Below are 111431 nucleotides of genomic sequence, written 5' to 3' on the forward strand. Positions count from 1 at the left end.
GGTAGGTCGCCAGGGCCGGTCCGAGGTCGTGCAGGCGGGTCGTGGCGAGGACCGCCGCGGGCGCGGGGCCGCCGGCCGCCGCCACGGCGGCGGGGGATGCCGTGAGCCGCTCCAGGAGGTCCCGACGCAGCCGGTCCTCCGCCCGCCGGGCGTCGCGAGCGGCCGTCGTCCCGCCGACGGTGCCTGCCCCCGCCCGCAGCGCCACGCCGAGGGTGGCGAGCGCGAGCGGGGTGCCGAGGTCCCCGTCGGCGTGGCCGGTCGCGCGGGCGACCGCGGAGGCGAGACCGGCGGCCAGCAGCACGAGCCCCGTCGTCTGGGCGAGTGCCGCGAGGGCGGCCCGGACGAGCGCTCCGGTCAGCCCCGGGACGCCGGCCAGCGCACCGAGCGGACCCCTGCTGCTCATGCGTGCGCCTCGACCGGCTCCTCGTGCACCGGGTCGGCGGTGAGCCGCCTGCGGAACACCCAGTACGTCCAGGCCTGGTACGCGAGCACCACCGGCAGCCCGACGCCGGCGGCCCAGGTCATGACGGTGAGGGTGTAGTCGCTGACCGAGGCGTCGGCCACGGTCACGTCGAACGCGGCGTCGATCGTCGAGGGGACGACCACCGGGTAGGCGGCGCCGAAGATCGTGGCGGCCGACGCGAGGAGCAGCACCGCCCACGCGGTGAAGGCCTGCCCCTCGGCGTCCACCTTCGCGCGCGCCCAGGTGACGACGACGGCCAGTGCGGCCAGCAGCCACAGCCCCCCGGTCAGCGGCGTGCCGGAGCGCAGGTGCACCCACCCGGCCCAGGCCAGCAGCGGCAGGGCCGCGAACGGAGACCAGCGCAGCGCGAACGCCCGCGCCCGCAGCCGCACGTCGCCGTCGACCTTGAGCGCCAGGAACAGCGCGCCGTGCACGAGCGAGAAGGCGAGCACGGCGACCGCGCCGAGCAGCGCCGGCCACCCGAGGCCGGAGAAGGCGCCGCCGACCCGCGTGCCGTCGGCGTCGATCGGCAGACCGAGCGTGGTCGCCCCGAGGGCCGCACCGATGCCGAGGGCGGCGATCAGCGAGCCGGTGGTGATCACCCACGTCCAGCTGGAGTCCCACGCCGCCGTGTGGTGCGAGTGCCGCCACTCGAACGCCACGGCCCGGATGATCAGGCCGAAGAGCACCAGCACGAACGGCAGGTAGAGCGCGGGCAGCCAGGTGGCGTACCACCCGGGGAAGGCGGCGAAGACCGCGCCGACGGCGGTGATCAGCCAGACCTCGTTGCCGTCCCAGAGCGGGCCGATGCTGCGCAGCATGAGGTGCCGGTCCTGCGTGCGCCGACCGAGCACCGGGAGCAGGGCGGCGACGCCGAAGTCGAAGCCCTCGAGCAGCAGGAATCCGATCCAGAGCACCGCGACCGCGGCGAACCAGAGGGTCTGCAGGTCCATGTCAGCTGTCCCGTCTCAGTAGGCGAAGGAGAGGACGTCGTCGTCGCGGCCGCCCGGCACGTCGTCGTCCGGACCGCCCTCGGGGGTGGAGCCCGGCACCGGTGCACCGTCCCCGGTGGTGATCCCGCGCCGGACGAACCGGGTGAGCAGCCACAGCTCCACGACCGCGAGGGCGCCGTAGACCAGGCCGAGGGAGATCAGCGACGTCCACACCTCGGCGGCGGAGATGCCGGGTGAGACGGCCTGCGCGGTGAAGAAGTACACCTGCTCGTCGACCGGGACGTCGGGGTTCGGGTAGACGACGAAGGGCTGGCGGCCCATCTCGGTGAAGATCCAGCCGGTCGCGTTGGCGACGAACGGCGCGGCGACCGCCAGCAGGGAGCCGTAGACGCCGATCCGCGAGGTCGGCACGCGGCCCTTCCGCGTGGCCCAGAGCGCGTAGGCGGCCACGCCGGCCGAGACCGCCCCCATGCCGATCATCAGCCGGAAGCTCCAGTAGGTGACCGCGAGGACGGGCGTGTAGTCGATCGGCTCGCCGGCCTTGTCGCCGAAGCTCGGGTCGTCCGGGTAGGTCTCGCCGTAGACGGCCGCGTACTCCTCCTGCAGCTCGTTCACACCGGGGACGGCGGTGGAGAAGTCGCCGTGGGCGAGGTAGCTGAGGATGTACGGGACGGTGATCGAGTGGACGTCGTCGCACTCGTTGTTGCCGAGCTTGCCCCAGGCGAAGATCGAGAACGACGCCGGCGCCTCGGTCTCGCAGAGCGCCTCGGCCGAGCTCATCTTCAGCGGCTGCTGCTGGTACATCAGCTTGCCCTGCCAGTCGCCGGTGAGCGCCACGAGCAGGAAGGCCGCGAGCGACACCCAGCCGCCCAGCCGGACCGAGCGGCGCCACACCTGGTGGTCCACGTCCCGCGGCTGCTCGGCGAGCTTCCGCTTCCGCAGGTGCCAGAGGCCGACGCCCACGAGCAGGGCGCCCGCGACCATGAGCGCCGCGACGATCGCGTGGCTGAACGCGGCCAGCGCGGTGTTGTTGGTCAGCACCGCCCAGAAGTCGACCTGGAGCGGGCGACCGGTCGCGTCGTCGGTCACGACGCCGACCGGGTGCTGCATCCACGAGTTGGCCGCGATGATGAAGAACGCGCTCACGATCGAGCCGATGACGGCGGCCCACAGCGTCGCCAGGTGCACCTTCTTCGGGATCCGGCCCCAGCCGAAGATCCACAGGCCCAGGAAGGTCGACTCGAGGAAGAAGGCCAGCAGCGCCTCGAGCGCCAGCAGCGACCCGAAGACGTCGCCGACGAAGCGCGAGTACTCGCTCCAGGCGAGCCCGAACTGGAACTCCTGGACCAGGCCGGTGGCGACGCCGAGCACGAAGTTGATCAGGTAGACGCGGCCCCAGAAACGGGTCATCCGCAGCCACTCGGGCTTGTCGGTGCGCACCCACATCGTGTGCATGACCGCGACCAGGATCCCCAGGCCGATGGTCAGCGGGACCATCAGGAAGTGGTAGACGGTCGTGATCCCGAACTGCCAGCGCGCCACGTCCAGGACGTCCACGGGGCCTGCTCCTCACTCCTCGGCGGCGACCGTCGTACGATCGACACGTTCTTTCTACGCCGGGTAGAAGAGTTCTTCTACGATGTGTAGAAGAGTCGCGATGTGAGACGGACGACAGGAGGGCCGATGGCCTCGCTCGGAGACCTGGAGCGCGCGGTCATGGAGCGGTTGTGGGCCGCCGACGGTCCGGTCGCGGCGACGACGCTGCGCGACGAGCTGGCCGACCGCGGGGTGGCGCTGACGACCGTGCACACGGTCCTGACCCGGTTGGAGCAGAAGGGCTTCGTCGTGCACGACGACGCCCGCCCGCGCGGGTTCTCCGCCCGGTCCAGCCGCGCCGACCACGCCGCCGAGCTCATGCACGAGGTGCTCGGCCAGGCCGGTGACCGTCAGGCCGTGCTGGCCCGCTTCGTCGGCAGCGTCGACGAGGACGAGGCGCGGCTGCTGCGCGAGCTGCTCGCCGGCGCCTGACCGCGCAGGCCTCGTGCTGCCCGCGACCGCGGCTGCCCTCGCCGTCCTGGCCGCGCTCCTGGCCTGGCCGGTGCCGGCGCTGCTCGCCCGCGCCCGCTGGCCGCGCCGCGACCCGCTGGTCGCGCTCGTCTGCTGGCAGGCGATCGGGCTGGCCGGCGGCCTGTCGATCATCGGAGCGCTGCTGGTGCACGGCCTGGCGCCCTGGGGCCACTCGCTGCCCGAGGCGGTGTGGTCGGTGCTCACCGGGCGTCCGGCGACCGACCCGGTGCGCGGGGACCACTGGGTCACGCTGACCCTCGCCGCCGTGCTCGCCTCGGAACTGCTGGGGGTTCTGGCGCTCTCGTGGGTCCGGACCGCTCGCACGCGCCGCCGGCACCGGGAGCTGCTGGAGCTGCTCGTCCAGCCCTCCGCCGACCTGCCCGACACCCGGCTGCTGGAGCACCCCGCCCCGGTCGCGTTCTGCATCCCGGGCGCGCGGCCCCTCCTCGTGCTGTCGTCCGGGATGGTGGCCGAGCTCGACGGGGAGGAGGTCGCCGCGGTCGTCGCCCACGAGCGGGCGCACCTGCGCGAGCATCACCACCTGCTGCTGCTGCCGTTCGTCGCGTGGGAGGCGGCGCTGCCGGTGCTGCCGGCGGCGGCGCGGGCGCACGCGGCGGTGCGGGAGCTGGTGGAGATGCGCGCCGACGACGTGGCGCTGACCTCGCTGTCGGGAACCATGCCCCGGCGGACGCTGGCGACGGCGATCGTCACCGCCGCCGGGGGCGCCGGCGGCACGGGCGTGCCGAGCGGGGCGCTCGCCGTCACGGGGGGCGCGACCGGGGCCCGGGTGGTCCGGCTGCTCGAGCCGCCGCAGCCGCTGCCGGCGGCCGCCCGGTGGGTCGCGCTGACCGCGGCCGGGCTGCTGCTGCTGCTGCCGACCGCGCTGCTGCTGCTACCGGCGCTCTGAGCGGGGGGCGGACGCCAGAGCGACGGCGGCGTAGGCGGCGGCCAGCCCGCCGCTGAGCCGGGCGGCCGTGCCGTACCGGGGTGAGGCGACGAACGGGACCATGGTCGCGGCGTGCACCAGGTCGACGGCCGACCCCAGCCGGACGAGGCGGGGGCTGGCGGTCGCGAGCACCGCCCCGTGCTGCGCCAGCAGCCGCGCCCCGAGGAGGCGGACGAGCCACAGGCGATCCCGCGGGAACGCCGGGGCGACGGCGTCCACGATCTGCTGCGGCCGGGTCAGCAGCGCTATCCCGCTCCACGCGCCGGCAGCGGCCATCAGCCGGGTCATCGGTCGGCGAACGTCGCTCATCGGTCCTCCTCGCACGCTCGTGCTCTGCCTACCAGGGGTGGGCGGAGCACGAGCGTCCGGGGAGCCTGCTCGCGGGTCAGCGCCGGACGGGCTCCAGGTCGCGCGGGCGGCCGGACGGCGCGGCCGTCGTGGCGTCGCGGTTCTCGGCCAGCGGGGCGAAGCCGCGCAGCCGCAGGCTGTTGGTCACCACGAACACCGAGCTGAACGCCATGGCGGCGCCCGCGATCATCGGGTTGAGCAGCCCGGCCGCGGCCAGCGGGATCGCCGCGACGTTGTAGGCGAAGGCCCAGAACAGGTTGCCCTTGATCGTCGACAGCGTGCGGCGGGAGAGCCGGATCGCGTCGGCGGCGACCCGGAGGTCTCCGCGCACGAGGGTCAGGTCGCTCGCCTGGATGGCCACGTCGGTGCCGGTGCCCATGGCCAGGCCCAGGTCGGCCTGGGCCAGCGCGGGCGCGTCGTTCACGCCGTCGCCGACCATGGCCACGGTGCGGCCCTCGTCCTGCAGCCGCCGGACGACGTCGACCTTGTCCTCGGGCAGGACCTCGGCGATGACCGTGTCGATGCCGACCTCGGCGGCCACGCTCCGGGCGACGGTGTCGTTGTCGCCGGTGAGCAGCACCGGCGTGAGGCCGAGGTCGCGCAGCTGCCGGACCGCTGCGGCCGAGCCGGGCTTCACCGCGTCGGCGACGACCAGCACGCCGCGAGCCGCGCCGTCCCAGCCGACCGCGACGGCGGTCCGTCCGGCCGCCTCGGCGTCGGCGGCGGCGCGTTCGAGGGCGGGGGAGAGGGGAAGCGACCAGTCGGCGAGCAGGGACCGGCGGCCGACGACGACCGCCGCACCGTCGACGACGCCGTGCACCCCGAGGCCCTCGACGTTGGCGAAGCCCTCGACCGGCGGCAGCGTGCCGGTGCGCTCGGCGGCCGCGCGGGCCACCGCCTGCGCGATCGGGTGCTCCGACGCCGCCTCCAGCGCGCCGGCCAGCCGGAGCAGCCGGTCGGTGTCCTCGCCGTCCGCGGCCACGACGTCGAGCAGGGTCATCCGGCCGGTGGTGACGGTGCCGGTCTTGTCGAGGACGACGGTGTCCACCCGACGGGTGCTCTCCAGGACCTCCGGCCCCTTGATGAGGATGCCCAGCTGCGCGCCGCGGCCGGTGCCCACCATGAGCGCGGTGGGCGTGGCCAGCCCGAGGGCGCAGGGGCAGGCGATGATCAGCACCGCCACGGCGGCGGTGAACGCCGCGGGCAGGCCGGCACCGGTGCCGATCCAGAAGCCGAGCGTCGCGACCGTGAGCGTCAGGACGACGGGCACGAAGATGCCGGAGATCCGGTCGGCGAGCCGCTGCACCTCGGCCTTGCCGTTCTGGGCGTCCTCGACCAGGCGGGCCATCTGCGCCAGCTGCGTCTCCGAGCCGACGCGGGTCGCCCGGACCACGAGCCTGCCCCCGGCGTTGACGGTGGCGCCCGCGACGGCGTCGCCGGGGCCGACCTCCACCGGCACCGACTCACCGGTCAGCATCGAGGCGTCGACGGCGGAGGAGCCCTCGGTGACCTCGCCGTCGGCGGCGATCTTCTCGCCGGGCCGGACGACGAACAGGTCGCCCACCGCCAGCTGGTCGACCGGCACCCGCCGCTCGGTGCCGCCGCGGAGGACCGAGACCTCCTTGGCCCCCAGCTCCAGCAGGGCGCGCAGGGCGGCGCCCGCCTGCCGCTTGGACCGGGCCTCGAAGTACCGGCCGGCGAGGATGAACGTCGTCACCCCGGCGGCGGCCTCGAGGTAGATGTTCGCGCTGCCATCGGTGCGCGCGATGGTGAACTCGAACGGGTGCGTCATCCCCGGCACCCCGGCGGTGCCGAGGAACAGGGCGTACAGCGACCAGCCGAAGGCCGCCAGCGTGCCGAGCGACACGAGGGTGTCCATGGTGGCCGCGCCGTGCCGGAGGTTCGTCCAGGCGGCGCGGTGGAACGGCGCCCCGCCCCAGACGACGACCGGGGCCGCGAGCGTCAGCGACAACCACTGCCAGTACTCGAACTGCAGCGCCGGCGCCATCGCCATCGCGATCACCGGGACCGTCAGCGCCGTGGAGACCAGCAGCCGGGTGCGCAGCGACCGGACCGGGTCGGCCGGGGCCTCGGCCGGCTCCTCGGCGCTGGGCCGGGGGAGCTCGGCGGTGTAGCCGGTCTTCTCGACGGTGGCGATCAGGTCCTCGGGCGTGACGCCCTCGCCGAAGCTGACCTTCGCCTTCTCCGTCGCGTAGTTCACCGTGGCGGTGACCCCGTCGAGCTTGTTGAGCTTCTTCTCGATCCGGTTCGCGCAGGACGCGCAGGTCATGCCGCCGATCAGCAGCTCGACATCGGTGGGCGTGCTCATCCGTGCGCCTCCTCGTCCGCTCGTGCGGCGACCGTGAAGGCCGCCGTCCGGACGACGCCGTCGTGCTTGAAGTCCAGGAACAGCCGGTACGTGCCGGCCGAGGGGGCGGTCGTGGCGAACCGGACGTGCGGTCCGGACGCCGCCGCGGCACCGGCCACCTCGTCCACCGGGTGGGCGTGCAGGTAGGCGAGGTCGCCGTCGCGCAGGACCACCAGGTGGCCGAACGCGCCCAGGTAGGGCTGCAGATCGGTGACCGGCACGCCGTCCCGGCTGACGCTCAGCGTCAGCTCCGACTCCCGGCCCGGCTCCAGCGAGCCGGTCAGGACGACGGTGAACCCGTCGACCTCCGTGGTCGGCGTCTCGGCGGGCAGCGGCGCGGGGGAGTACTGGCCGGGGACGGCGAGGTCCGCGCCCAGGGTCAGGTTCTCGCCGAGCGCGGTGGGGGTGAAGTCGGCGAAGAGCCGCCAGGCGCCCGGGTCGAGGGCGAGCGGTACGCGCCAGACGCCGTCGTCCCCGAGCTCGGGGTGGACGTGCTGGAAGCCGGTCAGGTCGCGCCGGACGGCGATCAGGTGCAGGTCGACGTCGTGCTCGACGTCGTACCCGGTGACCGCCTCGCCGTCGGGTCCGACGATGCGGAACTCCACCGGGGCAGCCGGGCTCGGGGGGAGCTCGCGAGAGCCCGGCACGAGCGTGTAGCCGCGGTCGGAGACCGCCAGCCCGGCGGGCAGGTCGGCGGCGGCCTCGTGCCCGTCGTCGTGGCCCCCGGCCGGCTCGCCGCCCATGGCGTGGTCGCCCGCGGGCGTCTCGGCCACCGAGCCCACCGGGCCGACGGCGGTGCCGACGCCGAGGGCTGCGGCGAAGGCGGCCACGAGACCGACGCCGAAGGCGGCGAGCTTTCCCGGGGTGCCCACGTCAGCTGCCCGAGACCTCGTAGCCGGCCTCCTCGACGGCGGCGCGGACGGCGCTGTCCTCGACGGGCGGGTCGCTGGTGACGGTCAGCCCACCGCTGGCCAGATCGACGTCGACGCCGGTGACGCCGGCAACCTGCGAGACCTCCTCGGTCACCGCGCTGACGCAGTGGCCGCAGGTCATGCCGACGACGGTGTAGGTGGCGGTGCTCATGGGAGTGCCTCTCGGGTGGGGGTGGTGGATGTCAGGAGCGGACGAGGCGGGCGATGGCCTCGGCGGCCTCGCGCACCTTCTCGTCGGCCTCGCGGCCGCCGGCGCGGGCGGCGTCGACGACGCAGTGGCTCATGTGCTCCTCGAGCAGGCCGAGGGCGACCGACTGCAGCGCCTTCGTCATGGCGGACACCTGGGTGAGGATGTCGATGCAGTACTTCTCGTCCTCGACCATGCGCTGCAGGCCGCGGGCCTGGCCCTCGATGCGGCGCAGCCGCTTGAGGTAGTCGTCCTTGCGGTGGATGTAGCCGTGCTGGTGGGCGTGGGCGTGCTGCTCCTGCGGAGCCTGCTCGGCGATCTCCATGGCTGTCCCTCCTGCCGGCCGCGTCGGTTGCGGCGCCAGAGGAACTATACCCCCCTAGGGTTTATTGCGCGAGGGGTCCTCCGTCCCGGGGGTGGTCGAGCCGCAGCCGGGCGACGTCGGACCGGAGCTGCTCGGCGTCGGCGCGGGCGGAGGCGAGGTCGTCCTGCAGGCCGACGATCGTCTCGGCCGAGGCGAGGGGGTGGCCGTCGTCGAGGAGGCTGCGCATGCGGGCGGCATAGGTCAGCTGCGCGCGCGAGTAGCGACGGTGCCCGCCGGGGGAGCGGTGCGGCTGGAGCACGCCGGAGGTGTCCAGGCTCCGCAGGAAGGCCGCCTGCACGCCGAGGAGTGCGGCCGCCTGGCTCATCGTGAGGGCCGGGTAGTCCGGGTCGTCGAGCCGGCTCAGGGGATCGGCGGAGCCGGGCGGCCGTTCGTCGGCGGTCATCGCCGTCCCTCCTGTCGGTCGGTGGAGACGCCTCGGGGCCGGGTCCGCGGCACGGACCCGGCCCCGAGGCGGCGGTCGATCAGCTCTCGACCGCCTTCTGCTCCTGGTGCGCGGCGGCACCCTCGGTGGAGCTGCCCTCGATGGTGCGGCCCTCGACGGCGGTGGGTACGTCGGCCCGGGTCACCGTGATCTTGCGGGCCTTGGCCTTCTCGGCGACCGGGATGCTGACGGTGAGCACGCCGTCGTGGTAGCTCGCCTCGAGCCGGTCGGTGTCCAGGCTGCGGCCCAGGACCAGCTGCCTGGTGTAGCTGCCGAACGGCCGCTCGGCGATCGCCCACTCGGCGTTCTCCAGTTGCGGGACCGAGCGCTCGGCGCTGACGGTCAGCGTGTTGCCCTCGACCGACAGGTCGATCGAGCCGGGGTCGACGCCGGGCAGGTCGAAGTGGGCGACGAAGTTGTCGCCGACGCGGTAGGCGTCCATCGGCATGCCCGAGAGCGGACGGGCGGTGCCCGAGCCCGTGCGGCCGGTCAGCTGGTCCAGCGCGCGGAAGGCGGCGGACGTGGCGGCGAACGGGTCGTAGGCGGTCAGCATCATGGCTCTGCAACCTCCTGGTGTGTCTGTCGGGTTCGCTGCCCGAGGGTGAACCTCTAGTGGCGACTAGAGATTACCTCGCACAGCGACTGGAGTAAACATCCGGCGCACGGCACTGTCCCGCGCGCGTGACGTGCCGCCGGCCGGGGCACTGTCGGGGACGTGGAGGAGACGAGCAGCCCTGCCCCGCCCGGGCCCGAGGTCACGCACCGCGTCGAGGACGGCATCGCCCGCCTGACCGTCGCGGGCGAGCTCACCGACAGCGCGCGCCGGCCCCTCGTGCGGGTGCTGACCGACCTGCTCCTGGGCCAGCCCGCCCCCGGCCGTGTGGAGCTGGACCTGTCCGAGGTGAGCTTCATGAACTCCGCGGGCATGGCGGTGCTCGTGCAGGTGCAGAAGCTCGCCGCGCCGCGCGGCATCGAGGTGGCGCTGGTGCGCCCGACCCCGGCGGTCGTCCGGCCCCTGCAGCTCAGCGGGCTGTGGCACCGCTTCCCGATCGAGGGGGCGTCCGCTCCGTCGTGACCGCTCGCGGTGTCGCGGGGCGCCGGCGGTGCGACGGCTCCTAGCCTGACCGGGTGCCGCCCAGCCACGACCACAGCCACGGACCCGATCCCGACGCCCCGCCCCCGAGCGCCGAGGCGCTGGGCAGACGCCGGCGGGCGGTCTGGCTGATGCTCCTGCTGCTCGTCCCGGCCGGGCTCGCCACCGTGGTCGGGCTGTTCGTCCTCTGGCCGAGCGGTGGGCCGACCGCCGCCGAGCAGGCCGCCGCGGTCGCTCTCCCCCCGGGGACGACCTATCCCGACGCAAGGGTCGTCTCCGTCGAGGAGTTCGACTGCGGCCTCGACCCGTCGGCGCCGCCGCAGACCTGCGCCACCGCCGTCGTGGAGATCCTGGACGGCGAGGGGGCCGGCGACTTCGAGCAGGTCGAGCTCCCGCCGGAGGTCGTCGCGGCCGGCGTGGCCGAGGGCGACACCTTCGTCCTGACCCGTGACGCGGGCGCCGACGGGGGACCGGCCTACGGCTTCTACGACTACGAGCGCGACCTCCCGATCATCGTCCTGGCGGTCGCCTTCGCCGTCGTCGTCGTGCTCGTCGCCCGGCTGCGCGGGGTCGCTGCCCTGGTGGGGCTGGCGTTCGCGTTCTTCGTGCTGCTCCAGTTCGTGCTCCCCGGCCTGCTGGGCGAGGACTCCCCGACGCTGGTCAGCCTCGTCGGCTCGGCGGCGATCATGTTCGTCGTCCTGTACCTGGCGCACGGCTTCTCCGCGCGGACCACGACCGCCCTGGTGGGGACCCTGTTCGGCCTCACGCTCGTCGCCGTCATGGGGTCGGTGGCGGTCTCGGCCGCCCGGTTGACCGGGCTGACGACCGAGGAGGCGTTCCAGCTGCAGGGGTTCGACCCCACGCTGGACTTCTCCGGGATCGTCCTCGCCGGCATCGTCGTGGCGGGACTCGGTGTCCTGAACGACGTGACGATCACGCAGGCCTCGGCCATCTGGCAGCTGCACGAGGTGTCGCCCGAGATCACCTGGCGGGAGCTCTACCGGCGGGGGATGACCGTCGGCCGCGACCACATCGCGTCCACGGTCTACACGATCGTCTTCGCCTACGCGGGGGCCGCGCTGCCTGCTCTGCTGCTCATCGAGATCTACTCGCGCCCGTTGTGGACGACGGTCACCAGCACCCTGGCGGAGGAGGTCGTGCGGACCCTCGTGGGCGCGATCGCCCTCGTCCTGGCAGTGCCGGTGACGACGGCTGCCGGCGCCTTCTTCGCCAAGGCCGCCGACACCCAGGCGGGCGCGGCGACCGAACGCCGGGTGACCGCCCTGCGCGCGCGGTTCGCCCGATGAGTCAGGCTGTGCGCGTGTCCGACCTGCTCGCCGCCGCCCAGGCCGCCCCGGGCTTCATGCCCGACGACGAGGGCCACGCCCTCTACGAGGCCGCCCGTGCCGTCGCCGTCCCCGGCCCGCTGCTCGAGGTGGGCTCGTGGATGGGCAAGTCGGCGCTGTACCTGGCGGCCGCCGCGCGCGAGACGGGCCGGCAGGTGGTGACCGTCGACCACCACCGGGGCTCCGAGGAGCACCAGCCCGGCTGGGAGTACCACGACCCCGCGCTGGTCGACCCCGCCGTCGGCCTGGTCGACACGCTGCCGCGGTTCCGCCGGACCGTCGCCGACGCCGGGGCCGAGGACGTCGTGATCGCCGTCGTCACCCGGTCGGAGACGCTCGCGCCGCTGTGGAGCACGCCGTTGGCGCTACTCTTCCTCGACGGCAGCCACACCGAGGAGTCCGCGCGCCGCGACCAGGACGCGTGGGTGGCCAAGCTGGCGGTCGGCGGCACGCTGGCGATCCACGACGTCTTCCCGGACCCGGCCGACGGCGGCCAGGCGCCGTACGGGGTCTACCGGCGGGTCGTTGAGTCCGGCGACTTCGACGAGCTGCCCGGGACCGGCTCGCTGCGCCTGCTCCGCCGTGAGCGCTGACCCGCTCGGCGCCGAGCGGATCGCGGCGCTGGCCCAGATCGAGGCGCTGACCCGCCAGTTCGACGAGATCGTGGCCGCCTCGCAGTCGTCGAACGCCGACGACGAGCACGATCCCGAGGGGGCCACGATCGCCTTCGAGCGCCAGCAGGTCGCGGCGTTGTTGGAGCAGGCCCGCCGCCGGCTCGCCGACGTCGACGCCGCGGTCACCGCGGTCGAGGCCGGTACCTACGGGCGCTGCGAGACGTGCGGCCGGCCGATCGCACCCGAGCGGCTCGCCGCCCGTCCCACGGCCCGCACCTGCATCGACTGCGCCCGCTGAGCCGCCGCCCGGGCCGGTCCTCCGTCAGCTGCCCGCGAGTCGTCTCTGCTGGGCGCGGACGTCGTCCGGCACCGGGCGCCGGCGCACCAGCGCCGCGGGCAGGTCGGGGACCGCGCGGGCCAGCCCCTCGACGCCCGGTCGGCCGGCCCGGACGGCGCCGGCCAGGGTCGCGGCCAGGTCGGAGGGGTGCGCCCGCATGACCGCCGTGAGCACCCTGCTGCGCCAGACCGCCACCTGCCGTCGGGCAGGGGAGTGGCGGGACGACGACGGGTGGTGGTGCACGGTGACCGCGTCGACGTAGGAGAGCCCCCAGCCCGCGGCGGCGAGGTCGAGGGCCACCCGCTCCTCCTCGCCCGGGAACCGGACGACCTCGTCGAACCCGCCCACGGCCTGGAACGCCTCGGTGCGCACCAGCACGCCGCAGGCGACGAAGCCCAGCAGCGAGGGGCCGGGGAGGTCCGGGGCGGTGCCGAGCGGGCTGTGCGCCATCTCCGCGCACACCGGGTCGAGCCGCTCCTCGGGGCCCACCAGGATGCGCGCGTTGAGCACCGCGAGCCGCGGGTGGGCGCGCATGATCCCGACGGCCCGGGACAGGTCCCCGGGCGCCCACCAGGAATCGTCGTCGGCGAAGGCGACGAACGGGGTGCCGGCCCGCGCGACCCCCAGCGTCCGGCCGTGCGCGCCGTGGTTGCGCTCCAGCGCGAGGACGGTGACGTCGGGATGGGTGGACCGCACCGCCTCGACCGTCCCGTCGGTCGAGGCGTTGTCGACGAGGACGACCGGCGCCTCGTGCCGGGGGAGGGTGGCCAGCAGGTCGGCACGGCGGTTCTGGCTGGCGACGACCACGGTCACGTCGCTGGATGAGGTCACGGGTGGACGGTGCCCGCTCCTCCCGCCAGCGAATCGGCCGACCGCGGCATCCCGGGCGCCGGGAGCGTCCCCGGGTGGCGGAAGAGGCCGGCGGCCGGCGTGGCCCCCGTCAGCGCGTCGGCGGCCAGGACGACGGCGGCCGCGGTCCAAGTGGTCCGCTCCACCGGCCAGCGCTTGCCGTCGGCGAAGACCAGGCCGGTCCAGTACGAGCCGTCGTCGTCGCGCAGGTGCTGCATGGCGGTCAGCTGCTCGAGCGCGGCGTCGGGCTGGTCGGCGACGGCGAGGGCGAGGGCGAGCTCGCAGGTCTCGGCGCCGGTCACCCACGGCCGGTCCGAGACGCAGCGGGCCCCGAGCCCGGGGACGACGAAGGTGTCCCACCCCGCCGCCAGGCGGTCCCGGGCCGCCGCACCGGTCACCGCGCCCCCGAGGACGGGGTAGTACCAGTCCATCGAGTAGCGCGACCGGTCGGCGAAGTCCTGCGGCCGGGTGCGCAGCGCCGTGCCGAGGTCGGTCACGGCGACCTCCCAGTCGGGCTGGACCTCGCCGCGCAGGCCGGCGAGGGCGATCCCGCAGCGCAGCGCCTGGAAGAGGCTGGCGTTGCCCGTCAGGAGGGCGGTCCCGTCGGCGGTGCCGTCGGGCCGCAGCGCCCAGCCGATGGCGCCGCCCGGGAGCTGCATCCGGGTGACCAGGTCCAGCCCGCGGCGGACGACCGGCCACAGCTGCTCGACCAGCTCCTCGTCGCCGGTCGTCAGCCAGCTGTGCCAGGCGCCGACGGCGAGGTAGCCCGCGTGGTTGCTCTCGGCCGCGGGTGCGGTCTCCGCGCCCTCGCGGTACTCCGAGGCCCACGAGCCGTCCGGCCGCTGCTGCCCGGCCAGCCACCGGTAGGCCGCGGCCGCCCGCGCGTGCTCGCCCCCCACGTCGAGGGCCATGGCCGCCTCGACGGAGTCCCACGGGTCGAGCTGCTCGCCGCGTGACCAGGGCAGCGCGCCGTCCGCGTCCTGCTGGGCGGCGATCCACGCGACGGTGGTGCGCACCTGGTCCCCGGTCAGGACCCCCGGCAGCTCCGGGAGCGTCCCCGTCCGGTCAGCGGGCGGCAGCGGTCTGCTCCCGCTCGGCGTGGACGGCGCCACCGGCACGCGCCTCCGGGAGCCCGGTCACCGTCCCGGGCTTGTCGGCGTACACGACCAGGCTCTTCCCGAAGAGCGGGTCGAGGAACCGCTCGGCCGTGCGGGTGAGCCAGGGACGCTCGGTGAGGTCCCAGACCAGCAGCCGGTGGTAGGCGCGGACGAGCGCGGAGTCCCTGTCCACGCCGACCGCGCACTTGAGCCACCAGTAGGGGGCGTGCAGGGAGTGGGCGTGGTGGCTGGCGCCGGGCACCAGGCCCGCCGCCGCGAGCCGGGTGCGGATCACCGGCTTCGTGTAGATGCGGATGTGCCCGCCCTCGTTGGCGTGGTACTCGTCCGACAGCGCCCAGCAGATGCGCTCGGGGCCGTAGCGCGGGACCGTCACCGCGACCCGGCCGCCCGGCTTGAGCACCCGGAAGATCTCCGCCATCGCCGTGACGTCGTCGGGGATGTGCTCGAGCACCTCCGAGGCCATCACCCGGTCGACGCTGGCGTCGGGGAAGGGCAGGTGGAGCAGGTCGCCGCGGACCACCTCGTAGCGGGCGGCCACGCCGTCGCCCGCCCACCCGGCCCCGCCGGCCTCGGCGATCGCGCCCAGCCAGCGCTTCGTCGTCTCGACCTCGGGGACGCCCCAGTCGACGGCCACGACGTCCGCCCCGCGCCGGTAGGCCTCGAAGGCGTGCCGGCCCTCGCCGCAGCCGAGGTCGAGGACCTTCATCCCCGGCCGCAGGTCGAGGAGGTCGTAGTCGACGGTCAGCACGGTTCAGTTCCCCCTGCGGTCGAGCGTCTCGGCGTACCAGTCGGCCGTGCGCTGCGCCGTCGACCGCCAGGTGAAGGAGTCCAGCACGCGGCGCCGGCCGGCCCGGCCGAGCTGCTCGGCCAGCGACGGGGAGTCGAGCACCAGCTTCAGCGCCGCGGTCAGCTCCCCGACGTCGCCGGCCTTGACGCGCAGCCCCGCCTTGGTGCCGACCACCTCGGGCAGGGCGCCGGCATCGGTGGTGACCAGCGGGGTGGCGCAGGCCATCGCCTCGACCGCCGGCAGGGAGAAGCCCTCGTACAGGGACGGGATCGCCAGGACCGAGGCGCGCTGCAGCAGGTCGACCAGCTCCGCCTCCGGCACCGGTCCGGTGAAGCGGACGGCGTCGTGCAGCCCGAGCCGGTCGAGCGCCGCCTCGGCGGGGCCGCCGGGCCGGGCGGTGCCGACCACGGTCAGCCGCACCGGGCGCTCGGTGCGCAGCTTCGCCAGCGACTCCAGCAGGTGGACCAGGCCCTTGAGCGCGACGTCGGCGCTGGTGATCGCGAGGACCGAGTCCTGGTCGCGCGCCTGCCCCTCCGGCGGCGGGCGGAACTCGTCGGGGTCGATGCCGACGGGGATGACGTCGATCCCCGTGGCGGGCAACCCCATGTGAGTGGCGATGTCGCGCCGCGAGTTCTCCGAGACGGTGGTGACGGCGTCCAGCCGGCGGGCGACGCGGGCCTGCATGCCGGTGAACCCGTACCACCGGTGCAGCGTCAGCCGGCGGCGGAGCGACGGTGCGGCCGCCAGCTCGAGCCCGCGGTCGATCGCGATCGGGTGGTGGACCGTCGCCACGGTCGGGACGCCGGCGCGGACGAGCTGGAGCAGACCCCAGCCCAGCGACTGGTTGTCGTGCACGACGTCGAACTCGGCGGCGCGGGGGAGCAGGTGACGGGCGGCCCGGAGGGTGAAGGTCATCGGCTCCGGGAATCCGGCGGTGCACATGGTGGCCCACTCGGCGACGTCGATCCAGTCGCGGAACTCCGAGATGCGGGGCGTGCGGAAGGGGTCCGGCTCCCGGTAGAGGTCGAGGCTGGGCAGCCGGGTGAGCGGGACGCCGTCGTCGAGCTCGGGGTAGGGCTGGCCGCTGAACACCTCGACCCGGTGACCCAGCTCGGTCAGCTCGCGGGACAGCGCCCGGACGTAGATGCCCTGGCCGCCGCTGTGCGGTTTGCTCCGGTAGGACAGCAGTGCGATGCGCAACGACCGTCCCATGTCCGGGACTCTAACCAGCGGACGGGGGCACCCGGCTACCAGCCGGTAACCAGCACCCGGCCGGGCGACCGGCACGGTGCCTGGCAGGGTGACGGGCATGATCCGTCACGTCGTCCTCTTCACCTGGTCCCCGGCCGCCGACCCGGCACGCCGGGCGGCGATCGTGGACGCCCTCCGCGGGCTGCGGCAGGAACCCGGCGGGATGACGTCGCTCGTGGTCGCCGACGACGCCGGGCTCACCGACGGCAACGCCGACGCCGTCCTCGTGGCCGACTTCCCCGACGTCGAGGCCTTCCGCCGCTACGCCGAGGACCCCGTGCACCTCGCCGTCCTCGCCGAGCACGTCCGGCCGCACCTCGCGGCCCGCAGCGCCGTCCAGTACCAGGTCTGACCCCGTCCGGCGGGCTAGGTTCCCACCATGAGCAGCACCGCCCGGGGGATCCTCGCCGTCTCCGCGTCCGCCCTGCTGCTGGCCGGGTGCGGCAGCGACGACGGCGGCGACGAATCGGCGTCGTCCGGCTCGCCGTCCTCGTCCGCCGCCGAGGAGTCCCCGGAGGCGGACCTGGCGTCCGGCCTGCTCCCTGCCGACGCCTTCGGTGCCGACGCCTCGGTCGTGGCGATCTCCCCGGAGCAGCTGGCGCAGGGCGCCGGGCTGGCCGCGTCGAACGCCGAGGGCCTGCAGATCACGCCGGAGGAGTGCGCCGTCGCGGTCGAGGGCACGCAGCCGGACTTCGACGACTTCGACGACGTCGCGGCGCAGAGCGCGACCACCGGGTCGGGCACCACGGTGGAGGTCCTGGTGCGCGGCGGACCGACCGGGGACACCGTCGGCCAGCTGGAGGAGGCAGCTGCCCGCTGCCCGCAGGCCCAGGTGACCTCCCCGGACATCGGCCGGGCGACGATCACCTTCGAGCCCCTGGAGGTCGACGACCTCGGGGACGGTGCAGCACTGCTGAGGTACACGACCGCGGTGAGCCTGCCCGACGGCACGCAGGCGACGGTGCCGGCCCTCATCGGCGCGGTCCAGGACGGCGACCGCGTCCTCATCCTGATGAACCTGGAGACGGCCGCGCTCGCCGGCGGCGGAGCTGCCGCCCCGGCCGACCCGGCGGCCTTCGCCGACCTGCTGGCGCAGGCGTACGAAGCGCAGGCCGCGGCGCTCGACTGACCCGCCGGGACCCGTCCACAGCCCCGCCGCGCGTCCACAGATCGTCCGCCGCGGACCTCCGCGCATCTCGGCGAGCCCAGGGTTCCGGGCATGGATGCCCGAGCCGCCCGCCCTCGTCCCGGACCGATCGACGTCCGGCTCTCCGACCCTGGTGAGCTGGCCGCCGCGGTACCGCACCTGCTCGGCTTCCGGCCGGCCGAGTCGGTGGTCCTGCTCAGCCTCGGCGGCAGGGGCGGGCGGCAGCTCGGTCTGACGCTCCGGGCGGATCTCCCGCCGCCGGTGCACGGGCTGTCGGTGGCCCGGGAGCTGGCCCGCGCGGTGCTCACCGACGACCCGGGTGCGGTCGTGGGCGTGATCGTCTCCGAGGCCGGCGACACCGGGAACGGCCTGCCGCACCGCGCTCTGGTGCGGGACGTGGTCGTCTCCCTGGCCGAGCACGCCGTCCCCGTGCCGCAGCTCCTGCTCGTGCGGGACGGGCGGTGGTGGGACTACGACTGCCCGGCGGCCTGCTGCGCACCCGGTGCGGGGACGCCGCTGCCCGCGGGCGTCAGCGAGCTGGAGGTCGCCGCCGTCGCGACGGGCCTGGTCGTGGAGCGGGACAGGGCCGCGCTGGCCGGCCGGATCGCAGGACCGGGTGGGGACGCAGGCCGGGCGATGGCCGAGGCGTGCGCGCGGGTGGCCGGGGAGTGCGCGGACGCGATCGTGGCCTCCGGCTGGGACGAGGTGGCGGCGCGGTCGTGGGACGCCGTGCTCGACGCGCTGGCACGGTCGCGACCCGGTCCACCGGCGGAAGCGTCCCGGCTGTCGGACCGAGAGGTGGCCCGGCTGCTCTGGGGTCTGCGCGACCGCGCCGTCCGCGACCGAGCGCTGGAGCTGGGCCTCGGCCCGGATGCGGCGGCCGCCGAGCAGCTGTGGGCCGAGTGCACCCGGCGGGCACCGGCGCCGCTGGACGCCGCCCCGGCGACGCTGCTCGCCGTCAGCTGCTGGCTGCGCGGCGACGGCGCGATGGCCGACGTCGCGCTGACCAGGGCGCTCGCCGGCTCACCGGACTACGCGCTGGCCGGTCTCCTCGCGGACGCGCTGCGGGCCTGCGTCCCACCGGCGCAGCTGCGCGGGCTGATCGAGCGCACCGCCGCCGACCGCGCGAGCTGACGGCGTGCCGTGCTCAGAGCAGCTCCGGACGCTCCCACCGCTCGCCCAGGACGTGCTCGGCGAGGAAGGCGAGCACCGTCGAGTACCAGACCTGGCTGTTGCCGGGGGTCAGCACCCAGTGGTTCTCGTCGGGGAAGTACAGGAACTTCGACGGGATGCCGCGCTTCTGCAGGTCGTACCACAGCCGCAGCGCCTCGCCGATGGGCACGCGGTAGTCCTTGTCGCCGTGGATGACCAGCATCGGCGTCCGGATGGCGTCCGCGAAGCGGTGCGGCGAGTTCTGCTCGTAGCGCTTCGGCTCGGCGAGCGGGTCGCCCCACTCCTTCTCCCAGTAGTAGGCCGCGTCGGTCGTGCCGACGAACGAGTCGAGGTCGTAGAGGCTCGCGTGCGTGACGATGGCCCGGAACCGGTCGGTCTGCGTGGCGATCCAGTTCGCCATGTAGCCGCCGAAGGAACCGCCCATCGCGGCCGTCCGGGTCGCGTCGATGTCGGGGCGCTGCTCGGCCGCGTCGACCGCGGCCATCAGATCGGTGAAGGGCGCGCCGCCCCACTCGCCCCAGCCGCGGCGCACGAACTCGCGGCCGAACCCCTGCGACAGCGCCGGGTTGGGCAGCAGCACCGCGTACCCCCGGGCGGCGAGCACCCACGGGCACCAGCGCCACGACCACGAGTTCCAGCTCATCAGCGGCCCGCCGTGGATCCACAGCACCAGCGGTGCCGGGGCGTCCGCCGAGGCGCCCTCGGGCAGGACCAGCCACGACTGCACCCGGGAACCGTCGGCAGCGGTCGCCTCCACCTCGTGGAGGGTGCCCGGCAGCGGACCCGGCGAGCCGGGGCTGGGCAGCACGGGCGGGTCCTGGAGCGGGGCCTCCGGGTCGAGGCGGACCGGGACGGCGGGGGAGTCGTAGGCCGAGCGCAGGGCGTAGAGGGCACTGCCGTCGCGGGCGACCTGGAGGTCGCTGTAGGCGCCGTCGCCGGTCAGGCGGACGGGCTCCCCACCGTCGACGGGGACGCGGAACAGCGCGTGCCGGCCGTCGTCGTCGGCGAGGAAGTAGACCGCCGATCCGTCGGCGCTGAACTGGGGCGCGCTCGGCCACCGGTCGAAGTCCGGCGTGAGGTCGCGCGCGGTCCCGTCGGCCACGTCGACGAGCAGCAGCGTGTAGTCCGGGGGTTCGGCATAGGTCGACAGGGCCTCCCGCACGCAGACCACGGAACTGCCGTCCGGGGAGAAGCGGGCCGCGTAGACGTCGGCCGCCGGGTCGTCGACGAGCGGGCGGGTCCGCCCGTCGTCGGTGCTCGTCAGCACGAGCCGGGTCCGGCGGCCCGCCGGGCCGTCCGGCACGTCCTCGGTGCGGGCGAGCAGCCGGCCGTCGGGGGAGAGGGCGAACTGGTCGCCGGCGCCGCTGGGCGGTCCGGCGTCGGGGGTGAGGTCGCGCAGCCGGACCGGCTCGGCACCGGGCTCGTCGGCGGGCAGCCGCCCGGCCCAGAACAGGTGCGTCGCGGCCGGCCCGAGGTCGTGGTCCCAGAAGCGCACCGGGTAGGCCTCGTGCAGCACCGCGGACACCCCGGCGTCCTTGCGCCGCTTGCGGCGCTCCTCGTCGGCCTCGGCCTCCGAGCCGCCGGGCATCGTGGCCGCCGCGACCACCACGTCGCCGGTGCCGGCCGCGATCCCGACCGCCGAGATGCCGCCGGGGCGGGTGAGCACGAGCCGCGCCTCACCGCCCGCGCCGGGCAGGCTCCAGAGGGCCGGCTTCGGCTCGCCCTCCTCGGCCGCCTCCGGGTCCGGCCGGGCGGAGGTGAACAGCAGCGACCCGTCGGGCGCCCACGTCGGCGAGGACTCGCCGGGGGCGCTGCGGGTCAGCCGCCGGGCGGGGCGTTCGCCGGCCGGGTCGACCTCCCACAGCGCCGACTGCCACTTCGTCCTCTGCGGGTCCAGGGTCTGCACCGAGACCGCGAGCCGCGTGCCGTCCACCGACAACGCCAGCGCGCCGATCCGAGGCAGGGCGACGAACTGCGCCAGGTCCGCGAACGGGCCGGGCCGCCCTTCGGCGGGGGAGTCACCGGTGGCGGGTGCGGTGGGGCTCACCGAGGCCTTCTTTCGGGTGCGCTGGGGGGAGGGTGCTGCTCCGCCACAGTAGTGAGCGCCCCGGCCCGGCCCGACGGGTTCAGGAAGACGGCGGCGTGGCCGACCAGCCCCGCAGGAACGTCCCGGGGTCCAGCCGCTCCAGCTCGTCCCGGATCTGGCCGAGCAGCTCGCCGGCGCGCAGCGGCGGCCCGGCGGGCTCGCGGAGGACCTCGCTCCCGTCGTCGCGGCGGGTCACCACCACGTCGTGCACCGACGGGGAGGGGAGCAGTTCGAGGGAGAGCTCCGACAGGGCCGCGCCGAGGAGCCGGAGGCGCTGGAGCGCCGGCCCGCCGGGACGAGGCCGCAGGTCGGCGAGGAACACGTCGGCGGCGCGGACCGTCCCGTCCGCGCCGCCGTCCGTGCGTGTCCCGGCCATCCCGTCTGCCCGGCTCAGAGCAGCGGAGCGGCCTCGAGCGGGGTGAGCGAGTCGTCGACCGCGCTCACGAACAGGTGGTGGGCCACGCCCACCGGCAGGACCTGGTCGTCCAGGGCCACCGAGCCCTCCACCAGGCGGGCCGTCATCGTCGCGCCGGGGCGGACGCCCTGCTCGGCCAGCAGCCGCAGCAGGTCGGTGTTCTCCTGCAGCTGCTCGCTGATCCGGCGGATCACGACCGGCCGGCCCTCCGCGGTGGCGGTCGTGCTGAGCAGCGTCAGCGAGTCGAGGACCGCCGACGTCTCACCGCCCAGCGTCTCCTCACCGCGCAGCGCCTCGAGGCCCGGGATGGGGTTGCCGAACGGCGACACCGACGGGTTGCCCAGCAGCGTCAGCAGCTTGCGCTCCACCGCCTCGCTCATCACGTGCTCCCAGCGGCAGGCCTCCTCGTGGACGTCGGCGTAGTCCAGCCCGATGACGTCCACGAGCAGGCACTCGGCCAGCCGGTGCTTGCGCATGACGGCGGTGGCGAGCTGGCGGCCCTCGTCGGAGAGCTGCAGGTGCCGGTCGCCCTCCACGCTCAGCAGGCCGTCGCGCTCCATCCGCGCCACGGTCTGGCTGACCGTCGGTCCGCTCTGGTGGAGCCGCTCCGCGATGCGCGCCCGCAGCGGGACGATCCCCTCTTCCTCCAGCTCGAAGATCGTCCGGAGGTACATCTCGGTCGTGTCGATGAGGTCGTTCACAGGTACTCCTCCGTGTCGGCACCGAGTCTACGTGTGAGGGGTGTCCGGGCCGGTCAGCCCGACGGGAGGTCGGGTGGAGGGTCCGGTGATCGGCCACCGGGTAGCGTCCGGGCCAGGGTGTGCGGCGAGGTCCGTGCAGCGGAGTACCTGCCACGGGTGACGTGCTGAGGAGGGACCGTGAGCGACTCGATCGCCGTGGTCTGGGACGACGCGCTCCTGGGCTACACGATGGGCGGGGACCACCCGCTGCACCCCGTCCGGCTCGACCTCACCATGCGGCTGGCCGAGCAGCTCGGCGTGCTCGCCACCGACCGGCTCGAGGTGGTGAGGCCGGCACCGGCCGATGCCGACCTGCTGACGCTCGTCCACGACCCGGCCTACCTCGACGCGGTGCGGCGGGCCCCGTCCGAGCCCGACGTCGGTCACGGGCTCGGCACCGCGGACAACCCGATCTTCGAGGGCATGTACGACGCCGCCGCCCTCATCTCCGGCGGCAGCGTGCTGGCCGCCCAGCGGGTGCACGAGGGCACCGCCCAGCACGCGGTCAACATCTCCGGCGGCCTGCACCACGCCATGCGCGGCAACGCATCCGGCTTCTGCGTGTTCAACGACGCCGCGATCGCGATCGCCTGGCTGCTCGGCAAGGGCTACGAGCGGATCGCCTACGTCGACCTCGACGTCCACCACGGCGACGGCGTCCAGGCGGCCTTCTACGACGACCCGCGGGTGCTCACGGTCAGCATCCACCAGACGCCGCTCACCCTGTTCCCGGGCACCGGCTACCCCGAGGAGACCGGGGACGCCGAGAAGGCGCTGGGCAGCGCCGTGAACCTCGCCCTGCCCAACGGCACCGACGACTCCTCCTGGCTGCGGGCGTTCACCGCGGTGGTCCCCGGCGTGCTGAGGGCCTTCCAGCCGCAGATCCTCGTCACCCAGTGCGGTTGCGACGCCCACCACGAGGACCCGCTGGCCGACCTCGCGCTCACCGTCGACGGCCAGCGCGCCAGCTACAAGGCGATGCACGAGCTGGCGCACCAGCTCTGCGACGGCCGGTGGGTGGTGCTCGGCGGGGGTGGTTACGGGCTGGTGCGCTGCGTCCCGCGCGCCTGGACCCACCTGCTCGCCGAGGTGTCGGGCAGCCCGCTCGACCCGGCGACGGAGATCCCGGAGTCGTGGCGCGAGGACGTCGTCCGCCGCGGTCTGCGGGCGCGCCCGCCCACGCACATGACCGAGGGCGGCTACACCGGCTTCTCCCGCTGGGACACCTTCACCGAGTCCCGCGTCGACCGGGCGATCATGCGCACCCGGCGCGCGGCCTTCCCCTACTTCGGCCTCGACCCGGACGACCCGCGTGACTGAACCGACGACGACCGAGCAGGCGGCCGCGGCCGACGAGCGGCCGATGCCCCCGCCGCACTGGGAGGCCGACATCGTGGCCGCCGACGGCGGCACCGTGCACCTGCGCCCGATCTGCCCCGAGGACGCCGACGGCATCAACGGGCTGATGGAGCGCAGCAGCGACCAGACGCGCTACTACCGGTTCTTCGGGCCGATGAAGCGGCTGTCGGAGAAGGACCTGCACCGGTTCACCCACGTCGACCACGTCGACCGGGTGGCCTTCGTCGTCATGCTCGGCGACCAGATCATCGGCGTCGGCCGCTTCGACCGCTATCCCGGCACCGACGACGCCGAGATCGCCTTCCTCGTCGAGGACGCGCACCAGGGCCGCGGGCTGGGCTCGGTCCTGCTGGAGCACCTGGCCGCCGCAGGCCGGGAGCGCGGGATCAAGAACTTCGTGGCCGAGGTGCTGGCCCAGAACAGCAGGATGGTGCGCGTCTTCCAGGACGCCGGCTACCAGTCGGAGCGGTCCTACGAGGACGGCGTCGTGCACCTGACGTTCCCCATCGAGCAGACCGAGGACGCGCTCGCCGTCGCCTACGAGCGGGAGCAGCGCAGCGAGTCACGCTCCATCGCCCGGCTGCTGCGGCCCTCGTCGGTCGCCGTCGTCGGCGCGAGCAACGACAGCGGCAAGATCGGCAACGCGCTGCTGCGCCACCTGCTCGACTACGGCTTCTCCGGCCCGGTGTACCCGGTCAACCCCGGCGCCCGGCACGTCAACGGCGTCCCCGCCTACGCCGACATCGAGTCCATCCCCGATGACGTGGACCTGGCAGTCCTCGCCGTTCCTGCCGACGAGGTGGCCGGCGTCGTCGAGGCCTGCCGCCGCAAGCAGGTGCGCGGCCTCGTCGTCGTCTCAGGCGGCTTCGGGGAGACCGGCCCGGAGGGGCGGGACGCCGAGCGGAAGCTGGTGGCGGCCGCGCGGGCGTCCGGCATGCGGGTCGTCGGCCCCAACTGCCTCGGCATGGTCAACACCGACCCCGAGGTGCGGCTGAACGCCAGCCTCGCGCCGATGGTGCCCGGGCGCGGCCGGGTCGGGTTCTTCGCGCAGTCCGGGGCGCTGGGTGTGGCGCTGCTCGAGAGCGCGCGCAGCCGCAACCTGGGGCTGTCCACCTTCGTCTCCGCCGGCAACCGGGCCGACGTCAGCGGCAACGACCTGCTGCAGTACTGGGCGACCGACCCCGCGACCGAGGTCGTGCTGCTGCACCTGGAGAGCTTCGGCAACCCCCGCAAGTTCGCCCGGCTGGCCCGCAGCGTCGGCCGCACGAAGCCGGTCGTCGCGGTGAAGAGCGGGCGGCACGTCAACGTCACCCCGGGGCTGGCCGGCACGTCGGTGGCGGTGCCCGAGCAGTCGGTGGCCGCGCTGTTCGCCTCCGCCGGCGTCATCCGGGTCGAGACCGTCGCCCAGATGTTCGACGTCGGCACCCTGCTGGCGCACCAGCCGCTTCCGGAGGGGCCACGGGTCGCCATCGTCGGCAACTCCACCGCGATCGGCGTGCTGGTGGCCGACGCCGTCCTGGAGGAGGGGCTGGCGCTGGCCCACGAGGCTCCCGTGGACATCGGTGTCTCCGGCGGTCCCGAGGAGTTCCGCGCGGCGCTGCAGGCCGCCGTCGACGACGACGCGGTGGACGCCGTCGTCGCCGTGTTCCTGCCGCCGTTGCGGTCGGGCTCGGACCAGTACGGCCCGGCGCTGCGCGAGGTGGCGATGACGTCGGGCAAGCCGATCGTCGCCAGCTTCCTGTCGACCGAGGGCATCCCCGACGAGCTCGCCGTCCTGGACGAGGACGGCATGCCCGCCCGGGGCTCGGTGCCGTCGTACTCGACGCCCGAGCGGGCGGTCATCGCCCTGGCGAAGGTGGCGGAGTACGCGCGCTGGCGGCGTCGTCCGGTCGGCGACCTGCCCGAGCTGCCCGACGTCGACGAGACGTCGGCGCAGGAGCTCGTGCGGACGGTGCTCGCCGAGGACCCCGCCGGCCGGGAGCTCACCGACGACGAGCTGATCGGGCTGCTGGCCGACTACGGCGTCCCGCTGCTGGGCACGCGGACCGTGACCGACGCCGATCAGGCGGTCGTGGCCGCCGAGGAGGTCGGCTACCCGGTGGTGCTCAAGTCGACGGCGCCCTGGCTGAGGCACCGCTCCGACCTGGGCGGCGTCCGGCTCGACCTGACCGACGCCGACGCGGTGCGCGCCGGCTACGCGGCCATCCCGTCCGGGGACCCGGTGATCGTGCAGGAGATGGCCGCGCCAGGCGTGGCCACCGTGGTGGAGATCGTGGACGACCCGTCGTTCGGCGCCCTGGTCAGCTTCGGGCTCGGGGGAGTGGCCACCGACCTGCTGGGCGACCGCGCCTTCCGGACCCTGCCGCTGACCGATCTCGACGCCGCCGAGCTGGTCCGCGCGCCGCGGGCGTTCCCGCTGCTGAACGGCTACCGCGGCTCCGAGCCGGTCGACCTGGCGGCGCTGGAGGACCTGCTGCTGCGGGTGGCGCGCCTGGCCGACGACCTGCCCGAGGTGCTCCGGCTGACGCTCGAGCCGGTGATCGTCGGCCCGCCCCACCCGTGGCACGGCGGGCGTTCGCTCGTGGTCGCCGGTGCACGCGGGCATGTCGGCCCGCCGACCGGCCGCGTCGATCCGGGCCCGCGCCGGATGCGATCGCCGGTCTGAACGGCGAAGAGCCGGGCACCCCGCGGGGTGCCCGGCTCTTCGCGTGCGGCTGACTAGGCCAGGTAGTCGCGCAGGGCGTCGGCGCGCTGCGGATCGCGGAGCTTGGCCATCGTCTCGCGCTCGATCTGGCGCACCCGCTCGCGGGAGAGACCGAACTGCTTGCCGATCTGCTCCAGCGTCCGGGGCTGCGAGCCGTCGAGGCCGAAGCGGAGGACGACGACGTCGCGCTCCCGGTCCTCGAGCGTGTTCAGCACGGTGCGGACGTCGCCCTTCATCATCTGGAAGGCGACCGCGTCCTCGGCCACCGCGGCGTCGGCGTCCTCGATGAAGTCGCCGAGGCGGGACTCCTCGTCGGTGCCGACGGTCTGGTCGAGGCTGACCAGGTCACGGCTGTACTCGAGCAGCTCGGTGATCCGCGCCTCGGGCATGTCCAGCTCGAGGCCCAGCTCCTCGGCGGTGGGCTCCCGCTCCAGCTCCTGGTGCATGCGCCGGCGGGTGCGGACCACCTTGTTGACCTGCTCGGCCAGGTGGACGGGGAGCCGGATCGTGCGACCGGAGTCGGCCATCGCCCGGGTGATGGCCTGCCGGATCCACCAGGTGGCGTACGTCGAGAACTTGAAGCCCTTGGTGTAGTCGAACTTCTCGACCGCGCGGATCAGGCCGACGTTGCCTTCCTGGATGAGGTCCAGGAACGTCATGCCGTGGCCGGTGTAGCGCTTGGCCACCGACACGACCAGCCGGAGGTTGGCCTCCAGGAGGTGCGCCTTGGCGGCCTTGCCGTCGACGGCGAGGATCTTGTAGTCCCGCTTCTTGGCCGGCGACAGGTCCGTCTTCTCGGCGAGCAGGCGGTCGGCGTACAGGCCGGCCTCGATCCGCTTCGCCAGCTCGACCTCCTGCTCGGCGGTGAGCAGCGCGGTCTTGCCGATGGTGTTGAGGTACACGCGCACGAGGTCGGTCGACACCAGGCCGCTGGTGTCGGGCTCGCGGCGGGGCGAGCGCACCTCGAGTGCGTCGTTGGGGGAAGACTGCAGCAGCGTCACGATGGGTCTTCGTCCTTGCCTTCGATTCGGATGCATCCGCTGCGTCGTCGGTGGCGGGTGCGGGCATCCAGGCGTCGAGTGCGGGTGGTTACCGGGTTCTCCGGACCGGTCCCTGTCTCTTCTGTCCGATGTGGTACGCCCTGCACAACGGCCTGCACGGGCCTCCGTGTTCCACGAACCGCCCGTTCACAGCAAACCGACAGGGAGTGCGTTCGGTCACCCCCCGATACCCGGGCGAGCGCCGGTCACTCACCCGGAAACCGCGGCGATGTGATTCGTTCAGACCTCGAGCAGCAGCGTCATGGGGCCCTCGTTCACCGACGACACCTGCATCCTCGCCCCGAACACGCCGGTCGCGACCACGCATCCCCGGCGTCGCAGCTCGGCGCAGACCTCGTCCACCAGCGGCTCGGCCACCTCGCCCGGCGCGGCGTCCTGCCAGGAGGGGCGCCGGCCCTTGCGGGTGTCGGCGTACAGCGTGAACTGGCTGACCACCAGGACGGGAAGGCCCAGGTCGGCCGCCGACACCTCGCCGTCCGCCCCGGGGAAGATCCGCAGCTCGTGGATCTTGCGGGCCAGCGCGCGGGCGGTCGCGACGTCGTCTGCGTGACCCACTCCGACCAGTGACAGCAGTCCTGTCCCGATCTCCCCGACGACCTGGCCATCGACGGTTACAGCCGCTGTATCCACCCTGGTCACCACCGCGCGCACCTGCTCATCCTGCCTGCGCGGGCGTAGCGTCCCTCCCACGAGCCCGCCATGCGGGTGAGGGGGTGTCATGGACGCGCATCCGGGCGTCGCCACCCGCTTCACCGCCCACGGGCGGGAACGCCCAGCGGTCGACGCGATCGATGCCGGCACCGTGACGTTCATCAGCTCGTCCGGTCTCGCGCTGCTCCTGCTGGTGGCCGAGGCATCCGTCGCGGCACGTCGTCGTCCGGTGCTACGGGAGGCGTCGTCGCAGGTGGAGCACGCGCTGGAGCTGGCCGGGATCGGCTCGGTCTTCCCGCGCCCCTGAGGCGTGAGGGCCGGCCACTTTTCGAAAACGTTGACCTACGCAGTGTGATGGCCTTCACTGCGTGGAAATCGTTATCGAAGTCGCGCCCAGACGGCTTCGGACGGCTCACACCACACGGGGAAGATCATGAGACGACGTCGTCCCGCCGCCCTGGTCCCGGTGCTCGGCCTCGCCGCGGGGGTGGCCGTGCTGGCCGCCCCGCCGGCCACCGCCGCACCGGCCACGGTGCACCAGACGAGCTTCGAGGACGGGAACGGCGGCTGGTTCGGCCGCGGTGGATCCCAGGCCGCCGTGACCAGCGAGACCGCCCGCACGGGGACGCAGAGCTTCGCCGTGACCGGCCGCACGCAGACCTGGGAAGGGCCCGGGCTCGACCTGGACGCGGTCGCCGCCCCGGGCACCTACGACGTCGCGGCCTGGGTCAGGCTGCCGGCCGGATCGGGCACCGACCAGGTCACCATGACGGTCGCCCACGGCGGCCAGTACGACTCGGTCGCCTACCAGGTCGCCGTCAGCGACAGCGGCTGGACGCAGGTGGGCGGGTCGTACACCTTCGGCGCGGGGACGGACTTCGAGCTCTACCTCGAGAGCCCCGACGCCACCCAGAGCTTCTTCGTCGACGACGTGACGATCGTCGGGGAGGCCGCGCCGACCCAGCCGGGCGCCCTCCAGCCGGTCAGCAGCGACTTCGAGAGCGGCACGCAGGGCTGGGGCCCGCGCGGAGACGCGCTGGTGACCGTCACGACCTCCGACGCCCACGGCGGCGCGCAGAGCCTGCTCAGCACCAACCGCCTGCAGTCGTGGCAGGGCCCGAGCCTCGACATCACCACGAGCCTCGCGGTCGGCAGGACCGTCCAGATCTCGCTGTGGGCGAAGCTGGCACCCGGCCAGGCGGTGACCTCGGCGTCCCTGAACGCGACCATCCAGCGCGACCGCGGCACCGCCCAGAACTACGACGGCGTCCCGGGTGCGAGCGCCGTGGTCACCTCGGACGCCTGGACCCAGCTGACGGGCCGGTACACGCTGGGCGCCCCGATCGACACGGCGCAGCTCTACGTCGAGGGTGCGGCGAACGTCAGCTTCCTCATCGACGACGTCACCGTCGCCGAGTTCGCCGAGACGCCGATCCAGGACGTGCCCGGCCTGAAGGACGTCCTCGGCGCGCAGGGCTTCGAGCACGTCGGTGTCGCCATCGACTCCCGCGAGACCGTCGGCCGGGCGTCGCAGCTCCTGCAGAAGCACTTCAACGCCTTCACGCCGGAGAACGACGGCAAGCCGGCCGAGATCCAGCCCACCGAGGGCACCTTCACCTTCGGTGACCTCGACGCCCTGCTCGACTACGCCGACGCCACCGGCGTGCAGGTGTACGGGCATGTGCTCGCCTGGCACTCGCAGACCCCGGACTGGTTCTTCAAGGACGGCACCCGGGACCTGACGAGCAGCCCGGCCGACCAGGCCCTGCTGCGCAGCCGCATGGAGGCGCACATCAAGGCCATCGCCGATCACGTGCACGCGCGCTACCCGGACGGCGACAGCCCGATCTGGGCGTGGGACGTCGTCAACGAGGTGATCAACGACAGCGACAACGCCAACCCGCACGACATGCGCGACAGCCGCTGGTTCCAGGTGCTCGGCGAGCAGTTCGTGGACACGGCCTTCCGCCTCGCCGACCGGTACTTCCCGGAGGCGGAGCTGTTCATCAACGACTACAACACCGAGATGCCCACCAAGCGGGCCGACTACCTCGAGCTGATCGCTGCGCTGCAGCAGCGCGGCGTGCCGATCGACGGCGTGGGCCACCAGGCCCACATGGACTTCGCCCGCCCGGTGGAGTGGCTCGACGCCTCGCTCGACGCCGTCGAGGCGCTCGACCCCGACCTGCTCCAGGTGATCACCGAGCTGGACATCAGCACCTCGGCCGAGAACTACGGCGCCGACGTGAGCGGTGGCACCACGCCGCAGCACCGGCCCGGGATGACCGACCAGGACGCGGCGGAGACGGAGAACGGCTACTACTACCGCGACCTGTTCGCCATGCTGCGCACCCACTCCGGTTCGATCGAGTCGGTGACCTTCTGGGGCATCAGCAACGCCCGCAGCTGGCTGCGGACGTGGCCGGCCGCCCGGCCGTGGGAGGCACCGCTGCCCTTCGACGACGACCTGCAGGTCACGCCGGCCTACTGGGGCATCGTCGACCCGACGGAGCTCGACCCGCGCCCGGCCGACCAGCTGGCCCCGCGCGTCGCCGGCCACGACGACGTCGCCGCTGCCTCGACGAGCGTCAACGGTGCGAAGGTCTCGTACGACGTCGTCGCCGGTGACACTCGGGACGGCGCGGTGCCCGCGACCTGCACGCCGCCGTCGGGTGCGCAGTTCCCGATCGGCACGACCGAGGTCACCTGCACCGCGACCGACGCGGCGGGCAACACGTCCAACCCGATGACCTTCGACGTCGTGGTCACCCCGCCGGCGACGACGACGAAGCTCTACCAGGAGATCAACGACGGCCGGACGGTCCGGGCCAAGGTCCGGCAGCCGCAGCTCGTGCTGGTCGAGTTCGGCAACGCCGGGCGCGGCACGCTCGTGGGCCGGACGCTCGACCACGGTTGCGCCCGGACCGGAGGCTCGGCAGCGACGGTCCAGTCGGTGCAGCTCCTGGAGGTGCTCGCCCGCCTGCGGAACTACTCCGCCAGGCAGAGCGGCCTCCTCGCCCTGTGGGTCACGCCCACGCAGGCGGGGACGGCGACGTTCAGCTGCGCGCTGTCGATGACCGACGGCTTCGGGGCGCCCGTGAGCGCCACGACCACCGTCACCATCGACGTCCGCCGCTGAGCCCGCGGTCCGGCGTCCGCCCCGCCCTGCCCGGGGCGGGCGCCGGACCGGGGGTGGTCGCGCCTGGCCGGCGCACGGGAACCGGCTCCCGTGCGCCGGCCTCGGTCCCGCTCGACGGGGTGCACCCGCGCAGGCCTGCGGCGTAACGTCCAGGCCACGAACCCTGGTGCGAACCGGATGCCGGCGGCTTCCTCCTCCCCGTCGGAGACGGTGGACGGGTGAGGGAGCGCCCATGGACGCGGATCAGGCCCTTCGGCCGGCCGCCGGGGCCGTCACGATCGAGTTCGAGGAACCGGATCGGGCCGTGCTGTGCCTGCGTGGGGACGTCGACACCGGCGTCGCGACGCGGTTCGCGACCGCGCGGAGGCGGGACCGGGTCGTGGTCGACGCCATCGACGCGGGTGCCGTGAGCTTCATCAGCTCCTCCGGTCTCGCCCTCATGCTGATGTGCGCCGAGGCGTCGGCCGCCGCCGGACGGCACCCCGTGCTGCTCGCGGCCTCGCACCAGGTCGAGCGGGCGCTGCAGCTCGCCGGCATCGACGGCCTCTTCGCGCGCCCGGCCGGCTAGCGCCCGACGCGTCGTGCCCGCCTCACCGGGAACCGGGGACAGGAGCCCGGAGCCGGATCTCGGCCAGGACCCGCTCGGCGAGCTCGCCGGGGGACCCGCCCGACCGGCCGGCCCCCTCGGCCGGGACGAAGAAGCACACCTCCAGCCGCGGTCGCCGCGGGAACCGCACGATGTCGGCGGTTCCGGTGACCGCGGCGCACACGAGCCGGGCCTCCGGGACCGCCAGCGCCAGTCGTCCGGCGCCGCTGCGCGCGCGGAGGCGGCGCCCCCGCGACACGGTGCCCTCGGGGAAGACCCCGATGCAGGCGCCCCCGGCCAGCTCGGTGACGGCCAGGGCGATCGCACCCGCGTCGCCCTGCCCGCGGTCGATCGGTATCTGCCCCATCGCGTCGAGCACCCGACCGAGCACCGGGTGCGCCCACAGGGAACTCCGCGCCAGCGCGCGGATCTGCCGCCGGCGACGGGCGGCCGCCGCGACGACGAGCGGGTCCCACGCGCTGTCATGGTTGGCCACGAGCAGCGTCGGTCCGGACGAGGGCAGCACCTCGGCTCCCACCACCCGGAGCCGCCCCCAGGCGTGCAGCACCGGCCAGACGGCCGCCACCACGGCCCGGTAGGTGCGCGGCACGCCTTCGGCGGTCGGGGGACGGCGGCGTGCGCCACGACCTGGACGCCACGCCGTCATGGCCGGCAGCATGCCGTGGCCGTCGCCGGTGCAATACGGTCGCCGGCCAGGGAGGGGCGTGACCATGGGCCCAGGTGAGGGACGACGTGCGCTGCCCCGACCCGGGCCCGGCACGCCCGCTCCGGCGATGCGGCAACCGCGTCGCGCGACCCCCGGTCCACCGCCCCCGCGCCCACCGACCCACGGCACCGCGGTGCACTTCGACGCCCGGCGCGGGGTGCACTACGACAAGCCCCTGATGCGCGGCTGGCTGCACCTGGTCTGGTTCGAGGCCTCGCTCGTCGTGGGGACCCTGCTCGTGGTCGCTGCCCAGGGCGCCCGGCAGGTGGTCGGCGTCGCGATCTACGGCGGCTGCGTCAGCGCGCTCTTCGGCGTGAGCGCCCTGTACCACCGGGGGCGCTGGGGCCGGCTCACCGACGGCATCCTGCAGCGGGCCGACCACGTGATGATCTTCCTGCTGATCGCCGGAACGGCCACCCCGGTGTTCCTCCTCGCCGTCCCCGGTGCCTACGGGCTGGTGTGCCTGGTCGTCCTGTGGTCGCTCACGGCGGTGGGGATCGCCGTCCACCTGGCCCGCATGGACGCGCCCGAGTGGCTCGTCGGGGGAGTGTTCATCGGGCTGGGGGTCGCGAACGTCGCCGCGCTGCCCGCCCTGTGGACCAACGCCGGCGTCGCCCCCGCGGTCCTGGTGATCGCGGGTGGGCTGCTCTACATCGCCGGGGCCGTGTCCTACCACTTCCGCCGCCCCGACCCGTTCCCGGCGGTGTTCGGGTACCACGAGGTCTTCCACGCCTTCGTCTGCGCCGCCGCCACCTGCCACTACGTCGCGATCGCGCTGCTCGTCAGGTGAGCCGCCGGGGCGGGGGGAAGCGTCCCGCCGAGAAGCCGCTCAGCGCCCCGAGATGCGCGTAGCGTGGGGATCGACGCCATTCCGGCGCCCAGCCCCTCCGCTGGCGGAGGGAGATCGGCGGTCCCTGATGGGACCCATCCAGGCACCCGCGCCCACCGGCACCCCCGCTCTCGTCGAGCCCGGAGCGCCCTCGACCACCACGACTCCTCCCCGTCCGGCGGAGACCTCGCGCCCGCAGCGGCACCTGTGGCTCGGGCTGATCCCGGGGATGGTCGCGTTGCTGATCATGCTCGTGTTCATCTTCCAGAACCTGCGGGAGACCACCGTCAGCTTCCTCGGCTTCGCCGGCGGCGCACCGCTGGGGCTGCTCCTGGTGGCCGCCGCGCTGCTGGGCGGTGTGGTCGTGTTCGGTTTCGGTTCCGTGCGGATCGTCCAGCTGCGCAGGCGCGGTCGGGGACGTCGGCCGTGACCACGATCCGGACCACCCGCCGGCCGCGCTCCGCCCCGTCGCCGGCCGTGCCGTCCAGCCGCCGTAGGCGGGTCGTGGCCCGCGACAGGAGCACCCCTGATCGCGGGGAACCGGACGCGATCGCGGTGTGGAACTGGGAGGGCGGCGCCGCGCCTCCGTGACCCTGGTGCCCCAGGCGCTCCTTGCCCGGCACGGTGCGGTCAGGCGGCCCACTCCGGCGCCGGGCCCAGCCCGACCCGCCACCGGGCAGCCTGCTCCGAGGGGCTGGACCCGCCCAGCGCCACGCTCATCGCCCGGAGCTGCACCCGGCACACGGCGAGCCGGCCGCGGTCCTGCAGGTCACGGCGGGCCCGGCCCGGCAGGCCTGCCAGCGGGGCGATGGTGGGGGACACCAGGACCGCGGCTGCGCCGGACAGGCCCGCGTAGACGACTCGCTCCGGAGGGCCGAGCCCGGGCGGGGCGGAGAGGAAGGACAGCAGGTCCGCAGGGACCGGCTCGAGCAGCGGGGCGTACTCCGCCAGGGCCTCGGCCAGTTCGGACTCCGAGGTGGGGAGGTCGACCGCCCCGAGCGCCTCGGCGCTGCGTGCCCACTCCTTGACGTAGGCGTCGCCCCAGCGGGGTCCGAAGCGGCCCATGTCCCGGCCGACGGCCGCCTGGGCGGCGAGGAACGCGTCGGTGAAGGCCAGGTGGACCCAGCGCAGCAGGTCCGGGTCGCCGGCCGAGTAGGCGCGCCCGTCGTCGGTCGTGCCGCGGACCCGGCGGTGCATGCCGCGGACCCGGGCGGCCTCGCGCTCGGCCAGCTCGGCGGAGCCGAACGTGCTGACCACCAGCCAGCGCGCCGTACCCGCCAGCCGTTTCCACGGGTCCTCGCGGTAGGCCGAGTGCCGTTGCACCCCGGCCAGCGCCAGCGGGTGCGCACCCTGACCGAGGAGCGCCGCCACACCCCCGACCAGCGTGGACAGGTCGCCGTGCACCCGCCACACGACGCCGTCCGGCTCGAACCACCCCGGGCCCGTGCCGACCAGCGCGATGTCGCGCACCCAGGCCGGGGCGCCGGTCGGGTCGCCGGAGACCCGGGCGCGGAACGCCGTCCGGACGCGGTCGGGGAGGGAGGAGAGCGCGGGGGCCACGTCCGTCATCGTCGGCGTCGCCCGTCGATCCGGCAGATCGAGCACGGGCACCGCCCGCCCGGTGCGGTCGGTGGCCTCGCCTTCCGGCACCATCTGCGGTGTGCCGACCCTCCGCATCGCCCAGGACCCCGCGGCCGACGACCTCCTCGGCCGCGACCCGCTCGCGCTGCTGATCGGGATGCTGCTGGACCAGCAGTTCCCGATGGAGCGCGCCTTCGGCGCTCCGCGGCTGCTCGCCGACCGCCTCGGGGTCGACCGGCTGGACGCCGCGCAGCTGGCGGAGATGGACGCCGACGAGCTGACCCGGGTCTTCCAGGGCCCGCCCGCGCTGCACCGCTACCCCGGGTCGATGGCCGGCCGCGCCCAGGAGCTCTGCCGGCTGCTGGTCGAGCGGTACGACGGCCGCGCCGAGGGACTGTGGGCCGACGGTCCGGACGGGGCCACGCTGCTGAAGCGGCTGAACGAACTGCCGGGCTTCGGGGCCCAGAAGTCGAAGATCTTCCTCGCGCTGCTCGGCAAGCAGTACGGCGTCGAGGCCGCGGGGTGGCGCAAGGCCGCCGGCGACTACGGGCAGGAGGGTTCGCGCCGCTCGGTCGCCGACATCACCGGGCCCGAGAGCCTGGCGGAGGTGCGTGCGTTCAAGCAGGAGCAGAAGGCGGCCGCGAAGAAGGCCCGCACCGCCGGCTGACCCCCGGCCGGCGGCTCCGGACTGCACGCCGGGCCACGACCCCGGAGCATGCTGAGGTCATGGAGGTCGACGTCGCCGTGGAGGCGGTCATCCCGTACTCGCGCGAGGTCGTGGCGTCCTTCGCCGGCGACCCCAGCAACGCGCCGCAGTGGTACGCCGACATCGTGTCGGTGAGCTGGCACACCCGGCCACCGGTGGCGGTCGGTTCCCGCATGGACTTCGAGGCCCGTTTCCTGGGGCGGCGGCTGCGCTACACCTACGAGGTGGTCGAGCTCGAGCCCGGCGAGCGGCTGGTGATGCGCACCGCCGACGGGCCCTTCCCGATGGAGACCACCTACACCTGGGAGTCGGTCCCCGACGGGACCCGGATGCGGCTGCGCAACCGGGGCGCGCCGACCGGCTTCGCGAGGATCGGGGCGCCGGTGATGGCGAAGGCGATGAAGAGCGCGATGGTGAAGGACCTGGCTCGTCTCACCGAGCGCCTCGAGCAGCGCTGAGACGCCCGTGGCCGCGGTCGGCCGTGTCCGCGGGAACCCGGCGGGGGTGCGCGGCCCGAGCAGAAGAACTCGGTGAAGAAGGCCCCGGGCAGCAGCGTCGGGCGGAGGACGGTGGCACGATGGGTTGTGCACCGCGCAGTCCCGGGGAGCCTCCGGGGCGCGGCCCCTGGAGGGATGGAGCCCGTGGCCTCGAGCCAGCAGTTCCCGCGTCACAGCCGGCCCGAACCGGTGCTCATCACGGAGGCCGAGCCGAGCCTGGGGGAGCAGCACGCGTTCCGGAAGAAGCGCTACGCCATCACGATGGGCATCCGTGTCGTCTTCATCGTGCTCGCGGCGAGCTTCTACCAGATCGTCTGGCTGATGCTGATCTTCGCCGTGCTGGGCACCGTCCTGCCGTGGATCGCCGTCGTCATGGCCAACGACCGCCCGCCGAAGAAGAAGCTGCACGTCAACCGCTACGACGCCCGCCCCGACCGCGTGCTGGAGAGCCGGCCCACCCGCATCATCGACGGCTGACTCACCGCGCCCCGGGCCGGCGCACCACCTCGGCGGCCAGGGCCAGGCCCGCGTCGAGCAAGTCGCCCGGGTCGCCGTCCGGCGCTCGCAGCCAGGCGGCGAGCAGGCCGGCGGCGAAGGCGTCGCCCGCGCCCGTGGTGTCGACGACGTCCGTCGGGTGGGCCGGCCGGTGCAGCAGCGCGTCGCCGGACGCCCACAGCGCGCCGTCGGCCCCGAGGCTGACCGCGACGATCCGGTGCGCCCGTGCCAGCACCCGGGCCGCAGCCTCGGCGTCCGCGCACCCGGTGAGCAGGAGCGCCTCGTCGGCGTTCGGCAGCAGCAGGGTGGCGCCGCCGGTGTCGGCCAGCCAGCGCTCGACGCCGTAGCGGGTCAGGGGGCCGGTGGAGGCCGGGTCGAGCGACACGGTGCAGCCGGCGTCGAGGGCAGCCCGGAGCGCGGCCAGCCCGGCGACCCGCGGTCCCTCGTCCAGCAGCGTGTAGCCGGACAGGTGCAGGTGCTGCCCCGGGAGCAGGGTGGGCGCGTCGTCGGGCCGCAGCAGCAGGTTGGCCCCGCGGTCGGCCAGCATGCTGCGCTGCCCGCCGGGCTCGACGAGGCTGACGATCGTGCCGGTGGCTTCCCCGGGAACGGTCCGGAGCCGCAGCCCGACACCGGCCGCGGACAGCTCGGCGGCCAGCCCCGCGCCCGGGGCGTCGTCCCCGACGCACCCCGCGAGCGTCACGGGCGTGCCCAGTCGGGCCAGGTGAGCCGCCACGTTCGCCCCGGCCCCGCCGCCACGGCTGCGGATCGCCGCCGGGCGGTCCGACCCGGGAGCCGGTTCCCCGGACAGGACCACGACGACGTCGGTGGCGACGTCCCCGACGACGACGACGCGGGGACCGCCGCTCAGCGGGTCACCTCGGCCAGCTCGGCGGCGATCCGCCCCGCGAGCTCGGCGTTGCGCAGCACCAGCCGCACGTTGACGGCGAGGGTGGCCCCCTCGCTGGCCCGGTGCAGGTGGTCCAGGACGAACGGGGTGACGTCCTTGCCGCGCACACCGGCCTCCTCGGCCGCGGCGAGGGCGCCGGCGATGACCCGGTCGTGCAGGTCGGGGTCGAGCTGCTCGTCCAGCGGCAGCGGGTTGGCCACGACGACGGCTCCCGGTGCGAGCTCGCGCCGGGCAGCGAACACGCGGGCGGCGGCCGCGGCGTCGTCCACCGACCAGTCGAGCGTCGAGCCCGAGTCGGCGACGTAGAAGCCGGGGAAGGTCGTCGTCCGGTAGCCGACGACCGTCACCGACAGCGACTCCAGCCGCTCCAGGGTGGCCGGCACGTCGAGGATCGACTTCACGCCGGCGCACACCACGACCAGCGAGGTCCGCGACAGCGCCGTCAGGTCGGCGGACTCGTCGAAGGTGTCGACTGCCTGCCGGTGCACCCCGCCCAGGCCACCCGTGGCGAACACCCCGATGCCGGCGGCCGCGGCCAGCAGGGCGGTGCTCGAGACGGTGGTGGCACCGCTGAGGCCGAGCGCCGAGGCGACCGACAGGTCTCGGACGCCCAGCTTGGCCAGGTCCGGGTCGGCGCACACGCGGTCGACCTCGGCGGCGGTCAGCCCCACGTGCGGGACGCCGTCCAGCACCGCGATCGTGGCGGGCACCGCGCCGCCGGCGCGCACGGCGCCCTCGACGTCGTCGGCCGCGGCGCGGTTCTCCGGGCGGGGCAGCCCGTGGGCCAGGAGGGTGCTCTCCAGCGCGACGACGGGCCGGCCGGCGCTCAGGGCGTCGGCCACCTCGGGTGACAGGACGGTGCCGGCGGGAAGATCACGGGTCGGGGGATGCACCCTGTCATCATGGTGGGCGCACCGAAGCGGCCGAGCAGGGGAGTGGACCCATGAGCAGCAGCGACATCCTCGAGCGGCCGGACGTCCGCGACGCCGACACCGGCAACGCCAACGAGGTCTTCCACTACGTCCGGAAGAACAAGATCGCCGAGAGCGCGGTCATGGGCACCATGGTCGAGGCCCTGTGCGGTGAGGTCTTCCCGGTCACGAAGAGCCCCAAGCCCGGCAGCCCCGTGTGCCCGGCCTGCAAGGAGATCTACGAGCAGCTCAAGAAGGACTGAGCCGGCTCAGAGCAGGCCGAGGCGGCGGGCCTCTGCCTGCAGCTTCGCCTCGCGGCGTTCCCGGCGACGGCGGTCGTGCCGCCGCAGCGGGGCCGGCCAGCGTGCCTGGATGGTGGCGTTGAGCTCGGCGCCCAGCAGCACGGCCATGCCGAAGAAGAAGCAGAAGAGCAGCGCGCCGATCGGCGCCGCCAGCGCGCCGTAGGGCAGCGCGGTGATGAGGATGTCGCCCACGTAGGCCCGGAGCACCAGCGCGGCGACGAGGAAGAAGGCCAGGGCCAGCACGGTCCCGGGCAGGTGTCGCCGCCACGGCAGCCGGTTGGGCAGCACCACGTGGTAGAAGCTCGTGAGCGCCAGCAGCAGGCCGATGATCACCACCGGCCAGTAGACGGCGTTGACCAGCACCATGCCGGTGTCCCGCCAGTCCTGGGGCAGCAGCCCGACGAGGACCTCGCGGCCCAGCACCAGCAGCGGCAGCGTCAGCACCGCCATGAACATGCCGACGACGAACAGCCAGAGGGCCTTGAGCCGGGTGCGGATCGGGCCGCGGACGTCGCGCTGGTCGTAGGCGATCACGATCGTGTTCATGAAGGTCGCCGTCGCCGACGACCCCGCCCACAGCGCCAGCAGGAAGCCGAGGCTGAGCAGGTCGAGCCGGCCCGAGCCGAGGATGTCCGACAGCGTGGGCGCCACCAGGTCGTCGACGACGTCGGAGGTGAGGACCTGCGCCGACGCGGTGAGCAGCTGGTCCTCGATCTGGCGGACCGCGTCGCCGCCGATCAGCGATCCGAGGTAGCCCAGCGATCCCAGCAGCCCGATCAGCAGCGGCGGCACGGACAGGATCTGCCAGAACGCCGCCTCCGCCGACAGCCCCAGGATCCGGTCCTGCCACGCCTTGGCGAGCGTGCGGCCGAGCACCTGCAGGGGCACCCGCACGGGCGACGGCCAGCCGTGCAGGCGACCGCCGGAGGGCTCGTCGTCCTCGCCGTCGACCGGTGGAGCACCGGCCGGGGCCGTCGTCGGCGCCGGCTCCGGGTCCCCGGCGCGGGTCGGGGACCCGCTGGGCAGGACGGTGCTCACCAGCCCAGTGTGCACGCCCGGGCGGGGAGGAGCCGGTCTCCGCGAGCGGAGCGACGGGCGGGTCCCTCGCGCGGGGGACCGATCAGCCGCCCGGGGTGGGCGCCGGCGGCGCCGCGGGCGGGATGCACCGGATGATGGGCTCCGCCGCGTAGTGCGTCCGGAAGTCCTCGCGCCGGATCTCCGCCCCCGTCCCCAGGTCGCGGAACACCCGGGTCACGGTGATGTCGAAGCCCTGCGCACCGGCCTGCGACTTGCAGGTGCCGTCGTCCGGCTTCTCCTGCACGGCCGGCTCCCGGACGTTCACGCGGTTGCTGCTGATGGACTGGATCTCGTAGCGCTTGGTCCCGTAGAAGGTGACCGTGATGGTGCCCGGCGTCCAGGCAGTGTCGATGTAGACGCCGGTGTCGGTGTCGTTGCGCCACTGCAGGTCGATCTGGCCCTCGTACACCGTCGCCTCGCGGCCGGCCGGGTAGCGGCTGATGTAGTAGCTGTGCGGCTTGTGGTAGACGTCCTCGAGGCCGGAGAAGAAGACCGCGTTGAACATCGTGGTGGCGAACTGGCTGATCCCGCCGCCGACGGCCTGGGTGAACTGGCCGCCGCTGATGACACCGGCCGGCACGTAGCCCTGGGCGGTGCCGCGCGGACCGGTGAACCCGTTGAGGCTGAAGGTCTCGCCCGGCATGACCAGCGCGCCGTCGACCTCGGCCGCCACGACGCGGATGTTCTCGCCGCTGGCCGGGTTGCCGATGTTGGTCGTGAAGGAGCCGATCTCCTCCTTGATGCCGAGGGCCTGCGCCTCCTCGGTGGTGAAGTCGGCGGGAACCGGCCCGAGCTGCGCCGTGACGGTGCGCGGCGCCGGCTCGGTGAGCACGGGGACGAGCTGCTCGGCCAGGGTCGCGGGCGCGACGCCGGTGCCGTCGACGGACGGCACCACGGTGACCGCCCCGCCCGACACCTCGAAGCGCGCGTCCTCCGCGCCGCTGCCGAACACGGCGAGCTCGTCGCCCAGCGCCGTCTCCAGCCTGGCCGGGTCGACGCCGACGGCGAGGACGCCGTCCTCCTGCGGCGTGAACGTGAGGGAGGAGGCGAGGGCCTCGACCGACACCTCGGCGGTGTCGTCGCTGTCGGGGACGACGACGGACACGGGCGCCGACAGCGCCGGCGTCACCGTCTCGTCCAGCACGCGCTGCGCCTCGGCCGCGTCGACGTGCACGGGGGTGACCTCGACGGGCAGCTCGATCGCGGTCGAGGGGTCGCTGCCGGAGGTCAGGGTCGCGATGATCGCGTCGGCCGATCCCTCGCGGTCCAGGTGCCGTCCGTCGGCGGACTCCACGACGCTCGGGGTGGTGCCCTCGATGGCGATGGTCGCGTCGACCGGGGCGCGGTCCACGCCGGCGGCGACCGTCTCGATCTGCGCGTCGAGCGCGGTGTCGTCCGCGCTCACCACCGGCTCCACCTCGCGGTCGGAGAACAGGGTCACCAGCCGCGTCCAGGGGTTGAGCGGCTGGTCGTCCGCCGCGTCGATCGTGGCGTCGACGTCCAGGGCCACGCCGGCGGTGACGGGGGAGAAGGCCGCCTCCACGTCGTCGGCGACCACCGTGCGGTCGGCGGCGATCCGCGGCGTCAGCTCCTCCTCGAGGGCGTCGGCGGCGGCGGCGGTCGACATGCCGCCGATCTCCACGCCGGCGACGACCGTGGACCGGGGGATGTCGCCGGAGGAGATCAGCAGGTCGCCGCCGTACACGGCGGCCAGCAGCGCCACGGCCCCGGCGGGCACCAGGACGGCGCGCCGGCGCCACCACGGACCGCGGGGTCCGTCGGCCGGCGGCTCGTCGCCGGGCGGGGGACCGGCCGGCCCGTCCCCGTCGGAGGCGTCGTCGTGGAGCAGGAAGGGCTCGCGGTCGTCGGCCGACGGGCTCTCCACCGGCTCCGTGTCGCGCACGACGCCCTCGCGCACCGAGGCGTCGACCGGAGCCGTGTCGGTGGCGCCCAGCGGGGCCGGGTCGGGCGCGCCGGGCGCCTGGGTGCTGCGGTCCTCGTCCTCCTCCGGACGGGACGGCGGGTCGCCTGCGGGATCGGGTGCGCCCAGCAGCCAGTCACGGGTGACCGGGCGGGTGTCGTCATGCTCCTCGACGGGCGACGGCCGGGCGTTGTCCGGCGCCGGGCGCGCGTCGAGCCCCTCGGGACGCATGCGCACGGTCTCGTCGTGCACGGGCGGCTGCTGCGGCATGGGGGATTCCTCCGGATCAGGTCGACCGGAAGTCCCCGGGAACGACGGAGCCGCCGGCCCTCCTCCCGCGCGAGGCGGGGAGGAGGACGCGGCGGCGTCGTCAGGTGAGGCGGTCATCGCGGGCGCGACGATACCTCCGGAATCACGCAGTTACGTGCTGCTCGCCCTCTGTGTCGATGAAGTCGACGGCGATGTCACGAAGCTTGCCTTCGTACTCGCGGGCGTGGTGCCCGCAGAACACGAGATCGCTACCGCTCGCGAGAACGACGCGAACCTTGGCCAGGGCTCCACAACGGTCGCAGTGGAACGGGACGACGAGGTCATCGGTGGGCGGGGTCGACGTCAGCGTCTGGGTCATCTGGCTCATCACTCGCTCTCTACCGCACGGACCCGCGGCTGCGGATCGGCCTCCTGCACAGCGCCAGGATGGCCCCTCGTGTTCCCGTTCCGAGGGCCTGTGACCGCGGACTCGCCGAAAGAGATGAGTCCGTGACCGGAGGGACACCTGGGTGGAACGGGTTCAGCAGGGGACACCTGGATGGGACTGTCGAGCTGGTCGATCTGCCTGACCGGCTGGGTGCCGGCCCGACCGTGGGTCCGCTGCTGTTCTGACGTCTCCCACGCTACGCCGTCTACCCGACAGTTCGCCGCGCACACCGGCGCTACCAATCCGTGACCCGTCCGGGTCACACCGCGGCCAGGTGTCGTCCCCCGGTCGGGTGGAGCCGCTCGACGAACAGGCGCCGGGCGGCCCGAGTGGGCCCCGGAGGGGTCCGCGCAGGGACGACGCAGCGGCTCAGCGGCGCAGGGGAACGGCACGTGGCCGCGGTGACGTCCGGAGGACGTCAGTCGAGGTAGTCGCGCAGGACCTGGGAGCGGCTGGGGTGGCGCAGCTTCGACATGGTCTTCGACTCGATCTGGCGGATCCGCTCACGCGTGACGCCGTAGACCTGGCCGATCTCGTCGAGGGTGCGCGGCTGGCCGTCGGTGAGGCCGAACCGCAGCCGGACGACGCCGGCCTCCCGCTCCGACAGCGTCTGCAGCACGCTGGTCAGCTGGTCCTGCATGAGGGTGAAGCTGACGGCGTCGACGGCCACCACGGCTTCGGAGTCCTCGATGAAGTCGCCGAGCTGGCTGTCGCCCTCGTCGCCGATCGTCTGGTCGAGGCTGATGGGCTCCCGGGCGTACTGCTGGATCTCCAGCACCTTGTCCGGGGTGATGTCCATCTCCTTGGCCAGCTCCTCCGGGGTGGGCTCGCGGCCCAGGTCCTGGAGCAGCTCGCGCTGGATGCGGCCGAGCTTGTTGATGACCTCGACCATGTGCACCGGGATGCGGATGGTGCGGGCCTGGTCGGCCATCGCGCGGGTGATCGCCTGACGGATCCACCAGGTGGCGTACGTCGAGAACTTGTAGCCCTTGGTGTAGTCGAACTTCTCCACCGCGCGGATCAGACCGAGGTTGCCCTCCTGGATCAGGTCCAGGAACGCCATGCCACGGCCGGTGTAGCGCTTGGCGAGGGAGACCACGAGGCGGAGGTTGGCCTCGAGCAGGTGGTTCTTGGCGCGCTCGCCGTCGCGGACGATCCAGTTGAGGTCCCGGCGCATCTGCGGCGAGATCTTCTGGCCCTCCTCCTCGACCTGCCGCAGCCGCTCGGCGCCGTAGAGCCCGGCCTCGATCCGCTTGGCGAGGTCGACCTCCTCCTCGGCGTTGAGCAGCGCGACCTTGCCGATCTGCTTGAGGTAGGCGCGGACCGAGTCGGCCGAGGCGGTGAGCTCGGCGTCCTTGCGCGCCTGGCGCAGCGCCTCGGACTCCTCCTCGTCGTCCCACTCGAAGTCGGTGCCGCCCTCGGGCGCCTCCTCCTCGGCGGCGGCGACCTCGACGCCGTCCTTGCCCGTGACGACGGTCTCGTCGAGCTTGAGACCCTCCGAGCCGCCGTCGACCACCGCCACGGCGGAGGCATCGGTGGCCACGGCCGTCAGCACGGCGCCCTCACCGGCACCCGGCGAGGGGACGACGGTGGGCTTCTTCGCGGTCGTCTTCGCCGCCGCCTTCTTGCGGGGCGCGGCCTTCGCGGCCGGCTCGGCGGCGGCCGTCACCGTCTTCGCCGTCTTGGCTGCCGCGGCGCTGGTCCGGGGAGCACGGGTACCGGTTGCGGCTGACACCTTCGAGGTGCTCGCGGCTGCTTCCGGTGCTGGCTTGTCGGCGGGCACTCAGGTTCCTTCCCGTGCTGGGTTCGTTCCCCGGGGGCCTTCTGGTCCCTGGGCAGCGGCTCCGGTCCACGCACCTGTGCAGCGGCAGAGGTCCCGGCAGACCGGCGCGGCGTTTGGCCGCTGGACGGGCAGGGGATCCCTCCCGGCTGGAGGGCGACGGGGTGGGGCTCTCTCATTGTAACGGCGTGTCGGGGGTTCTCCACCGCCTCGGATCCCGCAGCCCCGCTCGTGGGGGACGAACTGCGCGGTCCGGGCCGGTTCTCACCCCTTGAGGGTGCATCGGCCGCGAGCGCTGATCGCTGAAGGGGACGACCCCGTGCGCCCCACCCGTCTCACCCGCGCGGGTGCCGTCAGCCCGGCCAGTGACCGGGGTGCTCGTGCGCCGCCAGCGCGGCCCCGACGATCCCGGCGTCGTTCTGCAGCTGCGCGGGCACGACCGGCGTACGGGTCGTGAGCAGCGGCACCCACTTGTGCGCCTTCTTGCTCACCCCGCCGCCCACGATGATCAGGTCGGGCCACAAGCCGGCCTCCAGGACGTCGAGGTAGCGGTCCACGCGCTCGGCCCACTCGGGGTAGCCGAGCTCCTCGCGTTCCCGCGCGGCGGCCGAGGCGCGGCGCTCGCCGTCCTCGCCGTCGACCTGGATGTGGCCGAACTCGGTGTTGGGCACCAGGTGCCCGTCGACGAACAGGGCACTGCCGATGCCGGTCCCGAACGTCAGCATGAGGACGACGCCGTTCCGGTCGCGGCCGGCGCCGTAGCGCATCTCGGCGATGCCGGCGGCGTCCGCGTCGTTCAGCGTGTCCACCGTGCCCGGGATGAGTGCGCTGAGGCCGGCGTCGACGTCGGTCCCGATCCACGTCTTGTCGACGTTGGCGGCGGTGTGCGCCACGCCGTTCTTCATGACGCCCGGAAAGGTCACCCCCACCCGCCCGGTCCAGCCGAAGTGGTCGACGATCTCCGCCACGACGCCGTACACGGGGTCGGGCAGCGACGGCTGCGGCGTCTCGATCCGCAGCCGCTCGCCGATCAGCTGTCCCTGTTGGAGGTCGACCAGGCACCCCTTGATGCCGCTGCCGCCGATGTCCACTCCGAAGCCCTGCACGCGGACAGGGTAGTGACAGGACCCCCTCGCCCCCCAACTGCTCGCAGGCTCGCAGTCGGGTCCCTGCGACGGGGCCGCTCCAGCACGTCACCTGCGGCAGGATCACCTGCGTGAGTGCACCCGCCGCGGACCCCGCCCAGCTCCTCGCCCTCGCCGTCGACGTCGCCCGGGAGGCGGCCGCGCTGGTCGCCCGCGGGCGCGCCTCGGCCGCCGACGACGTCGACGTGAAGTCCAGCCCGGTCGACGTCGTCACCGCCGTGGACCGCGCCAGCGAGGAGCTGGTCGTCGGCCGGTTGCTGGCCGCGCGCCCGGACGACGGCGTGATGGGGGAGGAGGGCGCCGACCGCACCGGCACCAGCGGCGTGCGGTGGGTGGTCGACCCGATCGACGGCACCGTGAACTTCCTCTACGACCTGCCCGCCTACGCCGTCTCGATCGCCGCGGAGGTCGACGGCGAGGTGCGCGCGGGCGTGGTGCTGAACGTGGCGACCGGAGAGCTGTTCACGGCGACCGCAGGTGGGGGCGCCTTCGTGTCGTCCCCGGGGCGGCCGGAGCCGGTGCGGCTCACCGGCAGCAGCCCGGCCTCGCTGGAGCGGACGCTGGTGGCGACCGGCTTCGGCTACCGGGTCGAGCAGCGGCGGGCGCAGGGCGCGGTCGTCGCGCAGCTGCTGCCGCAGGTGCGCGACATCCGCCGGTACGGCAGCGCCGCCCTCGACCTGTGCTCGGCCGCGGCCGGCCGGGTCGACGCCTACTACGAGCTGGACCTCAACCCGTGGGACCACGCGGCGGGGGCGCTGGTGGCGGCGGAGGCCGGGCTGGTCCTCACCGGCCTCGGCGGCCGGCCGTTCGCCGAGCCGATGGCGGTCGCGGCCGCGCCGTCGATCGCTGCGCCGTTCGTGCAGCTGCTCGAGCAGCTCCACCCGGCCTGAGTCAGCAGTCGGCGGCCGCGCCGGTGGGCGGCACCAGCGCGGCGGCGACCTCCTCGGCGGAGGCGAGCGTCTGGAACTCCGGCCCCACGACGACGTCGACGGTCGCGTCGGCGCGCGTGTCGGGGTAGTCGCCGGCGTCGGGGATGTAGACGCGCACGTACCTGGCGGCGTCGTCCCCGCGGGGGCCGTGCCGCAGCTCGCCGACGCCGGTGACCTCACGGCCGCTGGAGTCGTTGGCGACCTCGCCGATGACGAACCCGCGCTCCTGCAGCGCCGTCGCGACCGTCTGGGCCAGGCCCGCGGTGTCGGTGGCGTTCAGGACGCGCAGGGTGACCGACGCCGGGTCGATGTCCGTCGGCGGTGCCGAGTCCGCCGCCGACTCGCACGCCGCGTTCTCCCGGGCCTCGTCCCGTGCCTCGGTCCGCAGGACGTTCCACCAGACGGCCGCCGCCGCCAGGGCGAGGACGGCCAGGAAGATCAGCGGCGGCCACGGGCGGCGGCCGCTCCGGGGGCGCACCGGCGGGCGCTCGGTCCGCAGCGTCACTGTCTCTCCTCGGCAGGACCCGGGGGCAGCGCTCCGGGCGGGTCGGTCGGCTGGAGCTTAGGGCCGTGACCGGGCGCTAGATCGCACCGTCCTCGAGCGCGGCGCGTCCCAGCTCGACGCACGGGTCGATGCGCTCGGCGTAGCCGGAGGTGTCCTTGCCCGCCATCGCGCCGGCAGCCGACCGCGCGACGATGCCGGCGATGATCGCCGCGAACTTGAAGAAGGCGAACCCGACGTACCAGTTGAGGTCGGCGAGGTCGGCGCCGGTGCGCTGCGCGTAGCGCTCGGCCACCTCCGCGCGGGTGGGGAAGCCGGGCAGCGTCGTCACCGGGCTCATCGTGGAGGCGCGTTCCTCACCGGCCTGCGGCCAGTAGACGAACATCATCCCGATGTCGGTGAGCGGGTCGCCGAGGGTGGACATCTCCCAGTCCAGCACCGCCCGGATCCGGCCGGGCTGCTCCGGGTCGAGCAGGCAGTTGTCCAGCCGGTAGTCGCCGTGCACGATGCTCGACCGCTGCGTCGCCGGCACCGTCTCGGCCAGGCGCGCGGCCAGCGCGTCGAGGTTCGGCCGGTCGCGGTCGCGGGTGGCGTCCCACTGCTTCGTCCAGCGGCGCACCTGCCGGGCGGCGAAGCCCTCCGGCCGGCCGAACTCGCCGAGCCCCACGGCCGTGAAGTCGACCGAGTGCAGATCGGCCAGGACGTCGACGAGGTTCTCGCCCACGGCACGCCGCTGGGCCGGCTCGTCGGCGTAGCCCGGCGGGAACTCGCGGACGACGTGGATGCCGACGACCCGCTCCATCACGTAGAACGGCGCGCCCAGCACCGACTCGTCCGTGCACAGGTGCAGCGTGCGCGGGACGGGGACGTCCGTGGGGCCGAGCGCGGAGATGACGCGGTGCTCGCGCGCCATGTCGTGCGCGGTCGCCAGCACGGCGCCCGTCGGGGGCCGCCGGAGGATCACCGCGTCGTCGTCCGTGCCGTCCCGCGGCGTGACCACGTAGGTGAGGTTGGACATGCCCGCGGCGATGAGCTGCACGTCGACGGAGCGCCAGCGCTCGTCCCCGAGGACCGAGGCCAGGTACGGCCCGACGACGGCTGGATCAGCACCCACGGGAGTCGCCACGGCGGCAGGGTAACCTCTGGCGCTCCGCGGCCCGGGGGCCCGCTCGGAACTCGTTTCCGCAGGCGGGCACAAACCGGGGCCGCGCCGCGTTGGGGGGCTGGCCGGACCTTCCCCACCCGTCTCCGGGCGGGCGGGGGAGGAGCGGCCCGGACGGATCCGGTCGCCCCCCGCACCGCGGGAGCCGGCGCCGGCCCTGTCCGGAGCACCACCGGCAACCGGCAGCCCAGAAGGGGGCTGCCGGACCACGACCCACCGGTCGCCACCGTGGCCGGCAGGGCGCCGGCGCACACCCCGCGCCGACGCCGGACGAGCGGGCCCGACACCCGCAGGAACACAGGAGGGGCACCCCATGGCCACCGACTACGACGCCCCGCGCCGCAACGAGGCCGACGAGCTGGGCGAGGACTCCCTCGAGGAGCTCAAGGCTCGCCGGGCCGAGGCCCAGTCCGCCTCCGTCGACGTCGACGAGACCGACTTCAACGAGAACCTGGAGCTCCCGGGCGCCGACCTCTCCGGCGAGGAGCTCACCGTCCGCGTCCTGCCCAAGCAGGAGGACGAGTTCACCTGTTCGCGCTGCTTCCTCGTGCAGCACCGCAGCCGTCTCGCCTCGACGCGCGGCGACCAGCTGCTCTGCCGCGACTGCGCATAAGGAGCGCGCGAGCGCTGACGGGAGGGGCGCGATGACCGAGCACGGTCCTCGGCTGGGTGCGGCGCGGGACGTCCCGCCGCCGCGCCCGGTGGCTCCTCCCGCGCCCGTCCCCGAGGAGACCGGGCTCATGCGCGCCGCCCGGGCCGTGGCCGACGCCGTGGCCGGTCTCGTGGGCGGCGCAGCACCCGCGGGGCAGTCCGACGACGAACCGCGCCGTTCGGCGACCGGTGGTCTGCGGGACGTGCTCGGTGCGGTCGCCGGTGCGGTGGGAGCCGCGTTCGGCCCCGGCCCGGACGCGCCTCCGCCCGGCCCCGAGGCGCCGGCCGGCGAGCGCACCCCGGGAGCGCTGCTGGGCGACCTGCTCTCCGCGGCGGCCCCGCGGCTGCCGATCCGCGACGCCGCCCGGCTGCGGGCCGCGCACCCGGGCGCCTCCGACGCCGAGATCGCCGACGCCCTGGTCGCCCGGGCCGCGCGGGTGACGTCGACCATCGGCGCCGCCACCGGTGGCCTCGCCGCGACGCAGTGGCTGGCGCCGGCCTCGCTGCTGGCGCTGCCGCTCGAACTCGGCGCGGAGACCGTGCTCGTCGCGGGGGTCGAGGTCGTGCTGATCGGCGAGCTGCACGAGCTGCTGGGCCGCCGCGCCCCCGGTGACGCGCGCGCCCGCGCCACGGCCTACCTGGCCGCGTGGTCGGCGCAGCGCCCGGTCGACGCCTCCGGGCCCGCCGGCCTCGGGTCCCTGCTCGGCGGCACCGGGGTGCGTGCGCTGCAGCGGACGATCACCCGCCGGCTGGCCCGTTCCGTCCCCGCCGCCGCACCCTTCCTCGTCGGCGCCGCCCTGGCCGGGCGGGGCAACCGCCGGGCGACCGAGAAGCTGGCGGAACGGATCCTCGGGGACCTGCGGGCCGGTCGGCCGCTGGGGTCCGCCTGACCCTCATAGGATCCCCAGGTGCCCGACTACCCCCCGACGCTCGACGTCCCGGTCCGGCTGACGTCGCCCGAGGACGTCGCGCCGAGCTACGCGCTCCCCGGTGACGCCGGCGCGGACCTCTCCGCGGCGGAGGACGTCGAGCTGGCCCCGTTCGAGCGGGCGCTGGTCGGAACCGGGGTGGCCGTCGCCATCCCCGAGGGGTACGCCGGCTTCGTCCACCCGCGCTCGGGCCTGGCGCACCGGCACGGCCTGAGCATGGTGAACGCCCCGGGCACGATCGACGCGGGCTACCGCGGCGAGATCAAGGTCAACCTCGTGAACCTCGACCCGACGACGCCGATCAGCCTGCGTCGCGGGGACCGGATCGCCCAGCTGGTGGTCCAGCCCGTCGTGCAGGCCCGGTTCGTGCCGGTCGAGGAGCTGCCGGCCAGTGAACGGGGCAGCGGCGGGCACGGATCGACCGGCGGCCACGCGGCCGCGGTGGGCGACGGAGCCGCGACGGCTCGGGAAGGTCAGGGCTGAGATGCCGTTCGGACGTCGGCGGAACCGGATCGAGCGCAGCCTGCGCGAGCGGGGGGTGCCCCCGGAGCCGCAGCACCGCGAGCGCGAGGTCGAGGAGACGACCGGCCCCTGGGACTCGGCGGACGCGCCGGAGGACGGCGTGCAGCGCATCGACCTCGGCTCCATCCGCCTGCCGGGGCTGCCGGGCACCGACCTGCGGGTCGAGCTGAGCCCGCAGCAGAAGGTCGTCGGCGCCACGCTCCGCTACGGCGACTCGCTGCTGCAGGTCGCCGCCTTCGCCGCACCCCGGGCCGACGGCATCTGGGACAGCGTCCGGGCGGACCTGAGGACCAGCGCCTCCGGCCAGGGCGGCTCCCTGCACGAGGTGGAGGGCCCGTTCGGCACCGAGCTCGCCGGCACCGTCCTCGCGCCCGCGCCGCAGCAGGCGGGCCAGGCCGCGGCGGCCCAGCCGGTGCGCCGCGCGGCACGGTTCCTCGGCGTGGACGGTCCCCGCTGGTTCCTGCGCGGGATGATGACCGGCCCGGCCGCCGAGGACCCGGAGCAGGCGGCGGTGCTCGAGAACGCCTTCCGCGGGATCGTCGTCGTCCGCGGGGTGGAACCGATGCCGGTCCGCGAGCAGCTCCCCCTGGCCCTGCCGCCGCAGATGGCCGCACAGCTGGCGCGCCAGCAGGAGGCGGCCGCACGCGCAGCCGGGTCGCCGCCGGCCACCCCGCAGCCGCCGGCCGCCCCGCAGCCGCCGGCCGCCCCGCAGCCGCCGGCCGGCTGAGTCCGACCCGGGGGAGCGGGGCGCCGGTCCGTCGTCCGCCCCCGGCGGCGTGCTGCGCCGTACGCTTGACCCGGTGGCCGGTCCGCCCGGCCGCCCCAGGAGTTCCAGCCCGTCGGCACCCCGCCGACTGGCCCCGACGAGGAGTGGACGCCGTGACCGAGACCCGATCGCCGAGCTGGCTGTCGCGGACGCTGCAGCGGCTCACGGCCGACGACCAGGCCATCGATGCGGAGGAGCTGCGCGCCGAGTCGGCCAGCGCCGGCTGCGAGCCGCTCGTGTCCTGCCGCAAGGGCGCGGTGGTCACCGTGACCGGCCGGCTCAAGTCCGTCGTCTACACCCCGCGCGAGACCGTTCCCACCCTCGAGGCCGAGCTCTTCGACGGTTCCGGCTCCGTGACGCTGGTCTGGCTGGGTCGCCGGCGCATCCCCGGCATCGAACCCGGCCGCACGCTGACCGCCCGCGGCCGGTTCGCCGCCTTCGACGGCAAGCGGGTCATCTACAACCCCTGGTACGAGCTCGGCGCCGGCTGATCGCCCCGCCGACGTGGAGGACGCGCGGGGCGACACCCCGGGAACCGAACGACCGGGGGAGACGGCGATGAGCGCACCGGAGGACCACGCCGAGCGGCCCGCGGCACCAGGACCGGCCGCGGAGCGCGAGCCCGAGCCGGGGCTCGCGTTCGACCGCCACCTGGTGCTCGAGCAGCTGGGCGGCTGGCGCGGGATGGTCGACGCCACCCTGCCGACGATCGCCTTCATCGTGGCCAACTCCCTCGACGGCCTGCGCACCGGCATCTGGGCCGCGCTGGGCGCGGCCGTGCTGGTGTTCCTCCTCCGGCTGGTGCGGCGGGAGACCGTGCAGCAGGCGATCAGCGGGCTGTTCGCGGTGGGCATCGCCGTCGCCATCGCCGCCTTCACGGGGCAGGCGCGCGACTTCTACGTCCCGGGCATCATCCGCAACGCGGGGCTGGCGGTCGTCCTGCTCGGCTCCGTGGCGCTGCGCCGCCCGCTGGTGGGCGTGATCGCCGAGTTCCTGGCGCCCAGCCACCTCGGGTCCATGGCCGCGCACCGGCACTCGCTCCCGGGCATGCGCGGGCGCGTGGACCGGGCCCGGTCGGTGCTGAGCCCGGGGGTGCGCGACCCCGAGACCGGGCGGGCCAAGCCCGATCCGGAGCCGGAGCTGCACTGGCGGGAGGACCCGCGACTGCTGCGCGCCTACGGCTGGCTGACCGTGCTGTGGGGCGGGGTGTTCCTGGTCCGCGCCGCGGTCCAGGGCTACCTCTACCTGGGCAGCGAGAACAGCAACGCCACCGATCTCGGCGTCGTCTCGCTGCTGCTGGGGCTGCCGGTGACCGCCGTCGAGGTCGTGGTCACGCTGTGGGTCGTGTCGCGGCTGCACCGCCACCGGGTGGAGAACGCCGCGCCGCCCGCCGGCGCCTAGACCGGGCCGGCGGACCCGTCCGGCGCGAGCACCGTCTTCAGCTGCTCCTCCACGTCGGCGTGCGTGACGAACAGCAGCTCGTCGCCGGCCTCGAGGGGCTCGTCGGGGGTCGGGGTGATGACCCGCTCCCCCCGCAGGATCGCGGTCAGCACCGTCTCGCGGGGGAGCGGCACCTCGCGCAGCGGCTTGCCGACCCACGGGGTGTCCTCGGCCAGGGTGATCTCGACCAGGTTGGCCGCGCCCTTGCGGAAGCTCATCAGCCGGACGACGTCGCCGACGGTCACCGCCTCCTCGACCAGGGCGGCGAGGACGCGCGGGGTGGAGACGGCGACGTCGACGCCCCACGCCTCGGTGTAGAGCCACTCGTTGCGCGGGTCCTTGACGCGGGCGACCACCCGGTTGACCGCGAACTCGGTCTTGGCCAGCAGGGAGACGACCAGGTTCGCCTTGTCGTCACCGGTGGCCGCGACGACGACGTCGCAGGTCGCCAGCTGGGCCTCCTCCAGCGAGGTGACCTCGCAGGCGTCGGCCTGCACCCACTCGGCGCCGGGCACGGAGCGGGTACGGACCTTGCGCGGGTCCTTCTCGATGAGCATCACGGTGTGGCCGTTGCCGAGGAGCTCCCCGGCGATCGACCGCCCGACCGCGCCGGCTCCGACGATCGCGACGCGCATCAGTGCCCGCCTCCCTGGGGAGCGTTCTCCACGACCTCGTGCACGCGGGTGGTGATGTCGTCGGTGACCGCCACGACGAGCTGGTCGCCGTCCTGCAGCACCGTGCCGGCCGTGGGCAGCTGGGCCTCGCCGAAGCGGACCAGCCAGGCCGCGCGGGCACCGGAGGCGAGCTCCAGCTCGGCGAGCTTCCGGCCGACCCAGCCCTCGGTCACGGTGATCCGCATCAGCAGGACCTTCCCGGTGGGCTCGCGCCAGAGCTCGCTGACCTTCACCGACAGCAGCTCGCGGAGCAGCCGGTTCACCGTCCACGGGACCGTCGCGACGCTGGGGATGCCCATGCGCTCGTAGACCTCGGCCCGCTTGGAGTCGTAGATGCGGGCGACGACGTGCTGGACGCCGAAGGTCTCGCGGGCCACCCGCGCGCTGATGATGTTGGAGTTGTCGCCGCTGCTCACCGCGGCGAAGGCGCCGGCCGAGTCGACGCCGGCGTCCAGGAGCGTCTGCCGGTCGAACCCCAGCCCGGTCACCTGCCGGCCGGCGAAGTCGGGACCCAGGCGGCGGAAGGCCTCGGGGTCCTGGTCGATGACGGCGACGCTGTGGCCGACCTCCTCGAGGCGGCGGGCGATGGCGGAGCCGACGCGTCCGCAGCCCATCACGACCACGTGCACGAAGTACTCCCGCGATGCTCGCCGCGCCGGCGCCGACCGCCGTGCGTACCGGGCGCGAAGCTACACCCGGGACGACGCGCGGCGAGGCTGTGACGGGCGACATCACACTCAGGGGCGGGGCGCGCCCGCCCGCGACGGCGCGCGGCCCCTGTGCTCCGTACCATCGCCGCCGTGCCACGCCTGTCCGACCTCGGACACCTCCCGAAACGGCTCGTCCTCGGACGAGCCGTGCGCAGCGACCGCCTCGGCGAGTCCCTGCTGCCCAAGCGCTACGCGCTGCCCATCTTCGCCAGCGACCCGCTCTCCTCGGTGGCCTACGCCACCCAGGAAATCCTGATCGTCCTGACCCTGGCCGGGACGGCGTTCCTGTACCTGGCGCCGTGGCTGGCGGTCGGCGTGGTGCTGCTGCTGGTCACCGTCGTGCTCAGCTACCGCCAGGTCGTGCGCGCCTATCCCTCGGGGGGCGGTGACTACGAGGTCGCGATGAAGAACCACGGGCAGTTCGCCGCCCTGGTCGTGGCCAGCGCGCTGCTGGTGGACTACGTGCTGACCGTGGCGGTGTCCGTCTCGGCCGGCACGGACAACATCATCTCGGCCTTCCCCTCGCTGAACGAGCACCGCGTCGCGATCGCGATCGGCCTGGTGGCGCTCCTCGCCGCCGCCAACCTGCGCGGCGTCCGCGAGTCGGGCAAGGCGTTCGCGGTCCCGACCTACCTGTTCATCAGCGGCATCGCGGTGATGATCGTGACCGGGCTGATCCGGTGGTTCTTCACCGACGACGGGCTGGTGGCCGAGACCGCCCGGTACACCGTCGAGGCGGAGCCCGCGTACCAGCAGCTGGGCGGCCTGGCCCTGCTGTTCTTCGCCCTCCGAGCCTTCGCGTCGGGGTGCACCGCGCTGACCGGCGTCGAGGCCATCGCCAACGGCGTCCCGGCCTTCCGGCCACCGAAGAGCAAGAACGCGGCGACCACGCTGGCGCTGATGGGCGGGATCGCCGCCACCATGTTCGCCGGCGTCACGGCGCTGGCCCTGCTGTCGGACGTGAAGTACGTCGAGCACCCGTGCGATCTCGAGGGCTTCGCGAACTGCGAGACCGAACCGCAGCGGACGGTCATCGCGCAGATCGCCGCCGCCGCGTTCGGGGGGGACGGCTCCGCCGGCTTCTACTTCATCCAGGCCGCGACCGCCCTGGTGCTCATCCTGGCGGCGAACACCGCCTTCAACGGCTTCCCGCTGCTCGGCTCGGTGCTGGCGCAGGACCGGTTCCTGCCGCGGCAGCTGCACACCCGCGGCGACAAGCTGGTGTTCAGCAACGGGATCCTGCTGCTGGCCGGCTTCGCCGGGCTGCTCATCGTGGCCTTCGACGCCGACGTTACCCGGCTCATCCAGCTCTACATCATCGGCGTCTTCACCAGCTTCACGATCGGCCAGTGGGGCATGGTCCGGCACTGGAACCGCGAGATGCGCCTCGAGGACGACCCGGCCGCCCGCCGTCGGATGCGGCGCTCGCAGATCATCAACACCGTCGGCGGCAGCCTGACCACTGTCGTGCTCGTGATCATCGTGATCACCAAGTTCACGCACGGCGCCTACCTGGTCATCGTGTCGATGCCGATCCTCTTCCTGCTGATGAAGTCGATCAACCGGCACTACTCGCACGTCGCGGACCAGCTCGTCCCGGACGCCGACGCGCGCATGCTGCCCAGCAAGGTGCACGCCGTCGTCCTGGTGTCGAAGGTGCACAAGCCGACCCTGCGGGCGCTCGCCTTCGCCCGCGCCACCCGGCCGGACGCGCTCACCGCCCTGACCGTCAACGTGGACGAGTCCGACACCCGTCAGCTGCAGGCCGACTGGGAGCGCTACGACATCCCCGTCCCGCTGACCGTCGTCGAGTCGCCCTACCGGGAGATCACCCGGCCGATCGTCGACTTCGTGAAGGGCATCCGCCGGGACAGCCCCCGCGAGCTGGTGGTGGTCTTCGTGCCCCAGTACGTCGTCGGCCACTGGTGGGAGAACGTCCTGCACAACCAGAGCGCGCTGCGGCTGCGGGCCCGGCTGCAGTTCCAGCCCGGGGTGATGATCACGACCGTCCCCTGGCAGCTGGAGAGCTCGCTCGGCCGGGAGGACGGCGAGGCGAACGGGCGAGGTCCGGTCCCCGGGGACCTCCGCCGAGGGCTCACCGAGCCGACCGACGCCACTCCCTATGGCTGAACGGCGGGCCGAGCGGGGCCTGGGCTGGACCGGGCGCGAGTTCGAGGTGACCGTCGGTCCCGTCGCCCACGGCGGGCACTGCGTGGCCCGGCACGAGGGCCGGGTCGTCTTCGTCCGGCACGGCCTGCCGGGGGAGCGGGTCGTCGTCCGGGTCACCGAGGACCGCCACCCGGGGTTCTGCCGGGCCGACGCCGTCGAGGTGCTCGACGCCTCGCCCGCGCGCGTCGAGCGGCCCTGCCCCTACAGCGGTCCGGGCCGGTGCGGCGGCTGCGACTGGCAGCACGTCGACCCGGCCGAGCAGCGCCGGCTCAAGGCGGCGGTGGTCCGCGAGCAGCTGGCGCGCCTGGCCGGGCTCGAGGACGTCGAGGTGGCCGTCGAGGAGCTGCCCGGTGGCCCGCTCCGCTGGCGGTCGCGGGCACGGTTCGCCGTCGACCGCTCCGGTGCGGCGGGCCTGCGCCGGCACCGCTCGCACGACGTCGTCGTGCTCGAGGACTGCCCGATCACCGTCGAGCCCGCGGCGGCCGCCGCACTGCAGCGGCGCTGGCCGGGGGCGGGTGCGGTCGACGTCTCCGTCGACTCCACCGGTGCGGTCACCACGACCCGCCTCGACCGGCAGGGCCGCCCCACGTCGAGCCGGGTCGTGCGGCCCGGTGGCGACCTGCCCGAGGAGCCGGTGGGCCGGGCCGAGCGGCATGCCGGCGGGCGGGACTGGGAGGTCGAGGGCACCGGCTTCTGGCAGGTGCACCCCGCGGCCGCCGACGCCCTCGTCGAGGCGGTCACCGCGTTCGCCGGCGTCAGGCCGGGGGAGACCGTGCTCGATCTGTACGCCGGCGCCGGCCTCTTCGGCGGCGCCCTGGCGCCCGCCGCCGGGCGCGAGGGCCGCGTGGTCTGCGTCGAGTCCGACGCCGGCGCGTGCGCCGCCGCCGACGCCAACCTGGCCGATCTCCCGCAGGCGGAGGTCTGGCAGGGCGACGTCGACGCGGAGGGGCTCGCCGAGCTGCTGGGAGACCTGGGGGCTCCCGACGTGGTCGTCCTGGACCCGCCCCGGGCCGGGGCCGGGCGGGCGGTCAGCGCGCTGCTGGCCGCGACGGGTGCGCGGGCGGTCGTGTACGTCGCCTGCGACCCGGCCGCCCTGGCGCGGGACGTCGCCGTCTTCCGCGCAGCGGGGTACGAGCTGTCCGCCGTCCGCGGGTTCGACGCGTTCCCGATGACCGCCCACGTCGAGTGCGTCGCGCTGCTGGTCCCGGGGTCGCCGTCGTCTGTGTGAGGGCAGTTACATGAAACGCCGCACCCTGGGTACCGTGCCGCCCATGGCCCGTGCCGCTGCCTTCCTCGGAGCCGCCGCCATCCTCGCGCTCGGTGGCTACGCGGCGATCCCCGACGACAAGCCCCAGTACCTCGGCGACATGCCGTCCTCGCTCGAGCAGCCGTCAGCCGCGGCCGCCCCGGCCCCGCGGTCGGACCCCGGTCCCGCTGCCGGTGGCCCGCCGCCGCCGCTGCGGGGGCCCTCGCCGGTGGCGCCGGAGGCCCCGGCCGCAGGTGGCGGCGCACCCGGCGAGCGCGTGCCCGACCCGGCCGGCGACACCTCCCTCGACATCGAGGCCGGCTCGACGGCGGGCGACGACTCCGTCGGGCAGCCGCGCCCCGGCCTCCCGGGGCTGTTCGCGGGCGTCATCGACACCGTGGCGGAGCTGACCGACTGCCTGGTCGACGGGGTCATCGAGCTCGACGACGGCATCCTGGACTGCGTGACCGGGGTGGTGTCGCCGCTTCCCGAGCTCCCGGTGGAGACGCCGACCGATCCGCTCGACCCGATCCTGGACGGCGTCACGCCCTGACCCCGCCGCCGGAGGCGTCACCCCCCTCGTCCGGGTGGCTCGGGGTGACAGTCCCGTACCGGTGTCCTTAGCGTTTCCTGCATGCGAGCGTGGCGAGCGGGTTCGGCCGGGTGGGTACCGGTCATCGCTGCCGCCTGCGCGCTGCTGCTCGGTCTCGCGGTCCTGATCACCGTCTCGACGGACCAGCCCGCCACTCCCTCCGCGGCTCCGGACTCGCCGTCGCTGTCGGCCGCGGGCACGGCAGGCTCCGCCGGGCAGAGCTCCCGCGAGTCCCGGTCGGTGGAGCCCTCGACGTCCCGGGCGCGTCCGTCGGCCGCGGACACCTCTGCGCCGTCGACGTCGTCCGCCGCGGCCTCGACGTCGGTCGCGGCGTCGTCGTCCGCCCCGGCCACCCCGGTCGTCACCTTCATCGGGGACTCCTGGACCGTCGGGTTCGGCAGCGAGACCGACCGCGGCTACACCACGTTCATCGGTGAGACGCTGGGCTGGGAGTACCACGCGCTCGGCGTCGGCGGCAGCGGCTACATCCAGTCCGGCCGCGGCACTCCGTTCGCCGGCCGCATCGAGGCCGCGGCGGACATCGGCGCGGACGTCGTCGTCGTGCAGGGCAGCCTCAACGACCAGCTCAGCGACCTGCAGGCGATGGGGCCTGCGGCGCTCGACACCCTCTCCCGGCTGCAGGCCGCGGTGGGTCCCGGCACGGTGATCCTCGTCATCGGCGCGCCGTACACGCCGGCGACCGACCGCGCCGCGATCGACACCATCAACGACGCGATCGGCGGGGCCGCGACCTCGCTCGGGATCCGCTTCGTCGACCCGGCGGTGGAGAACTGGACCGACCCGGCCGATCCGGCCATCTGGGCCGACTACGACCACCCCAACGACGCCGGCTACCGGCTGATCGCCGACCGCCTCTCCGCGCTGCTCCTGGAGACCGTCGGGGACTGAGCGGGCCCGGGTCGCCGATCCGGCACCGGCTACGGTCTGGGGGTGCCCACGTGGGAGTACGCCTCCGTCATCACCGCCAACGATGCCGAGTCGCAGCGCGCCGGGGTCAGCGTGAAGTTGCCCGGCGGACAGTCCGAGCGCCAGCAGGGCGACACCAGCTCGGTCCTGAACCGCCTCGGCGCCGAGGGGTGGGAGCTCGTGAGCTACCACTCCAGCGGCGCCGGCACCTGGGGCTTCGAGCAGTTCTGGCTCAAGCGGCAGTCCGGCGCCTGATCGGACGTCGTCGTCCCCCGGGGGCAGACTGGCCGCCGTGGACGACGCCGTGCCGCCGGGCTGGCCCGTGGAGGTGCGCCCGCCGGGAGCGCCCGACTGGGAGCGCACGGCGGTCGCCTGGCTGTTCGACCTCGTGCCCCCGGACTACCGGGCGCACGAGGTGCTGCGCCGGTACCCCGTGCTGCTCGCGCGGTTCGCCGCCGACCACGTGGCCGCCGGCCTTGAGGCGGCCCGCATGGGGTGGCGGACCGTCCGCGTCGAGCTGGCCGACCAGCTTCCGGCCGACGCGATCGAGGCGGCGATGACCGCCTACGAGCGCGAGGGTGCCCGGCTCGCCGCGGCCGCCCGCGGCGTCGAGGTGGTGGCCGGCGCCCTGCGCGGCGAACGCTGGGTGCCTCGGCTGTGACGTGCATCCGGGGGGTGCGCTGGCTCGGAAGAGCTGCCGCAGCGCGGTTACAGTTGCTCCGCGGCCTGCTTCTCCGTTCCCGTTGCAGTCCCAACCGACCGAGAGGACACCGCCGAGCCGTGCCGCTCCTGCGATCGCTCCGGGGCCCTGAGGACGTCAGGGCGCTGCGAGCCGAAGACCTGCCCGTGCTGGCGGCCGAGATCCGCGACGCGCTGGTCACCAGCGTCGCCAAGACCGGCGGTCACCTGGGCCCGAACCTGGGCTGCGTCGAGCTGACCATCGCGTTGCACCGGGTCTTCGAGTCCCCGCGCGAGCCGATCGTCTTCGACACCGGCCACCAGGCGTACGTGCACAAGATGCTGACCGGCCGCGTCGAGGGCTTCGAGCGGCTCCGCCAGCGCGGCGGGCTGTCGGGCTACCCGAGCCGGGCGGAGAGCGAGCACGACTGGGTGGAGAACAGCCACGCGTCGACATCGCTGTCCTACGCCGACGGGCTGGCCAAGGCGTTCGCCGTCCGCGGTGACAAGCGCCCGGTCGTCGCCGTGGTCGGCGACGGCGCCCTCACCGGCGGCATGGCCTGGGAGGCGCTGAACAACATCGCGGCGGCCCAGGACCGCCCCGTCGTCATCGTGGTCAACGACAACGGCCGGTCGTACTCGCCGACGATCGGCGGGGTCGCCGACGCGCTGGCCACCCTGCGGCTGCGGCCGGGCTACGAGCAGGCGCTGCTGCAGGTCCGCCAGGCGCTGCACCGCGCGCCCGTGGTCGGCTCGGCCCTCTACGACGCCCTGCACGCGATCAAGAAGGGTCTCAAGGACGTCCTGTCGCCGCAGGGCATGTTCGAGGACCTCGGCCTGAAGTACATCGGCCCGGTCGACGGGCACGACATCGAGGTCATGGAGTCGGCGCTGCGCCGCGCCCGCTCCTTCGGCCGGCCGGTCATCGTGCACGCCGTCACCACCAAGGGCTTCGGCTACCCGCCGGCCGAGACCGACCAGATCGACGCCTGGCACGCGACCGGGGTCTTCGACCCCGACAGCGGCACCAGCACCGTCGCCGCCCGCGACTGGACGACGGCGTTCTCCGACGAGCTGGTGCGGATCGGCGCGGAGCGCTCCGACGTCGTCGCCATCACCGCGGCGATGCTGCACCCGACCGGGCTGGCGGCGTTCGCCGAGCGGTTCCCCGAGCGCACCTTCGACGTCGGCATCGCCGAGCAGCACGCGCTCACCTCCGCCGCCGGGCTGGCGATGGGCGGGCTGCACCCGGTCGTGGCCGTGTACTCGACGTTCCTGAACCGGGCCTTCGACCAGCTGCTCATGGACGTCGCGCTGCACCGCCAGCCGGTGACCGTCGTCCTCGACCGGGCCGGGGTGACCGGCACCGACGGCGCCTCGCACAACGGCATGTGGGACATGTCGATCCTCTCCGTGGTGCCGGGCGTCCGGCTCGCCGCACCGCGGGACGAGTCGACCCTGCGGGAGGCGCTGCGCGAGGCGGTCGCGGTCACCGACGGGCCCACCGTCGTGCGCTTCCCGAAGGGGCCGCCGCCGGTCGACATCCCCGCGCTGGAGCGGCGCGGGCCGGTGGACGTCCTGCGCCGCAGTGAGCGGCCGGACGTGCTGCTGGTCGCGGTCGGCGCCCTGGTCCCGATGTGCCTGGCCGTCGCCGAGCGCGCCGCGGACCACGGCATCGAGGTCACCGTCGTCGACCCGCGGTGGGTGCTGCCGGTGGCCGACGAGCTCGTGGAGCTGGCGTCCGGTTTCCGGCTGGTGGTCACCGTCGAGGACGGCGGCCGGGCCGGGGGCGTCGGGACGACGCTCACCCAGGCCCTGCAGGACCGCGACTGCGACGTCCCCGTGCGCGCGGTTGGCCTGCCGCAGCACTTCTTCGACCACGGCAGCCGCGGTCAGGTGCTGGCCGACGCCGGGCTGACCGAGCAGGACGTCGCCCGCCGGATCGCCGAGTGGTCGGCGAAGCTCGCGGAGCGGACCGACGAGCACGTCGTCCAGCCGGCGGACAAGGCGTGATCGCCGAGATCCAGGTCGCGCCCTCGCCGCCCGGGACCGCCGACGACCCGCACGCGCACGTGGAGGCCGCGATCGCGGTGATCCAGGCGTCCGGTCTGCGCTACGAGGTCGGTGCGCTGGGCACGACGCTCGAGGGTGACGCGGACGCGGTCTGGGCGACCCTGCGCGCCGCGCACGAGGCGATGCTCGCGGCCGGTGCGGACGCCGGGCTCTCGCACATCAAGGTCGCATCGGTGAACCGCACGATGGACAGCCTCACCAGCAAGTTCCGCTGACGCCCGCTGGCGCGTTCACCCGCGGTCGTCGCGGACGCGGACACGCCGCAACCATCGGGTTCCCGCTACGAGCCGACGGCAGTCCGCCGTGGGCAAGTCCAGCCAGGCGTCGTCCTCGGACGTGATGGAGCCCAGCACCGTGCGCCCCTGCCCGTCGGTGAGGTGGAGATCGCACGGCAGTGCTCGGTGTTGCCATCCCGAGAGCCGGGGACAGGCGCGGTAGAGGATCCGCGCCACGTCGTCGTCGCACTCGGAGGTGGTGACGACCGACGGATCCGCCCAGTCGGGGACCTCGCTCCCGGGCCAGGATCGGGATGCCTTGCGACGTGCGAGCCTGTCGGCCGAGGACGTGGACAGTGCTCGCCCGCCGTCCTCACCGCCGGACCACCGGCCTCGCGCTGGAGCACGAGGTCCGCGTACCGGCGGTGAGGACGGTGGTCGACACCCGCGGGGACGACGACGGCCCCGCACCTCCTCGTCGAGGTGCGGGGCCGTCGCGGTCAGGCGGCTCAGGCGGGGAGCGAAGCCACCCCGCGCGGCAGGAAGCGCTCGCCGGTGACCTTCTCCGAGACGCCGGCCCGGTCCAGGTAGGCGGAGATGCCGCCCAGCCAGAACGGCCACCCGGCGCCGAGCAGCATGCACAGGTCGATGTCCTGCACGGCCTGCACGACGCCCTCGTCCAGCATCAGCCGGATCTCCTGCGCGAGCGCCTCGACGGCGCGCTGGCGCACCTGGTCCTCGGTCAGCGGGGAGTCGCCGGCGTCGATGCCCTCGAGCTCCGGGTCGACGACGCCGCGCTCGCTATACACCGACGACTTCCCCAGCTCGACCATCTTCCGCAGGCCCTCGCCCACGGAGAAGCGGTCGGGGAAGGCCTCGTGCATGCGCTCGGCCACGTGCAGCGCGACCGGCGGGCCGACGAGCGTGAGCAGCTCGAACGGCGTCATCGGCAGGCCCAGCGGGTCGAGCGCGCGGTCCGCGACGGCGACCGGCGTGCCCTGCTCCACCGACGAGGTGACCTCGCCGAGGAAGCGGGTGAGCAGCCGGTTGACCACGAAGGCCGGGGCGTCGGCCACCAGCACGCAGCTCTTCTTCAGCTTCTTGCCGACGGCGAAGGCGGTGGCCAGCGTGGCGTCGTCAGTCTGCTCGGCGCGCACCACCTCCAGCAGCGGGAGGACCGCCACCGGGTTGAAGAAGTGCAGGCCGACCACGCGCTCCGGGTGCTCGAGCTTGGAGGCCATCTCGGTCACCGAGAGCGCCGATGTGTTGGTCGCCAGCACGCACTCGGGCGAGACGATCGCCTCCAGCTCGGCGAACACCTGCTGCTTGACCGACATCTCCTCGAAGACGGCCTCGATGACGAGGTCGGCGTCGGCGAAGACGTCCTTGGACAGCGAGCCGGTGACCAGGCCCTTGAGCTGGTTGAGCTTGTCCTGGTTCAGCCGCCCGCGCTGGGCCAGCTTGTCCAGCTCGCCGTGCACGTACGCCACGCCCTTGTCCACGCGGGCCTGGTCGATGTCGGTCAGCACGACCGGCACCTTCAGCTGCCGCACGAACAGCATCGCCAGCTGCGAGGCCATGAGCCCGGCACCCACGACGCCGACCTTGGTGACCTTCCGCGCCAGCGACTTGTCCGGGGCGCCGGCCGGCCGCTTCGCCCGCTTGTTGACCAGGTCGAACGAGTAGAGCGAGGCCCGCAGCGGGTCGCTCATCAGCAGGTCGGTCAGGGCGTCGTCCTCGGCCGCGGTGCCCGCGGTGAACGCGTCGCCCGCCACGCCGGCGCGGGCGAGGTCGAGGAGCTCCACGGCCCGGACGGCGCCCGGCGAGGCGTTGCGGGTCCGGCCGGCCACGATCGCGCGAGCGCGGGCGATCGCCTCGTCCCAGGCGGCCGGGTCGACCTCGGGGCGCGACACGGGGACCGAGCCGTCGAGGACGCCGACGGCCCACTCGAGCGACCGCTCGAGGAAGTCGGCGGGCTCAAGGACGGCGTCGGCGATGCCGAGCTCCGCCGCCTTGGGTGCCGGGGTCATCTTGTTCTGCGCGAGGGCGTTCTCGACGATGACGGTGACCGCCGGGTCGACGCCGATCAGGTTCGGCAGCAGCTGCGTGCCGCCCCAGCCGGGCACCAGGCCGAGGAAGACCTCGGGGAAGGCGACCATCGCCGTCGACGCAATCGTCCGGTAGCCGCAGTGCAGCGCCAGCTCCAGGCCGCCGCCCAGCGCGACGCCGTTGACGAAGGCGAACGTCGGGACGGGGGAGTCCTTCAGCCGGCGGAACACCCGGTGCCCGGTCTCGGCGATCTCCCGGGCCGCGGCCGCGTCGGTCACCGACGGGACGCCGGAGAGGTCCGCACCCACCGCGAAGATGAACGGCTTGCCGGTCACGCCGATCGCCACGGGGGCGGGGGAGCGCGCGGCGATCTCGTCCAGGGCGGCGTCCAGCGAGGCCAGCCCGCCGGGGCCGAACGTCGACGGGCGGGTGTGGTCGTGCCCGTTGTCCAGCGTGATCAGCGCGAACTCGCCGGACAGCCCCGGCAGGGTCAGGTAACGGACCTTGGCGGCCGTCACGACCTCGTTCTCGAAGACGGCGGTCACTTGTTGCCCTCCCAGTTCGGGTTCTCCCAGATCACGGTGGCGCCCATGCCCAGGCCCACGCACATGGCGGTGAGGCCGTAGCGGACGTCGGGCCGCTCGGCGAACTGCCGGGACAACTGCGTCATGAGCCGCACGCCGGAGGAGGCCAGCGGGTGGCCGACGGCGATGGCGCCGCCCCACGGGTTGACCCGCTCGTCGTCGTCGGCGATGCCGAAGTGGTCGAGGAAGGCCAGCACCTGGACGGCGAAGGCCTCGTTGAGCTCGAAGAGCCCGATGTCCTCGATCGTCAGGCCGGTGCGGGCCAGGGCGCGCCCGGTGGAGGGCACCGGGCCGACGCCCATGACCTCGGGCTCGACGCCGACGAAGCCGTAGCCGACCAGCCGCATGCCGATGTTCAGCCCGAGCTCCTCGGCGACGTCCTCGGCGGCCAGCAGGCAGCCGGTGGCGCCGTCGTTGAGCCCGGCGGCATTGCCGGCGGTCACGTGCCCGTGCGGGCGGAACGGCGTCTTGAGGGACGCCAGGCCCTCGAGCGTCGTCTGCGGCCGCGGCGGCTCGTCGACGGTGGCGACGCCCCAGCCGTTCTCGGCCGAGCGGGTCGCCATCGTCACCAGCTCCGGGCCGATCTGCCCGTTGGCGACGGCCTTGGCGTACTTCTGCTGGCTGGCCAGCGCGAAGGCGTCGGCGCGCTCCTTGGTCAGGTGCGGGAAGCGGTCGTGCAGGTTCTCCGCCGTCGACCCCATGACCAGGGCCGACTCGTCCACGAGCTTCTCGCTGAAGAAGCGCGGGTTGGGGTCGGCGCCCTCACCCATCGGGTGGCGGCCCATGTGCTCGACGCCGCCGGCGATGGCCACGTCGTAGGCGCCGAAGGCGATCCCGCTGGCGGTGGTGGTCACGGCGGTCATGGCGCCGGCGCACATGCGGTCGATCGAGTAGCCGGGGACCGACTTCGGCAGCCCGGCGAGCAGCGCCGCGGTGCGGCCCAGCGTCAGGCCCTGGTCGCCGATCTGGGTCGTGGCGGCGATGGCCACCTCGTCCACGCGGTCGGCCGGCAGGGCGGGGTTGCGGCGCAGCAGCTCGCGGATCACGCGGACGACGAGGTCGTCGGCGCGGGTCTCGGCGTAGATGCCCTTCGGGCCGGCCTTGCCGAAGGGGGTGCGCACGCCGTCGACGAAGACGACCTCACGCAGTGAGCGGGACATGGGACCTCCGCAGATGTTCGGGACCGGCCAAGTGGGGGGCGCGGCCCGCCAAAGTTACCCGTCGGTAACCGTCCGGCCAAGCGGGACTCGACCCGTGCGGGTCGAGGCCCCAGGTCACGGTCCGGCAACGGTGCACATCTGTGCTTGCGGTCACAACCGACGACTGGAAAAGATGTGCCGCCGGAATTTCGATGTAACCCCAACAAAAAGGCAGGTCCCCTCTCATGGCGCGACGGAGCACCCTGACGACGGCGATCGCGGCCGCCCTCGTCTTCGGCTTGGCCGCATGTGGCAGCGACGACGGCGGCGACAGCGGCGGCAGTGGCGGTGGCGGTGGCGGCGACGCCGCCGGCAAGGTCGGTGTGATCCTCCCGGACACCGAGTCCTCGGTCCGCTGGGAGAACTTCGACCGTCCCTACCTCGAGGCCGCCTTCGAGGAGGCCGGTGTCGAGTACGACATCCAGAACGCCGAGGGCGACGCCCAGCGGCAGGCCACCATCGCCGAGCAGATGATCACCGAGGGGGCCACGGTCCTCGCGATCGTCAACCTGGACTCCGCCTCGGGCGCGCAGATCCAGGAGCAGGCCGCCAACGAGGGCGTGCAGACGATCGACTACGACCGGCTCACCCTGGGCGGCTCGGCCGAGTACTACGTGTCCTTCGACAACACCGAGGTCGGTCGGCTCCAGGGCGAGGGTCTGGCCCAGTGCCTGGAGGCCAACGGCGTCGCGGAGGGCCCCATCGCCTTCCTGAACGGCTCGCCGGACGACAACAACGCGACGCTGTTCTCCGCCGGTGCGCACGAGGTCCTCGACCCGATGACCCAGTACCAGCAGGTGGCCGAGCAGGCCGTGCCGGGCTGGGACAACCAGGAGGCGGCGACGATCTTCGAGCAGATGTACACCCAGGCCGGCGGCAACATCGCCGGTGTCCTGGCGGCCAACGACGGTCTGGCCAACTCGGTCATCCAGATCCTGGGCCGCAACAACGCCGCCGGTGCGAACAACGTGACCGGTCAGGACGCCACGGTCGAGGGCCTGCAGAACATCCTCGCCGGAGACCAGTGCATGACTGTCTACAAGTCGATCCGCGAGGAGGCCAACGCGCTGGCCGAGCTGGCCGTCGCGCTGATCAACGGCGAGGAGGGCGAGACCACCGGCACCGTCGAGGACACCGAGGGTGGCCGTGACGTCCCGTCGGTCCTGCTCACCCCGGTCTCGATCTTCCGGGACAACGTCAAGGACGTCGTCGACGACGACTTCGTGACGGCCGAGGAGCTGTGCACCGGCGAGTTCGCCGACGCGTGCTCCGAGCTGGGCATCGAGTAGTGGTCACCGGCTGCCGGGGCGCCCATGATGGGCGCCCCGGCAGCCATCACTGCTCCCGAACCGGCTCTACCGAGAGGCCCCGGCGTGTCCGCACCGACAGGCCGTCCCGAGGACGGCACCCCCACCCTGGAACCCACGCCGACCCTGGAACTGCGGGGCGTCGACAAGAGCTTCGGCGCCATCCAGGTCCTGCACGGCGTCAACATGAAGGTCTACCCCGGCCAGGTCACCGCGCTGGTGGGTGACAACGGGGCCGGCAAGAGCACCTTGATCAAGTCGATCGCCGGCATCCACTCCATCGACGCGGGCCAGATGCTCTTCGAGGGCCGGCCGGTCTCGATCTCCGGGCCCCGGGAGGCCGCGGCGCTCGGCATCGAGATCGTCTACCAGGACCTCGCGCTGGCCGACAACCTCGACGTCGTCCAGAACATGTTCCTCGGCCGCGAGCGCAAGAACGGCATCGTCCTCGACGAGGTGTCGATGGAGCAGGCCGCCCGCGACACCCTCAGCAAGCTGTCGGTCCGCACGCTCAAGTCCGTGCGCCAGCTCGTCTCCAGCCTCTCCGGTGGCCAGCGCCAGACGGTCGCGATCGCCAAGGCGGTGCTCTGGGAGTCCAAGCTGGTCGTCCTCGACGAGCCGACGGCGGCGCTCGGCGTCGCCCAGACGCGGCAGGTCCTCGACCTCGTCCGCCGGCTCGCCGACACCGGCCACGCGGTCGTCTTCATCTCGCACAACATGGTCGACGTCTTCGAGGTTGCCGACCGGGTCGCCGCGCTCTACCTCGGCCGCATGGCGGCCGACATCCCGATCTCCGAGGTCAACCGCAGCCAGGTCATCGAGCTCATCACCGCCGGCCGGTCGGGCGAGATCGGGATCGCGCCGGCCGACGCCGCGGCCGTGGAGGTCTGAGCCATGTCGAGCACGATCTCCGAGTCCACCAGCGCCCAGGAGCCCGGCGGCGCGCCGTCGGGCTTCGAGGCCGACCGCACGGCCGACTCGGTCGGCGGCGCCGCTCGCGCGTACGTCGACAAGGTGCGGGGCGGTGACCTCGGCGCGCTGCCCGCGATCCTGGGCATCGTCGTCCTGGGCATCTTCTTCACGATCCTGCGCCCGGAGACCTTCCTGACGCCGCGCAACATGGCCAACCTCGCCGACCAGGCGGCGCCGATCATCATCCTCGCGATGGGGCTGGTCTTCGTCCTGCTGCTCGGCGAGATCGACCTGTCCGCGGGCGTCGTCAGCGGCGTCTGCGCGGCCGTCATGGCCAAGCTGCTCGCCGACGCCGGGTCCCCCTGGTACGTCGCCGTGCTGGCCGCGATCGTCACCGGCGTGGTCATCGGCCTGTTCACCGGCAGCCTGGTGGGCCTGATCGGCATCCCGTCGTTCGTCGTCACCCTGGCCCTGTTCCTGGGCTGGCAGGGCGTCACGCTGCGGCTCATCGGCCAGGGCGGCACGGTGCCGGTCCGCGACGACGTCATCACCGCGATCAGCGACAAGAACCTGCCGGTGGTGCTCGGCTGGGTCCTGGCCGTGGTGGTGATCGCCCTCTACGCGCTGCTGCAGCTGAACCGGTGGCGCACGCAGAAGGCGAAGGGCCTCGCGCACCAGCCGTTCGCCGTGGTGCTCATCCGGATCGGCGTCATCGCCGCCGTGGTCGTGCTGGTCACCGCGGTGCTCAGCGTCGACCGGGCCCCGGCCGTGGGCGTCGTCCTCGCGGGCATCCCGTACGCGATCCCGCTGGTCGTCATCCTGCTGCTGATCCTGACGTTCCTGCTGGGACGCACCAGTTACGGGCGGCACGTCTACGCGGTCGGCGGCAACGCCGAGGCGGCCCGCCGTGCCGGTGTCAACGTCACCAAGATCCGGGTGTCGGTCTTCGTCATCGGCCAGACCCTGGCGGCGATCAGCGGCATCGTCGCGGCGGCCCGCCTCGGGTCGGTGTCGCCCGGCTCCGGTGCCGGGAACACCCTGCTGTACGCGGTCGGCGCGGCGGTCATCGGTGGCACCAGCCTCTTCGGTGGCCGAGGACGCGTCCGTGACGCCGTCCTCGGTGGCCTGGTCGTCGCGATCATCGCGAACGGCCTGGGTCTGCTCGGCACCGAGGCCTACCTGAGCTACATCATCACCGGTGGCGTGCTGCTGCTCGCCGCGAGCGTCGACGCGCTCGCCCGGCGCCGCGCGGCGGCGACCGGTCACTAGGGGGATCGGCCCCTGCCGCCCGCCGTGTCAGTCGCCGGCGGGCGGCAGGACGACCGTCTCCTCGTCCCCGTTCGAGTAGCGGAGGCGCACGGTCACCTCCGCACCGTCGGAGACGCCGTCGGGAAGCTCGACCTCGGTCGTCGTCGGGGCCATATCGGCCGAGCACGGGTCGCGATCGGGGTGGAGGTGGCCCACCTCCAGCACCACCTCCTGCTCGCCGCTCGCCGCGACCGCGGTCGGTCCGGTGGGGCAGCTGGAGCTGCCCTGGGTGGTCACCGCCAGGTGGCCGGGCCGGGCCCAGGCGACAGGAGGCTCGGCCGGGAAGGTCGGCTCGAGCGTCGGCGGCGCCAGCCCGGAGGTTCCGGCGCCGCAGCCGGTCAGCGCGAGGACGAGTGCTGCGACCGCGATCGCGCGCGAGCGCTCAGTCACCGAAGTTCGCCGCGTGCCCGAGCAGCTCGACGCGGCCCAGGGTGACCCCGCCCGCCGTCACCGCCTCCACCGTCTCGGTGCCGAGGGCCATGGGGACGACGAGGACGCCGTCCTGGGTGGCGTGCTCCTCCAGGAACACCCGGTCGCCGTCGTAGGTGCGCACCAGCGCCACCTCCGGGGGCGCGACCACCACGAGGTGGGTGCTCAGGGTCGCTCCCGACGTGTGGTCGATCGTCTCGCAGGCGACCGCCTCCACCCGGCGCTCGGGCGGGGGCCCGGCCGGGAGGATCGCCTGCCCGCAGTAGGCGCCCATGTTCGAGCCGTCGGGCAGCTCCGGCGCCAGCCACTGCGACGCGACGACGACCGCGCCGCTCGGCAGCTGCACGGTGACGACTGCTGCCTGCTCCACCTCCCCGGTGGGCACGCTGCCGACCCACTGCGCCGTGATGGTCACCTGCGCGGGGGAGAGGCCGAGCTCGCCGAGCACGTTCCCCGCCGCGAACTGGGCGGCCCGCTCGCCGAGGGCGTTCGGCCGGCCGCGGGGGTACCCGATCGGCAGCGGCTGCTCGACGAGGTCCTCGGCGAAGACGGACCACGGCATGTCGCGCGCCTCGAGCCGGTCACCGCGCACGACCCGGAAGGACGTCGACCCGTCGAACGCCCGCGGGAACGGTGACACCCGGGTCACGGCGACGCCGTCGTCGGTCTCGACCTTCCGCCACTCCCGGGTGGTCTCCCCCTCGGCGTCGACCATCGGCCGCTGGGACACCTCGACGCTGTCGCCGGGCCGGGCGACCACGACGAGGACGCCGCTGCGCGGGTCGGTGAGCGCGACCGGCCAGTCGCCGGCGATGCCGTTGGGACCGCTGGCCAGCGTCATCTGCTCCGGCGCGGCGTCGACCGGGCCGGTGAACCAGGAAGCCGTGAGCTGGTCGGTGGGGACGACGTCGGGCGGCACGCCCGCCGCCGCGGCGGCCTCCGCCGACGGCGTGCCCACGACCAGCGCCCAGCGTCCGCCGGGGACCTCACCGGCGAAGACGACCGTCCGTGCCTCGACCGGCGGGTCGGGCAGGTAGTAGAGGATCGTCCCGTCGGCCGCGCGCACGGGTGGCTCGTCGGCCCAGGGCAGCGCCTTGACGCCGTCCACGAACGCCCGGTCGCCGGCCAGCGAGCCGCGGGTGGGCCCGTCGAACCAGCTGCCCTGGGCACCGCCGGGCCCCGCGCCGCCCACCGGTGCGGCCGACGGCGCCTCGGTGGCGGCCGGGGGAGCGGGCTCCGCGCCGTCGCCCCCGCCGCCGGTCAGCCGCGGCAGCACGAGGGCGAGCAGGAGGACGCAGCCCAGGGCCAGGAGGACACCGCGCCGGGTCGGCCGCCGGTCGCCGGCGGGCGGGACCACCCCGTGGGCCGGCGGGAGCTCGGCCGGGTCGGCCGGTCTCCGGTACCCCAGCTCGTCCACCGCCCGTCCCCTCCGCCGCCCCGCGTGACCTACACGCAGCAGCGTGACGCGTGCACCCGCGGCGGATCGTCACGATCGCGTAACGACGCGCCGGCGTCTCAGGCCTTGGTGACCGCCTCGGTCAGCACGGGCAGCGTGAGCTCGACCTGCCACTCCCGCGCCCCACCGGCGCGGAGCGCGCCCGCCACGGCCGCGGCGTCGCGGTCCTCCGGCGGGCTCCACATGATCCGGCGGACCAGGTCGGGGGAGACGATGTTCTCCACCGGCACCGAGTGCTTCTCCGACAGCTCGGCGAGACCCGCGCGCGCGGCCTGCAGGCGGGTGGCCGCGGCGGGGTCGCGGTCGGCCCAGCGGTTGACGGGAGGAGGCCCGTCGCCCGACCGGCTGTGCGGCGGCAAGTCCGCCTCCGGGAGCGAGCGACCGCGGGCGATCGCGCCGAACCAGGTGGCGACCAGCCGCCGGTTGGCGCGGCCGCGGAAGACGGGCAGCTCCAGCAGGGCGCCCTCGTTGACCGGGTCGGCCTGCACGGCGGAGACCATCGCCGAATCGGGCAGCACCCGGCCGGGAGCGACGTCGCGGCGACGCGCCATGTCGTCCCGGGCCTCCCACAGCGAGCGGAGCATCCCGAGCTGACGCCGGCTGCGCAGGCCGTGCACACCGGACGTGCGCCGCCACGGGTCCACCCGCGGTGCCGGCGGCCCGGCGGCGAGGATGGCCTCGAACTCCTGGCGGGCCCAGTCGGTCTTGCCCTGCTCCTCGAGGATCGCCGCGAGGGCGTCGCGCAGCTCGACGAGCACCTCGACGTCCAGGGCGGCGTAGACCAGCCACTCCTCGGGCAGCGGCCGGGTGCTCCAGTCGGCGGCGGAGTGACCCTTCTGCAGCGTGTAGCCGAGCAGCGACTCGACGACCGCGCCCAGCCCGACGCGGGGCAGACCGGCCAGCCGCGCGGCGAGCTCGGTGTCGAAGACCCGGCTCGGCACGAGACCGATCTCGGCCAGGCAGGGCAGGTCCTGGTTGGCTGCGTGCAGCACCCACTCGGCGTCCGCGACGGCGTCCTGGACCACCGACAGGTCCGGCAGCGGGACGGGGTCGATCAGCCCCGTCCCCGAGCCCTTGCGCCGCATCTGCACGAGGTAGGCCTTCTGGCCGTAGCGGTAGCCCGAAGCCCGCTCGGCGTCCACGGCGACGGGCCCCGAGCCGCCGCGCAGCGCGGCGGCGTACTCGACGAGCTGGGTCGAGGTCTCGATGACCGGCGGGAGGCCGTCGCGCGGCGCGAGCAGCGGCTCGGCCGGCGGGGACGTCTCCGCGGCGTCCTCCGCCGGGGCGGGAGTGGGCTCGGTGCTCAGTTGCCGTCCACCTTCTTGCCGGTGCTCGTCGTCGGGCCGCCGGCTCCGGGGCGTTCCCGCACGGGATCGTGCGCGGAGCGGGGGAGAGGGGCGCCGGCGCAGCGGGGCCAGTGCCCGGCTGCCTCCCCGATGTTAGAGACCCTCTCCGCCGGAGCGGTCAGCGACTCTCCCCGCCGGGCCCGAGCAGCCGCACACCCGGCGGGGGCAGGCCGGCCGCGTTGCCCAGGACGTCGAGCCACGCCTGCAGGTGCCGGTCCAGTGCCGCGTCCTCCGCCGTCCACGACGCCCGCATCTCGACGTCGACGCTGTGCTCGGGGCCCGCGAGGTCCCCGAAGCGGGTCGAGGCGGTGCGCGTGACGGTCCCACCGACGGCGTGGTGCTGGGCGCCGGCCTCGGCCAGGGCGTCGGTGAGCCAGCTCCAGGCCACCTCGGAGAACATGGTGTCGTCGACGAGCTCCTCGTCGGTGGCGGCGGAGAGGTAGCCCACGCAGCGGGTGGTCCCCTTCCACGCCTCGTGCCCCGCGGGGTCATACAGCACGATGAACCGGGCGCTCGCGATCTCGAAGTCCTCGGCGCCGTCGGGGTCGGCCTCGCCCACCCGGGCGGCGACCGCGTGGGCGAAGGGCGCCAGCCGCTGCGGTGCGGGGATCTGCTCCAGCACGATCTCCGGCCGGGCGTGGACGGCGGCGAGCGCCTCCAGCGCGGCACGGAACTCGGCAGGGGGTTCGTCGCCGGTCGCGTCCCTGCCCCGGTTCCCGGCGCCGGCCAGGCTGGTGGGCTCCACGCTGGCAGGGTAGGCCGCCGGGTAGCACACCGCTCCCGACGCGCCGCAACCGCTCGGTCACCCGGCCGATCGCGGACGGCGGCCCGGCACCCGCGCGCCGTCTGGGAGGATCGGCGGTCGTGAGTGCCGCTACCGACCCTGCCCGGGCGCTGCCGTCCGATTCCGACCTCGTGCGGGCCGCCCGCGGCCTGCCGGTGAGCCGGACGCCGGTGTGGTTCATGCGCCAGGCCGGGCGGTCCCTGCCGGAGTACCGGGAGCTGCGGGCCGGCACCGGGATGCTGGCCTCCTGCCAGGACCCCGACCTGGTCACCGAGATCACCCTGCAGCCGGTCCGCCGCCACCGGGTGGACGCCGCGATCCTCTTCTCCGACATCGTGCTGCCGCTGGTGGTCGCCGGTGTCGACATCGACATCAAGCCCGGGGTCGGCCCGGTCGTCGCGCAGCCGGTGCGTTCCGTGGCCGACGTCGACGCGCTGCCGCCGCTCGAACCCGAGCGCCTGGCCTTCCTGGAGACGGCGGTGCGCGCGCTGGTCGCCGAGCTCGGGCCGACGCCGCTCATCGGCTTCGCCGGTGCGCCCTTCACTCTGGCCACCTACCTCATCGAGGGCGGGCCGTCGAAGGAGCACGCCCGCACCAAGGCCTTCATGTACGCCGAGCCCGAGGCGTGGGGCCGGCTGCTCGACCGGCTCGCGGTGTCGGCCGCCACCTTCCTCCGGGCGCAGGTCGACGCGGGTGCCTCCGCGGTGCAGCTGTTCGACTCCTGGGCCGGCGTCCTCTCGGCCGCCGACTACGCCGAGCGGGTGCTGCCGCACTCCCGGGCCGTGTTCGACGGGCTGGGGGACCGGGACGTCCCCCGCATCCACTTCGGCGTCGGCACCGGCGAGCTGCTGCCGCTGATCGGTGACGCGGGCGCCGACGTGGTGGGGGTCGACTGGCGCGTCCCCCTGGACGAGGCCGCCCGCCGCGTCGGGCCGGGGCGCTCGCTGCAGGGCAACCTCGACCCCGCCGTGCTGCTCGCGGACCGGACCACCGTCGACCGCGAGGTGCGCCGGGTCGTGGAGCAGGGCCGCGCCGCCCGCGGCCACATCTTCAACCTCGGCCACGGGGTGCTGCCCGACACCGACCCCGGCGTCATCACCCACGTCGTCGAGCTGGTCCACGAGCTCACGGGCCGATGACCACGCGCCGGCTGGTCGTCGTCGGCGCCGGGATCACCGGCCTGGCCGCCGCGTTCGAGTGGCGCCGGCGCCGGCCCGACGACGAGATCGTCGTCCTCGAGGCCGGTGACCGGATCGGCGGCAAGCTCCACCGGGTCGAGCTCGCCGGGCACTGGTACGACACCGGGCCCGAGGCGGTGCTCGCGCGCGTCCCCGAGGCGGTCCGGCTGATCGAGGACCTGGGCCTCGGCGACCGGCTGGTCGCACCCACCACGACGCAGGCCTCGGTCGTCCTGCCCGACGGCCGCCACCCGCTGCCCGCGGGCACCGTCCTCGGGGTCCCGGCGTCGGCCGAGGGGCTGGACGGGTTCCTGTCCCCGGAGGGTGTCTCCCGGGTGCGCGCCGAGGCCGACCTGCCGAGGCTCGCCCTGCACGGCGACGTCGCCGTCGGCGGCCTGCTCCGCGAACGGCTGGGCGACGAGGTCGTCGACCGCCTGGTCGAGCCGCTGCTGGGCGGGGTCTACGCCGGCCGGGCCGACGAGCTGTCGCTGGCGGCGACGATGCCGGCCCTGGCCGCTCACCTGCCCGGAGCCGGCTCGGTGCTCGCCGCCGCGGCCGCCTCGCGGGACGCGGGCACGCGCAGCCGCGGCGACGCCGACGGGCCCGTCTTCGCCACGGTCGCCGACGGCATCGGGGCGTTGCCGGGCGCCCTGGTCGCCGCGGCCCGGGCCGAGGTCCGCCTCCGGACCCCGGCGCACGCCCTCCGCCGGACGGCGTCGGGCTTCGAGCTCTCCATCGGCCCGGCAGCGGCACCGGAGCTGCTGACCGCGGACGCCGTGCTGGTGACCGCGCCCGCGCAGAAGGCCGCCCGGCTGCTCGGCGAGGTGGCGCCCGGCGCGGTCGAGCCGCTGCAGGGCATCCCGTACGCCTCGATGGCCGTCGTCGCGATGGCGTTCCCCGCACAGGACGTCGACGCGGGGTCGGGGTTGCTCGTGCCTCCCGTGACCGGCCGCCTCGTGAAGGGCGTGACCGTGTCGTCTGCCAAGTGGCCGCACCTCGGTGGGGGAGACGCGCTGCTGGTGCGCTCCTCGGTCGGCCGGTTCCGCGACGAGTCGGAGCTGCAGCGCTCCGACGAGGACCTGACCCGCGCCGTGGTCGCCGATGTCGCCGAGCTGCTCGACCTCGACCGGCCCGAGCCGGTGGAGACCCGCCTCGTGCGCTGGGGCGGCGGGCTGCCGCAGTACCTGGTCGGGCACCCGGCCCGGGTGGACGCCGTCCGTGCCGCCGTCAGCGACGTGCCCGGTCTGGCCGTCGCGGGGGCGGCCTTCCGAGGGGTCGGGGTGCCGGCGTGCATCCGCGACGCCCACCACGCGCTGGAGGCCCTGCTCTAGGGCGCGACCGTGCGCGTGGCGATCTGCGTGCGGTTGGCCAGCCCCAGCTTCGTCAGGATGTTGCGCACGTGGGTCTCCACCGTCCGCGCCGACAGGAACAGCCGCTCGGCGATCTGCCGGTTGGTGAGCCCGGCGGAGACCAGGCCGGCGATCTCCCGCTCGCGGACCGTGAGCGGGTCCGCGGCCCGTGCCGCCCGCCCGGCCCGGTCGAGCAGCTCGGCTGACCTGCGCTGCGGTCCCGGCATGCCCAGCCGGCGGGCCTCGGCCAGTGCCGGGCGCGCGAGCTCGGCCGCCCGGGCCGCGTCACCCGCCCGGCCGCGCGCCAGCAGCGCCGCCGCGAGCCCGAGGCGGTCGTGCACCGCGGCGGGACGGGCCCCGGTCCGGGTGTCCACGCGCAGCGCCTCCTCGAAGTGGCCGACGGCCTCGTCCCACTCCTCGCGCACCGCGGCGAGCCGGCCGAGCAGCACCACCATCGAGCCGCAGCAGTAGACGCCGGCGCCGGCGGCGTCCCACGCGTACCCGCCGATGATCCTCGCGAGCTCGCCCGCGGTCTCGACGTCGCCGAACGCCTCGACCAGCGGCACGAGGGTCTCGGCCACGCCGGCGGACCCGACGAAGTCGGGGTCGGACATCCGCGGCCGCAGCTGCTCGTACCGGCCCGCCGCCTCGTCGCGCTCGCCGGCGACCAGCGCCACCACCGCGCGGCTGGCCTGCACGATCGGCACCTCGTCGGCCAGCTGGAGCAGCCGGACCGGTGAGCTGTCCAGCTCCTGCCCCTGCCCGGTCACCAGCGCGTGCTGGTACAGGAAGGCCCCGGACATGCCGGCGGCCGAGATGTCCTGGGTCAGCTCCGTCTCGCCGACGACCCGGGCCTCCTCGTTGAGGGCGAGCGCCTCGGGGAACCGCCCGTAGAGCGCCGCCACCGACGCTCGGAGCCGCAGGTCGTGCCACCGGATCATCGGCAGACGCGTACGGGCGGCCAGCGCCGTCACCCGTGCCAGCTCGTCGTCGACGGTGGCCGTGTCGCCGCCCTCGAGCGCCGCGTCGATCCGCCACTTCGCACCCCACAGCTCGGCCAGCGGCTGTCCGGTCTCGGCAGCGTGCTCGATCGCGAGCAGTCCCAGGCGCATCCGCTCCGCCCGGCCGAGGACGGCGGGCTGCCCCTTCATCCGGGCCCGGACGGCGTCGACGACGGCCTGGGGGTCACCGCTCTCCTCGGCGAGCGCGAGGGCCTCGGCCGACCGCGCGGCCGAGGCGCTGACCCGTCCCGCGTCCGCCAGCACCGAGGCCGACTGGGCGAGCAGGCGGGCCCGGACCGCGGGCCGGCCGGCGAGCGAGGGATCGGCCAGCGCCCGCTCGCACATCCGCAGCACCGCCGGCGGGAACCCGGGCGCGGCGACGTCCTGCACGGCGAGCGCCGCGGGGGCGAGCAGGTCGTCGCGGCCGCACGCCGCCGCGAGGTCGGAGGCGGTGCAGGCGTGCTCCAGGCTCTCGCGGGAGCGCCCCGCCCGGAACTCCGCCGTGGCCAGCTCCAGCAGGAGTTCCGCCCGGTCGGGGGCGTCCTGCCCGGCCCGGTCGGCGGCGGACAGCGCCATCGCGAGGAACCCGGCCGCCTCGTCGAACGCGAGCGAGCGGGTGGCCGAGCCCGCCGCGCGGCGGGCCCACGAGGCGGCACGCAGCAGCGTCGTCCGCTCCGCGACGGCCCGCAGCCAGTGGCCGGCGACCAGGCCCGCCGTGCCGTCGTCCTCCTGGGCCAGCTGCTCCAGGGCCTCGGCGGCGCGGCGGTGCAGCTCCTCGCGCGCGCTGGGGGAGAGGTCGGCGTAGATGGCGTCGCGCACCACCGCGTGGGCGAAGCGCCGCCGCCCCGGGACGTCGGGCACCGCGGTCAGGACACCGGCCCGCACGGCGACGTCCAGCCCGTGGCGGACCTCCGCCACCTGCCGCCCGGTCACGAGGGCGAGCCGTCCGGCGTCGACCTCCTCGCCCAGGACGGCGGCGGTGTCGAGCAGGTCGAGGACCGGCGGGGGCAGCTCGGTGAGCGTCGTGCGCACGAGCCCGCGCAGGGCCGCGTCGCCGTCGCCGCCGGCCGTCGCGGACGCCCGGGCGACGGCGCGCAGGTACAGCGGGTTGCCGCCGCTGCGGTGGTAGGCCGTCCGCACCGCCTCCGCCGGGGCGCCCGGCAGGAACGCCGCCACGTCGTCCTCGCCCAGCGGCGCCAGGGGAACGCTGCGCGTGCTCGGCCAGCGCAGCAGGTCGGGCAGTGCGGCGTCCAGGGCGCGGCGGCCCGCCCCGCCGGACGGATCGCGGTAGGTGCCGACGACCAGCAGGCGGGACCGCTGCAGCTCGCCGGCGAGGTGGCGGAGCAGCCGCAGCGACGTCTCGTCGGCCCAGTGCAGGTCCTCCAGGACGACGACCAGCCCCTCGGGTCCCGCCGTGTCGACGAGCGCCTCGACGGCCGTCGCGACCAGCCGGAACCTGGCGGCCTCCGGGTCGCGCGACGCAGCCGAGCCCGTCTCCCACCCCGAGACGGCCGCCCGGACGTCCGGCAGCGTGCGCGCCACCCTCCGCCACGGCCACAGCGGCGGGGCACCCGGATCGTCCACGCACCGCCCCCACGCCACGGCCGGCGCGCCGCCCACCGCTTCCTCGACCGTGCGGGTCTTGCCGATGCCGGCCGGGCCGGAGAGCAGGAGGAGGCCGCCGCGGCCGGCCCCGGCCGCGGCGATGCCCGCCGTGAGCTCGGCGAGCTCGGCGGTCCGGCCGACGAAGGGGGCGCCGTCGGGAGGCGCGGGGGCGGGCGCCACGGCGCGCAGTATCCCCGTCCGCGGACGTCCTGCGTACCGACTTCTCAGTGCTGCGGACCCGTGGTTCCACGGATGTCCGGAGGACGGCGCCGCCGGATGGTCGTCCGCACCGGGACCGGGACGGCCGGTCCCCGACGGGAGGAGCACCCCGTGCGCGCCACCATCCACTCCTACCGGCGTCCTCCGGGCGCCGGAACCGATCCCGCCGGGATCCTGCGCGCCGTCGTGGCCGACGGCGCCGAGCCGGCGGGCGCCGTCGTCGTCGAGCACCTGTCCGGCGACGAGGGCACCGTCGTCGCGTTCTGGCCGGACGAGGCGGAGCGCCCCGGGCGGGTCCACGACCTCGTCGACGGGTTCGACGGCGCCGCCGCCGGCCGGACCCCGCTGTTCGCCCAGCTGACCTGGCTCAACGGTGCGGGTGACCCCGACGTCGCCCGGGCCGCCGAGCGCGGCGGACGCGAGCGGATCCACCCGGTCGTGCGGGACGTGGACGGGCTGGTCGGCGTCCAGGTGTTCCGCTCGCCCGACGACCGGATCGTCGTCCTCGGGCTGGCCACCGGGGTCGAGACCCTCACCGAGGTGCGTGACCGCATCGCGTCCACCCCGCTGCTGCCCGGCGAGGACCCGGCGCTGCTGCCGGGACCCGACCGCACCGAGCTCGGCCGGGTCCTCCGCGCCGACGTCCCGACGGCGGTGCGGTCGTGACCGCGCAGCTGCGGGCGTCGGGCGTGGCCGCCGGCGTCTGGATCGTGTCGGACAGCCGCACCCGCGTCACCTTCGCCGTCCGCAACCTCGGCAAGCCCGTGCGGGGCGCCGTCACGTGCGGCTGGGGTGAGGTCGAGGTGGGCGGGTCGTCGGACCCCGTGCGGATCATCGCCGAGCTGGACCTGGGCAGCATCGACACCGGGATCGCCCGCCGGGACGCCGACCTGCGCAAGCCCGGCCTCCTGGACATCGACCGGCACCCCACGATGACCTGGACCTGCGCCAGCTTCGCGCCGGACGGCGAGGGCCGGTGGGTCGCCGACGGGGTCGTCCACGTGCGGGGCACCTCCGCGCCGCTCCGGGTGAGCGCCACCGCGGAGCCGCAGCCGGACGGTTGGCTGCGCATCCGGGGGACCGCCACGCTCGACCGGACGGCGGTGGGCATCCGGGCGCCGCGCTTCCTCATCGGCCGGATCGTGGAGATCGACGTCGACGCGTGGCTGAGCCGCCGCTGCCCCGGGTGAGACCGGGTCCGGGGTGGCCCACACCACCACGGGCTCGGGCATCCGGGAGGGGGCCGCGGTGTTGGGGGAGGCGTGAGTTCCACGCACCACCTGAACCAGATCCCTGTCCAGTTCTCCCGCCACGTCCGCTGCCTGCGCCACCACGTGTGGATGGCCGCCTGCGACGACTGCCGCGACGCCCGCACCGCACGGCTGGAGCGCGAACGGGAGACGAGCCGGACGGCGGGCTGACCCGCCGTCCGTCCACCGCGCCACCTCAGGCCCTTCCCGACCGGCTCGGGAAGGGCCGTCGCGCGTCCGGGCCCCGAGGGTGTGCCCGGGCACACCGCCGGGGCGAGGACAATGGGGGCATGAGCGAGCAGCAGACCGCGGAGCAGGCCGACCAGCAGGCCGAGCAGCGCAGCATCGGCAAGCGGGCGAACGAGCTCAACGCCACCATCCGCTACACCATGTGGTCGGTGTTCCGGCTCGCCCGGCCCCTGGCGGACGACGCCCGGACCGCGGCCGCCGACGAGCTGTCCGCGCTGGTCGAGGAGCTCGCCGGCAAGGACGTCGTCGTGCGGGGCACCTACGACGTGGCGGGTTTCCGCGCCGACGCCGACGTCATGGTCTGGTGGCACGCGTCCTCGGCCGAGGCACTGCAGGAGGCCTACACGCGGTTGCGCCGCACGACGGTGGGCCGGCACCTCGACCCGGTGTGGTCGCAGATGGCGCTGCACCGGCCGGCCGAGTTCAACCGCAGCCACATCCCGGCGTTCCTCGCCGACGAGGAGCCGCGCCAGTTCGTCTGCGTCTACCCGTTCGTGCGCTCCTACGAGTGGTACCTGCTCCCCGACGAGGAGCGGCGCGACATGCTCAAGGAGCACGGGATGCAGGCGCGCCCGTACCCGGACGTGCGGGCGAACACCGTCGCCGCGTTCGCGCTGGGCGACTACGAGTGGATGCTCGCGTTCGAGGCCGACGAGCTGCACCGCATCGTCGACCTCATGCGCGACCTGCGGGCCAGCCGGGCCCGGCGGCACGTCCGCGAGGAGGTGCCGTTCTACACCGGCGTCCGCAAGCCGATCGCCGAGCTGGTGCAGAGCCTGGCCTAGGAACACGACATCCCGCGTCGTGGGCCCGGAGGTCCCGACGCGGGATGTGCAGCGGCTCAGCGGAGCGGGGGGACGGCACCCGGCCGCGGTGTGATCCGGAGGATCACGACGTCGTAGCCGGCTGCAACCTGATGGAGACGCTGTTGATGCAGTAGCGGTCGCCGGTGGGCGTCTGCGGGGCGTCGTCGAACAGGTGGCCCAGGTGGCTGTGGCAGGTCCCGCACAGCACCTCGGTGCGCACCATCCCGTAGCTGCGGTCCTCGCGCAGGACCACGTTGTCCTCGGCAGAGGCCTCGTAGAACGAGGGCCAGCCGCAATGCGAGTCGAACTTCGTCTCCGACCGGAACAGCTCGGCGCCGCAGGCACGGCACTCGTAGACGCCGACCGTCTTGGTGTCGACGTACTCACCGGTCCAGGCCCGCTCGGTCCCCGCCTGGCGGAGCACCGCGTACTCCTCGGGCGTGAGCTGGGCCCGCCACTCCTCGTCGGTCTTCTGCACCTTCGGCTGCTGCGAAGCGGACGTCGTCATGCCTCCACGGTACGAGGGGCCCGCCACGTCGGACGGCAGAGTCCTGCCCGCCGGGATCAGCGGCCGAGGCCGGCCTCGCGTGCCCGCACGATCGCCTGCGCCCGGTCGGTGACCTGCAACTTCGTCAGCACGTTCGACACGTTGTTCCGCACCGTCTTCGGCGACAGGTAGAGGGCCGCGGCGATCTGGGCGTTCGAGCGACCGGCGGCGACGAGGTCGAGCACCTCCCTCTCACGGGCCGTCAGCTGCGGGAAGGCCGTCTCCGGTCCCGCCGGGCCGGCGGCGAAGAACTCGGCGATGCGCCGGGCGAGCGCCGCACCGAAGACCGCGCCGCCGCCGGCGACCGTGGTGATCGCGCGGACCACCTCCTCCTGGTCGGCGCCCTTCAGGAGGTAGCCGCGGGCACCCGCGCGGACCGCGGCGAACACCGTGCCGTCGTCCTCGCTCATGGTCAGGACGACGACACCCACCGACGGCGAGGCGGTCGTGATGCGACGGGTCGCCTCGATGCCGTCGATGCCCGGCATCTGCACGTCCATGACGACGACGTCGGGCTGCTCCTCGAGCGCCACCGCGACCGCCGCCTCCCCGTCGGCGGCGGTGCCGACCACCGCCATGCCCGGGACCGAGCCGAGCAGCATGGCCAGGCCGTCGCGGTACACCGGGTGGTCGTCGACGACGACCACCCGCAGCGGCTCTTCCGGTGTGCTCACGGTGCTCCTCCCGTTCCCGCAGGCAGGACCGCCCGCACGACCGTGCCGCCGTCGGGCGGGCACTCGACCGTGCACCGGCCGCCCAGCTCGGCGGCGCGCTCCCGCAGCGACACCAGGCCGACGCCTGCAGGAGCGGCCGGGTCGATGCCCACGCCGTCGTCGGTGACGGTGACCACCAGGGCGCCCTCGCTCCGGGCGAGCGTCACCTCGACCCGTTCGGCGCGGGCGTGCCGGGCCGCGTTGGCGAGGGCCTCCGACGCGATGCGGTAACCGGCGACCTCGACCGCCGCCGGCAACGCGTCCACGTCCGGCGCGCCGGCGACGGTCACGGCGACACGGGGATCCAGCAGCCGTTCGGCCTGCTGCCGCACCGCCGCGGTCAGCCCGAGGTCGTCCAGCGCGGGCGGGCGCAGGTCGTGGACCAGCCTGCGGACGTCGGCCAAGGCCGACGCGACGTCGTCCCGGGCCTGCTGCAGCAGCCGGTCGGCCTCGTCCCCGCGGCCGGCCACCGTGAGGTTGCGTGCGGTGTCGATGCGCAGGACCACCGCGCCCAGGCTCGGGCCGAGCCCGTCGTGCAGGTCGCGGCGCAGGCGCCGCCGCTCCTCCTCGCGGGCGGTCACCAGCTCGCCGCGGCTGGCCTGCAGCTGGGCGGCGAGGGAGTCGGCGCGGGCGGCCGCGGCGGCCTGCCGGACGACGTCGGCCAGGAGCCGCTCGTCACCGGCGACCAGCTGGGCCCGCACGCCCGAGGCCGGCAGGAGGAGACGGCCGACCTCCTCGCCCCGGTAGGCGATGGGCAGCGACTGCACCTCCGCGGGGCGCTGCCCGTGCTCGGCGACGAGCCGGTCGCCGCGGGCGAACTCGACCTCGACGCCGACGTACGGGGAGCGGAAGGCCTGCGCGACCGCTGCCGCCACCGCGGTCAGCTGCTCCTCGGCGCCGCCGGAGCGTTCCAGCCGCTCGGCCAGCCCGGCGACGACGCGGTAGGGGTCCTCGCGCTCGCCCAGGACCCAGCGGCGGACGATCCGCCACAGCGCCCCGCGCAGCGGCACGTACACGCACGCGACGACGGCCAGCGTGACCACCAGGGCGTTCCGCTCGCCGAACCGGTTCCCGAGCAGGGCGCCGGTGGCCGCCAGCACACCGAGGTCGACGACGACGACCCCGGCGGCGAGCCCGCCGTAGACGAGGGTGCGGCCCAGGAGGCGGTCGATGTCGAAGGCGCGGGGGCGGAGGATGCCGATGGTGACGGCGAGCCCGGTCAGCCCCACGGCGAGGGCCAGGTCGAGGCTGACGGTCGACGTGGGGAAGACCAGCGCGGCCAGCATGACCAGCGCGTCGACGACGCCGGCCCACAGCAGCCAGCGCATCCGCCGGCGGTCGTCCCCGGTGGCCGCGCGCAGCCGGTGCCCGACCACCGCGAGCGGGAGGAGGGTGCCGAGGGCGACCAGCGGGAAGGCGACCGTCAGCAGCGGCAGCAGCAGCCACTCGGGCAGCGGCAGGCTGGTGAGGTCGAGGTCCAGGTCGGCGTAGACGGCCGGCGTGCTGGTGCCGGCCCGCCGGTCGGCGATCTCCGACGGCGTGATCAGCAGGAGGACGGGCAGTGCGGCCGAGCAGGCCAGCGCCGCCATCGACACGGTGCGCCACCGGCCTCCGGGCAGGCGGCCGTCCGGGTAGAGCAGCAGGAGCAGCGGCAGGCCGAGGAGCAGCCACGCGCCCAGGCGCCCGACGACCCAGAAGGCCACCGAGGCGCCGGGCAGCGGCGGATCGCTCTGCACCGCGTAGGTGAGCCACGACGACGCCAGGGCGTCGACGGCCCAGAACAGGCCGCTCCCGGCCACCACCCAGGAGACGGCGTTGCGCGGAGCGCGCTGCACCAGCAGCCCTCCGGGGACGGCGAGCAGCAGCCCGGAGAGCCCGATCGCCCAGCCGGGCCCGGCCTCGGCCGCCGCCCGTGCCGACTCCGGCGTCACGGCGTCGAGGACGGCGCTCCCGGCCACCGCGGCGACGGTCAGGGCCGCGGCCACCCAGCCGAGCGCGGGGACCACGCGGGACCGCGGCGACCGTGCCGGCGGGACGGCCGCGGCGACCGGTCCGGGGCTCCGCTCCTCGACCTCCACGCGCGGATCATGCCGGGACCGGTGTCCCGGCCGACAGAGGCGCGGTGTCCCGGACCGGTCGGGACGCCCCTCGGGCGAGCCGGTGCGCGGGCGCCCTGGCTGCCCGGGACTCCGGACCACCAGCGTGGTCGCCGCGGTGCACCGGCACCGCACACCACGCTCCCGGAGGAACCGATGTCGATCAACACCAGCCCGCCGTCCGCCCGCACCGACGCCCGCCCCCTGCCCGCCGCGCCGACGGCCGGAGCCACGCTGCCGGTCCGGCTGGGCGGTGCGGCGATGGCGGCCGGCGCGGCCGCCTGGGCCATCGGCTCGATGCTCACCTACGACGTCGCCACGGGGGAGGAGTACCCCCTCGCGTACAAGGCCAGCTCCCTGCTGTTCCAGCTCGGCCTCGTCGCGCTGGTCTCCGTCCAGCTGCGCACCCGCGCGACCGGCACCGGACGGCTGGCCCGCGGCTTCCTGCACGCCGAGCACGTCATGCTCGGGCTGGCGATCGTCTCGTCGATCCAGTGGATGGTCGCCCCCGAGGTGTCGGAGGACCCGTTCTGGCTGGCGCTCGACGCCTTCTGGCCGCTGTCGATGCTGGGCATGGCCGCGATCGGCATCCGCATCGCGATCGCCGGTCGGTGGCGCGGTGCCGCCCGCGTGTGGCCGGCGATCGCCGAGACCTGGGTGCTGGTCATGTTCCCCGCCATGGCGCTGGTCAGCGACGAGGCGACGTCGTTCGTCAGCGGCGGTCACCTGCTGCTCGGCTACACGACCCTCGGGCTGATCCTGGCCGCCCGGCCCCACCTGGTGCTGCCGCGCGGCTGAAGAAGGGACGTTCCCGCCCCCACCACTCGCACGCTCGCGGCGGGACCCTGCAGGGAGGCCGACGGGCGAGGGGAGACTGCAGAAGGACCCTCCTGCCCCCCACCACTCGCACGCTCGTGGCGGGCCCCTGCCGGACGGCCGACCGACTCGAAGGACACTCGTCTCGTGACCACCCCCGATCCCACCGCGCCCGGCGACCTGCTGCCCGACGTCTGGTTCACCCGAGACCTCCCGGTGCTGCGCGCCGTCGCCCGGCTGGTCGACGAGCCCAAGCACGGCGGGGCGCCCTACCTGCTGGGCTCGGTGGTGCCGGCCAGCGGGTTGCCGAAGGCCGAGGTGGTCGCGGCGGCGAAGGCGCTGGCGTCGGCGGGCTACATCGAGCCGCTCACCAACCACGCCGGCGACATCGTCCGCATCACCGGGATCTCGGCGGAGGCGCGGCGGCTGGCCGGTCTCTGGCCGACGCCGCAGAGCGAGTGGGAGCGGCTGGGGCAGCAACTGGCCACCCGCGCGGCGAACGCGCCGACCGACGTGGAGCGGGCCCGGTGGCAGGCGTTCGCCGACGCCGCGGCCGCGGTGGGGGAGCACGACGGGGCCCTGCTGATGTCGGCGCTGATCGGGGGGTACGTGCCCCGCAACCGCTGAGCCTCGTCAGCACGGCGCCGGAACGACAGCGCCCCCGCCCGGAGAACCGGACGGGGGCGCTGTGCTGATCAGGTGATCAGAGCGGCGTGACGTTCGCAGCCTGCGGGCCCTTCTGGCCCTGCTCGATGTCGAACGCGATCCGCTGGCCTTCATCGAGCGAGCGGTACCCGCTGGTCTGGATGGCCGAGTAGTGGACGAAGACGTCCGGTCCGCCACCGTCGGGGGTGGCGAAGCCGAACCCCTTCTCAGCGTTGAACCACTTCACTGTTCCTTCGGGCATTGCTCGCTCCTAGCTGTGGTGGTGCATCGGGGTCCTGCCATAGCGCAGGGCCTTCCCGATGGGCCAACACTAGCCGTAGATCACCCGTTGGGAACAGGTGCGGTCGCTTCGTGACCTGCGGTTCGTCCCAGCCGGCGCCGGAGGCCGTCGCGCACGGCGGGCCACTCGGCCGGCAGGATCGAGCAGTAGGCGCTGTCGCGGATCGTCCCGTCGCCGGCCGTGGGTGTGCGCCCGCCGGATCCCCTCCGACCGGATGTTGCGCGCGTCGGTCCCCAGGGTCACGCGCAGCACCTGCCAGACGTCGGAGGCGTGGCCCAGCAGGAGCAGCTCGACCTCGGTGTCGAGGGCGGTGCGCTGGGCCGACGCCGCGTACCAGGTGCTGCCGATCTCGGCGACGCTCGGCGGCCGGTCGTCGTCCGGGACGACGGCACCGGGGACGCCGAGCACCTCCACGTCGAGGAACCGGGTGGAGCCGACGACGGCGAAGGGCAGCACCTGCCCGCCGGCCTGGCGGAGGTCAGCTGCTCGAGCCGGACGTGCTCGCCCGTCAGCAGGATCGGGGAGAGCATGCCCGCGATCCGAGCACTCAGGGCCGCAGGATCTCGTTCCACGGCCGGAGCGTCCAGCTCGCCACCACGCCGTTGACGACGAACGGGTCACCGGCGATGAACTCCTCGGCGGCCTCCCGGGTCGTGAATATCCCCATGGCGTCGCCGTTCATCGGCTCGTCGAACGTGCCGACCATCAGCAGCTCGCCCCGGGCGGAGAACTCCTGCAGCCGGGCGACGTGCGCGGGCCCGTGCTGCTGGGCCAGCGGCAGGAAGTCCTCGACGGCGCGGTAGGTCATCACTGTCTTCATGGCCGCATCCTGTCGGGAGGCGGCCGCCCGGTCTTGCGGAATTCGTGCGGCTCCCTCGGCACGGGCCTGCGGTGCGGCCCGCAGAGTCGGTCCTGCCGGGAGGAACCCGGCGCCCGCCGAGCCAGGAGATGCCGTCATGGAGACCGCAGTCGCCACCCCCACCGCCCCGTTCGCCCTGCGTGACGTGGAGGACCTGCACGACGCCGACCTCGACGGCGTGCTGGCGGACGCGCTCCTGGATGCCGGTCTCGCGGTGGCCTCCGCCGGTGCCGTGGCCGGGCTGGTGAGCCGGCGCGGGGACGACGCCGTCCTGGCGCACACGCTGAGCTCCCGCGCGCTGTTCCTCGCCCTGCTCTGACCGGGTGCGTCCCTGCGGTGACCGACGCCGGCGTTCGGCACGTGGCGACGTGGCCGGGAGGTGGCCGCCGGAGGCGGTCGCTGCGCTCGAGCCGTACCTCGGGACCGAGCACGTCGTCGAGGTCTGGGTGGGCGATCCGGCCACCAGCCGGGACGGCACGTCGCCCGACGGGCACGTCTACGTCGCCGACGACGCGCGCGTGACCGCGATCCACGACCGTTCCGGGCGTCCGGACGTGCACCCGTGGCCGCTGCTCGCGGGTCCTGTCCTCCGGATGACCGCCCGGATCAGGGGCCGCGGGCGCGAGGTCGTCCACGAACACCCGTCGTGGACCCCGCCCGAGCGGTAGCGGGGGTCAGAGGAGCGTGCCGTCGTCCTTGGGGAAGCGGTGCCCGCCGAAGACGTACGGGTTGCCCGTCCACGCCTTCTTCCTCGGCTCCTCGACCCGCTCCGCCGTCACGGCCAGCGGCTGGGGGCGCCACGCGTAGGTCCGGACCGGTGCGTCGTCCCAGATCTCGGCCTCGACGACGTGGGTCCGCTCGGCGAGCCACGCGGTCACTGCGGGTCCCCAGCGCTTCCGGCCGAGGTCGACGGCGAGGAGGGCGGCGGCGCAGACGGCCACCGTGAGGAGGGCGTCGGTCACCGCGGTGGCCACGTCCAGCCCCGAGACGTCGGCCCAGCCGACCTGCTCGATCTGGTACCCGACCATCTCGAAGACGGCGTACAGCACGCCGTAGACCACGAAGGGGACCCTCACCCGCAGGGGATCGACCGTCCGGGCGCATGGCTGGACCGCGCCTCACCCCTCCGGGTGAGCGCTGCCGGGCAGCGAGCGGCGGGGCTGCTGGGCGGCCGTCGGGGGTCGGTGCGAGACTGGGCGGACCTGTCGGGGGGCGACAGAGGGCCTCGGTCCGTGGTGCGTCCCCCGACAGGCTCCTCCGGTGCAGGCCGGGACGCTCGCACGCGGAGGGGCCTTCCCCTCGGCCCGCGCGGACGTGACCATCGGCCCTGAACACCAGCCGCGGTGTGCCAGAAGGTGGGGTGCGGGCGTCCGCCCGCACACGGGCCTCGGTCGTAGCATCCGGCGCCAGGGGGAACGGAATGGCCGCTCAGTCGCTGCCGGCACCGTCCGAGACCGTCACGGGCTCGACCGCGCTGGGTAGGAAGCTGGTCCCGCCGGGGACGGCGCAGGCCACGGTGGCGCGTGGTCGGCTGATGGACCTGCTGTCCGGTCACGTCCGCCGGTACTCCCTGATCCTGCTCAGCGGTCCGGCGGGGTCCGGGAAGACCATGCTGGCCGCCTCGTGGTGCCGGGCGGCGCGTCCCTCCCGGCCCGTCGCGTGGCTCACGCTGGACGCGTACGACGACGACCCGGCGACCTTCTGGAGTTCTGCGGTCGAGGCGCTCGCCACCTGCGGCGTCCGGTTCGAGGACCTCCCCGAGCTGGTTCCCGGCGAGGCCCCGGCCCCCTCGCTGATCCAGCGCCTGGCGTCGGCGCTGCTCGCCTGCCCCCGGCCCGTCGTCCTGGTCCTCGACGACGCCGACCACCTCAGCGACAGCACGGTGGCCGCCGGCCTGGACCTGCTGCTCCGGCGGGCGGGCAGCCGTCTCCGGCTGGTCCTGTGCGGCCGTTCCGATCCGCCCCTCCCGCTGCACCGCTACCGCCTCGACGGCACCCTCGGCGAGATCCGCGGCGACCAGCTGGCCTTCACCCCCGACGAGACCCGCGAGCTGCTCGACGCGCTGGGCGTGCCGGTGAGCGCGGACGCCGCCGCCGCCCTGTGCGCGGAGGCGGAGGGCTGGGCCGTCGGCCTGCGCCTCGCCGCCGCACCCCTCAAGGGCGGGCTGCCGCCGGAGCGGCTCATCACCTCGCTCGCCCACGACGACGGCAGCGTGGCCCAGTACCTGTTCAAGGAGGTGCTCGAGGGGCAGCCGGCCGGCGTCCGCCGCGTCCTGGCCCGCACGAGCGTGACCTCGGAGCTGTGGCCGGACCTCGTCGACCAGCTCACCGGGCGTCCGGGCACCCGCCGCGTCCTCGCGGGTCTCGCGCACGCCAACGCGTTCGTCGAGGAGTCGCCCGGGGCGCCCGGCGGCTTCCGCGTCCACCCCCTGTTCCGGGAGATGCTGCAGGCCGAGCTCGCCTACGAGCACCCCGGCGAGCTCGCCCGCCTGAACCGGAGCTGCGCCTCGTACTACGCCGCGGCCGGCCGGCCGCGGACGGCGGTCGCGCACGCGGTGGCAGCCGAGGACTGGGCGTCGGTGGCCACCCTCCTCGTGGACGACCTCCTGGTGCCGCGCCTGCTCGTGCACGGCACGGACGCCGGCTTGCGTGGTGTGGAGGCGTTCCCGGCGGACGTCGGGGGAGCCGAGGCGGCGGTCGTGCGGACGGTCCTGGCGCTCGTCCGGGGCTGGCGGCCGGCGGCAGGCGACATGGGGGCCACGGTCGAGGCCGGGGTCTCCGGGGGCCGGCCGGCGCTGCGGCTGTCCGCGACGCTGGCCGCCCTGACCGCGGCAGGCGGGACGAGCCAGCCCCCGTCGCTCCTGGTTCCGCGCATCGACGCCGCTGTCGAGCTGGTCTCGGGGCTGCCCGAGCACGACCGGAGGGCGCGTGACGACGCCATGGCGGTGCTGACGTCGGTGCGGGCACAGGCGGCGCTGCGGACCGAGGAGCCGATGCGCAGGCTCGTCGCCGCGGTCCGGGCGTCGGCAGCAGCGGCGCACACGGCCGGAGCCCGTCGCTTCCGCCGCAGCTCGCTGGCCGAGCTGGCCGTGCTCGAGGCGGTTGCGGGTCGCTTGACGCGCGCGGCCCAGTACGCCGCCGAGGCCGACGCCATCGCTGCCGAGGACGGCGCCGACGAGGTCGGGCGAGACCCTTCCGCAGCGACGGCCATGGCCTGGGTGCACCTGCGCCGGTACGAGCTGGGCGAATCGCGTGACTGGCTGGCACGTGCCCAGGCGCGGCGCGGCGCCCCCGCGGGACCGGGCCCGGTGGGCATCGAGGCGCTGCAGGCGGTCCTGCAGTCGCAGCACCTGCGGCTGCGGCAGCAGCACGGACCGGCCCAGCAGGTGCTGCGGCCCCACCTCGAGGGACCGCGGCTGCCGCGCTGGGTCGCCGAGCAGGTGGTCGCCGAGGTCGTCCACCTGGCGATCGCCCGCGGGCACGAGGCCGACGGGCTCGCGATGCTCCGCGACCGGGGCCGGGACGAGCCGTGGAGCCGGCGTCTCGTGGCGTCCGTGGCACTGGTGCGCGGCACGGTGGCGGACGAGGTCGAGCCGGCGGAGGACTCGGCCGCGCCGCTGGCGGACGTGGTGGAGGCGACCGTCGTCCGGGCCTGCCAGCTCCTGCAGCGCGGCGACGTGACGGCGGCCGCCGACGAGCTCGCCGCGGCCCTGGAACGGGCCCGGCCCGAGCTCCTCCGCTGGCCCTTCGTCGACACACCGCCCCAGGCGCGCCGGCTGCTCCGGACGCATCCCCGGCTCCGGGAACCCGGTGCGTGGCTGAACCCGTCGAGCCGCGCGCGGCCCGGGGGCGTCCCGGCCCGCACCACCCCCGCGGAGCGCACCGAGATCGTGCAGGACCTCAGCGAGCGCGAGATGGAGGTCCTCCGCCACCTGGCGGAGATGCTCTCGACCGCGGAGATCGCGGCGACGATGTTCATCTCGGTCAACACCGTGCGCACGCACGTGCGCAGCGTCCTGCGCAAGCTCGGTGTCAGCCGGCGCAACCAGGCGGTGCGCAAGGCACGCGAGCGCGCGCTGCTCTGAGGGACCGGTCACCCGGCGGGGAGGATGCCGCCTCCCTGGCAGGACGCCACGCTGCCGCCAGCCGACGGACCGCGGAGGACAGGGCACATGACCGGCACCTCGAACCGGGGCGACGCACGCCGCACCGCCGGACCGGTGACCGCCTGGGCGGGCTGGGTCGTCTTCGGCGGCTTCGTCCTCGTCCTGCTGGGCACCTTCCAAATCGTCCAGGGGCTGGTCGCGCTCGCCGACGACGGCTTCTACGCGGTCACCTCGGACGGCCTGCTCGTCGACGTCGACTACGACGTCTGGGGATGGGTCCACCTGGCGATCGGCGTCGTCGCCGTCCTCACCGGCATCGGCCTGTTCGTCGGCAACACGGTGGCCCGGGTGGTCGCCGTCGGCATCGCGGCGCTCAGCGCCCTGGTCAACCTGGCCTTCCTGCCTGCCTACCCGGTGTGGTCGGCGCTCGTCGTCGTGCTCGACGTGCTGGTCATCTACGCGGTGGTCGTGCACGGGCGCGAGGTGACGCACGACTGAGCCCGGTCCCGCGCAGCGGATCGTCCGTCGCGGGTGACGTGCGCCGGCGGGCGGCCGGGCACGGTCGGTGCACCACCGACCGTCCTCGCCCGTGGGGGAGACATGACCGCAGACCTCGAGCAGTCCACGAACCTCGACCAGATGGGACCCGTCGACTACATCGTCATCGCGTTCCCCACCGACCGGATGACCGGTGAGGCGTTCCCGATGCTCGTCGACCTCGTCGACCGGGGCATCATCCGGATCCTCGACCTGGTCTTCCTGCGCAAGGACGAGAACGGTGTCGTCTCGACGCTCACCCAGCACGACCTCGAGCGCATGCAGGTGCTCGAGGCGGTGCTCTTCGACGGAGCCGCCTCCGGCCTGCTCGGCCAGGACGACGTCGTCGAGGCCGCCGAAGCGCTCGAGCCCGGCACGGCCGCCGGCGTCCTCGTCTACGAGAACGTGTGGGCGACCCCGTTCGCCTCGGCCCTCCGTCGTTCCGGCGGCCAGCTCGTGGCCTCCGGGCACATCCCGGTGCAGGCCCTGGTGGCCGCCCTCGACGCCCTCGAGTCGGTCGAGGCCGGGACGCCCGACAGCACGGTGTCGTCCTCCTGAGGTGTCGTCCTGCTGAGATGTCGTCCTGCTGAGATGCCGCCCTCCTGACCGGCTGCCTCCGCCGAGGTCCTCAGCCCAGCGCGAGGCCCTCGGCGGAGTTCGACGGCGTGGGCTCGGGGAGCCGCCCCATGCGGAAGGCGTTCCCGAGCCCGAGGAGCGCCGCCAGGACCGGCACCAGCAGGGCGACCTGCAGCGCCAGCGGCCGGGACTCGGTGTTGATGCGGACGATCTCGTCGCTGGTGGCGTCCGGCTGCCCGGCGAGGAGCTCCTCCAGCCCGGTCGTGCTCATGAGCTGGGCGTCGGTCTCCAGGACCTCGGCGACGCGCTGCTGCTCGGGAGCCGACAGCACATCGCTGTCCTCGGTGCGGTTGGTGAAGGTCAGGGACAGCGTCGCGAGCATGATCGCCCCGGCGAACGCCAGGCCGAAGGAGAGGCCGAACGACCCGGCGGCGGAGTTCACCCCGGCCGCCTCGCTCACCCGCTCGTCGGACACCGGGCCGAGCGTGTAGTTGTTCAGCTGCGAGACCAGCAGCCCCAGGCCGGACCCGGCGATCAGCAGGGGTACCAGGAGCCACCAGCCGGAGTCCGCCCGCGGCACGACCGGGACGAGGAGCAGCAGCCCCGCCGCCAGCGCGGCGAACCCCCAGCGGACGACGGCCGAGGGTCGGCGGCCGGCCGCGAGGCGTCCGGCGAGCAGCGCGACGCCGAACATGCTCAGCGAGAGCGGGGCGATCGAGAGGCCGGCCTGGAGCGCGTCGTACTCCAGCACCATCTGCAGGTAGATCGGCAGCACGATCATGGTGCCGCCCAGCGCGATCTGCTGGAGCAGCTGCTGGGAGACGCCCAGCCGGAACCAGGGCGAGGCGAACAGCTCGGGGTCGAGCAGGGTCGGCCGGCCCGCGCGCTTGCGGCGGCGCAGCCACTGCACCAGGGCGGCCATGCCCGCCACCCCGAGCACCAGGAGCGCGCCGACGTACCCGCCGCCCTCCTGCCAGACCAGGATGCCGAGCACGATCCCGCCCATGCCGATGACCGAGAGGGCCGAACCGACGCCGTCGACCTGCCGGGAGCCGGTGAAGGGCACGTCACGGACCAGCCGGATCCCCGACAGCACGACGGCGATGATCACCGCCTCCAGCAGGAAGCCGATGCGCCAGGAGAGGAACGTGGTGATGAAACCGCCCAGGAGCGGCCCGATCGCCGCGGCGATGGCGGCCGCTGCGCCCACCAGGGCGTAGACCCGGGTGCGGGCGGCGCCGTCGAAGTTGCCGTGGACGAGGGACTGCATCGCCGGCAGGAGCAGCGAGGCCCCGAGACCACCGATCACGGCCCAGAACACGACGATCGCGATCAGGTTCTGCGCAAGGGTCATCGCGACGGCGCCGACGGCGTAGCCGAGCAGGCCCAGGACGTAGGCCCGCTTCCGGCCCCAGAGGTCGCCGATCTTGCCGCCGATCAGGATGAAGGCGGCCGACACCAGCGCCTCCAGCGCGATCGCCGACTGCACGCCGGAGACGGTCGTCCCCAGGTCCTCGACCACGGCGGAGATCGAGACGTTCATCAAGGAGGTGTCGACCACCAGCACGAACATCGCCATCGCCAGCAGGACGGCGAGCAGGCCCGTGGCCTTCGGGGTCTGCGGGGCGGGCGCGTCCGCGGGGCCGCCGGTCGTCGCACCGTCGTGGGGAGCAGTCACGGATCGGACCTCATCCCGTCGTCGTGAGGGGGGCGTCGTCGGCCGGCCGGTGTCGGCGCTTCCAGAGCAGGTCCGCGGCGACGCTCGCCAGCAGGACGACCACCAGCGTCACGGCGGTCGCGGGCTCGTCCACGAGCGTGGTGACGGCGAACGTCACGAGGACGACGGCGGCGGAGCCCACGGCGAGGACGAGGAGCACGGTGCTCGCGCCCGTCTGCTCGCGGATGCGGAGGTGCCCGGCCGACACGAGCGCGAAGACGATGAGCGCGACGGCGCTGCCGATCGAGGCGATGGCCGTCAGGGCGAAGCCCACGGACAGGACGATCGCCACCGCGGCGGTCAGCAGCACCCCGGCCGCGGCCCGGCCGCCGAACCGGCGTCCCAGAGCCGGCGGGAACTGGCCCGTGGCGGCCATCTGCTCGCACAACCCGGCGGCCGGGTAGAGGCCCGAGTTCGTGGCCCCCGCGGTGGCGAACAGCGCCGTCACCGTCATCAGCCAGTAGCCGGCGTCACCGAGCACGGGCTGGGCCGCCACCGCCAGCGCCGTCCCGCCGGACTCGACCACCTCGTCGACGGTCAGGGTGCCGAAGACCCCCAGGGCGACCGCGACGTAGACCGCCGTCGCGATGCCCAGGGCGAGGTACACCGCACGCGGCAGCTGGCGGGCCGGGTCGGCCAGGTCCTTGGCCGTGAACGTGATGACGCCGAACCCTAGGAAGGCGAAGAAGGTGAGCGCGACGCTCGACACGATGTCGGAGAGCGACGGGTAGCCGGAGAAGGCCAGCAGGGACGGGTCGAGGTCGGACAGCGTGGCGATCGCGAACACCGTGAGGATGCCGACCACCACCACCACGACGATCGTCTGCGCCCGGGCCACCGCCTGGGCCCCCAGCACGTTGAGCACCGTCATCAGGGTCACGACCAGGACGGCGAAGACCTTCGCCCAGCCGGCGCTGCCGTCGGCGAAGGCGCCCGAGGCGTAGCTGCCGAAGGAGACGGCCACCATCGCCGTGATGATCGCGTTGGCGGCCAGCAACAGCCAGGCCACGACGCCGGTGACGTGACCGTTGCCGAAGGCGCGGACGACGTACTCCAGCAGGCCGCCGGCCGAGGGGAAGCGGGCGCCGAGCCGGGCGAACGAGTAGCCCTGGAGGATCGCGACGGCGCCGGCGATCAGGAACGACAGCCAGACGGCCGCACCGGCGACCTCGCCTGCGGCACCGAGCAGGGCGAAGATCCCGGCGCCGACCATCGCGCCGACGCCGATGAAGGCGGCCTGCCGGACGGACAGCCGCGCTGCTCCGTCCTCGGGGAGAGTCATGCACCTGCCTACCGCCGGCTCGCCGCCTCCCGCCTCGTCCGGGGAGGAGGAACGCCGGGGGAGACGGCGACGGCGCCTCCGGGGTGGGCGGTCAGCGGGTGACGCCCGTGTGCCCCAGCGAGTAGCGGCCCGGCTGCGGCCAGACGCAGAGGCCGTGCGGGCCCTCCGCGACCGGGATGCGCGCCAGCAGGGAGCCGTCGGCCGTGGAGATCACGTACACCTCGGCGTCGTACCGGCCCGAGAGCCACAGCTGGCTGCCGTCGGCGGTGACCCCGCCCATGTCGGGGCTCGACGGCCCGGGCAGGGTCCACGTCGTGATCGGCGCGCCGGTGTTCGCCTCGAGCACGCTCACGCTGTCGTCGCGCCGGTTGGTGACGTAGAGCTGGGTCGCGTCCCGGCTGAGGTAGAGGCCGTGCGCACCCGGGCCCGTGGGCAGCTCGCCGATCACCTGGGTGGCGGCGCCGTCGAGGACCCAGACGCTGCCCTGGTCGGAGTCGGCGACGTAGAACCGCGACCCGTCGGGGGCCAGCTTCACGTCCTGCGGCCCCATGTGGGTGTGCATGACGGGCATGTCGATCATCCGGACCAGGGTGCGCGAGGGGACGTCGACCACCGCGACCCGGCCGGCGAACTCGCAGCTGAAGACGGCGGTCCGACCGTCGGGGGTGAAGTCGGCGTGGTCGACGCCGGCGCAGTCGGGGAGGACCAGCCGGGTCTGCTCCTGCCACGTGTGCGGGTCGTAGAAGACCAGCGAGCGGCGCGCCTCGGCGACGGAGATCGCCGCTGCCCCGTCGGGCGTGAAGTACATGTTGTAGGGGTCGTCCACCGGGATCCGCGGCCCGGGACCGCCGGTCACCGGGTCGATCGGCGTGATCGTGTTGCCGATGTCGTCGGTCGCGTACAGCGTCGCCATGTCCCAGGAGGGGACGACGTGCTGGACCTCGGCACCCGCGGGGAAGCGGTCGACGACGGCGAACGTGGCGGGGTCGATCACCCACACCTCGCCGCTGTTGTGCGGCACGTAGACCAGCGGCCGGGCGGCGCGGGCCGCGGCGCTGAGCATTCCCGCGCCGGTGTCGGAGTAGACGTTGCGGGCGTCGGAGACCGGTGGCATGCCGGGCAGCTGGTTCGCCACCGCGGGGGTCGTCGGGGTGGGCGTCGGCGGTGCCCCCGACGTCGTCGCGCTCGACGACGGGTGGCCGGCGTGCTCGCCCGCGGCGTGGTCGTCGGCCGCCGATGTGCAGGCGGCCAGCAGGGTCAGCACGGCGCCGGCCGCCAGGGCGGCCCCCTTCGACCTCACCCGCGCCATCCTGCTGCACCCGGCGGTCTCGGACACCCGCCTCGTGCGCGGTGGTCTCAGTCGGCGGCCGGTTTCCGCGCCCGGCTGGGCTGCACGCGCATGGGCTCGCCCGGCATCTTCGGGTAGTCGGGCGGATAGGGGAGGTCGCCGAGACCGGCGTCGGTCGCCTGCTTCTCGAACAGCTCCAGCAGCGGCTCGATGCCGAAGGCGTGCCCGGCCAGGGCGGCGTGCTTGTCACCGACCTCGCGGAAGCGGGCCGGCATGGTCAGCACGTCGAAGTCGAACGGGGAGACATCGGGCAGCTCGTCCCAGTCGACCGGTGCGGACACCGGCGCGTGCGGCTTGGGCCGGATGGAGTACGCCGAGGCGATCGTGCGGTCCCGGGCCATCTGGTTGTAGTCGATGAAGATCTTCTCGCCGCGCTCCTCCTTCCACCACGACATCGTGACCTGGTCGGGGAGGCGCCGCTCGAGCTCGCGGCCGAACGCGATCACCGCGTGCCGCACCTCGGTGAAGGTCCACCGCGGCTGGATGGGCACGTAGATGTGCACGCCGCGCCCGCCCGAGGTCTTGGGCCACCCCTCCATCCCGAACTCGTGCAGCAGCTCCCGCACGTGCGGGGCCACCCGGACGGCGTCGGAGAAGTCGGTGCCCGGCTGGGGGTCGAGGTCGATGCGGATCTGGTTGGGCGACTCGACGTCGCTCTTGTCGACCGGCCACGGGTGGAAGGTCAGCGTGCCCAGGTTGGCGCACCACGCCACGACGGCCACCGAGTCCGGCGCGATCTCGTCCGCCGTCCGGCCGCTGGGGAAGGTGATGTGCGCCGTCGGCACCCACGGCGGGGCGTTCTTGGGCACGCGCTTCTGGTAGAACGCGTCGCCGGTGTTGTCCACGCGGGTGGAGATCCGGGCACCCTCGAAGACCCCGCCCGGCCAGCGCTCGAGCGTCGTCGGCCGGTCCCTCAGCGCGAAGAGGATGCCCTCGCCGACCGACACGAAGTACTCGACGACGTCGATCTTCCGGATGCCCTTGTCCCCGAAGTAGGGCTTCTCCGGGTTGGAGACGCGTACCTCGTGCCCGTCGACGTCCAGGACGACGGCGTCCTTGCTGCTGGCCATGGGTCAGTTCCTACCGCAGCACGGACCTCGGGGCCGTGGCCGTCACGCCGGACAGGTGAGCCCGTCCATCGGCGCGGTGAGGTCGATCAGGTACGCGTCGACCGCCGCCGTCACGCAGTCGGTCTTCGGGTACGCCGTGTGCCCCTGGCCCTGCCAGGTGAGCAGGACCCCGGACTCGAGGTCCTCCGCGAGGTCGACGGCACCGGGCAGCGGGGTCACCGGGTCACCGGAGTTGCCGACCACCAGGATCGGCGCGCTGCCCTCGGCGTCCCGCTCGGGCAGCGGCGTGCGCTCGGCCTGCCACACCGAGCAGGTGTAGAGGCCCACGGCCGAGCCGGCGCCGAACAGCGGGTACTCCGCGTTCCACTCCGCGGCCAGGTCGCGGATCTCGCCCCGCTCGAAGCGCTCCTCGCTGTCGGCGCAGTTGATCGCGAGGTTGGCGTCGAAGAGGTTCGAGTAGGTGCCGTCCTCCAGCCGCCCCGAGTAGCTGTCGGCGAGGGAGAACAGGCCCTTGGCGTCGCCGGCCTGCGCGGCCGCGAGGCCCTGGGCCAGCTGCGGCCACGACTCGGTGTCGTAGAGCGCCGCCTGGATGGCGGTCAGCACCACGCCGGGCGTGGCCTGCCGCGTCTCGCCCGGCTCGGTGCTCGGGATCGGCGTGGCCGCCGCCTGGGCCATGACCTGCTCGACGAACTGGCGCGGCTCGGCGCCCAGCGGGCACCCGGCGAGCAGCCCGGTGCAGTTGGCGGCGAAGGCGTCGAACCCTGCCTCGAAGGCGGCAGCGCTCTGCTCGGCGTCCTCCTTCGCGTCGATGTCGGGGTCGACGGCGGCGTCCAGCACCAGGCTGCGGACGTTCTCCGGGAACAGTTCCGCGTAGGTCGAGCCGAGCGTCGTCCCGTAGGAGTAGCCGAGGTAGGTCAGCTTCTCGTCACCGAGCGCCTCGCGCAGCCGGTCCATGTCGCGGGCGGTGTCGACGGTGTTGAAGGTGCCCAGCGCGTCGCCGTACTCGTCGGCGCAGCCGTCGGCCACCTCCTCGGCCAGGGCGAAGGCGGCGTCGAGGTCCTCGTCGGTGGTCGGCCGCGGCTCGGCGGCGATGATCTCCTCCTTGCGCTCGTCGGAGATGCACTCGACCGGGGTGGAGAGCCCCACGCCGCGCGGGTCGAAGCCCACGATGTCGAAGCGGCCGAGGATCTCGTCGGGGAGCGTCAGCGCCAGGCCGATCGCTGCGTCGGCACCCGAGGCGCCCGGACCGCCGGGGTTGACCAGCAGCGAGCCGATCCGGTCGGTCTGGGTGCCGCTCACCACGCGCACGAGGAACAGCGGCAGCGTGGCGCCCTGCGGCTCGTCGTAGCTGATCGGCACCTCGGTGCGGCCGCACTCGAAGGACAGGTCGCGCTCGCTGCCGGGCTGCCCGGCGACCAGCGCCTGGATCTGCTCGTTGCAGTCGGTCCAGTCGATCTCCGCCGCCTCGGGCTCGGGGGCCGCCGACGTGGTCGTCGCGGCCTCCTCGCCGGTGCCGTCGGAGAAGGACGTGCAGCCGGCCAGGACCATGCCCAGGGCGAGCAGGATCGACGGAACGGCCAGCCGGCCGCGGTGCAGACGCATGATCACGAGCCTAGGAGCCATGTGCGGGCCGTGCAGACGATCACTGCCGATCGGGCGACCTGCCACCTGCGAGAACCTCCGCGAGGTCGTAGCGCACCGGGACCTCCAGCTGGTCGTACGTGCAGCTCACGGGGTCGCGGTCCGGTCGCCACCTCAGGAACTGGCCGGTGTGACGAAGTCGACGCCCCTCCAGCTGGTCGTACTTGATCTCCACCACCAGTTCGGGCCGCAGCGGCACCCAGGACAGGTCCTTCTTCGCGTTCCAGCGGCTCACCGCCCCGGGCATCCGGTTCTCGCCGTCGGCCTGGACCTGAGCGTTGGCCCACTCCTGCCACGGGTGCCCGTCCAGCGCCTCGGCGCGGTAGGGGGCGAGCTCCTCGACCAGCTCGGCACGCCGGGCCATCGGGAAGGACGCCGCGACGCCGATGTGCTGCAGCTGCCCCTGGTCGTACAGCCCGAGCAGCAGCGAGCCCACGATCGGGCCGCTCTTGTGCCAGCGGAAGCCGGCGACCACGCAGTCGGCGGTCCGCACGTGCTTGATCTTGGTCATCAGCCGCTGGTCGGGCCCGTAGGGCAGGTCGGCGGCCTTGGCGACCACGCCGTCCAGCCCCGCGCCCTCGAACGTCTCGAACCAGCGCTCGGCGGTCGCCGGGTCGCGGGTGACGCTGGTGACGTAGACCGGCGGCCGCGCCCCGCCCAGGGCCTGCTCCAGCCGGGTGCGGCGCTCGGCGAACGGCGTCTCCAGCAGCGACTCGAAGCCGAGGGCCAGCAGGTCGAAGGCGACGAAGGACGCCGGGGTCTGCTCCGCCAGCAGGTTCACCCGCGACTCGGCCGGGTGGATGCGCTGCAGCAGCGCCTCGAAGTGCAGCCGGTCCCCGGCGGGGACGACGATCTCGCCGTCGACGACGCAGCGCTCCGGGAGGTTCGCCTTCACCGCGGCCACGACCTCGGGGAAGTAGCGCGTGAGCGGGCGCTCGTTGCGGCTGCCCAGCTCCACCTCGTCGCCGTCGCGGAACACCACGCAGCGGAAGCCGTCCCACTTGGGCTCGTAGAAGAAGTCGCCGGTCGGCACCTTCGTCGTCGCCTTGGCCAGCATCGGCTTCACCGGCGGCAGCACGGGGAGATCCATGCGCGGTATCCAAGCAGCCGGGGACGACGACCGGCACCGTGTGCCAGGGTGCGGTCGTGGCCACGATGCACCGCACGACCTTGGCGCCCTCGAAGCTCGAGCTGCTCACGGCCTGGCTGCCCGGGCGGCCGTGGTACCGCGGCGCGGGTGAGCCGGAGCTCTCCCGCGCCGGCGGCTTCCGGCTCGACGACCCCGCCGGCGAGGTCGGCATCGAGCTGATGCTCGTGAACGACGGTGCGGGCGAGCCGGCCACGTACTTCGTCCCCCTCACCTACCGCGCCGCCCCGCTGCCCGGGGCGGAGCACGCGCTCGTCGGCACGACCGAGCACGGCGTGCTGGGCACCCGGTGGGTCTACGACGCCGAGCACGATCCCGTGGCCACGGCACAGCTGCTCGCCTTCGTCGCCGGAGCGGTCGAGGCCCAGCACCAGAACGAGAGCGACACCCTCGACCCCTCGGTGGGGCGGACGTGGGACGGGGGAGAGGTGGGTGCGGTCCTGCTGGTCCGCGCGCCCATCGGAGGGGAGGCCGGCACGGGACGCGGCCGGATCGAGGCGGACTGGACGGCGCCGGACGGTTCGCGCACCCGCGGAGTCGTGGTCGTCCTCCGGTAGCCGCACCGCGGACCCTCGACGGTGTCCTGACCTGCCCCTACCGTCGGCCCCGCGGGGGACGACCAGGAGGCACGACGATGCCCATGTACCTGACGAGGTTCAGCTACACCCCGGAGACCTGGGCGATGATGATCGCCCAGCCGGAGGACCGCCGGAAGGCCGCCTCCGCCTACATCGAGTCGGTCGGCGGGAAGCTGCACGGCTTCTGGTACGCCTTCGGCGAGCGCGACGGGTACAACCTCTGGGAGGCGCCGGACAACGTCTCGATGGCCGCCGTCGCGCTGGCCATCGGCGGGGGCGGTGCGCTCAGCTCGATCGAGACGACCGTCCTGCTCACCGTCGAGGAGACCCTGGAGGCGCTGACCCGCGCCCAGGACGTCGGCTACCGGGCCCCGGGCGCGGCGAGGGAGTAACGGGCGAACAGGACGCCGTCCTCCTCGAGGAGCTGGACGAGGGCCGGGCGGACGGGCGTCCCGAGCGCGTCCGCCAGCAGCCGGCTCTCGCCGCCCACCAGCGCCGGCGCTATCGAGAGGTCGAGCTCGTCGACGACCCCCGCGGTCAGGGCGGCGTGCAGCAGCTGCGGGCCGCCCTCGCAGAGCACCTGCTCGTGGCCGAGCCCGGCGAGCTGGTCCAGCGCCGTGGGGAGGTCCACGTCGTCCTCTCCGCACACGAGCACGCGCACGCCGGCCCCCTCCAGCGCGGCGCGGCGGGCCGGGTCGGCCGCCTCGCACGTGACGCAGATGGTGGGGGAGGGCGCGCCCACGAGACGGTCGTCGGGCGAGAGCGACGCCCGGCGCGAGACGACGACCACCGGGGCGGTGGGCGGCCGGCCGATCGAGGCCCGGAGCCGGCCCACCGCCGAGTCGGCGGTGATCGGGCGGTAGCCCTCCGCCGACGACGTCCCGTGCCCGACCAGGACGGCGTCGGCGAGTGCCCGCAGCACGCGGAAGATCCGCTTGTCGCCCGGTGACCCGAGCCCCTCGCTGACCCCGCCGACGGTGATCGCACCGTCGAGGGACGCCACGAAGTTCACCCGCAGCGAGCGGCCCGGCAGCAGGCGGTAGGCGTCCACCAGCCCGGCGTCGTCGACGTCGCCGGGGGTGGGCAGGAGGCGGCGCACGTCAGCGGGTGCTGACCACGGCCGCGCTCCCGGCCGGCAGGGTCACCGTCGCGTCGTCCACCTCGGGGAGCTCGGCGGTGCTGAACAGGACCTCGCCCACCGCCCGGTCCAGGACGACCTCCCGGGGCTCCTCGGCCAGGTTGACCACCACGCGCAGGCTGCCGCGGTGGACGACCAGCCACCGGTCGGCGTCGTCCCAGTCGACGTGGACGGCGGTGAGGTCGGGATCCACCAGGTCCGGGTGGGCCCGGCGCAGGGCCAGCAGCGACCGGTGGACGGCGAGCAGCCGGTCGTGCGGCTCCTGCGACAGCTCCGACCAGTCGAGCTTCGACCGGGTGAAGGTCTCCGGGTCCTGCGGGTCGGGCACGACGTCGGCGTCCCAGCCATGCTCGGCGAACTCGCCGATCCGGCCCTCGGCGGTGGCCTTGCCCAGCTCCGGCTCCGGGTGGCTGGTGAAGAACTGCCACGGCGTCGAGGCGCCCCACTCCTCGCCCATGAACAGCATCGGCGTGAACGGGCTGGTCAGGACGAGCGTGGCCCCGACCGCGAGCTGGCCGGGGGAGAGGGTGGCCGAGATCCGGTCGCCGACGGCCCGGTTGCCGATCTGGTCGTGGTCCTGCAGGTAGCCGAGGAACTTCCAGCCGGGCAGCGTCGCGGTGTCGACCGGCCGACCGTGGTGGCGGCGCCGGAAGCTCGACCAGGCGCCGTCGTGGAAGAAGGCGCCGGTCAGCACCTTGGCCAGGCCGGCCAGCCCGGCCTCGGCGAAGTCGGAGTAGTAGCCCTGGCCCTCGCCGGTCAGGACCGAGTGCAGCGAGTGGTGGAAGTCGTCGCTCCACTGGGCGGTGAGCCCCAGACCGCCGGCGACCCGGGGGGTGACCATGCGCGGGTCGTTGAGGTCGCTCTCCGCGATCAGGGTGAGCGGCCGGCCGACGGCGACCGACAGCTTGTCGACCTCCTGGGCCATCTCCTCCAGCACGTGCGTGGCCCGCTCGTCGACCAGTGCGTGCACGGCGTCGAGGCGCAACCCGTCGACGTGCATGTCGCGCAGCCACATCAGCGCGTTGTCGATGATGTACCGCCGCACCTCGTCCGAGTCGGGGCCCGAGAGGTTGACCGAGTTGCCCCAGGTGTTGGCGCCGCCCTCGGCGAAGACGGGGAAGAACTCGGGCAGGTAGTTCCCGGACGGGCCGAGGTGGTTGTAGACGACGTCCTGGATCACGCCGAGGCCCTGCTGGTGGCAGGCGTCGACGAACCGCTGGTAGGCCGCCGGCCCGCCGTACTCCTCCTGCACGGCGTACCAGAGGACGCCGTCGTAGCCCCAGTTGTGCGTGCCGTTGAAGCCGTTGACCGGGAGCAGCTCCACGAAGTCGACGCCGAGCCGGACCAGGTGGCCGAGCCGGCCGATCGCGGCGTCGAGGGTGCCCTCCGGGGTGAACGTGCCGACGTGCAGCTCGTAGACGACGCCGCCGGCCAGCGGGCGACCCGTCCACGCGGTGTCGCCCCACTCGTGGGCGTCGGGCTCGAACCGGCGGGACAGTCCGTGCACGCCCTGTGGCTGCCGACGGGAGCGCGGGTCGGGTCGCGGCGTCCCGCCGTCGTCGAGCAGGTAGCCGTAGTCGGCCTCCGGCGACGCCTCGACCTCGGCCCGCCACCAGCCGCCGGCGTCCTTGCGCATGTCGTGCACGGCGCCGTCGACCTGGAGCCGCACCCGCTCGGGCAGGGGCGCCCAGACGGCGAACTCGACGGGAGCGGACATGCAAGGGCCTCCGGGCTTTTCGGTGGGGGTGGAAGGGCGCGCAGGCATCATGCCCGCCCCGTCGCTGGTCAACCCCCGGTCGTACTGCGCGTCCGTCCGCAGGCTGACGACAGCGGGCGACGACGTCGCTACGTTCCCGTACTACCGGTACCAGCGGGTACCCGAGCGCGCAGGGAGCGTGCATGTCCGTCGTCCGCACCATCGTCTTCCCGGCTCTCCGGCTGCTGGTCTGGGCCGTCATCGCCGTCGCCCTCGTCGTCCTCGCGTTCCGCGGCGGGACCGGCGGGCGCGACCCCTCCGGACCCGGCGCGCCGACGCTCGAGCTGGGCTCGCCCACCGTGCCGGTCGGCCGGGGGACGGTGGCCAACACCGTCTCGGTCACCGGCACCGTGGTCGCCGACGCCGCCGCGCCGGTCAGGGCCACGGCCGCGGGCACCGTCCGCCGCGTGCTCGTGGCGACGGGCGCCCCCGTGACGTCGGGGCAGGCACTGGTGGAGATCCGCGTCGAGGAGCAGCTCGACCCGGTCGTGGGCACCGACGCCGAGGGGAACCCGACGTCGACGCCGCGGGCGCCGCGGGTGCGCACCGTGACCGTCGCCGCTCCCGTCGCCGGTTCCGTGGGCACCCTCGACGTCCTCGTCGACCAGGTCGTCGCGGTCGGCGACACGCTCGGGTCGGTCGCCCCCGGGACGCTGTCGGTCACCGCCACCCTCACCCAGGACGAGCAGTTCCGGCTGCTGAGCCCGCCGGCGACCGCGGAGGTCGAGGTGCAGGGCGGACCGGCGCCGTTCACGTGCACCGGCCTCACGCTGGGCGCCGCCCCGGCCCAGGACCCGCAGCCGCCGGAGACCGGCGCCCCTGCCCCCGGCGCCCCGGCCGGCGGGGGGACGACGGCCCGGTGCGCGGTTCCCGCGGGCGTCACCGTCTTCGCGGGCATGGGCGCGACCGTCCGCGTGCAGGCCGGCACCGCCGAGGACGTGCTCGTCGTCCCGATCACCGCCGTCCAGGGGTCCGTGCAGACCGGCAACGTCTGGGTGGTCGGCGAGGACGGCACGGAGGAGCAGCGCGCCGTCACCCTCGGGCTCACCGACGGCGAGCAGATCGAGGTGCGCGAGGGGCTGGCCGAGGGCGAGCAGGTGCGCCAGTTCGTGCCGGTCCCGGACGACTCCGTCGTCGACCCGTCGATGCCGGGGCCGGTCGGATGAGTCTCCTGGAGCTGCGCGGCATCAGCCGGGAGGTGCTGCTCCCGGACGAGAGCGTCCTGCCGATCCTCACGGGGGTCGACCTGGACGTCGCCCCCGGTGAGCACGTCGCCGTCGTGGGCCGGTCCGGGTCGGGCAAGTCGACGCTGCTCAACCTCCTCGGCCTGCTCGACACCCCGACGACGGGCAGCTACCTCCTGGAGGGGGAGCCGACCGACCGGCTGTCCGCGCGCCGCCGCTCGCGGCTGCGCGGCGAGGTGTTCGGCTTCGTCTTCCAGCAGTTCAACCTGCTGCCGCGGCGCACCGCCGCCGAGAACGTCGCGGCCCCGCTGCTCTACGCGCGCGGCCGCGACTACCTGCGCCGCCGGCGCACCGCCCGCGAGATGCTCGACCGGGTCGGGCTGGGTGCGCGTGCGGACCAGGTGCCGGAGCGGCTGTCCGGCGGCGAGCAGCAGCGGGTGGCCATCGCGCGGGCGCTGGTCCGCGGCCCCCGCGTGGTGCTGGCCGACGAGCCGACCGGCGCCCTCGACGTCGAGACGGGTGCGCAGGTCATGGCGCTGCTCGCGCAGGCGACCGCGGAGAACGGCGCGGCCCTGGTGACGATCACCCACGACCTCTCCGTCGCAGCGCTGGCCGGGCGCCGGTTCCGGCTGGAGAAGGGGCGGCTGTCGCCGCTGGTCGACGCCGGCGCTCTCGGGGCGGCGACGTCGGACAGGGGCCCGGCGTGACCGGGCTGATGGGCACGCTCGCCGAGGCGTGGGACGAGGTGCGCGTCCACAAGACGCGGGTGCTGCTGTCGCTGGTCGGCGTCTTCCTCGCCGTGTTCGCGATGACGACCGTGACCGCGCTGGGGCTGATGGTCGCGCAGGTGCAGCAGGAGCTGGGGGAGCGGTCGGGGGGCCGGGCGGCGACGGTCGCCGTCAACGCCTGGGACCCGGTCACCGGGATGCCGCCGGACAGCACGCGGTGGGACGCCGCCGTCGCCGACCTCGTCGAGCGGTACGACATCGCGACCGCGGCGACCATCTCCTACGGCGAGACCCGCTTCCGGATGCCCGGCGGGACGACCGCGGTCCAGACGCGGCGGGTGTCGCCCAGCTACGGCGAGCTGCACCGGGTCGAGCCGGTCGAGGGACGCTGGCTGCGCGAGGGGGACCGCGAGAACCTGTCGCCGTCCGTCGTCGTCAACGAGGCCTTCATGGCCGCCCTCGGCGCGCCCGACCTGGCCGGCCGGCCGACGGTCGTGATCGGCGGGCCGAGCCCGGTGGTCGCCACGATCGTCGGCGTGGTGCGCGAGGGCTACGGAGAGGAGCTGCTGGCCTACCGCGTCGACCGCTCCGCGGGACCGTGGGACGCCGCGGTGGACCCGGCGACCGCGATGTACGGCGGACCCAGCACGCTCGAGCTGTGGGTTCCGGCCGACCAGGTCGACCAGGTGATGGACACGGTGCGCAACGACCTCTCCCTGGCGCTGGGCGGCGGGCTCCAGGTCGACACCTACCGCAGCGACCCGCAGGGCGCCGAGGAGACGATCGCGATGCTCCGGCTCGCGATCCGCGGCGCCGGGACCGTGGTCCTGGTCCTCGGTGGGCTCGGGGTGCTCAACATCGGCCTGGTCACGGTGCGGCAGCGGATCCGGGAGATCGGCGTGCGGCGGAGCTTCGGCGCCACCTCGGGCCGGATCTTCTCGGCGGTGATGCTGGAGAGCGTGTGCGCCACCGCGCTGGCGGGCGTGCTCGCCGTCGGCGCGTCGATCGTGCTGGTGCGGAACCTGCCGCTGGAGCGGCTGCTCAACAACGGCATCCCGATCGCGGACATGCCGGGCTTCCCGGTCGCGGCGGCGGTGGAGGGGCTGGTCGCCGCGACGGCGGTCGGCGCACTGGCGGGGTTGCTGCCGGCGATCATCGCCGTCCGCGCGAAGGTCATCGACGCCATCCGCTTCTAGAGCGAGATCTGCACACCCGCCCCCGACGGGCCGCTGATGAGGGCGGGTGCGCAGATCTCGTCGGCTCAGGCCCGGGTGAGGAGGGCGACCGGGAGCTTCTCCAGCAGGGTCTCGACGCCGACGCCACCCATGTCCGACACCACCCGCCGGCCGGTGAGCAGGTCCTGCCACGCGCCGGTCGGCAGCTTCAGCGCGGTGTCGCCCCAGCCCGTCGCCGCGAGCCCGACCGGGAGCCGGGTCGCCACCGCGACGACCCCGCCCCGGTCGAAGGCGACCAGGTGCTCGGCGGCCGTCCCGGTGACCTCGACCGGCTGGTACCCGTCGAACCACTCCGGGTGGTCGCGCCGGGCCCGGAGCACGCGGGAGACCACGAGGAGCTTGGCCGCGCCGGTCTCGTCGACGGCGGGGATCTCGCCGCCGTCGAGGGCCGCGAGCAGCTCACGGCGCCGGTCGTAGTCGACCGGACGGCGGTTGTCGGGGTCGACGAGCGAGAAGTCCCAGAGCTCGGTGCCCTGGTAGACGTCCGGGACGCCGGGCATGGTCAGCTGCAGCAGCTTCTGGGTCAGCGAGTTGCTCCAGCCGGCCGGCGTGATCCGCTCGACGAACTTGTGGATCCGGGCCGCTGAGGCGTCGTCGTCGTACGCGGCGTCGACGAGCGCGTGCAACTGCCCCTCGAACTCCTCGTCGGGATCGGTCCACGTGGTCGACGTGCCGGCCTCGCGGGCGGCCTTCTCCACGTACGCGTGCGCCCGTTCCCGCGAGAGGGGCCAGGCGCCCACCAGGTTCTGCCAGACCAGGTGCGCGAGCGGCCGGTCGGCCAGCGGGTGGCGGGAGAGCAGGTACCGGACGAGGCTCGCCCACTCGGTCGGGACCTCGGCGAGCACGGCCAGCCGGGCCCGCACGTCCTCGCTGCGCTTGGTGTCGTGGGTCGACAGCGTCGTCATCGACTCGGGGTACCGCAGCGCACGGTGCTCCTGCGCCGCGTGGAACTCCTCGACGGTGCTGCCGAAGCGCGCGGGGTCGCCGCCCACCTCGTTGAGCATGACGAAGCGTGCCCACCGGTAGTAGGCGCTGTCCTCGACGCCCTTGGCCATGACCGGGCCGCTGGTCTGCTCGAACCGGGTCGCGGCCTCGGCGCCCGTCTGCGACAGCACCGGGTGCAGGGCGTCGACGGCGGCGGCGAGGTCGGGGCGGCGGTCGCGCACCGCGGCCACCGTGCGGTCCAGGTGCTCGCGGCCGTCGGGCAGGTAGCTGCGGTAGACGGGGAAGGTGGCCAGCAGCTCGGCCAGCGCCTCGGTCTGCTGGGCCACGTCGACGCCGGGCAACTCGCCGATGACCCGCACGAGCCGCGCGACCTCGGAGCCGAGCATCCCGTCGGTGACCTCGCGCTTGCAGTCGTGCACCAGCTGCTCGTAGTCCACCGGCCCGCCGGCAAGCTCGGTGTCGAGCGCCGTCAGCGCCTCCTCGCCGGCCGGGTCGACCAGCAGCTCGTCGACCTCGGCGAGGGCGTCGTAGCCCGTCGTCCCGGCGGTCCTCCAGGAGGCCGGCAGGTCCTCGCCGGGCTCGAGGATCTTCTCGACGACCGTCCACCGGCCGCCCGAGGCCTCCGCCAGTCGGTCCAGGTAGCCCTTGGGGTCGGCGAGCCCGTCCGGGTGGTCGATGCGGAGGCCGTCGACCGCGCCGTCGCGGACCAGCTGCAGCACCAGCTCGTGCGTGGCGTCGAAGACCGCCGGGTCCTCCACCCGCAGCCCCGCGAGGGTGTTGATCGCGAAGAACCGCCGGTAGTTGAGGTCGGAGTCGGCGCGGCGCCAGTCGACCAGCTCGTAGTTCTGCCGGGCGTGCACCTCCTGAGGGGTGCCCCCCTCGGTCCCCGGCGCGATCGGGAAGCGGTTGTCGTAGTACCGCAGCTCGCCGTCCCCCACCTCGAGCTTCTCGACGTCGTCGGCGCTGCCCAGGACCGGGATGCGGACCTTGCCGCCCCCGAACTCCCAGTCGACGTCGAACGCGCCGGCGTGCGCCGAGGCCCGGCCGTGCTGCAGCACGTCCCACCACCAGGGTGCGGCCGACGGGTCGTCGACGCCCATGTGGTTGGGCACGAGGTCGAGCACCAGGCGGAGACCGTGCTCGTGGAGGGCGGCGACGAACCGGTCGAAGCCCTCCCGGCCGCCGCGCGCCTCGTCGATGTGCGCGTGATCGACGGTGTCGTACCCGTGGTTGCTGCCCTCCGCCGACCGCAGGAGCGGCGACGAGTAGGCGTGGGTGACCCCGAGGTCGGCCAGGTAGCCGGCCACCTCCGCGGCGTCGTCCAGCCGGAAGCCTGCGTGGATCTGCAGGCGGTAGGTCGCGGCAGGCGCGTCCCGCCGCTCGGTCACTGGGCCGGGCCCGTCAGCACGATGATCGAGCGCCCCTGCACGGTCACCGTCTCGCCCGGCTTGAGCTCGACCGGCTCGACCTCGTGCATCTCGGCGGTGTCGAGGACCGTCGTCCAGGCCTGGCTGTAGTCGTCACTGGGCAGCGTGAACTCGATCGGCTCGTGCGAGGCGTTGTAGGCCAGGTAGAAGTGGTCGTCCTGGACGTACTCGCCCCGCTCGTCCATCTCCCGGATCCCGACGCCGTTGAGGTACACGGCCAGGGACTTGGCGTAGGCGGCGTCCCAGTCCTCGTCGGTCATCTGCTCGCCGGCCGGGGTGAGCCAGTCGATGTCGGGGACCGGATCGCCGAGGCCGCGACGGACCGGCCGGCCGTGGAAGAACCGGCGACGGCGGAACGTGGGGTGGTCGGTGCGGAGCTTGGTCACCTTGCGGGTGAAGGCGAGCAGCCCCTCGTCGACGTCCGCCCAGTCGATCCAGGTCAGCTCGGAGTCCTGGCAGTAGCCGTTGTTGTTGCCGCCCTGCGAGCGGCCCAGCTCGTCGCCGTGCAGGAGCATCGGCACACCCTGGCTGAGCATCATCGTGGCGATGAAGTTGCGGCGCTGCTGCGCCCGCAGCTGCAGGACCTCCGGGTCGTCCGTCGGGCCCTCGACGCCGCAGTTCCAGCTGCGGTTGTGGCTCTCGCCGTCGTTGTTGTCCTCGCCGTTGGCCTCGTTGTGCTTCTCGTTGTAGGAGACGAGGTCGTTGAGCGTGAAGCCGTCGTGCGCGGTGACGAAGTTGATGCTCGCCACCGGGCGCCGACCGGAGTGCTGGTACAGGTCGGCGGAGCCGGTGATCCGGCTGGCGAACTCGCCGACGGTGGCGTCCTCGCCGCGCCAGAAGTCGCGGACGGTGTCGCGGTACTTGCCGTTCCACTCCGTCCACAGCGCCGGGAAGTTGCCCACCTGGTAGCCGCCCTCGCCCACGTCCCAGGGCTCGGCGATGAGCTTGACCTGGCTGACGACGGGGTCCTGGTGCACGAGGTCGAAGAACGTGGCCAGCCGGTCGACGGCGTGCAGCTCGCGGGCCAGGGCGGAGGCGAGGTCGAACCGGAACCCGTCCACGTGCATCTCGGTCACCCAGTAGCGCAGCGAGTCCATGATCAGCTGCAGGGACTGGGGCGTCCGGACGTTCAGGGTGTTCCCGGTCCCGGTGTAGTCCATGTAGTAGCGCTCGTCACCTTCGACGAGCTTGTAGTACGTGCGGTTGTCGATGCCGCGGAAGGACAGCGTCGGGCCGTTGTGGTTGCCCTCGGCGGTGTGGTTGTAGACCACGTCGAGGATGACCTCGATCCCGGCCTCGTGGAGCGCCCGCACCATGCCCTTGAACTCCTGCACCTGCTGGCCGGAGGTGGTGTCGCTGGCGTACTCGTTGTGGGGCGCGAAGAAGCCGATCGAGTTGTAGCCCCAGTAGTTGCGCAGGCCCTTCTGCTGGAGCGTGTCGTCCTGCACGAACTGGTGCACCGGGAGCAGCTCGAGGGCGGTGATCCCGAGCTCGGTGAGGTGCTCGATGGTCGCCGGGTGCGCGATGCCGGCGTAGGTGCCGCGCAGCTCCTCGGGAATCCGCGGGTTGGTCATCGTCAGGCCCTTGACGTGGGCCTCGTAGATGACCGTCTTGTTGTAGGCCGTCTTCGGCGGGCGGTCCACGCCCCAGTCGAAGTACGGGTTGACGACGACGGACTTCGGCATGTGCGCCGCCGAGTCCTCGTCGTTGCGCTCCTTGGTCTCGAAGTCGTAGCCGAAGACCGACGGGTCCCAGTCGATCTGGCCGTCCACGGCCTTGGCGTAGGGGTCGAGCAGCAGCTTGTTCGGGTTGCAGCGCAGGCCCTGCGCCGGGTCGTAGGGGCCGTGCACGCGGAAGCCGTACTTCTGGCCGGGGTGGATCCCGGGCAGGAACGCGTGCCAGACGTAGCCGTCCATCTCGGGGAGCCGGATGCGTTCCTCGTTGCCGGCCTCGTCGAAGAGGCAGAGCTCGACCTTCTCGGCCACCTCGCTGAAGATCGCGAAGTTGGTGCCCGTGCCGTCGTACGTGGCCCCGAGGGGGTAGGCACTGCCGGGCCAGACCTGCGTCATCCTGGGATTTCCTCCTGCGCTGTGCCCCGATCCCCGGGGCGGGGGTGGTTCTCCGGCGATCTTCGCGGAGGAAGTCGTCTGGTGCGACCGTGCACGGGTGCCCGGGGCGACGGCGCCGCACACCTCACTTCGGTGTGAGTCCTGCCGCTCCGGGCAGCGGGGACGACGACGCCCCCCGTGGCGCGGCCGCGGGGGGCGTCGTGCGCAGGCTCCGGGACCGCGGCGGGCTGCCAGGGACCGGGCGGCGCGGTGGGCGACCCCGGGGGCCGGACACCGTCATCCCGGGGTCCGACCTCGCCCGGCGGGAGCCGGGTGGCGCTGGTCCCCGGTCTGGAACCGCTCCTGCGACCAGGCACGCTAGGGGCGCGTCACCGTCGAGGACAAGTATCAGTCGCGTCCCGTTCTCCCCGGGTTCACCAGTCGGCCCACCCGCTCGCTCGGACCCGTTCTGTCACACCCGCGTCGTACCGTCTCTCCCGTGCGCGCGACCACCGACATCCGGCCGACCCAGGGCAAGTTCCGGGTCGTCAGCGAGTTCGAGCCCTCCGGCGACCAGCCGGCGGCGATCAAGGCCCTCGCCGAGAAGGTGAACTCGGGGGAGAAGGACGTCGTCCTGCTGGGTGCCACCGGCACCGGGAAGTCGGCGACGACGGC

Annotated in this window: 113 protein-coding genes (2 of these 113 running past the window's edge); 57 read left to right on the forward strand and 56 right to left on the reverse strand. The window is 74.3% G+C overall.

The window, feature by feature from the left end:
• The 3 genes in view from cydC to DCS98_RS05025 are tightly spaced (at most 15 nt apart) and all read right to left on the reverse strand, a layout consistent with a single transcriptional unit that may run on beyond the window.
• Positions 1-403, reverse strand: partial view of a thiol reductant ABC exporter subunit CydC gene (gene cydC, locus DCS98_RS05015; RefSeq protein ID WP_116450278.1) — the start only. It extends 2951 nt beyond the left edge of the window; the window shows 403 of its 3354 coding nt (coding positions 1-403); the start codon lies at positions 401-403; its stop codon lies off the left edge, out of view.
• Positions 400-1416, reverse strand: coding sequence for a cytochrome d ubiquinol oxidase subunit II (gene cydB, locus DCS98_RS05020; RefSeq protein ID WP_116450279.1), 1017 nt, complete (start codon positions 1414-1416; stop codon positions 400-402). Before cydB ends, cydC begins: the two co-directional genes overlap by 4 nt.
• Before the next feature lie 15 nt (positions 1417-1431).
• Positions 1432-2973 carry a cytochrome ubiquinol oxidase subunit I gene (locus DCS98_RS05025; protein ID WP_116450280.1) on the reverse strand — a complete coding sequence of 514 codons (1542 nt, stop codon included), beginning with the start codon at positions 2971-2973 and terminating at the stop codon, positions 1432-1434.
• 126 nt (positions 2974-3099) lie between these two features.
• Between DCS98_RS05025 and DCS98_RS05030 the strand changes: the two genes are divergently transcribed.
• Both DCS98_RS05030 and DCS98_RS05035 read left to right on the forward strand, forming a co-directional pair.
• Positions 3100-3444 (forward strand): BlaI/MecI/CopY family transcriptional regulator, encoded by a 345-nt coding sequence (locus tag DCS98_RS05030; protein WP_116450281.1) that lies wholly within the window; start codon positions 3100-3102, stop codon positions 3442-3444.
• Positions 3445-3457: 13 nt separating this feature from the next.
• Entirely contained in the window at positions 3458-4390 is a 933-nt protein-coding gene (locus DCS98_RS05035; protein WP_116450282.1) for a M48 family metalloprotease, read from the forward strand.
• Here the strand turns inward: DCS98_RS05035 and DCS98_RS05040 are convergent.
• The 7 genes from DCS98_RS05040 to DCS98_RS05070 form a co-directional block, all read right to left on the reverse strand.
• A complete protein-coding gene (locus DCS98_RS05040) occupies positions 4376-4738 on the reverse strand; it encodes a hypothetical protein (protein ID WP_164704388.1) in 363 nt (120 codons plus the stop codon). The genes DCS98_RS05035 and DCS98_RS05040 overlap by 15 nt on opposite strands.
• A 76-nt stretch (positions 4739-4814) precedes the next feature.
• A complete protein-coding gene (locus DCS98_RS05045) occupies positions 4815-7106 on the reverse strand; it encodes a heavy metal translocating P-type ATPase (protein WP_116450284.1) in 2292 nt (763 codons plus the stop codon).
• Positions 7103-8017: a hypothetical protein gene (locus DCS98_RS05050; protein WP_116450285.1), complete on the reverse strand. Its 915-nt coding sequence runs from the start codon at positions 8015-8017 to the stop codon at positions 7103-7105. Before DCS98_RS05050 ends, DCS98_RS05045 begins: the two co-directional genes overlap by 4 nt.
• 1 nt (position 8018) lies before the next feature.
• Complete coding sequence (locus DCS98_RS05055; RefSeq protein WP_116450286.1) at positions 8019-8228, reverse strand: heavy-metal-associated domain-containing protein; 210 nt, start codon at positions 8226-8228, stop codon at positions 8019-8021.
• A 31-nt stretch (positions 8229-8259) separates the two neighbouring features.
• Complete coding sequence (locus DCS98_RS23855; protein ID WP_116450287.1) at positions 8260-8589, reverse strand: metal-sensitive transcriptional regulator; 330 nt, start codon at positions 8587-8589, stop codon at positions 8260-8262.
• A gap of 61 nt (positions 8590-8650) precedes the next feature.
• Complete coding sequence (locus DCS98_RS05065) at positions 8651-9031, reverse strand: helix-turn-helix domain-containing protein (protein WP_116450288.1); 381 nt, start codon at positions 9029-9031, stop codon at positions 8651-8653.
• Between the two features lie 79 nt (positions 9032-9110).
• Positions 9111-9626: an Hsp20/alpha crystallin family protein gene (locus tag DCS98_RS05070; protein WP_116450289.1), complete on the reverse strand. Its 516-nt coding sequence runs from the start codon at positions 9624-9626 to the stop codon at positions 9111-9113.
• 159 nt (positions 9627-9785) lie between these two features.
• Here DCS98_RS05070 and DCS98_RS05075 point away from each other — a divergent pair, with 159 nt between their 5' ends.
• Genes DCS98_RS05075 through DCS98_RS05090 form a run of 4 tightly spaced genes read left to right on the forward strand, consistent with a single transcriptional unit; the run spans position 9786 to position 12421 of the window.
• The gene (locus DCS98_RS05075; protein WP_116450290.1) at positions 9786-10145 is read left to right on the forward strand and encodes an STAS domain-containing protein; all 360 of its coding nucleotides are present in this window, start codon (positions 9786-9788) and stop codon (positions 10143-10145) included.
• Between the two features lie 53 nt (positions 10146-10198).
• Positions 10199-11470, forward strand: a complete 1272-nt coding sequence (locus DCS98_RS05080) for a YibE/F family protein (protein ID WP_116450291.1) — start codon at positions 10199-10201, stop codon at positions 11468-11470.
• A gap of 14 nt (positions 11471-11484) precedes the next feature.
• A complete protein-coding gene (locus tag DCS98_RS05085; protein ID WP_241037197.1) occupies positions 11485-12102 on the forward strand; it encodes a class I SAM-dependent methyltransferase in 618 nt (205 codons plus the stop codon).
• On the forward strand, positions 12092-12421 hold the full coding sequence (locus DCS98_RS05090) for a TraR/DksA family transcriptional regulator (protein ID WP_116450293.1): 330 nt from the start codon (positions 12092-12094) through the stop codon (positions 12419-12421). The genes DCS98_RS05085 and DCS98_RS05090 overlap by 11 nt, the downstream gene beginning before the upstream one ends.
• Positions 12422-12445: 24 nt before the next feature.
• Here the strand turns inward: DCS98_RS05090 and DCS98_RS05095 are convergent, their stop codons facing one another.
• Genes DCS98_RS05095 through DCS98_RS05110 form a run of 4 tightly spaced genes read right to left on the reverse strand, consistent with a single transcriptional unit; the run spans position 12446 to position 16426 of the window.
• Positions 12446-13291 carry a glycosyltransferase family 2 protein gene (locus tag DCS98_RS05095; protein ID WP_116450294.1) on the reverse strand — a complete coding sequence of 282 codons (846 nt, stop codon included), beginning with the start codon at positions 13289-13291 and terminating at the stop codon, positions 12446-12448.
• Positions 13288-14325, reverse strand: coding sequence for a prenyltransferase (locus DCS98_RS05100; protein ID WP_241037199.1), 1038 nt, complete (start codon positions 14323-14325; stop codon positions 13288-13290). The genes DCS98_RS05095 and DCS98_RS05100 overlap by 4 nt, the downstream gene beginning before the upstream one ends.
• A gap of 49 nt (positions 14326-14374) precedes the next feature.
• Positions 14375-15175: a class I SAM-dependent methyltransferase gene (locus DCS98_RS05105; RefSeq protein ID WP_116450295.1), complete on the reverse strand. Its 801-nt coding sequence runs from the start codon at positions 15173-15175 to the stop codon at positions 14375-14377.
• 3 nt (positions 15176-15178) lie between these two features.
• Positions 15179-16426, reverse strand: coding sequence for a glycosyltransferase family 4 protein (locus tag DCS98_RS05110; protein WP_116450296.1), 1248 nt, complete (start codon positions 16424-16426; stop codon positions 15179-15181).
• 97 nt (positions 16427-16523) lie between these two features.
• Here DCS98_RS05110 and DCS98_RS05115 point away from each other — a divergent pair, with 97 nt between their 5' ends.
• From DCS98_RS05115 to DCS98_RS05125, 3 genes are all read left to right on the forward strand, one after another.
• Positions 16524-16817, forward strand: a complete 294-nt coding sequence (locus DCS98_RS05115) for a Dabb family protein (protein ID WP_116450297.1) — start codon at positions 16524-16526, stop codon at positions 16815-16817.
• Between the two features lie 27 nt (positions 16818-16844).
• Positions 16845-17594, forward strand: a complete 750-nt coding sequence (locus tag DCS98_RS05120; protein ID WP_116450298.1) for a hypothetical protein — start codon at positions 16845-16847, stop codon at positions 17592-17594.
• Positions 17595-17684: 90 nt separating this feature from the next.
• Positions 17685-18746, forward strand: a complete 1062-nt coding sequence (locus tag DCS98_RS05125; protein ID WP_116450299.1) for a DUF4192 domain-containing protein — start codon at positions 17685-17687, stop codon at positions 18744-18746.
• A 13-nt stretch (positions 18747-18759) separates the two neighbouring features.
• Here DCS98_RS05125 and DCS98_RS05130 read toward each other — a convergent pair whose 3' ends face one another.
• From DCS98_RS05130 to DCS98_RS05140, 3 genes are all read right to left on the reverse strand, one after another.
• Positions 18760-20832, reverse strand: coding sequence for a S9 family peptidase (locus tag DCS98_RS05130; RefSeq protein WP_116450300.1), 2073 nt, complete (start codon positions 20830-20832; stop codon positions 18760-18762).
• 79 nt (positions 20833-20911) lie between these two features.
• Positions 20912-21247 carry a hypothetical protein gene (locus DCS98_RS05135; protein WP_116450301.1) on the reverse strand — a complete coding sequence of 112 codons (336 nt, stop codon included), beginning with the start codon at positions 21245-21247 and terminating at the stop codon, positions 20912-20914.
• A gap of 14 nt (positions 21248-21261) precedes the next feature.
• Positions 21262-21987 (reverse strand): iron-dependent transcriptional repressor DtxR, encoded by a 726-nt coding sequence (locus tag DCS98_RS05140; protein ID WP_116450302.1) that lies wholly within the window; start codon positions 21985-21987, stop codon positions 21262-21264.
• A 177-nt stretch (positions 21988-22164) separates the two neighbouring features.
• Between DCS98_RS05140 and DCS98_RS05145 the strand changes: the two genes are divergently transcribed.
• Both DCS98_RS05145 and DCS98_RS05150 read left to right on the forward strand, forming a co-directional pair.
• Positions 22165-23346 (forward strand): acetoin utilization protein AcuC, encoded by a 1182-nt coding sequence (locus DCS98_RS05145; protein WP_116450303.1) that lies wholly within the window; start codon positions 22165-22167, stop codon positions 23344-23346.
• On the forward strand, positions 23339-26050 hold the full coding sequence (locus DCS98_RS05150) for a bifunctional acetate--CoA ligase family protein/GNAT family N-acetyltransferase (protein WP_241037201.1): 2712 nt from the start codon (positions 23339-23341) through the stop codon (positions 26048-26050). Before DCS98_RS05145 ends, DCS98_RS05150 begins: the two co-directional genes overlap by 8 nt.
• Positions 26051-26103: 53 nt before the next feature.
• Here the strand turns inward: DCS98_RS05150 and sigB are convergent, their stop codons facing one another.
• Both sigB and dtd read right to left on the reverse strand, forming a co-directional pair.
• Positions 26104-27090 (reverse strand): RNA polymerase sigma factor SigB, encoded by a 987-nt coding sequence (gene sigB, locus DCS98_RS05155; RefSeq protein WP_116450304.1) that lies wholly within the window; start codon positions 27088-27090, stop codon positions 26104-26106.
• A gap of 279 nt (positions 27091-27369) precedes the next feature.
• Positions 27370-27963 (reverse strand): D-aminoacyl-tRNA deacylase, encoded by a 594-nt coding sequence (dtd, locus tag DCS98_RS05160; protein WP_338070206.1) that lies wholly within the window; start codon positions 27961-27963, stop codon positions 27370-27372.
• Here dtd and DCS98_RS05165 point away from each other — a divergent pair.
• The 3 genes from DCS98_RS05165 to DCS98_RS05175 all read left to right on the forward strand — a co-directional run bounded on the left by DCS98_RS05165 (position 27869) and on the right by DCS98_RS05175 (position 31508).
• Positions 27869-28108 (forward strand): STAS domain-containing protein, encoded by a 240-nt coding sequence (locus DCS98_RS05165; protein WP_116450306.1) that lies wholly within the window; start codon positions 27869-27871, stop codon positions 28106-28108. The two genes, dtd and DCS98_RS05165, sit on opposite strands and share 95 nt — an antisense overlap.
• A gap of 126 nt (positions 28109-28234) precedes the next feature.
• Positions 28235-30940 (forward strand): endo-1,4-beta-xylanase, encoded by a 2706-nt coding sequence (locus DCS98_RS05170; RefSeq protein ID WP_116450307.1) that lies wholly within the window; start codon positions 28235-28237, stop codon positions 30938-30940.
• A 232-nt stretch (positions 30941-31172) separates the two neighbouring features.
• Positions 31173-31508: an STAS domain-containing protein gene (locus tag DCS98_RS05175; protein WP_116450308.1), complete on the forward strand. Its 336-nt coding sequence runs from the start codon at positions 31173-31175 to the stop codon at positions 31506-31508.
• A 22-nt stretch (positions 31509-31530) separates the two neighbouring features.
• Here the strand turns inward: DCS98_RS05175 and DCS98_RS05180 are convergent, their stop codons facing one another.
• Positions 31531-32136, reverse strand: a complete 606-nt coding sequence (locus DCS98_RS05180) for a lysophospholipid acyltransferase family protein (RefSeq protein WP_206340107.1) — start codon at positions 32134-32136, stop codon at positions 31531-31533.
• Between the two features lie 250 nt (positions 32137-32386).
• Between DCS98_RS05180 and trhA the strand changes: the two genes are divergently transcribed.
• Positions 32387-33043, forward strand: coding sequence for a PAQR family membrane homeostasis protein TrhA (gene trhA / locus DCS98_RS05185; RefSeq protein ID WP_164704390.1), 657 nt, complete (start codon positions 32387-32389; stop codon positions 33041-33043).
• A 127-nt stretch (positions 33044-33170) separates the two neighbouring features.
• Positions 33171-33512 carry a lipopolysaccharide assembly protein LapA domain-containing protein gene (locus DCS98_RS05190; protein WP_164704392.1) on the forward strand — a complete coding sequence of 114 codons (342 nt, stop codon included), beginning with the start codon at positions 33171-33173 and terminating at the stop codon, positions 33510-33512.
• 200 nt (positions 33513-33712) lie between these two features.
• Here the strand turns inward: DCS98_RS05190 and DCS98_RS05195 are convergent, their stop codons facing one another.
• Positions 33713-34642, reverse strand: a complete 930-nt coding sequence (locus DCS98_RS05195) for an oxygenase MpaB family protein (protein WP_206340108.1) — start codon at positions 34640-34642, stop codon at positions 33713-33715.
• Positions 34643-34742: 100 nt separating this feature from the next.
• Between DCS98_RS05195 and DCS98_RS05200 the strand changes: the two genes are divergently transcribed.
• The 3 genes from DCS98_RS05200 (at position 34743) to DCS98_RS05210 (ending at position 36343) form a co-directional block, all read left to right on the forward strand.
• Positions 34743-35330, forward strand: coding sequence for an HhH-GPD-type base excision DNA repair protein (locus DCS98_RS05200; RefSeq protein WP_116450312.1), 588 nt, complete (start codon positions 34743-34745; stop codon positions 35328-35330).
• A 59-nt stretch (positions 35331-35389) separates the two neighbouring features.
• The gene (locus DCS98_RS05205) at positions 35390-35827 is read left to right on the forward strand and encodes an SRPBCC family protein (protein ID WP_116450313.1); all 438 of its coding nucleotides are present in this window, start codon (positions 35390-35392) and stop codon (positions 35825-35827) included.
• Positions 35828-36001: 174 nt separating this feature from the next.
• Complete coding sequence (locus DCS98_RS05210) at positions 36002-36343, forward strand: DUF3099 domain-containing protein (RefSeq protein ID WP_164704394.1); 342 nt, start codon at positions 36002-36004, stop codon at positions 36341-36343.
• A gap of 1 nt (position 36344) precedes the next feature.
• Here DCS98_RS05210 and DCS98_RS05215 read toward each other — a convergent pair whose 3' ends face one another.
• Together DCS98_RS05215 and DCS98_RS05220 are read right to left on the reverse strand one after the other, a co-directional pair.
• Positions 36345-37229, reverse strand: a complete 885-nt coding sequence (locus DCS98_RS05215; RefSeq protein ID WP_116450632.1) for a carbohydrate kinase family protein — start codon at positions 37227-37229, stop codon at positions 36345-36347.
• Positions 37226-38161: a pseudouridine-5'-phosphate glycosidase gene (locus DCS98_RS05220; RefSeq protein ID WP_206340109.1), complete on the reverse strand. Its 936-nt coding sequence runs from the start codon at positions 38159-38161 to the stop codon at positions 37226-37228. The genes DCS98_RS05215 and DCS98_RS05220 overlap by 4 nt, the downstream gene beginning before the upstream one ends.
• Before the next feature lie 50 nt (positions 38162-38211).
• Here DCS98_RS05220 and DCS98_RS05225 point away from each other — a divergent pair, with 50 nt between their 5' ends.
• Complete coding sequence (locus DCS98_RS05225; protein ID WP_116450314.1) at positions 38212-38442, forward strand: DUF3039 domain-containing protein; 231 nt, start codon at positions 38212-38214, stop codon at positions 38440-38442.
• Positions 38443-38448: 6 nt separating this feature from the next.
• Here the strand turns inward: DCS98_RS05225 and DCS98_RS05230 are convergent, their stop codons facing one another.
• The 5 genes from DCS98_RS05230 to ppgK all read right to left on the reverse strand — a co-directional run bounded on the left by DCS98_RS05230 (position 38449) and on the right by ppgK (position 45062).
• The gene (locus DCS98_RS05230) at positions 38449-39519 is read right to left on the reverse strand and encodes a YihY/virulence factor BrkB family protein (protein ID WP_116450634.1); all 1071 of its coding nucleotides are present in this window, start codon (positions 39517-39519) and stop codon (positions 38449-38451) included.
• 82 nt (positions 39520-39601) lie between these two features.
• A complete protein-coding gene (locus DCS98_RS05235) occupies positions 39602-41749 on the reverse strand; it encodes a VanW family protein (protein ID WP_116450315.1) in 2148 nt (715 codons plus the stop codon).
• Between the two features lie 142 nt (positions 41750-41891).
• Positions 41892-42116: a DUF7455 domain-containing protein gene (locus DCS98_RS05240; protein WP_116450635.1), complete on the reverse strand. Its 225-nt coding sequence runs from the start codon at positions 42114-42116 to the stop codon at positions 41892-41894.
• Positions 42117-42594: 478 nt separating this feature from the next.
• Complete coding sequence (locus DCS98_RS05245) at positions 42595-43959, reverse strand: RNA polymerase sigma factor (protein WP_206340110.1); 1365 nt, start codon at positions 43957-43959, stop codon at positions 42595-42597.
• A 350-nt stretch (positions 43960-44309) separates the two neighbouring features.
• Complete coding sequence (gene ppgK, locus DCS98_RS05250) at positions 44310-45062, reverse strand: polyphosphate--glucose phosphotransferase (protein ID WP_116450316.1); 753 nt, start codon at positions 45060-45062, stop codon at positions 44310-44312.
• Positions 45063-45172: 110 nt separating this feature from the next.
• Here ppgK and DCS98_RS05255 point away from each other — a divergent pair, with 110 nt between their 5' ends.
• Positions 45173-45991 (forward strand): inositol monophosphatase family protein, encoded by an 819-nt coding sequence (locus DCS98_RS05255; protein ID WP_116450317.1) that lies wholly within the window; start codon positions 45173-45175, stop codon positions 45989-45991.
• A gap of 1 nt (position 45992) precedes the next feature.
• Here DCS98_RS05255 and DCS98_RS05260 read toward each other — a convergent pair whose 3' ends face one another.
• Positions 45993-46535, reverse strand: coding sequence for a LytR C-terminal domain-containing protein (locus DCS98_RS05260; protein ID WP_116450318.1), 543 nt, complete (start codon positions 46533-46535; stop codon positions 45993-45995).
• 76 nt (positions 46536-46611) lie between these two features.
• Positions 46612-47658 (reverse strand): phosphotransferase family protein, encoded by a 1047-nt coding sequence (locus DCS98_RS05265; RefSeq protein ID WP_116450319.1) that lies wholly within the window; start codon positions 47656-47658, stop codon positions 46612-46614.
• 349 nt (positions 47659-48007) lie between these two features.
• Between DCS98_RS05265 and DCS98_RS05270 the strand changes: the two genes are divergently transcribed.
• The 6 genes from DCS98_RS05270 to DCS98_RS05295 all read left to right on the forward strand — a co-directional run bounded on the left by DCS98_RS05270 (position 48008) and on the right by DCS98_RS05295 (position 51963).
• Positions 48008-48307, forward strand: coding sequence for a DUF4193 domain-containing protein (locus DCS98_RS05270; protein WP_116450320.1), 300 nt, complete (start codon positions 48008-48010; stop codon positions 48305-48307).
• A 31-nt stretch (positions 48308-48338) separates the two neighbouring features.
• Entirely contained in the window at positions 48339-49235 is an 897-nt protein-coding gene (locus tag DCS98_RS05275; protein ID WP_116450321.1) for a hypothetical protein, read from the forward strand.
• Positions 49236-49253: 18 nt separating this feature from the next.
• Positions 49254-49757, forward strand: coding sequence for a dUTP diphosphatase (dut, locus tag DCS98_RS05280; protein ID WP_116450322.1), 504 nt, complete (start codon positions 49254-49256; stop codon positions 49755-49757).
• 1 nt (position 49758) lies between these two features.
• On the forward strand, positions 49759-50523 hold the full coding sequence (locus tag DCS98_RS05285) for a DUF3710 domain-containing protein (RefSeq protein WP_116450323.1): 765 nt from the start codon (positions 49759-49761) through the stop codon (positions 50521-50523).
• Between the two features lie 152 nt (positions 50524-50675).
• Positions 50676-51053 (forward strand): OB-fold nucleic acid binding domain-containing protein, encoded by a 378-nt coding sequence (locus DCS98_RS05290; protein WP_116450637.1) that lies wholly within the window; start codon positions 50676-50678, stop codon positions 51051-51053.
• A 67-nt stretch (positions 51054-51120) separates the two neighbouring features.
• A complete protein-coding gene (locus DCS98_RS05295; protein WP_116450324.1) occupies positions 51121-51963 on the forward strand; it encodes a DUF3159 domain-containing protein in 843 nt (280 codons plus the stop codon).
• On the opposite strand, the gene DCS98_RS05300 is transcribed toward DCS98_RS05295, so the two are convergent.
• The gene (locus DCS98_RS05300; protein ID WP_116450325.1) at positions 51960-52637 is read right to left on the reverse strand and encodes a potassium channel family protein; all 678 of its coding nucleotides are present in this window, start codon (positions 52635-52637) and stop codon (positions 51960-51962) included. The two genes, DCS98_RS05295 and DCS98_RS05300, sit on opposite strands and share 4 nt — an antisense overlap.
• A complete protein-coding gene (locus DCS98_RS05305) occupies positions 52637-53305 on the reverse strand; it encodes a potassium channel family protein (RefSeq protein WP_116450326.1) in 669 nt (222 codons plus the stop codon). The genes DCS98_RS05300 and DCS98_RS05305 overlap by 1 nt, the downstream gene beginning before the upstream one ends.
• Positions 53306-53533: 228 nt before the next feature.
• On the opposite strand from DCS98_RS05305, the gene DCS98_RS05310 reads away from it, so the two are divergent.
• The 8 genes from DCS98_RS05310 (at position 53534) to DCS98_RS05345 (ending at position 61286) form a co-directional block, all read left to right on the forward strand.
• Complete coding sequence (locus tag DCS98_RS05310) at positions 53534-55516, forward strand: APC family permease (RefSeq protein WP_241037207.1); 1983 nt, start codon at positions 53534-53536, stop codon at positions 55514-55516.
• On the forward strand, positions 55509-56783 hold the full coding sequence (locus DCS98_RS05315) for a class I SAM-dependent RNA methyltransferase (protein WP_116450327.1): 1275 nt from the start codon (positions 55509-55511) through the stop codon (positions 56781-56783). Before DCS98_RS05310 ends, DCS98_RS05315 begins: the two co-directional genes overlap by 8 nt.
• Before the next feature lie 43 nt (positions 56784-56826).
• Positions 56827-57354, forward strand: coding sequence for a hypothetical protein (locus DCS98_RS05320; protein ID WP_116450328.1), 528 nt, complete (start codon positions 56827-56829; stop codon positions 57352-57354).
• A gap of 81 nt (positions 57355-57435) precedes the next feature.
• Positions 57436-58302 (forward strand): SGNH/GDSL hydrolase family protein, encoded by an 867-nt coding sequence (locus DCS98_RS05325; RefSeq protein ID WP_116450329.1) that lies wholly within the window; start codon positions 57436-57438, stop codon positions 58300-58302.
• Positions 58303-58344: 42 nt separating this feature from the next.
• On the forward strand, positions 58345-58575 hold the full coding sequence (locus DCS98_RS05330) for a DUF4177 domain-containing protein (protein WP_116450330.1): 231 nt from the start codon (positions 58345-58347) through the stop codon (positions 58573-58575).
• A gap of 37 nt (positions 58576-58612) precedes the next feature.
• Positions 58613-58981, forward strand: a complete 369-nt coding sequence (locus DCS98_RS05335; RefSeq protein WP_116450331.1) for a hypothetical protein — start codon at positions 58613-58615, stop codon at positions 58979-58981.
• A gap of 119 nt (positions 58982-59100) precedes the next feature.
• A complete protein-coding gene (gene dxs, locus DCS98_RS05340; protein WP_116450332.1) occupies positions 59101-61011 on the forward strand; it encodes a 1-deoxy-D-xylulose-5-phosphate synthase in 1911 nt (636 codons plus the stop codon).
• Positions 61008-61286, forward strand: a complete 279-nt coding sequence (locus tag DCS98_RS05345) for a thiamine-binding protein (protein WP_116450333.1) — start codon at positions 61008-61010, stop codon at positions 61284-61286. Before dxs ends, DCS98_RS05345 begins: the two co-directional genes overlap by 4 nt.
• A 509-nt stretch (positions 61287-61795) precedes the next feature.
• On the opposite strand, the gene DCS98_RS05355 is transcribed toward DCS98_RS05345, so the two are convergent.
• A complete protein-coding gene (locus DCS98_RS05355; RefSeq protein ID WP_116450335.1) occupies positions 61796-63880 on the reverse strand; it encodes a 3-hydroxyacyl-CoA dehydrogenase NAD-binding domain-containing protein in 2085 nt (694 codons plus the stop codon).
• Positions 63877-65079 (reverse strand): thiolase family protein, encoded by a 1203-nt coding sequence (locus tag DCS98_RS05360; protein ID WP_116450336.1) that lies wholly within the window; start codon positions 65077-65079, stop codon positions 63877-63879. Before DCS98_RS05360 ends, DCS98_RS05355 begins: the two co-directional genes overlap by 4 nt.
• 224 nt (positions 65080-65303) lie before the next feature.
• Here DCS98_RS05360 and DCS98_RS05365 point away from each other — a divergent pair, with 224 nt between their 5' ends.
• From DCS98_RS05365 to DCS98_RS05375, 3 genes are all read left to right on the forward strand, one after another.
• The gene (locus DCS98_RS05365; RefSeq protein ID WP_116450337.1) at positions 65304-66407 is read left to right on the forward strand and encodes a sugar ABC transporter substrate-binding protein; all 1104 of its coding nucleotides are present in this window, start codon (positions 65304-65306) and stop codon (positions 66405-66407) included.
• A gap of 84 nt (positions 66408-66491) precedes the next feature.
• On the forward strand, positions 66492-67316 hold the full coding sequence (locus DCS98_RS05370) for an ATP-binding cassette domain-containing protein (protein ID WP_241037209.1): 825 nt from the start codon (positions 66492-66494) through the stop codon (positions 67314-67316).
• A 3-nt stretch (positions 67317-67319) separates the two neighbouring features.
• Positions 67320-68606: a sugar ABC transporter permease gene (locus DCS98_RS05375; protein WP_116450338.1), complete on the forward strand. Its 1287-nt coding sequence runs from the start codon at positions 67320-67322 to the stop codon at positions 68604-68606.
• A 27-nt stretch (positions 68607-68633) separates the two neighbouring features.
• On the opposite strand, the gene DCS98_RS05380 is transcribed toward DCS98_RS05375, so the two are convergent.
• The 4 genes from DCS98_RS05380 to DCS98_RS05395 all read right to left on the reverse strand — a co-directional run bounded on the left by DCS98_RS05380 (position 68634) and on the right by DCS98_RS05395 (position 72621).
• Positions 68634-69035 carry a hypothetical protein gene (locus tag DCS98_RS05380; RefSeq protein WP_116450339.1) on the reverse strand — a complete coding sequence of 134 codons (402 nt, stop codon included), beginning with the start codon at positions 69033-69035 and terminating at the stop codon, positions 68634-68636.
• A complete protein-coding gene (locus tag DCS98_RS05385; protein ID WP_116450340.1) occupies positions 69028-70491 on the reverse strand; it encodes a hypothetical protein in 1464 nt (487 codons plus the stop codon). The genes DCS98_RS05380 and DCS98_RS05385 overlap by 8 nt, the downstream gene beginning before the upstream one ends.
• 98 nt (positions 70492-70589) lie before the next feature.
• Positions 70590-71939: an HRDC domain-containing protein gene (locus DCS98_RS05390; RefSeq protein ID WP_241037293.1), complete on the reverse strand. Its 1350-nt coding sequence runs from the start codon at positions 71937-71939 to the stop codon at positions 70590-70592.
• 55 nt (positions 71940-71994) lie between these two features.
• The gene (locus DCS98_RS05395; protein WP_116450640.1) at positions 71995-72621 is read right to left on the reverse strand and encodes a DUF3000 domain-containing protein; all 627 of its coding nucleotides are present in this window, start codon (positions 72619-72621) and stop codon (positions 71995-71997) included.
• Between the two features lie 119 nt (positions 72622-72740).
• Between DCS98_RS05395 and hemE the strand changes: the two genes are divergently transcribed.
• Positions 72741-73799, forward strand: a complete 1059-nt coding sequence (hemE, locus tag DCS98_RS05400) for a uroporphyrinogen decarboxylase (RefSeq protein ID WP_241037211.1) — start codon at positions 72741-72743, stop codon at positions 73797-73799.
• Positions 73796-75169 (forward strand): protoporphyrinogen oxidase, encoded by a 1374-nt coding sequence (gene hemG, locus DCS98_RS05405; RefSeq protein ID WP_116450342.1) that lies wholly within the window; start codon positions 73796-73798, stop codon positions 75167-75169. Before hemE ends, hemG begins: the two co-directional genes overlap by 4 nt.
• Here the strand turns inward: hemG and DCS98_RS23860 are convergent.
• Entirely contained in the window at positions 75166-77973 is a 2808-nt protein-coding gene (locus DCS98_RS23860) for an ATP-binding protein (protein WP_116450343.1), read from the reverse strand. The genes hemG and DCS98_RS23860 overlap by 4 nt on opposite strands.
• A gap of 150 nt (positions 77974-78123) precedes the next feature.
• Here DCS98_RS23860 and DCS98_RS05415 point away from each other — a divergent pair, with 150 nt between their 5' ends.
• The 4 genes from DCS98_RS05415 (at position 78124) to hemQ (ending at position 80296) form a co-directional block, all read left to right on the forward strand.
• Positions 78124-78678, forward strand: coding sequence for a hypothetical protein (locus DCS98_RS05415; protein WP_164704373.1), 555 nt, complete (start codon positions 78124-78126; stop codon positions 78676-78678).
• On the forward strand, positions 78675-79202 hold the full coding sequence (locus DCS98_RS05420) for a YceI family protein (RefSeq protein WP_116450345.1): 528 nt from the start codon (positions 78675-78677) through the stop codon (positions 79200-79202). The genes DCS98_RS05415 and DCS98_RS05420 overlap by 4 nt, the downstream gene beginning before the upstream one ends.
• A gap of 72 nt (positions 79203-79274) precedes the next feature.
• Positions 79275-79433: a hypothetical protein gene (locus DCS98_RS22870; RefSeq protein WP_164704396.1), complete on the forward strand. Its 159-nt coding sequence runs from the start codon at positions 79275-79277 to the stop codon at positions 79431-79433.
• Between the two features lie 119 nt (positions 79434-79552).
• Positions 79553-80296, forward strand: a complete 744-nt coding sequence (gene hemQ, locus DCS98_RS05425; protein ID WP_116450346.1) for a hydrogen peroxide-dependent heme synthase — start codon at positions 79553-79555, stop codon at positions 80294-80296.
• A 103-nt stretch (positions 80297-80399) separates the two neighbouring features.
• On the opposite strand, the gene msrB is transcribed toward hemQ, so the two are convergent.
• Genes msrB through DCS98_RS05440 form a run of 3 tightly spaced genes read right to left on the reverse strand, consistent with a single transcriptional unit; the run spans position 80400 to position 83655 of the window.
• On the reverse strand, positions 80400-80825 hold the full coding sequence (msrB, locus tag DCS98_RS05430; protein ID WP_116450347.1) for a peptide-methionine (R)-S-oxide reductase MsrB: 426 nt from the start codon (positions 80823-80825) through the stop codon (positions 80400-80402).
• Positions 80826-80881: 56 nt separating this feature from the next.
• Complete coding sequence (locus DCS98_RS05435; protein ID WP_241037213.1) at positions 80882-81538, reverse strand: response regulator transcription factor; 657 nt, start codon at positions 81536-81538, stop codon at positions 80882-80884.
• Positions 81535-83655, reverse strand: coding sequence for a sensor histidine kinase (locus tag DCS98_RS05440; protein WP_116450348.1), 2121 nt, complete (start codon positions 83653-83655; stop codon positions 81535-81537). Before DCS98_RS05440 ends, DCS98_RS05435 begins: the two co-directional genes overlap by 4 nt.
• Before the next feature lie 174 nt (positions 83656-83829).
• On the opposite strand from DCS98_RS05440, the gene DCS98_RS05445 reads away from it, so the two are divergent.
• Entirely contained in the window at positions 83830-84471 is a 642-nt protein-coding gene (locus DCS98_RS05445) for a hypothetical protein (protein ID WP_116450349.1), read from the forward strand.
• Between the two features lie 165 nt (positions 84472-84636).
• Positions 84637-85116: a hypothetical protein gene (locus tag DCS98_RS05450; RefSeq protein ID WP_116450350.1), complete on the forward strand. Its 480-nt coding sequence runs from the start codon at positions 84637-84639 to the stop codon at positions 85114-85116.
• A 76-nt stretch (positions 85117-85192) separates the two neighbouring features.
• On the opposite strand, the gene DCS98_RS05455 is transcribed toward DCS98_RS05450, so the two are convergent.
• The 3 genes from DCS98_RS05455 to DCS98_RS05465 all read right to left on the reverse strand — a co-directional run bounded on the left by DCS98_RS05455 (position 85193) and on the right by DCS98_RS05465 (position 86255).
• Positions 85193-85396: a cold-shock protein gene (locus tag DCS98_RS05455; RefSeq protein ID WP_040339721.1), complete on the reverse strand. Its 204-nt coding sequence runs from the start codon at positions 85394-85396 to the stop codon at positions 85193-85195.
• Between the two features lie 69 nt (positions 85397-85465).
• Positions 85466-85891 (reverse strand): GNAT family N-acetyltransferase, encoded by a 426-nt coding sequence (locus DCS98_RS05460; protein ID WP_206340111.1) that lies wholly within the window; start codon positions 85889-85891, stop codon positions 85466-85468.
• A 91-nt stretch (positions 85892-85982) separates the two neighbouring features.
• Positions 85983-86255 carry a YciI family protein gene (locus DCS98_RS05465; RefSeq protein WP_164704397.1) on the reverse strand — a complete coding sequence of 91 codons (273 nt, stop codon included), beginning with the start codon at positions 86253-86255 and terminating at the stop codon, positions 85983-85985.
• Positions 86256-86391: 136 nt separating this feature from the next.
• On the opposite strand from DCS98_RS05465, the gene DCS98_RS05470 reads away from it, so the two are divergent.
• Both DCS98_RS05470 and DCS98_RS05475 read left to right on the forward strand, forming a co-directional pair.
• Positions 86392-86613, forward strand: coding sequence for a hypothetical protein (locus tag DCS98_RS05470; RefSeq protein WP_116450352.1), 222 nt, complete (start codon positions 86392-86394; stop codon positions 86611-86613).
• Positions 86614-86662: 49 nt separating this feature from the next.
• On the forward strand, positions 86663-86962 hold the full coding sequence (locus tag DCS98_RS05475; protein ID WP_116450353.1) for a hypothetical protein: 300 nt from the start codon (positions 86663-86665) through the stop codon (positions 86960-86962).
• A 6-nt stretch (positions 86963-86968) separates the two neighbouring features.
• On the opposite strand, the gene DCS98_RS05480 is transcribed toward DCS98_RS05475, so the two are convergent.
• Entirely contained in the window at positions 86969-87370 is a 402-nt protein-coding gene (locus DCS98_RS05480) for a hypothetical protein (protein ID WP_164704399.1), read from the reverse strand.
• Between the two features lie 344 nt (positions 87371-87714).
• On the opposite strand from DCS98_RS05480, the gene DCS98_RS05485 reads away from it, so the two are divergent.
• From DCS98_RS05485 to DCS98_RS05495, 3 genes are all read left to right on the forward strand, one after another.
• Positions 87715-90378: a helix-turn-helix transcriptional regulator gene (locus tag DCS98_RS05485; RefSeq protein ID WP_116450355.1), complete on the forward strand. Its 2664-nt coding sequence runs from the start codon at positions 87715-87717 to the stop codon at positions 90376-90378.
• Between the two features lie 87 nt (positions 90379-90465).
• Positions 90466-90897: a DUF7144 family membrane protein gene (locus DCS98_RS05490; RefSeq protein ID WP_116450356.1), complete on the forward strand. Its 432-nt coding sequence runs from the start codon at positions 90466-90468 to the stop codon at positions 90895-90897.
• A 102-nt stretch (positions 90898-90999) separates the two neighbouring features.
• On the forward strand, positions 91000-91494 hold the full coding sequence (locus tag DCS98_RS05495; protein ID WP_206340112.1) for a DUF6325 family protein: 495 nt from the start codon (positions 91000-91002) through the stop codon (positions 91492-91494).
• A gap of 70 nt (positions 91495-91564) precedes the next feature.
• On the opposite strand, the gene DCS98_RS05500 is transcribed toward DCS98_RS05495, so the two are convergent.
• From DCS98_RS05500 to DCS98_RS05525, 6 genes are all read right to left on the reverse strand, one after another.
• Positions 91565-93190, reverse strand: a complete 1626-nt coding sequence (locus DCS98_RS05500; protein WP_241037215.1) for an MFS transporter — start codon at positions 93188-93190, stop codon at positions 91565-91567.
• 10 nt (positions 93191-93200) lie between these two features.
• On the reverse strand, positions 93201-94511 hold the full coding sequence (locus DCS98_RS05505; protein WP_116450357.1) for an APC family permease: 1311 nt from the start codon (positions 94509-94511) through the stop codon (positions 93201-93203).
• Positions 94512-94602: 91 nt separating this feature from the next.
• On the reverse strand, positions 94603-95811 hold the full coding sequence (locus tag DCS98_RS05510; RefSeq protein WP_241037217.1) for a YncE family protein: 1209 nt from the start codon (positions 95809-95811) through the stop codon (positions 94603-94605).
• Between the two features lie 56 nt (positions 95812-95867).
• Positions 95868-96929 (reverse strand): DNA polymerase domain-containing protein, encoded by a 1062-nt coding sequence (locus DCS98_RS05515; protein ID WP_116450358.1) that lies wholly within the window; start codon positions 96927-96929, stop codon positions 95868-95870.
• A gap of 42 nt (positions 96930-96971) precedes the next feature.
• Positions 96972-98531 (reverse strand): alpha/beta hydrolase, encoded by a 1560-nt coding sequence (locus tag DCS98_RS05520; protein ID WP_116450646.1) that lies wholly within the window; start codon positions 98529-98531, stop codon positions 96972-96974.
• Between the two features lie 40 nt (positions 98532-98571).
• The gene (locus tag DCS98_RS05525; protein WP_116450359.1) at positions 98572-99660 is read right to left on the reverse strand and encodes an ATP-dependent DNA ligase; all 1089 of its coding nucleotides are present in this window, start codon (positions 99658-99660) and stop codon (positions 98572-98574) included.
• Between the two features lie 65 nt (positions 99661-99725).
• Here DCS98_RS05525 and DCS98_RS05530 point away from each other — a divergent pair, with 65 nt between their 5' ends.
• Positions 99726-100274, forward strand: coding sequence for a maltokinase N-terminal cap-like domain-containing protein (locus DCS98_RS05530; protein WP_241037297.1), 549 nt, complete (start codon positions 99726-99728; stop codon positions 100272-100274).
• A gap of 77 nt (positions 100275-100351) precedes the next feature.
• On the forward strand, positions 100352-100687 hold the full coding sequence (locus tag DCS98_RS05535; RefSeq protein ID WP_116450360.1) for a GYD domain-containing protein: 336 nt from the start codon (positions 100352-100354) through the stop codon (positions 100685-100687).
• On the opposite strand, the gene DCS98_RS05540 is transcribed toward DCS98_RS05535, so the two are convergent.
• Both DCS98_RS05540 and treZ read right to left on the reverse strand, forming a co-directional pair.
• Entirely contained in the window at positions 100657-101394 is a 738-nt protein-coding gene (locus DCS98_RS05540) for a dihydrofolate reductase family protein (RefSeq protein ID WP_116450361.1), read from the reverse strand. The two genes, DCS98_RS05535 and DCS98_RS05540, sit on opposite strands and share 31 nt — an antisense overlap.
• 1 nt (position 101395) lies before the next feature.
• Positions 101396-103150 (reverse strand): malto-oligosyltrehalose trehalohydrolase, encoded by a 1755-nt coding sequence (treZ, locus tag DCS98_RS05545; RefSeq protein ID WP_116450362.1) that lies wholly within the window; start codon positions 103148-103150, stop codon positions 101396-101398.
• A 182-nt stretch (positions 103151-103332) separates the two neighbouring features.
• Here treZ and DCS98_RS05550 point away from each other — a divergent pair, with 182 nt between their 5' ends.
• From DCS98_RS05550 to DCS98_RS05560, 3 genes are read left to right on the forward strand one after another with little or no spacing between them, the layout of a single operon-like run.
• Entirely contained in the window at positions 103333-104355 is a 1023-nt protein-coding gene (locus tag DCS98_RS05550; protein WP_116450363.1) for an efflux RND transporter periplasmic adaptor subunit, read from the forward strand.
• Positions 104352-105080, forward strand: coding sequence for an ABC transporter ATP-binding protein (locus DCS98_RS05555; RefSeq protein ID WP_116450364.1), 729 nt, complete (start codon positions 104352-104354; stop codon positions 105078-105080). The genes DCS98_RS05550 and DCS98_RS05555 overlap by 4 nt, the downstream gene beginning before the upstream one ends.
• Complete coding sequence (locus DCS98_RS05560) at positions 105077-106297, forward strand: ABC transporter permease (RefSeq protein WP_116450365.1); 1221 nt, start codon at positions 105077-105079, stop codon at positions 106295-106297. Before DCS98_RS05555 ends, DCS98_RS05560 begins: the two co-directional genes overlap by 4 nt.
• A 65-nt stretch (positions 106298-106362) precedes the next feature.
• On the opposite strand, the gene treY is transcribed toward DCS98_RS05560, so the two are convergent.
• Both treY and glgX read right to left on the reverse strand, forming a co-directional pair.
• Positions 106363-108669: a malto-oligosyltrehalose synthase gene (gene treY, locus DCS98_RS05565; protein ID WP_116450366.1), complete on the reverse strand. Its 2307-nt coding sequence runs from the start codon at positions 108667-108669 to the stop codon at positions 106363-106365.
• A complete protein-coding gene (gene glgX, locus DCS98_RS05570; protein ID WP_116450367.1) occupies positions 108666-110777 on the reverse strand; it encodes a glycogen debranching protein GlgX in 2112 nt (703 codons plus the stop codon). Before glgX ends, treY begins: the two co-directional genes overlap by 4 nt.
• Positions 110778-111255: 478 nt before the next feature.
• Here glgX and uvrB point away from each other — a divergent pair, with 478 nt between their 5' ends.
• Positions 111256-111431, forward strand: the beginning of a protein-coding gene (uvrB, locus tag DCS98_RS05575) for an excinuclease ABC subunit UvrB (RefSeq protein WP_116450368.1). 1954 nt of this gene lie beyond the right edge of the window; the window shows 176 of its 2130 coding nt (coding positions 1-176); its start codon is at positions 111256-111258; its stop codon lies off the right edge, out of view.

The sequence above is a fragment of the Blastococcus litoris genome (assembly GCF_003075095.1).
In the GTDB taxonomy this organism is placed as follows: Bacteria; Actinomycetota; Actinomycetes; order Mycobacteriales; family Geodermatophilaceae; genus Blastococcus_B; species Blastococcus_B litoris.

Excerpts from the sequence above, each read along its gene's own strand:
- DCS98_RS05055 (WP_116450286.1), bottom strand. The coding sequence starts at position 8,228 with ATGAGCACCGCCACCTACACCGTCGTCGGCATGACCTGCGGCCACTGC.
- dtd (WP_338070206.1), bottom strand. The coding sequence starts at position 27,963 with ATGAACGTCACGGTGCCGGCATCGATCGCGTCGACCGCTGGGCGTTCC.
- DCS98_RS05505 (WP_116450357.1), bottom strand. The coding sequence starts at position 94,511 with ATGACTCTCCCCGAGGACGGAGCAGCGCGGCTGTCCGTCCGGCAGGCC.
- DCS98_RS05555 (WP_116450364.1), top strand. The coding sequence starts at position 104,352 with ATGAGTCTCCTGGAGCTGCGCGGCATCAGCCGGGAGGTGCTGCTCCCG.
- DCS98_RS05445 (WP_116450349.1), top strand. The coding sequence starts at position 83,830 with ATGTCGATCAACACCAGCCCGCCGTCCGCCCGCACCGACGCCCGCCCC.
- msrB (WP_116450347.1), bottom strand. The coding sequence starts at position 80,825 with ATGACGACGTCCGCTTCGCAGCAGCCGAAGGTGCAGAAGACCGACGAG.
- DCS98_RS05125 (WP_116450299.1), top strand. The coding sequence starts at position 17,685 with ATGGATGCCCGAGCCGCCCGCCCTCGTCCCGGACCGATCGACGTCCGG.
- DCS98_RS05040 (WP_164704388.1), bottom strand. The coding sequence starts at position 4,738 with ATGAGCGACGTTCGCCGACCGATGACCCGGCTGATGGCCGCTGCCGGC.
- cydB (WP_116450279.1), bottom strand. The coding sequence starts at position 1,416 with ATGGACCTGCAGACCCTCTGGTTCGCCGCGGTCGCGGTGCTCTGGATC.
- DCS98_RS05375 (WP_116450338.1), top strand. The coding sequence starts at position 67,320 with ATGTCGAGCACGATCTCCGAGTCCACCAGCGCCCAGGAGCCCGGCGGC.
- DCS98_RS05525 (WP_116450359.1), bottom strand. The coding sequence starts at position 99,660 with ATGGATCTCCCCGTGCTGCCGCCGGTGAAGCCGATGCTGGCCAAGGCG.
- DCS98_RS05030 (WP_116450281.1), top strand. The coding sequence starts at position 3,100 with ATGGCCTCGCTCGGAGACCTGGAGCGCGCGGTCATGGAGCGGTTGTGG.
- DCS98_RS05530 (WP_241037297.1), top strand. The coding sequence starts at position 99,726 with ATGCACCGCACGACCTTGGCGCCCTCGAAGCTCGAGCTGCTCACGGCC.
- DCS98_RS05210 (WP_164704394.1), top strand. The coding sequence starts at position 36,002 with ATGGAGCCCGTGGCCTCGAGCCAGCAGTTCCCGCGTCACAGCCGGCCC.
- hemG (WP_116450342.1), top strand. The coding sequence starts at position 73,796 with ATGACCACGCGCCGGCTGGTCGTCGTCGGCGCCGGGATCACCGGCCTG.
- DCS98_RS05360 (WP_116450336.1), bottom strand. The coding sequence starts at position 65,079 with ATGTCCCGCTCACTGCGTGAGGTCGTCTTCGTCGACGGCGTGCGCACC.
- DCS98_RS05495 (WP_206340112.1), top strand. The coding sequence starts at position 91,000 with ATGACCGCAGACCTCGAGCAGTCCACGAACCTCGACCAGATGGGACCC.
- DCS98_RS05110 (WP_116450296.1), bottom strand. The coding sequence starts at position 16,426 with ATGGGACGGTCGTTGCGCATCGCACTGCTGTCCTACCGGAGCAAACCG.
- DCS98_RS05065 (WP_116450288.1), bottom strand. The coding sequence starts at position 9,031 with ATGACCGCCGACGAACGGCCGCCCGGCTCCGCCGATCCCCTGAGCCGG.
- DCS98_RS05470 (WP_116450352.1), top strand. The coding sequence starts at position 86,392 with ATGGAGACCGCAGTCGCCACCCCCACCGCCCCGTTCGCCCTGCGTGAC.
- DCS98_RS05190 (WP_164704392.1), top strand. The coding sequence starts at position 33,171 with ATGGGACCCATCCAGGCACCCGCGCCCACCGGCACCCCCGCTCTCGTC.
- DCS98_RS05170 (WP_116450307.1), top strand. The coding sequence starts at position 28,235 with ATGAGACGACGTCGTCCCGCCGCCCTGGTCCCGGTGCTCGGCCTCGCC.
- DCS98_RS05515 (WP_116450358.1), bottom strand. The coding sequence starts at position 96,929 with ATGGCCAGCAGCAAGGACGCCGTCGTCCTGGACGTCGACGGGCACGAG.
- DCS98_RS05320 (WP_116450328.1), top strand. The coding sequence starts at position 56,827 with ATGGCCCGTGCCGCTGCCTTCCTCGGAGCCGCCGCCATCCTCGCGCTC.
- DCS98_RS05315 (WP_116450327.1), top strand. The coding sequence starts at position 55,509 with ATGGCTGAACGGCGGGCCGAGCGGGGCCTGGGCTGGACCGGGCGCGAG.
- DCS98_RS05120 (WP_116450298.1), top strand. The coding sequence starts at position 16,845 with ATGAGCAGCACCGCCCGGGGGATCCTCGCCGTCTCCGCGTCCGCCCTG.
- DCS98_RS05490 (WP_116450356.1), top strand. The coding sequence starts at position 90,466 with ATGACCGGCACCTCGAACCGGGGCGACGCACGCCGCACCGCCGGACCG.
- DCS98_RS05115 (WP_116450297.1), top strand. The coding sequence starts at position 16,524 with ATGATCCGTCACGTCGTCCTCTTCACCTGGTCCCCGGCCGCCGACCCG.
- DCS98_RS05165 (WP_116450306.1), top strand. The coding sequence starts at position 27,869 with ATGGACGCGCATCCGGGCGTCGCCACCCGCTTCACCGCCCACGGGCGG.
- DCS98_RS05520 (WP_116450646.1), bottom strand. The coding sequence starts at position 98,531 with ATGCGTCTGCACCGCGGCCGGCTGGCCGTTCCGTCGATCCTGCTCGCC.
- DCS98_RS05465 (WP_164704397.1), bottom strand. The coding sequence starts at position 86,255 with ATGAAGACAGTGATGACCTACCGCGCCGTCGAGGACTTCCTGCCGCTG.
- DCS98_RS05240 (WP_116450635.1), bottom strand. The coding sequence starts at position 42,116 with ATGAGCCAGATGACCCAGACGCTGACGTCGACCCCGCCCACCGATGAC.
- DCS98_RS05535 (WP_116450360.1), top strand. The coding sequence starts at position 100,352 with ATGCCCATGTACCTGACGAGGTTCAGCTACACCCCGGAGACCTGGGCG.
- DCS98_RS05455 (WP_040339721.1), bottom strand. The coding sequence starts at position 85,396 with ATGCCCGAAGGAACAGTGAAGTGGTTCAACGCTGAGAAGGGGTTCGGC.
- DCS98_RS05135 (WP_116450301.1), bottom strand. The coding sequence starts at position 21,247 with ATGGCCGGGACACGCACGGACGGCGGCGCGGACGGGACGGTCCGCGCC.
- DCS98_RS05300 (WP_116450325.1), bottom strand. The coding sequence starts at position 52,637 with ATGCGCGTCGCGATCGTCGGAGCCGGCGCGGTCGGGCGGTCGATCGCC.
- DCS98_RS05285 (WP_116450323.1), top strand. The coding sequence starts at position 49,759 with ATGCCGTTCGGACGTCGGCGGAACCGGATCGAGCGCAGCCTGCGCGAG.
- hemQ (WP_116450346.1), top strand. The coding sequence starts at position 79,553 with ATGAGCGAGCAGCAGACCGCGGAGCAGGCCGACCAGCAGGCCGAGCAG.
- DCS98_RS23855 (WP_116450287.1), bottom strand. The coding sequence starts at position 8,589 with ATGGAGATCGCCGAGCAGGCTCCGCAGGAGCAGCACGCCCACGCCCAC.
- DCS98_RS05225 (WP_116450314.1), top strand. The coding sequence starts at position 38,212 with ATGAGCAGCAGCGACATCCTCGAGCGGCCGGACGTCCGCGACGCCGAC.
- DCS98_RS05235 (WP_116450315.1), bottom strand. The coding sequence starts at position 41,749 with ATGCCGCAGCAGCCGCCCGTGCACGACGAGACCGTGCGCATGCGTCCC.
- DCS98_RS05070 (WP_116450289.1), bottom strand. The coding sequence starts at position 9,626 with ATGATGCTGACCGCCTACGACCCGTTCGCCGCCACGTCCGCCGCCTTC.
- treZ (WP_116450362.1), bottom strand. The coding sequence starts at position 103,150 with ATGTCCGCTCCCGTCGAGTTCGCCGTCTGGGCGCCCCTGCCCGAGCGG.
- DCS98_RS05485 (WP_116450355.1), top strand. The coding sequence starts at position 87,715 with ATGGCCGCTCAGTCGCTGCCGGCACCGTCCGAGACCGTCACGGGCTCG.
- DCS98_RS05365 (WP_116450337.1), top strand. The coding sequence starts at position 65,304 with ATGGCGCGACGGAGCACCCTGACGACGGCGATCGCGGCCGCCCTCGTC.
- DCS98_RS05325 (WP_116450329.1), top strand. The coding sequence starts at position 57,436 with ATGCGAGCGTGGCGAGCGGGTTCGGCCGGGTGGGTACCGGTCATCGCT.
- DCS98_RS05275 (WP_116450321.1), top strand. The coding sequence starts at position 48,339 with ATGACCGAGCACGGTCCTCGGCTGGGTGCGGCGCGGGACGTCCCGCCG.
- DCS98_RS05270 (WP_116450320.1), top strand. The coding sequence starts at position 48,008 with ATGGCCACCGACTACGACGCCCCGCGCCGCAACGAGGCCGACGAGCTG.
- DCS98_RS05175 (WP_116450308.1), top strand. The coding sequence starts at position 31,173 with ATGGACGCGGATCAGGCCCTTCGGCCGGCCGCCGGGGCCGTCACGATC.
- DCS98_RS05295 (WP_116450324.1), top strand. The coding sequence starts at position 51,121 with ATGAGCGCACCGGAGGACCACGCCGAGCGGCCCGCGGCACCAGGACCG.
- glgX (WP_116450367.1), bottom strand. The coding sequence starts at position 110,777 with ATGACGCAGGTCTGGCCCGGCAGTGCCTACCCCCTCGGGGCCACGTAC.
- DCS98_RS05550 (WP_116450363.1), top strand. The coding sequence starts at position 103,333 with ATGTCCGTCGTCCGCACCATCGTCTTCCCGGCTCTCCGGCTGCTGGTC.
- DCS98_RS05045 (WP_116450284.1), bottom strand. The coding sequence starts at position 7,106 with ATGAGCACGCCCACCGATGTCGAGCTGCTGATCGGCGGCATGACCTGC.
- DCS98_RS05205 (WP_116450313.1), top strand. The coding sequence starts at position 35,390 with ATGGAGGTCGACGTCGCCGTGGAGGCGGTCATCCCGTACTCGCGCGAG.